At 70.9% G+C, this 109964-nt stretch carries 106 protein-coding genes and 8 pseudogenes (1 of these 114 running past the window's edge); 53 read left to right on the forward strand and 61 right to left on the reverse strand.

What is annotated here, in order from left to right; translation table 11 throughout:
* The 5 genes from MMR14E_RS00005 to MMR14E_RS00025 all read right to left on the reverse strand — a co-directional run.
* Positions 1 to 366: aminopeptidase P family N-terminal domain-containing protein (locus MMR14E_RS00005; RefSeq protein WP_331312227.1), on the reverse strand; the 366-nt coding region annotated here is incomplete at its 3' end.
* Between the two features lie 37 nt (positions 367 to 403).
* A complete protein-coding gene (locus MMR14E_RS00010) occupies positions 404 to 1084 on the reverse strand; it encodes a GntR family transcriptional regulator (RefSeq protein WP_331312228.1) in 681 nt (226 codons plus the stop codon).
* Between the two features lie 68 nt (positions 1085 to 1152).
* A complete protein-coding gene (locus MMR14E_RS00015; RefSeq protein ID WP_331312478.1) occupies positions 1153 to 1962 on the reverse strand; it encodes a transporter substrate-binding domain-containing protein in 810 nt (269 codons plus the stop codon).
* Between the two features lie 63 nt (positions 1963 to 2025).
* Positions 2026 to 2709, reverse strand: a complete 684-nt coding sequence (locus tag MMR14E_RS00020) for an amino acid ABC transporter permease (RefSeq protein WP_331312229.1) — start codon at positions 2707 to 2709, stop codon at positions 2026 to 2028.
* A 34-nt stretch (positions 2710 to 2743) separates the two neighbouring features.
* A complete protein-coding gene (locus tag MMR14E_RS00025; RefSeq protein WP_331312230.1) occupies positions 2744 to 3550 on the reverse strand; it encodes an amino acid ABC transporter ATP-binding protein in 807 nt (268 codons plus the stop codon).
* A 431-nt stretch (positions 3551 to 3981) separates the two neighbouring features.
* Between MMR14E_RS00025 and MMR14E_RS00030 the strand changes: the two genes are divergently transcribed.
* The 5 genes from MMR14E_RS00030 to MMR14E_RS00050 are packed head-to-tail and all read left to right on the forward strand — an operon-like array spanning position 3982 to position 8187.
* Complete coding sequence (locus tag MMR14E_RS00030; protein ID WP_331312231.1) at positions 3982 to 5238, forward strand: Zn-dependent hydrolase; 1257 nt, start codon at positions 3982 to 3984, stop codon at positions 5236 to 5238.
* Positions 5239 to 5264: 26 nt separating this feature from the next.
* Positions 5265 to 6038, forward strand: coding sequence for a 5-oxoprolinase subunit PxpA (locus MMR14E_RS00035; protein WP_331312232.1), 774 nt, complete (start codon positions 5265 to 5267; stop codon positions 6036 to 6038).
* On the forward strand, positions 6031 to 6765 hold the full coding sequence (pxpB, locus tag MMR14E_RS00040; protein WP_331312233.1) for a 5-oxoprolinase subunit PxpB: 735 nt from the start codon (positions 6031 to 6033) through the stop codon (positions 6763 to 6765). The genes MMR14E_RS00035 and pxpB overlap by 8 nt, the downstream gene beginning before the upstream one ends.
* Positions 6758 to 7735, forward strand: a complete 978-nt coding sequence (locus MMR14E_RS00045) for a biotin-dependent carboxyltransferase family protein (protein WP_331312234.1) — start codon at positions 6758 to 6760, stop codon at positions 7733 to 7735. The genes pxpB and MMR14E_RS00045 overlap by 8 nt, the downstream gene beginning before the upstream one ends.
* A 38-nt stretch (positions 7736 to 7773) precedes the next feature.
* Positions 7774 to 8187: a VOC family protein gene (locus tag MMR14E_RS00050; protein ID WP_331312235.1), complete on the forward strand. Its 414-nt coding sequence runs from the start codon at positions 7774 to 7776 to the stop codon at positions 8185 to 8187.
* 48 nt (positions 8188 to 8235) lie between these two features.
* Here MMR14E_RS00050 and MMR14E_RS00055 read toward each other — a convergent pair whose 3' ends face one another.
* The 10 genes from MMR14E_RS00055 to MMR14E_RS00100 form a co-directional block, all read right to left on the reverse strand.
* A complete protein-coding gene (locus tag MMR14E_RS00055) occupies positions 8236 to 9831 on the reverse strand; it encodes an ABC transporter substrate-binding protein (protein ID WP_331312236.1) in 1596 nt (531 codons plus the stop codon).
* A 133-nt stretch (positions 9832 to 9964) separates the two neighbouring features.
* Positions 9965 to 11386, reverse strand: a complete 1422-nt coding sequence (locus MMR14E_RS00060; protein WP_331312237.1) for a class I adenylate-forming enzyme family protein — start codon at positions 11384 to 11386, stop codon at positions 9965 to 9967.
* Between the two features lie 368 nt (positions 11387 to 11754).
* Positions 11755 to 12567: a VOC family protein gene (locus MMR14E_RS00065; RefSeq protein WP_331312238.1), complete on the reverse strand. Its 813-nt coding sequence runs from the start codon at positions 12565 to 12567 to the stop codon at positions 11755 to 11757.
* The gene (locus MMR14E_RS00070; RefSeq protein ID WP_091720902.1) at positions 12564 to 12983 is read right to left on the reverse strand and encodes a PaaI family thioesterase; all 420 of its coding nucleotides are present in this window, start codon (positions 12981 to 12983) and stop codon (positions 12564 to 12566) included. Before MMR14E_RS00070 ends, MMR14E_RS00065 begins: the two co-directional genes overlap by 4 nt.
* 61 nt (positions 12984 to 13044) lie before the next feature.
* Positions 13045 to 14061 (reverse strand): quinone oxidoreductase family protein, encoded by a 1017-nt coding sequence (locus tag MMR14E_RS00075; RefSeq protein WP_331312239.1) that lies wholly within the window; start codon positions 14059 to 14061, stop codon positions 13045 to 13047.
* Positions 14062 to 14094: 33 nt separating this feature from the next.
* Positions 14095 to 15075, reverse strand: a complete 981-nt coding sequence (locus tag MMR14E_RS00080; RefSeq protein WP_331312240.1) for an ABC transporter substrate-binding protein — start codon at positions 15073 to 15075, stop codon at positions 14095 to 14097.
* A gap of 64 nt (positions 15076 to 15139) precedes the next feature.
* Entirely contained in the window at positions 15140 to 15955 is an 816-nt protein-coding gene (locus tag MMR14E_RS00085) for an ABC transporter permease (protein ID WP_331312241.1), read from the reverse strand.
* Positions 15946 to 16716, reverse strand: coding sequence for an ABC transporter ATP-binding protein (locus tag MMR14E_RS00090; protein ID WP_331312242.1), 771 nt, complete (start codon positions 16714 to 16716; stop codon positions 15946 to 15948). Before MMR14E_RS00090 ends, MMR14E_RS00085 begins: the two co-directional genes overlap by 10 nt.
* Positions 16713 to 17477 carry a GntR family transcriptional regulator gene (locus tag MMR14E_RS00095; protein ID WP_331312243.1) on the reverse strand — a complete coding sequence of 255 codons (765 nt, stop codon included), beginning with the start codon at positions 17475 to 17477 and terminating at the stop codon, positions 16713 to 16715. The genes MMR14E_RS00090 and MMR14E_RS00095 overlap by 4 nt, the downstream gene beginning before the upstream one ends.
* A 365-nt stretch (positions 17478 to 17842) precedes the next feature.
* Positions 17843 to 18370: a MarR family winged helix-turn-helix transcriptional regulator gene (locus tag MMR14E_RS00100; protein ID WP_331312244.1), complete on the reverse strand. Its 528-nt coding sequence runs from the start codon at positions 18368 to 18370 to the stop codon at positions 17843 to 17845.
* 121 nt (positions 18371 to 18491) lie between these two features.
* On the opposite strand from MMR14E_RS00100, the gene MMR14E_RS00105 reads away from it, so the two are divergent.
* The 11 genes from MMR14E_RS00105 to MMR14E_RS00155 all read left to right on the forward strand — a co-directional run bounded on the left by MMR14E_RS00105 (position 18492) and on the right by MMR14E_RS00155 (position 29541).
* Positions 18492 to 19775: an amidohydrolase/deacetylase family metallohydrolase gene (locus MMR14E_RS00105; protein ID WP_331312245.1), complete on the forward strand. Its 1284-nt coding sequence runs from the start codon at positions 18492 to 18494 to the stop codon at positions 19773 to 19775.
* A 10-nt stretch (positions 19776 to 19785) separates the two neighbouring features.
* Positions 19786 to 20655: an alpha/beta hydrolase gene (locus tag MMR14E_RS00110; protein ID WP_331312246.1), complete on the forward strand. Its 870-nt coding sequence runs from the start codon at positions 19786 to 19788 to the stop codon at positions 20653 to 20655.
* Positions 20652 to 23006 carry a xanthine dehydrogenase family protein molybdopterin-binding subunit gene (locus MMR14E_RS00115; RefSeq protein ID WP_331312247.1) on the forward strand — a complete coding sequence of 785 codons (2355 nt, stop codon included), beginning with the start codon at positions 20652 to 20654 and terminating at the stop codon, positions 23004 to 23006. Before MMR14E_RS00110 ends, MMR14E_RS00115 begins: the two co-directional genes overlap by 4 nt.
* The gene (locus MMR14E_RS00120) at positions 23003 to 23935 is read left to right on the forward strand and encodes an FAD binding domain-containing protein (RefSeq protein WP_331312248.1); all 933 of its coding nucleotides are present in this window, start codon (positions 23003 to 23005) and stop codon (positions 23933 to 23935) included. Before MMR14E_RS00115 ends, MMR14E_RS00120 begins: the two co-directional genes overlap by 4 nt.
* Positions 23936 to 23969: 34 nt before the next feature.
* Positions 23970 to 25118 (forward strand): ABC transporter substrate-binding protein, encoded by a 1149-nt coding sequence (locus tag MMR14E_RS00125; protein WP_331312249.1) that lies wholly within the window; start codon positions 23970 to 23972, stop codon positions 25116 to 25118.
* 324 nt (positions 25119 to 25442) lie between these two features.
* Positions 25443 to 26315, forward strand: coding sequence for a branched-chain amino acid ABC transporter permease (locus tag MMR14E_RS00130; RefSeq protein ID WP_331312250.1), 873 nt, complete (start codon positions 25443 to 25445; stop codon positions 26313 to 26315).
* Positions 26312 to 27349 carry a branched-chain amino acid ABC transporter permease gene (locus tag MMR14E_RS00135; RefSeq protein ID WP_331312251.1) on the forward strand — a complete coding sequence of 346 codons (1038 nt, stop codon included), beginning with the start codon at positions 26312 to 26314 and terminating at the stop codon, positions 27347 to 27349. Before MMR14E_RS00130 ends, MMR14E_RS00135 begins: the two co-directional genes overlap by 4 nt.
* On the forward strand, positions 27346 to 28161 hold the full coding sequence (locus MMR14E_RS00140) for an ABC transporter ATP-binding protein (protein ID WP_331312252.1): 816 nt from the start codon (positions 27346 to 27348) through the stop codon (positions 28159 to 28161). Before MMR14E_RS00135 ends, MMR14E_RS00140 begins: the two co-directional genes overlap by 4 nt.
* The gene (locus MMR14E_RS00145) at positions 28154 to 28858 is read left to right on the forward strand and encodes an ABC transporter ATP-binding protein (RefSeq protein WP_331312253.1); all 705 of its coding nucleotides are present in this window, start codon (positions 28154 to 28156) and stop codon (positions 28856 to 28858) included. Before MMR14E_RS00140 ends, MMR14E_RS00145 begins: the two co-directional genes overlap by 8 nt.
* Positions 28851 to 29264: a Rieske (2Fe-2S) protein gene (locus MMR14E_RS00150; protein WP_331312254.1), complete on the forward strand. Its 414-nt coding sequence runs from the start codon at positions 28851 to 28853 to the stop codon at positions 29262 to 29264. Before MMR14E_RS00145 ends, MMR14E_RS00150 begins: the two co-directional genes overlap by 8 nt.
* Positions 29265 to 29397: 133 nt before the next feature.
* Positions 29398 to 29541 carry a hypothetical protein gene (locus MMR14E_RS00155; protein WP_331312255.1) on the forward strand — a complete coding sequence of 48 codons (144 nt, stop codon included), beginning with the start codon at positions 29398 to 29400 and terminating at the stop codon, positions 29539 to 29541.
* Positions 29542 to 29651: 110 nt separating this feature from the next.
* Here the strand turns inward: MMR14E_RS00155 and MMR14E_RS00160 are convergent, their stop codons facing one another.
* The gene (locus tag MMR14E_RS00160; RefSeq protein ID WP_331312256.1) at positions 29652 to 30095 is read right to left on the reverse strand and encodes a PACE efflux transporter; all 444 of its coding nucleotides are present in this window, start codon (positions 30093 to 30095) and stop codon (positions 29652 to 29654) included.
* Between the two features lie 90 nt (positions 30096 to 30185).
* Here MMR14E_RS00160 and MMR14E_RS00165 point away from each other — a divergent pair, with 90 nt between their 5' ends.
* A complete protein-coding gene (locus MMR14E_RS00165; RefSeq protein ID WP_331312257.1) occupies positions 30186 to 31085 on the forward strand; it encodes a LysR family transcriptional regulator in 900 nt (299 codons plus the stop codon).
* Between the two features lie 168 nt (positions 31086 to 31253).
* Positions 31254 to 32168 (forward strand): LysR family transcriptional regulator, encoded by a 915-nt coding sequence (locus tag MMR14E_RS00170; RefSeq protein ID WP_331312258.1) that lies wholly within the window; start codon positions 31254 to 31256, stop codon positions 32166 to 32168.
* Positions 32169 to 32356: 188 nt separating this feature from the next.
* Here the strand turns inward: MMR14E_RS00170 and MMR14E_RS00175 are convergent, their stop codons facing one another.
* The 12 genes and pseudogenes from MMR14E_RS00175 to MMR14E_RS00230 all read right to left on the reverse strand — a co-directional run bounded on the left by MMR14E_RS00175 (position 32357) and on the right by MMR14E_RS00230 (position 43919).
* Positions 32357 to 33217 carry a universal stress protein gene (locus MMR14E_RS00175; RefSeq protein WP_331312259.1) on the reverse strand — a complete coding sequence of 287 codons (861 nt, stop codon included), beginning with the start codon at positions 33215 to 33217 and terminating at the stop codon, positions 32357 to 32359.
* A gap of 12 nt (positions 33218 to 33229) precedes the next feature.
* On the reverse strand, positions 33230 to 33562 hold the full coding sequence (locus MMR14E_RS00180) for a cytochrome c (RefSeq protein WP_331312260.1): 333 nt from the start codon (positions 33560 to 33562) through the stop codon (positions 33230 to 33232).
* Complete coding sequence (locus tag MMR14E_RS00185; protein WP_331312261.1) at positions 33562 to 34377, reverse strand: universal stress protein; 816 nt, start codon at positions 34375 to 34377, stop codon at positions 33562 to 33564. The genes MMR14E_RS00180 and MMR14E_RS00185 overlap by 1 nt, the downstream gene beginning before the upstream one ends.
* A 260-nt stretch (positions 34378 to 34637) precedes the next feature.
* Positions 34638 to 35282, reverse strand: coding sequence for a BON domain-containing protein (locus tag MMR14E_RS00190; RefSeq protein ID WP_331312262.1), 645 nt, complete (start codon positions 35280 to 35282; stop codon positions 34638 to 34640).
* A gap of 30 nt (positions 35283 to 35312) precedes the next feature.
* Positions 35313 to 35513 (reverse strand): hypothetical protein, encoded by a 201-nt coding sequence (locus MMR14E_RS00195; protein ID WP_331312263.1) that lies wholly within the window; start codon positions 35511 to 35513, stop codon positions 35313 to 35315.
* Between the two features lie 320 nt (positions 35514 to 35833).
* Positions 35834 to 36895 carry a phosphotransferase gene (locus MMR14E_RS00200; protein ID WP_331312264.1) on the reverse strand — a complete coding sequence of 354 codons (1062 nt, stop codon included), beginning with the start codon at positions 36893 to 36895 and terminating at the stop codon, positions 35834 to 35836.
* Between the two features lie 15 nt (positions 36896 to 36910).
* Positions 36911 to 38155: pseudogene (locus MMR14E_RS00205) on the reverse strand (HAD-IC family P-type ATPase); the annotation flags it as partial.
* A gap of 96 nt (positions 38156 to 38251) precedes the next feature.
* On the reverse strand, positions 38252 to 39619 hold the full coding sequence (locus MMR14E_RS00210; protein WP_331312265.1) for an MFS transporter: 1368 nt from the start codon (positions 39617 to 39619) through the stop codon (positions 38252 to 38254).
* A gap of 99 nt (positions 39620 to 39718) precedes the next feature.
* Positions 39719 to 40456, reverse strand: a complete 738-nt coding sequence (locus tag MMR14E_RS00215) for an aspartate/glutamate racemase family protein (protein ID WP_331312266.1) — start codon at positions 40454 to 40456, stop codon at positions 39719 to 39721.
* 165 nt (positions 40457 to 40621) lie between these two features.
* Positions 40622 to 42118 (reverse strand): NCS1 family nucleobase:cation symporter-1, encoded by a 1497-nt coding sequence (locus MMR14E_RS00220; RefSeq protein ID WP_331312267.1) that lies wholly within the window; start codon positions 42116 to 42118, stop codon positions 40622 to 40624.
* Positions 42119 to 42292: 174 nt separating this feature from the next.
* Positions 42293 to 43456 carry an allantoinase PuuE gene (gene puuE / locus MMR14E_RS00225; RefSeq protein ID WP_331312268.1) on the reverse strand — a complete coding sequence of 388 codons (1164 nt, stop codon included), beginning with the start codon at positions 43454 to 43456 and terminating at the stop codon, positions 42293 to 42295.
* Between the two features lie 223 nt (positions 43457 to 43679).
* Positions 43680 to 43919, reverse strand: coding sequence for a biotin/lipoyl-containing protein (locus MMR14E_RS00230; RefSeq protein ID WP_331312269.1), 240 nt, complete (start codon positions 43917 to 43919; stop codon positions 43680 to 43682).
* Between the two features lie 175 nt (positions 43920 to 44094).
* On the opposite strand from MMR14E_RS00230, the gene MMR14E_RS00235 reads away from it, so the two are divergent.
* The gene (locus MMR14E_RS00235) at positions 44095 to 44718 is read left to right on the forward strand and encodes a potassium channel family protein (RefSeq protein WP_331312270.1); all 624 of its coding nucleotides are present in this window, start codon (positions 44095 to 44097) and stop codon (positions 44716 to 44718) included.
* Here MMR14E_RS00235 and MMR14E_RS00240 read toward each other — a convergent pair.
* From MMR14E_RS00240 to MMR14E_RS00250, 3 genes are all read right to left on the reverse strand, one after another.
* Entirely contained in the window at positions 44715 to 45101 is a 387-nt protein-coding gene (locus tag MMR14E_RS00240) for a response regulator transcription factor (RefSeq protein WP_331312271.1), read from the reverse strand. The genes MMR14E_RS00235 and MMR14E_RS00240 overlap by 4 nt on opposite strands.
* Before the next feature lie 89 nt (positions 45102 to 45190).
* On the reverse strand, positions 45191 to 45799 hold the full coding sequence (gene fixJ, locus MMR14E_RS00245) for a response regulator FixJ (protein ID WP_331312273.1): 609 nt from the start codon (positions 45797 to 45799) through the stop codon (positions 45191 to 45193).
* Positions 45789 to 47339 carry a PAS domain S-box protein gene (locus tag MMR14E_RS00250; RefSeq protein WP_331312274.1) on the reverse strand — a complete coding sequence of 517 codons (1551 nt, stop codon included), beginning with the start codon at positions 47337 to 47339 and terminating at the stop codon, positions 45789 to 45791. The genes fixJ and MMR14E_RS00250 overlap by 11 nt, the downstream gene beginning before the upstream one ends.
* Before the next feature lie 281 nt (positions 47340 to 47620).
* Here MMR14E_RS00250 and MMR14E_RS00255 point away from each other — a divergent pair, with 281 nt between their 5' ends.
* Both MMR14E_RS00255 and MMR14E_RS00260 read left to right on the forward strand, forming a co-directional pair.
* Positions 47621 to 48481 (forward strand): universal stress protein, encoded by an 861-nt coding sequence (locus tag MMR14E_RS00255; protein ID WP_331312275.1) that lies wholly within the window; start codon positions 47621 to 47623, stop codon positions 48479 to 48481.
* Positions 48482 to 48577: 96 nt separating this feature from the next.
* Positions 48578 to 48706, forward strand: a complete 129-nt coding sequence (locus tag MMR14E_RS00260; RefSeq protein ID WP_331312276.1) for a hypothetical protein — start codon at positions 48578 to 48580, stop codon at positions 48704 to 48706.
* 45 nt (positions 48707 to 48751) lie between these two features.
* Here MMR14E_RS00260 and MMR14E_RS00265 read toward each other — a convergent pair whose 3' ends face one another.
* From MMR14E_RS00265 to MMR14E_RS00280, 4 genes and pseudogenes are all read right to left on the reverse strand, one after another.
* Positions 48752 to 49156, reverse strand: a complete 405-nt coding sequence (locus tag MMR14E_RS00265) for a BLUF domain-containing protein (RefSeq protein WP_331312277.1) — start codon at positions 49154 to 49156, stop codon at positions 48752 to 48754.
* 296 nt (positions 49157 to 49452) lie between these two features.
* A complete protein-coding gene (locus MMR14E_RS00275) occupies positions 49453 to 50265 on the reverse strand; it encodes a universal stress protein (RefSeq protein WP_331312278.1) in 813 nt (270 codons plus the stop codon).
* Between the two features lie 94 nt (positions 50266 to 50359).
* Positions 50360 to 50665, reverse strand: a pseudogene (locus tag MMR14E_RS29105) (heavy metal translocating P-type ATPase); the annotation flags it as partial.
* A pseudogene (locus MMR14E_RS00280) lies at positions 50646 to 51770 on the reverse strand (HAD-IC family P-type ATPase); the annotation flags it as partial. The pseudogenes MMR14E_RS00280 and MMR14E_RS29105, both read right to left, overlap by 20 nt.
* A gap of 293 nt (positions 51771 to 52063) precedes the next feature.
* Between MMR14E_RS00280 and MMR14E_RS00285 the strand changes: the two are divergent.
* On the forward strand, positions 52064 to 52882 hold the full coding sequence (locus MMR14E_RS00285) for a universal stress protein (RefSeq protein WP_331312279.1): 819 nt from the start codon (positions 52064 to 52066) through the stop codon (positions 52880 to 52882).
* Between the two features lie 152 nt (positions 52883 to 53034).
* On the opposite strand, the gene MMR14E_RS00290 is transcribed toward MMR14E_RS00285, so the two are convergent.
* Entirely contained in the window at positions 53035 to 54114 is a 1080-nt protein-coding gene (locus tag MMR14E_RS00290; RefSeq protein ID WP_331312280.1) for a PAS domain-containing protein, read from the reverse strand.
* Between the two features lie 86 nt (positions 54115 to 54200).
* On the reverse strand, positions 54201 to 54686 hold the full coding sequence (locus MMR14E_RS00295; protein ID WP_331312281.1) for a hypothetical protein: 486 nt from the start codon (positions 54684 to 54686) through the stop codon (positions 54201 to 54203).
* Between MMR14E_RS00295 and MMR14E_RS00300 the strand changes: the two genes are divergently transcribed.
* From MMR14E_RS00300 to MMR14E_RS00320, 5 genes are all read left to right on the forward strand, one after another.
* Entirely contained in the window at positions 54686 to 56014 is a 1329-nt protein-coding gene (locus tag MMR14E_RS00300) for a bifunctional diguanylate cyclase/phosphodiesterase (RefSeq protein WP_331312282.1), read from the forward strand. The genes MMR14E_RS00295 and MMR14E_RS00300 overlap by 1 nt on opposite strands.
* 142 nt (positions 56015 to 56156) lie before the next feature.
* A complete protein-coding gene (locus MMR14E_RS00305; RefSeq protein ID WP_331312283.1) occupies positions 56157 to 56366 on the forward strand; it encodes a hypothetical protein in 210 nt (69 codons plus the stop codon).
* A gap of 138 nt (positions 56367 to 56504) precedes the next feature.
* Positions 56505 to 56888 (forward strand): hypothetical protein, encoded by a 384-nt coding sequence (locus MMR14E_RS00310; RefSeq protein ID WP_331312284.1) that lies wholly within the window; start codon positions 56505 to 56507, stop codon positions 56886 to 56888.
* A gap of 377 nt (positions 56889 to 57265) precedes the next feature.
* Positions 57266 to 58726, forward strand: coding sequence for a PAS domain-containing methyl-accepting chemotaxis protein (locus MMR14E_RS00315; protein WP_331312285.1), 1461 nt, complete (start codon positions 57266 to 57268; stop codon positions 58724 to 58726).
* A 176-nt stretch (positions 58727 to 58902) separates the two neighbouring features.
* The gene (locus tag MMR14E_RS00320) at positions 58903 to 59385 is read left to right on the forward strand and encodes a hypothetical protein (RefSeq protein WP_331312286.1); all 483 of its coding nucleotides are present in this window, start codon (positions 58903 to 58905) and stop codon (positions 59383 to 59385) included.
* A gap of 69 nt (positions 59386 to 59454) precedes the next feature.
* Here MMR14E_RS00320 and MMR14E_RS00325 read toward each other — a convergent pair whose 3' ends face one another.
* Positions 59455 to 61128 (reverse strand): methyl-accepting chemotaxis protein, encoded by a 1674-nt coding sequence (locus tag MMR14E_RS00325; RefSeq protein WP_331312287.1) that lies wholly within the window; start codon positions 61126 to 61128, stop codon positions 59455 to 59457.
* Positions 61129 to 61487: 359 nt separating this feature from the next.
* On the opposite strand from MMR14E_RS00325, the pseudogene MMR14E_RS00330 reads away from it, so the two are divergent.
* From MMR14E_RS00330 to MMR14E_RS00345, 4 genes and pseudogenes are all read left to right on the forward strand, one after another.
* A pseudogene (locus MMR14E_RS00330) lies at positions 61488 to 62774 on the forward strand (HAD-IC family P-type ATPase); the annotation flags it as partial.
* 10 nt (positions 62775 to 62784) lie between these two features.
* Positions 62785 to 63264 (forward strand): annotated as a pseudogene (locus tag MMR14E_RS00335) (flagellin); the annotation flags it as partial.
* A gap of 100 nt (positions 63265 to 63364) precedes the next feature.
* Positions 63365 to 63562, forward strand: coding sequence for a hypothetical protein (locus tag MMR14E_RS00340; RefSeq protein WP_331312288.1), 198 nt, complete (start codon positions 63365 to 63367; stop codon positions 63560 to 63562).
* A gap of 424 nt (positions 63563 to 63986) precedes the next feature.
* A pseudogene (locus MMR14E_RS00345) lies at positions 63987 to 64312 on the forward strand (IS5/IS1182 family transposase); the annotation flags it as partial.
* Positions 64313 to 64703: 391 nt separating this feature from the next.
* Here the strand turns inward: MMR14E_RS00345 and MMR14E_RS00350 are convergent.
* The 5 genes from MMR14E_RS00350 to MMR14E_RS00370 all read right to left on the reverse strand — a co-directional run bounded on the left by MMR14E_RS00350 (position 64704) and on the right by MMR14E_RS00370 (position 71017).
* On the reverse strand, positions 64704 to 67880 hold the full coding sequence (locus MMR14E_RS00350) for a bifunctional cytochrome P450/NADPH--P450 reductase (RefSeq protein ID WP_331312289.1): 3177 nt from the start codon (positions 67878 to 67880) through the stop codon (positions 64704 to 64706).
* A 62-nt stretch (positions 67881 to 67942) separates the two neighbouring features.
* Entirely contained in the window at positions 67943 to 68218 is a 276-nt protein-coding gene (locus MMR14E_RS00355; RefSeq protein ID WP_331312290.1) for a hypothetical protein, read from the reverse strand.
* A gap of 40 nt (positions 68219 to 68258) precedes the next feature.
* Positions 68259 to 69314, reverse strand: a complete 1056-nt coding sequence (locus tag MMR14E_RS00360; RefSeq protein WP_331312291.1) for an amidohydrolase family protein — start codon at positions 69312 to 69314, stop codon at positions 68259 to 68261.
* A 68-nt stretch (positions 69315 to 69382) separates the two neighbouring features.
* Entirely contained in the window at positions 69383 to 69982 is a 600-nt protein-coding gene (locus tag MMR14E_RS00365) for a TetR/AcrR family transcriptional regulator (RefSeq protein ID WP_331312292.1), read from the reverse strand.
* A 735-nt stretch (positions 69983 to 70717) separates the two neighbouring features.
* The gene (locus tag MMR14E_RS00370) at positions 70718 to 71017 is read right to left on the reverse strand and encodes a hypothetical protein (RefSeq protein ID WP_331312293.1); all 300 of its coding nucleotides are present in this window, start codon (positions 71015 to 71017) and stop codon (positions 70718 to 70720) included.
* 787 nt (positions 71018 to 71804) lie between these two features.
* Between MMR14E_RS00370 and MMR14E_RS00375 the strand changes: the two genes are divergently transcribed.
* The 6 genes from MMR14E_RS00375 (at position 71805) to MMR14E_RS00400 (ending at position 73932) form a co-directional block, all read left to right on the forward strand.
* A complete protein-coding gene (locus MMR14E_RS00375) occupies positions 71805 to 72026 on the forward strand; it encodes a hypothetical protein (RefSeq protein ID WP_331312294.1) in 222 nt (73 codons plus the stop codon).
* 150 nt (positions 72027 to 72176) lie between these two features.
* Positions 72177 to 72332: a hypothetical protein gene (locus MMR14E_RS00380; protein WP_331312295.1), complete on the forward strand. Its 156-nt coding sequence runs from the start codon at positions 72177 to 72179 to the stop codon at positions 72330 to 72332.
* 71 nt (positions 72333 to 72403) lie between these two features.
* Complete coding sequence (locus MMR14E_RS00385; protein ID WP_331312296.1) at positions 72404 to 72616, forward strand: hypothetical protein; 213 nt, start codon at positions 72404 to 72406, stop codon at positions 72614 to 72616.
* A gap of 250 nt (positions 72617 to 72866) precedes the next feature.
* Complete coding sequence (locus MMR14E_RS00390) at positions 72867 to 73142, forward strand: hypothetical protein (protein ID WP_331312297.1); 276 nt, start codon at positions 72867 to 72869, stop codon at positions 73140 to 73142.
* Positions 73143 to 73154: 12 nt separating this feature from the next.
* Positions 73155 to 73424, forward strand: a complete 270-nt coding sequence (locus MMR14E_RS00395; protein WP_331312298.1) for a hypothetical protein — start codon at positions 73155 to 73157, stop codon at positions 73422 to 73424.
* A 241-nt stretch (positions 73425 to 73665) separates the two neighbouring features.
* Positions 73666 to 73932, forward strand: a complete 267-nt coding sequence (locus MMR14E_RS00400; RefSeq protein WP_331312299.1) for a hypothetical protein — start codon at positions 73666 to 73668, stop codon at positions 73930 to 73932.
* A 250-nt stretch (positions 73933 to 74182) separates the two neighbouring features.
* On the opposite strand, the gene MMR14E_RS00405 is transcribed toward MMR14E_RS00400, so the two are convergent.
* From MMR14E_RS00405 to MMR14E_RS00415, 3 genes and pseudogenes are all read right to left on the reverse strand, one after another.
* Complete coding sequence (locus tag MMR14E_RS00405) at positions 74183 to 74419, reverse strand: DUF6894 family protein (protein ID WP_331312300.1); 237 nt, start codon at positions 74417 to 74419, stop codon at positions 74183 to 74185.
* 142 nt (positions 74420 to 74561) lie between these two features.
* Positions 74562 to 75917: a sigma-54 dependent transcriptional regulator gene (locus MMR14E_RS00410; protein WP_331312301.1), complete on the reverse strand. Its 1356-nt coding sequence runs from the start codon at positions 75915 to 75917 to the stop codon at positions 74562 to 74564.
* A pseudogene (locus MMR14E_RS00415) lies at positions 75914 to 76672 on the reverse strand (sensor histidine kinase); the annotation flags it as partial. The gene MMR14E_RS00410 and the pseudogene MMR14E_RS00415, both read right to left, overlap by 4 nt.
* 398 nt (positions 76673 to 77070) lie before the next feature.
* Here MMR14E_RS00415 and MMR14E_RS00420 point away from each other — a divergent pair.
* Positions 77071 to 78414, forward strand: a complete 1344-nt coding sequence (locus MMR14E_RS00420) for a dicarboxylate/amino acid:cation symporter (RefSeq protein WP_331312302.1) — start codon at positions 77071 to 77073, stop codon at positions 78412 to 78414.
* Between the two features lie 143 nt (positions 78415 to 78557).
* Here the strand turns inward: MMR14E_RS00420 and MMR14E_RS00425 are convergent, their stop codons facing one another.
* Together MMR14E_RS00425 and MMR14E_RS00430 are read right to left on the reverse strand one after the other, a co-directional pair.
* Positions 78558 to 79631: an HD-GYP domain-containing protein gene (locus tag MMR14E_RS00425; protein WP_331312303.1), complete on the reverse strand. Its 1074-nt coding sequence runs from the start codon at positions 79629 to 79631 to the stop codon at positions 78558 to 78560.
* A gap of 23 nt (positions 79632 to 79654) precedes the next feature.
* Positions 79655 to 80206, reverse strand: a complete 552-nt coding sequence (locus MMR14E_RS00430; RefSeq protein WP_331312304.1) for a protein phosphatase CheZ — start codon at positions 80204 to 80206, stop codon at positions 79655 to 79657.
* A 422-nt stretch (positions 80207 to 80628) separates the two neighbouring features.
* Between MMR14E_RS00430 and MMR14E_RS00435 the strand changes: the two genes are divergently transcribed.
* Genes MMR14E_RS00435 through MMR14E_RS00445 form a run of 3 tightly spaced genes read left to right on the forward strand, consistent with a single transcriptional unit; the run spans position 80629 to position 83197 of the window.
* Positions 80629 to 81252, forward strand: a complete 624-nt coding sequence (locus MMR14E_RS00435) for a TadE/TadG family type IV pilus assembly protein (protein ID WP_331312305.1) — start codon at positions 80629 to 80631, stop codon at positions 81250 to 81252.
* A complete protein-coding gene (locus MMR14E_RS00440) occupies positions 81252 to 81866 on the forward strand; it encodes a TadE/TadG family type IV pilus assembly protein (protein WP_331312306.1) in 615 nt (204 codons plus the stop codon). The genes MMR14E_RS00435 and MMR14E_RS00440 overlap by 1 nt, the downstream gene beginning before the upstream one ends.
* Before the next feature lie 17 nt (positions 81867 to 81883).
* Positions 81884 to 83197, forward strand: a complete 1314-nt coding sequence (locus tag MMR14E_RS00445) for a TadE/TadG family type IV pilus assembly protein (RefSeq protein WP_331312307.1) — start codon at positions 81884 to 81886, stop codon at positions 83195 to 83197.
* Between the two features lie 15 nt (positions 83198 to 83212).
* On the opposite strand, the gene MMR14E_RS00450 is transcribed toward MMR14E_RS00445, so the two are convergent.
* Positions 83213 to 83833 (reverse strand): XRE family transcriptional regulator, encoded by a 621-nt coding sequence (locus MMR14E_RS00450; RefSeq protein WP_331312308.1) that lies wholly within the window; start codon positions 83831 to 83833, stop codon positions 83213 to 83215.
* 139 nt (positions 83834 to 83972) lie between these two features.
* Between MMR14E_RS00450 and MMR14E_RS00455 the strand changes: the two genes are divergently transcribed.
* Genes MMR14E_RS00455 through MMR14E_RS00470 form a run of 4 tightly spaced genes read left to right on the forward strand, consistent with a single transcriptional unit; the run spans position 83973 to position 87431 of the window.
* Positions 83973 to 84746, forward strand: coding sequence for an ABC transporter substrate-binding protein (locus tag MMR14E_RS00455; RefSeq protein ID WP_331312309.1), 774 nt, complete (start codon positions 83973 to 83975; stop codon positions 84744 to 84746).
* Positions 84747 to 84751: 5 nt separating this feature from the next.
* Positions 84752 to 85405, forward strand: coding sequence for an amino acid ABC transporter permease (locus MMR14E_RS00460; RefSeq protein ID WP_331312310.1), 654 nt, complete (start codon positions 84752 to 84754; stop codon positions 85403 to 85405).
* On the forward strand, positions 85402 to 86133 hold the full coding sequence (locus MMR14E_RS00465; RefSeq protein WP_331312311.1) for an amino acid ABC transporter ATP-binding protein: 732 nt from the start codon (positions 85402 to 85404) through the stop codon (positions 86131 to 86133). Before MMR14E_RS00460 ends, MMR14E_RS00465 begins: the two co-directional genes overlap by 4 nt.
* An 8-nt stretch (positions 86134 to 86141) precedes the next feature.
* A complete protein-coding gene (locus MMR14E_RS00470; protein WP_331312312.1) occupies positions 86142 to 87431 on the forward strand; it encodes an FAD-binding oxidoreductase in 1290 nt (429 codons plus the stop codon).
* A gap of 16 nt (positions 87432 to 87447) precedes the next feature.
* On the opposite strand, the gene MMR14E_RS00475 is transcribed toward MMR14E_RS00470, so the two are convergent.
* The 4 genes from MMR14E_RS00475 to MMR14E_RS00490 are packed head-to-tail and all read right to left on the reverse strand — an operon-like array spanning position 87448 to position 90771.
* Entirely contained in the window at positions 87448 to 88617 is a 1170-nt protein-coding gene (locus MMR14E_RS00475; RefSeq protein WP_331312313.1) for an MFS transporter, read from the reverse strand.
* Between the two features lie 34 nt (positions 88618 to 88651).
* Positions 88652 to 89947, reverse strand: coding sequence for an arsenic transporter (locus MMR14E_RS00480; protein ID WP_331312314.1), 1296 nt, complete (start codon positions 89945 to 89947; stop codon positions 88652 to 88654).
* Between the two features lie 34 nt (positions 89948 to 89981).
* Positions 89982 to 90419, reverse strand: coding sequence for an arsenate reductase (glutaredoxin) (gene arsC / locus MMR14E_RS00485; protein WP_331312315.1), 438 nt, complete (start codon positions 90417 to 90419; stop codon positions 89982 to 89984).
* Positions 90412 to 90771: a metalloregulator ArsR/SmtB family transcription factor gene (locus MMR14E_RS00490; protein WP_331312316.1), complete on the reverse strand. Its 360-nt coding sequence runs from the start codon at positions 90769 to 90771 to the stop codon at positions 90412 to 90414. The genes arsC and MMR14E_RS00490 overlap by 8 nt, the downstream gene beginning before the upstream one ends.
* Positions 90772 to 90821: 50 nt before the next feature.
* Between MMR14E_RS00490 and arsH the strand changes: the two genes are divergently transcribed.
* Positions 90822 to 91589 carry an arsenical resistance protein ArsH gene (gene arsH, locus MMR14E_RS00495; RefSeq protein WP_331312317.1) on the forward strand — a complete coding sequence of 256 codons (768 nt, stop codon included), beginning with the start codon at positions 90822 to 90824 and terminating at the stop codon, positions 91587 to 91589.
* Between the two features lie 49 nt (positions 91590 to 91638).
* On the opposite strand, the gene MMR14E_RS00500 is transcribed toward arsH, so the two are convergent.
* Positions 91639 to 91956, reverse strand: coding sequence for a hypothetical protein (locus tag MMR14E_RS00500; RefSeq protein ID WP_331302552.1), 318 nt, complete (start codon positions 91954 to 91956; stop codon positions 91639 to 91641).
* Between the two features lie 734 nt (positions 91957 to 92690).
* Here MMR14E_RS00500 and MMR14E_RS00505 point away from each other — a divergent pair.
* Positions 92691 to 94673 carry an acyl CoA:acetate/3-ketoacid CoA transferase gene (locus MMR14E_RS00505; RefSeq protein ID WP_331312318.1) on the forward strand — a complete coding sequence of 661 codons (1983 nt, stop codon included), beginning with the start codon at positions 92691 to 92693 and terminating at the stop codon, positions 94671 to 94673.
* Between the two features lie 75 nt (positions 94674 to 94748).
* On the opposite strand, the gene MMR14E_RS00510 is transcribed toward MMR14E_RS00505, so the two are convergent.
* Positions 94749 to 96161, reverse strand: coding sequence for a class I SAM-dependent methyltransferase (locus MMR14E_RS00510; protein ID WP_331312319.1), 1413 nt, complete (start codon positions 96159 to 96161; stop codon positions 94749 to 94751).
* Positions 96162 to 96214: 53 nt separating this feature from the next.
* Here MMR14E_RS00510 and MMR14E_RS00515 point away from each other — a divergent pair, with 53 nt between their 5' ends.
* The 3 genes and pseudogenes from MMR14E_RS00515 (at position 96215) to MMR14E_RS00530 (ending at position 98944) form a co-directional block, all read left to right on the forward strand.
* Positions 96215 to 97084: a glycosyltransferase family 2 protein gene (locus MMR14E_RS00515; RefSeq protein WP_331312320.1), complete on the forward strand. Its 870-nt coding sequence runs from the start codon at positions 96215 to 96217 to the stop codon at positions 97082 to 97084.
* Positions 97085 to 97204: 120 nt separating this feature from the next.
* Positions 97205 to 98114 (forward strand): annotated as a pseudogene (locus MMR14E_RS29110) (triphosphoribosyl-dephospho-CoA synthase).
* Between the two features lie 95 nt (positions 98115 to 98209).
* Positions 98210 to 98944, forward strand: a complete 735-nt coding sequence (locus MMR14E_RS00530) for a DUF3750 domain-containing protein (RefSeq protein WP_331312483.1) — start codon at positions 98210 to 98212, stop codon at positions 98942 to 98944.
* A gap of 91 nt (positions 98945 to 99035) precedes the next feature.
* Here MMR14E_RS00530 and mqo read toward each other — a convergent pair whose 3' ends face one another.
* The 4 genes from mqo to MMR14E_RS00550 all read right to left on the reverse strand — a co-directional run bounded on the left by mqo (position 99036) and on the right by MMR14E_RS00550 (position 104180).
* On the reverse strand, positions 99036 to 100766 hold the full coding sequence (gene mqo / locus MMR14E_RS00535; protein ID WP_331312321.1) for a malate dehydrogenase (quinone): 1731 nt from the start codon (positions 100764 to 100766) through the stop codon (positions 99036 to 99038).
* A gap of 553 nt (positions 100767 to 101319) precedes the next feature.
* Positions 101320 to 101868, reverse strand: coding sequence for a lipocalin-like domain-containing protein (locus MMR14E_RS00540; RefSeq protein ID WP_331312322.1), 549 nt, complete (start codon positions 101866 to 101868; stop codon positions 101320 to 101322).
* A gap of 145 nt (positions 101869 to 102013) precedes the next feature.
* On the reverse strand, positions 102014 to 103156 hold the full coding sequence (locus MMR14E_RS00545; RefSeq protein ID WP_331312323.1) for a DUF2778 domain-containing protein: 1143 nt from the start codon (positions 103154 to 103156) through the stop codon (positions 102014 to 102016).
* Positions 103157 to 103385: 229 nt separating this feature from the next.
* Complete coding sequence (locus MMR14E_RS00550; protein ID WP_331312324.1) at positions 103386 to 104180, reverse strand: lytic murein transglycosylase; 795 nt, start codon at positions 104178 to 104180, stop codon at positions 103386 to 103388.
* 694 nt (positions 104181 to 104874) lie between these two features.
* Between MMR14E_RS00550 and MMR14E_RS00555 the strand changes: the two genes are divergently transcribed.
* Positions 104875 to 105561 (forward strand): class I SAM-dependent methyltransferase, encoded by a 687-nt coding sequence (locus tag MMR14E_RS00555; protein ID WP_331312325.1) that lies wholly within the window; start codon positions 104875 to 104877, stop codon positions 105559 to 105561.
* A gap of 50 nt (positions 105562 to 105611) precedes the next feature.
* Positions 105612 to 106223 (forward strand): hypothetical protein, encoded by a 612-nt coding sequence (locus MMR14E_RS00560; RefSeq protein ID WP_331312326.1) that lies wholly within the window; start codon positions 105612 to 105614, stop codon positions 106221 to 106223.
* Positions 106224 to 106266: 43 nt separating this feature from the next.
* Here the strand turns inward: MMR14E_RS00560 and MMR14E_RS00565 are convergent, their stop codons facing one another.
* On the reverse strand, positions 106267 to 107958 hold the full coding sequence (locus MMR14E_RS00565; RefSeq protein WP_331312327.1) for an aminotransferase class III-fold pyridoxal phosphate-dependent enzyme: 1692 nt from the start codon (positions 107956 to 107958) through the stop codon (positions 106267 to 106269).
* Between the two features lie 32 nt (positions 107959 to 107990).
* Here MMR14E_RS00565 and asd point away from each other — a divergent pair, with 32 nt between their 5' ends.
* Positions 107991 to 108902 carry an archaetidylserine decarboxylase gene (gene asd, locus MMR14E_RS00570; RefSeq protein ID WP_331312328.1) on the forward strand — a complete coding sequence of 304 codons (912 nt, stop codon included), beginning with the start codon at positions 107991 to 107993 and terminating at the stop codon, positions 108900 to 108902.
* A gap of 10 nt (positions 108903 to 108912) precedes the next feature.
* Here asd and MMR14E_RS00575 read toward each other — a convergent pair whose 3' ends face one another.
* On the reverse strand, positions 108913 to 109964 hold the 3' portion of the coding sequence (locus tag MMR14E_RS00575; protein WP_331312329.1) for a methyl-accepting chemotaxis protein. The gene runs 616 nt beyond the window's last position; the window shows 1052 of its 1668 coding nt (coding positions 617-1668); its start codon lies off the right edge, out of view — the gene reads right to left on this strand; the stop codon is at positions 108913 to 108915.

The raw sequence follows: 109964 nt of genomic DNA on the forward strand, positions 1-109964 counted from the left end.
GTCCCGCTCCAGGGCGGGCCGGGCGAGCCCGCGCCCGCGCACGAGCGCGGCCAGGACCTCGGCGGGGTCGGCGCCGTCCGGATAGGCCCGGATGTCGTCGAGCCACGTGTTGGCGGCCGCCCCCGGCAGTTCGAGCTGCCGGACCAGGAGGGCCGGGTCGCCCTCGGCCGGCACGAGGAGCGCCTGGAAAGCGAAGTAGCCCGCCGTCTGGCGGCCGGTCAGCCAGTAGATCGTCTCCGGGCCGGTCACCACGAGGGCGTCGTGGCCGGCGGCCGCGATGGCGGTCCGGGCCGCCGCCTGCCGGGCGGCGAACTCCGCCTCCGGGAAGGCCGCCTCGCGGCCGCGCAGGTGGGTGAACTCGTGCATCGCGCCGCCCTCGCCCCGGATTCCGGCCAGACTCCGCTCAGACTTCGCTCAGCCGCCGGATGATGCCCTGCTTGAAATTCTCGAGATGGGCCGCGATGGCGTCCGCCGCGGCCGCCGCGTCCCGGGCCCGCAGGGCGGCCACCACGGCGAGGTGCTCGCGATGGACCGCCTCGAACCGCTCGGGCATCCGGCTCAGGTTGAACATCTGGGTCTTGAGCCGCAGGTCCTTGATCGTCTTGGCGAGGATCGCGTTGTGACTGTGCTCCGCGATCAGGTCGTGGAAGCGCCGGTCGACCTCCCAGTTGCCCGGAGCGTCCGGGTCGCCCGCCGCCAGGAGCGCCTCCATCTGCCGCTGCAGGTCCGCCAGCACCGCGTCGGCGATCCGGCCGGTGGCCAGCACGACGCTCTCCCGCTCCAGCAGGCGGCGGACATGCAGGATCTCGATCAGCTCGCGCAGGGAAAATTCCTTGACCACGAGCATCCCGCCGGGCTGCCGCTCGATCAGCCCCTCGGTCTCCAGCCGCGACATCGCCTCGCGGGTCGGGGTCCGGGAGATGTCGAGCATCTCGGCGAGGCGGCGCTCGTGCAGCACGGTGCCGGCCGGAAGGTCGCGGCGGACGAGCATGTCCAGCAGCCGGTCGTAGGCCATCTGGCCCAGGCTCTGCTCGCGCCGGGCACTGAGCGCCGTCGTGTACGACGATGCGTCGAGGGTCTTCATGGCGTCCTCCCGGGGCGGCCGCCCGGGCCGCCCCCATTTTCTCGTTCTCCGGCGTCCGCCGCAGCCGCCTACATGGCGGGCGTGCGGATCGGCGCCTTCGGGGCCGGGTCATAGCCGATCAGCGGCGTGACGAGCTTGGCGTAGGTACCGTCCGCGACCATCTCGGCGAGGGCCTTGTTGACGGCCGCGTGCAGGTTCGGCTTGCCCTTCTTGATGGCGAAGCCCTTCTGGACCGTGCTCAGCGGGGTCTCGATCATCACCAGGGGCAGCTTGCGCGCCTGGATGGCGTAATTGCCGGCCACCGCGTCGTTGATCACCGCGTCGATGTTGCCGCCGACGAGATCCTGCATGGCGTCCGCGGCGGTCTTGTAGCTCTTCAGGGTGGCGCCGTGCTCCTCGGCGAGCTTGCCGAAGGTCGAGGCCGAGAGGGCCCCGACGTTGCGGCCCTTGAGATCCTCCGGCCCCTTGATGCCGGTATCCTTGCGGGTGACGATCCGCGCGCCGGATTCGAGCCAGCCGTCCGCGAAGGCGACCTGCTTCTGCCGGGTCGGAGTGATGTCCATCGACTCGCTGGTGATGTCGTACTGATCGGCCATCAGGCCGACCAGCAGGGCGTCGAACTTGATGTTGACCGGGCTGTACGCGAGCCCGATCCGCCGGCAGACCTCGCGCATCACCCGGACCTCCAGGCCGTCGAGCTCGCCGCTCGGCGTGCGCATGCTGAAGGGCGCGAAAGTGCTGTCCGTCGCCACGATCAGCTTGCCGGGCTCGATCAGCTCCAGCTTGCCCTCGGCCGCGCGGGTCGCGGGGGCGGCGAGGAGCCCGGTGCCGAGGCTGGCGCAGAGGGCGGCGAGGGCGAGGACGTGGCGGCGGTTCATGGTCATCTCCGGTCTCGGGACGGGGCTGAAGGGGTCGGCCGCGGCCCGTCCCGCGGCGGGGGCTCAGGAGAGGCGGGCGTAGCGCCGCTCGAAATAGGCGGAGAGCTGCGACAGGATCGACGTGAGGCCGAGGTAGATCAGCGCCGCCGCGATGTAGAAGTCGAATGGCCGGAAGGTCGTGGCGATCATGAGCTGCGCGTAGAGCGTCAGCTCCACGACCGTGATCGTCGACAGGAGCGAGGTGTTCTTGACCGCCGAGATCGCCTCGTTGGTCAGCGACGGCAGGATCATGCGGAAGACCTGCGGCAGGACGATCCGCACCATCATGATCCGCGGGCTCATGCCCAGCGCGAGCGCCGACTCGATCTGGCCCCGGGGAATCGCCGCGAGGCCGGCCCGGATGGTCTCGGCCACGTAGGCCCCGCTGCTGACGCCCAGCGCGATGATGCCGGCCGTGATCGGCGAGAGCTTCACCCCGATCTGCGGCATGCCGAAATACACGATGAAGACCTGGATCAGGGTCGGCGTGCCGCGGATGAACCAGACGTAGAAGCTGGCCAGCGCCCGGAACGGCGCGAAGGACGAGCGCTTGCCCAGCGCGCCGAGCAGGCCGCAGACCCAGCTCACCAGGATGCTCGCCACCGTGACGCCGAGCACCACCAGGGTCGCCGAGAGGAAGCCGGGGCCGTAGGTGACGACCTCGTCCGAGAGGGTGAGCCACCACTCCTGCAACGCCGTGCCGCTCATCGCCGTCCGATCTCCTCGAGGATGGGTCGGCGGCTCACGCCGTCTGTCCGGGGACGGCGGGCTGATGCAGCACGCGCCGGAGGAATTGGCGCAGCCGCTCGCTCCGGGGCGCGCCGATGATGTCGTCCGGCGGCCCGTCCTCGGCGATCACGCCGCCGTCGAAGAACAGGGTGCGGGTCCCGACATCCCGGGCGAACGCCATCTCGTGGGTGACGAGCAGCATCGTCATCCCGTCTGCCGCGAGGGAACCCATCAGCGCCAGCACCTCGCCGACCAGTTCCGGGTCGAGGGCCGAGGTCACCTCGTCGAACAGCATCACCTTGGGCGCCATCGCCAGGGCGCGCACGATCGCCACGCGCTGCTGCTGCCCGCCGGAGAGCTTCGACGGGTAGGCGTGCCGCTTCTCGTAGAGGCCGATGCGCTGGAGCAGCGCCTCGGCCTCCGCGACCGCCTGCCGGCGCGACAGCCGGCGCACCCGGATCGGTGCCTCGATGACGTTCTCCAGCACGGTCATGTGCGGCCAGAGATTGTAGCTCTGGAAGACCATGCCGATCCGCGCGCGCAGCTCGCAGAGCTGCTGCGGCGTCGGCTGCCGGCGGGCGCCCTGCTCGTAGTCGAAGGCGAAGCGCTCGAAATCCATGAAGCCGGAGGTCGGCGTCTCCATGAGGTTCAGGCAGCGCAGGAACGTGCTCTTGCCCGAGCCGCTCGCGCCGATGATCGACACGACCTCGCCCTCGTGGATGTCGAGGGAGATGCCCTTCAGGACCTCGTTGGCGCCGTAACTCTTGTGCAGCTTCCTGATCTTCAGGAGCGGAGGCGCGGCCGTCTCGATCTGAGCCATCGTCGAACCTGATGTGATGCGATCATCTCGCGGATCTTCGCTCGGAACCGCGCGCGAATGCCGTCAATATCTGGCTATGGACTCATAAAATCTCTCGAGGAGGAGATTTTTATTTCAGGTCCGGTGATGTTTTGCGTTGCCAAGACTGGCGCGATGTCCTAGCAAAACCGGTATACCGCCGGCATTCAAGCGGTATTTTTGAGCATGGCTGCCTCCGACATGGTCATCCGCCCCCTGGATCCCGGTATTCCCTTCGCGACAGTGCCGGGTGCGTGCCTCATTGTTCAGCCGCTGGACCGGGTCGGACCGGCGCGTCGGCGGGTTGCGGCCGTGGAATCCCGGGCCGGCACCGGCCGCGGTCCCGCGATCCGCGCCGAATTGGACGCCGGGGATCGGCGACGGTCGGGCGCCGCGCGCAGCGGTCGGCCGGCATGACCGGCCTCGCGATCGACCCGGATTTCTGTGCCGGCCTGTTCGCCGAGCTCCTGAGCTTCAGCCAGGACGCCCCCGGCGTGACGCGGGCGGCCTACGGCGCGGGCGAGGAGCGCGCCCACGCCCTGATGCGGGCCACCGGGCAGGCGCTCGGGCTGACCGCCGAGACCGATGCGGCCGGCAACCTGTTCCTGACGATGGCGGGCCGCGACCCGGCGCTGGCGCCCTGGATGGTCGGGTCGCACGTCGACACGGTGCCCCACGGCGGCAATTTCGACGGGGCGGCGGGCGTGATCGGCGGCCTCGCGGCCGTGGGGGCCCTGCGCCGGGCGGGGATCGTGCCGGCGCGTCCTGTGACGGTGGCGGTGTTCCGGGCCGAGGAGAGCGTGTGGTTCCCCGCCTCCTATGTCGGCAGCCGGGCCGCGCTCGGCCTGCTGCCGCCCGAGGTGCTCGATCTCCCCCGCGCCGATACCGGCCGGAGCCTGCGCGACCACATGGCCGAACTCGGCCTGCGGCCGGAGGCGGTGGCCAGGGGCGCGCGGCTCCTCGACCCGGCGCGGATCCACGGCTTCGTGGAGATGCATATCGAGCAGGGTCCGGCGCTGGAGGCGGCCGGGCTCCCGGTCGGCTTCGTCACGGCGATCAGCGGCAGCTTCCGATACCGCAAGGCGGCCTGCTACGGTCGCTACGGCCATTCCGGCGCCGTGGCGCGGGGCGCGCGCAGCGACGCCGTCTTCGCCCTCGCCGACCTGATCACCGGCCTGGACGCGCTCTGGGGCACGCTGGAGGCGGAGGGCTGCCCGGCCACGATCACTCTGGGCGAGGTCGCCACCGACCCGGTCCAGCACGCCTTCGCCAAGATCCCCGGCGAGGTCCGCTTCTGCCTCGACGTGCGCAGCACCGAGCCTGCCGTCCTGGACCGGGTCGAGGCGGCGCTCGCCGAGCGCGTCGCCGCCGTCGAGGCCGCCCGCTCGGTGCGCTTCGTGCTGGGGGAGCGCACCGGCAGCACGCCGGCGCGGATGAGCGCCGCGCTGGTCGAGGCCCTGTCGGGCCACGCGCGCCGGCTCGGAATACCGTTCCGCACGATGGCGAGCGGGGCGGGACACGACACCGCCACGCTGGCCGGCCAGGGCGTGCCCAGCACGATGATCTTCATCCGCAACCAGAACGGCAGCCACAATCCCGACGAGGCGATGCGGATCGCGGATCTGTGCACGGCCGCGTCCCTGGTGGCCCACCTCGTCGCCGAAGCCTGACCCCGCGCGAAGGAAAGGATGCACCGATGATCGTCGATCTGAACTGCGACATGGGCGAGGGCTTCGGCGTCTACCGCCTGGGCGACGACGCCGAGATGCTGACCGTGGCGACCTCGGCCAACATCGCCTGCGGCTTCCACGCCGGCGACCCGCTGGTGATGCACGAGACCCTGAGCCGCGCCGCCGCGAACGGCGTGCAGGCGGGCGCCCACCCGAGCTTCCTCGACCTCTGGGGTTTCGGCCGGCGGCCGATCCACGGCGAGCGCCCCGCCGACATCGAGAAGGCGGTCCTCTATCAGGTCGGCGCCCTCCTGGCGCTGGCGCAGGATGCCGGCTGCCCCGTGCGTCACGTGAAGACCCACGGGGCGATGGGCAACATGGCCAACGAGGATGCCGATCTCGCCCTGGCGGTGGCCCGGGCGATCCGCACCCTCGACCGCGACCTGATCTTCGTGGTCATGCCGGGCCTGGAGACCGAGCGGGCCGGCGAGACGCTCGGGCTTCCGATCGCGCGCGAGATCTACGCAGACCGCGCCTACGCGGATGACGGCACCCTGGTCTCGCGCAAGCTCCCCGGCGCCGTGCTGCACGATCCCGAAACCGTCTCGGAGCGCGTCGCGCGGATGCTGGAGGACGGGGCGATCACCTGCCTGTCCGGGCGGCGCATCCCGACGCGGATCGACACGGTCTGCGTCCACGGCGACACGCCCGGCGCCGTCGCCATGGCGCGCCGCCTGCGCGACGACTGCGCCGCCAAGGGGATCGCCCTGCGCCCGATGGCCGAGGTGCTCGGTGTCTGAGCCCGGCTACCGGCTCCTGGATTCCGGCGACCGGGCGCTCACGGTGGAACTCGGCCGCGCGGTCGACCCGGCCGTCAACGCGCGGGTCATCGCCCTCGACGCGGCGCTCCGCGGCGCCGGGCGCCCCGGCCTCCTGGAGACCGTGCCGACCTACCGCTCGCTCCTCGTCCTCTACCACCCGGACCTTCTCCCCCGCGCCGACCTCGCCGCCCTGATCGCCGCGCACTGGCCGCCGCCGGACGGGGCGACGGGGTCGCTGCGTCGCTGGCGGGTGCCGGTCCATTACGGCGGCGCGCACGGTGCCGACCTCGCCGAACTCGCCGCCCGGGCCGGGCTCAGCCCCGAGGAGGTGATCGCGCTCCATGCCGGCCGCGACTACCGCGTCTACATGATCGGGTTCGCCCCCGGCTTCGCCTATCTCGGCGGCCTCGATCCCCGGCTCCACGCGAGCCGGCGCACCGATCCCCGGCCCGTGACACCGGCAGGCAGCGTGTCGATCGGCGGGAACCAGACCGGCGTCTCGCCGCCCCTGGAGCTGCCGAGCGGCTGGCAGCTCATCGGCCGCACGCCCGCGCGCTCCTACGATCCGGCCCGGGCCGAGCCGTTCCTGTTCGCGGCCGGCGACCTGATCCGGTTCGAGCCGATCGACCGCGCCGCGTTCGACACCCTCAGCGAGGCCGCCCGCGCCGGCGAGACCGTCGCCACCCTGGAGCGGATCGATGCCTGAGGGCCTGCGCGTGATCGCTCCCGGCGTGGCCTCGACCCTACAGGATGCCGGGCGGCCCGGCTACCTGCGCTACGGCATCTCGGGGTCGGGCGCGATGGATCCCGACCTTCTGGCCCTGGCCAACGGCCTCGTCGGCAACCCGCTCGACGCCGCGGTGATCGAGATGGCGATGGTCGGTCCGACCCTCGCCTGCGAGACGGAGACCTGCCGCGTCGCCCTCGCCGGCGCGCCCTTCGCGATGAGCCTGAACGGCCGCGCCCTCGACCCGTTCACCGCCCACGACCTGCGGCGGGGCGACCGGCTCGTCCTCGGCGGCCCGCGGCGGGGCCTGCGCGCCCACACCCGCACCCGCCTCGGCGGCCTCGACGGCCATCCCCTGGTCGCGGGCGACCTGCTGCCCCTCGCGGCGCCCGCGCCCCGCGACCGACCGCTGACCCTGCCGCCGGCCCACCGGCCGACCTTCGGCGGCCCGATCCGGGTGGTTCTCGGGCCGCAGGCCGACAGCTTCACCGCGGACGGCCTGCGGACCTTCCTCTCCGAGCCCTACACCCTCACGGCGCGGGCGGACCGGATGGGCTGCCACCTCGACGGGCCGCCGATCGCCCACGCGGACGGCTTCAACATCGTCTCGGACGGGATCGTGAACGGCTCGATCCAGGTGCCCGGCCACGGGCGCCCGCTGATCCTGCTGGCCGACCGCCACACCACCGGCGGCTACCCGAAGATCGCCACCGTGATCTCGGCGGATCTCGGCCGCCTCGCGCAGGTGCGGCCGGGGGAGACGATCCGGTTCGCGGCCGTCGCCGTCGCGGAGGCCCAGGCCATCGCCCGCGCGGCGCGAAGCGCTCTGGCCGCGCGGCTGGCGGCGCTGGTGCCGGCCGGCGGCGGCGATCTCGACAGCGCGTTCCTGCTGTCCTGCAACCTCGTCGGCGGCGTCGTCTCGGCACGTGCCCCCGATCCGGCGCCCTGACGGCGCCGCACCTCCTCCCAGCCAGCAAGAGACCGTCGATGCTCACGCCGTTCCACCTCGCCTACCACGTCACCGACCTCGACGCGGCGCGGCGCTTCTACGGGGGCGTCCTCGGCTGCCGGGAGGGTCGCAGCACCGAGACCTGGGTCGATTTCGACTTCTTCGGCCATCAGCTGTCGCTGCACCTGGGCGAGCCCTTCGCCACCACCCGGAGCGGGACGGTCGGCGACCACACGGTGATGATGCCGCATCTGGGCGTGGTGCTGCCGCTCGACGCCTGGGAGGCGCTCGCCGGGCGCGTCGAGGCGGCCGGCATCGCCTTCGACATCCCGCCGGTCGTCCGTTTCGCCGGCGAGCCCGGCGAGCAGCGCACGATGTTCTTCTTCGACCCGAGCGGCAATCCGATCGAGGTCAAGGGTTTCCGGGATCTGGCCGGCGTCTTCGCCCACTGAGGCGCGCCCGCCGCCGACCGGCGACGGGCGGGCCGGACACGTCGCCCGTCAGGCGCGGCGCGCGTTCCAGAAGACGAACTGGCCGTCGACCACGTCCCGGAGATCGCGCCGGAACGCCGTCCGGTAGAAGTACTGGCCGGTCGGCAGGTAGGGCACGTCGCGCATCGCCAGGGTCTGCATCTTGGCCGCGATCGCCTTGCGCGCCGCCTGGTCAGGCGCCTCGATCCAGGCCTCGCGCAGGCTCTCCAGTTCGGGCAGGTCCGGCCAGCCGAAGAAGCCCTTCGGGCCGCCGCAGCGCAGGACCTGCTCCACGACCGGGTTCGCCATGTCGAGGCCGGTCCAGGTCGTGTTGAAGATGTTCCAGCCGCCCTGGTCGGGGGGCGCCTTGCTGGCGCGGCGCGTGACCAGGGTACCCCAGTCGGACACGACGTACTGCACGTTCATCCCCAGGCGCTGGAGCAGGTCGTGCATGATCTCGCCGAGGGCGCCGAGAACGGGGTTCTCGCTCGTCGACATGAGCACGACGCGCTCGCCCTTGTAGCCGGCCGCCACGAGGTCGCGCTTGGCCTTGGCGAGATCGCGCGGTCGGGTGAGCACGTCGAGGCCGGCATCGGTGGCCATCGCGGTCCCCGGCGTGAACAGGCCGACATCCTTGCGCCACAGCTTGGGATCGTCGCCGGCCGCCGCCGCCATGAAGTCCGCCTGCGACAGGGCCTCGAGGACCACGCGCCGGACCGCGGGCTTGTCGAAGGGCGGATAGAGGTGGTTCATGACGCCGGTGCCGAGATTGCCGAGCGGCGAGGCGAGCTGCGTGGCGATCTCCGGGCTGGCCTGGAGCGTCGGCACGAGATCACTGATCGGGTTCTCCCACCAGTCGACCTCGCCGTTCTGGAGGGCGGCCGCCGCGGTGCCGGGATCCGGCATGACCTGCCACTCGACCCGGTCGAAATGGACGCGCTTCGGCCCCGCAACCCAGGACACGGCGCCGTCCGCCCGGGGCCGGTAATCCGGGTTGCGGTCGTAGACCACGCGGGCCCCGACGAGGCGTTCCTTGGTGTTGAACCGGAACGGGCCGGAGCCGATCACCTCGGGGATCTGCTGGGCCGGGTCGATGGCGGCGAGGCGCTCCGGCATGATGACGAGGACCGGCGGACCGAGCTTCGCCAGGGTCTCCAGCATCAGTCCGTAGGGGCGCTTCAATCGGATGACGAAGGTCCGGTCGTCCGGCGCCTCCAGGGCGTCGGTGCGGGCCATCAGGGCCTGCCCGAGGCTGTCGCGTTGCGCCCAGCGCCGGATCGACGCGATGCAATCGCGGCTCCGCACGGGCTCGCCGTCGTGGAACTTGAGGCCGTCGCGCAGGCGGAAGGTCCAGCGCTTCCCGTCATCCTCGACCGTGTGGCCCTCGACCATCTGCGGCTGTGGCGTGAACTGCGCGTCCAGCCCGTAGAGCTGGTCGAACACCATCAACGCGTGGTTGCGCGTGACGTAGGCCGTGGTGGTCACCGGATCGACGATGGTGAGGTCGGATTGCGGCACGAAGCGAAGGACGCTCGCACGGCCACCCTGGGCCAGGGCCGGCCGGGCCGGCAGGAACGGCGCGGCGGCCGCGGCGGCGGCACCGCCGAGGAAGGTTCGTCGCAGCATGGGGGTCACTCCTGGCGTTCCGGGTCAGGCGGTCGGGGACGGGGGCTTTGGGCGGCGTTCCTCCGGAGGCTGCCTTCTGCGGGCGCGCATTCCGCGGGAACACAACCTGCAAGCGCCGTTCCGCCCGGGCCGGTCACGGGGCGCGGACGGTCTCTCCGGCGCGCCGGCGCAGGGCCGCGCGGTCGATCTTGCCGGTCGAGGCGAGCGGCAGCGCCTCGACGAACCAGACCCGGCGCGGATGCTGGTAGGCGGGCGCGTTGGCGAGCACGTGCGCCTTGAGGGCGGCCTCGTCGACCGCGCTGCCCGGCCGGCGGACCACGAAGGCGACGGGCTTGGTGCCCTTGATGGCGTCGTCCACGGGTACCACGCAGGCCTGGAGCACCGCGGGGTGGCGCTCCAGCACCAGCTCGACCTCGCCGGGGAAGATGTTCTCGCCGCCCGAGACGAACATGTCGTCGGTGCGCCCGAGGAAGTAGAAGAACCCGTCCGCGTCGCGGCGGAAGACGTCGCCGGTGTCGTAGAACCCGTCCGCGGTGATCGGTACGGGCACGTCCGGCCGGTTGTGGTAGCCCAGCATGATCGCGGGGCTGCGCATCTGCAGGATTCCAGTCTCCGGCGCGTCCGGCCCGACGAGGCGGATCGCGACCTGGCGGTGCGGCGCGCCGACCGACGCGACCGGCGTCGGCCGGCCGTCCGGATGGTCGCCGAACACGACCGGGCCGCCCTCGGTGGTCCCGTAGGCGTTGAGGATGCGGGCGTTCGGCAGGAGGGCGCGGATCTGCCGGGCGAGGGCGTCGTTGACCGGCGCCGAGCCCATCCGCACCGTCCGCACGCCGGTGAGGTCGGCCGCCGCCAGGAGATCCGGCTCCCGCAGCATCATGGCGATCATCGGCGGCACGGCGGTGAGCCACGTGCAGCGGTGCCGGTCGATCGCCGCGATGTAGGCCCGCGCCTCGAATTGCGGCAGCAGCACCATCGTGGCGCCGGCCGCGCAGACGAGGAGCGCCAGTGCCAGCGCGTTCATGTGGTAGAGCGGCGCCGCCACGAGCAGCCGGTCGTCGCGCAGGTCCGTCTCCGCGGCGCGGGTCCGGGCCACCCAGAGGTGGCTGGCATGGCTCAGCCGCACGCCCTTCGGCCGGCCCGTGGATCCGGAGGTGTAGAGGAACAGCGCCGCCTCGTCGGGCTCGGGCACGATCGGCGCGAACGGCCCGGGATCGAGCCAGGCCGCGATGCCCTCCGGCCCGTCATCGTCGAACTCGGCGACCCGGACGTCGCGGCCGAGCCCCGCCAGCATCGCCCGGCGCGGGCCGTCGCACAGCACGAGCCGCGCGCCGCAATCGGCGAGGACCGTGCTGATCGTGGCCGGCGGGAGCTTGTGATTGACCGGGACCGGAACCACCCCGGCCCGCATCGCGCCGAGCAGCGCCGCGATCGTGTCGGGCCGGTTGGCCGCGAGGATCGCGATCCGCGCGCCGCGGGCTCTTCGTCGCGGACGGGCGACCGGGTGGCGGTGAGGACCATGATGAACGCGTTCGATCGGATCGTCCGCAAACATATCTCGTTGCTCAATGCATAAAGCACTCGGCAATTATATATGTAAGCCCTTCGCATTTTCGCAAAATACGGCATGCCGGACATGAGCACAGACCGCGCTTCTACTATCTTCGTGGCGGGCCGCCTATCGCATCGTTTCCCGCTGCCAGCAACCTGCAGCCGGCGCCTGTCGGGAATGGTTTGTCGCGCAAGGGCGGCGCGGCGGCCGGATCAGTCGGACGGCGAAGGCGTCGGCCCGGGCGTCGAGGCCGGCGCGAGTCATCACCGCGGGCGCGCCATCGGGGGCGACGCCGATGATCAGCGGACGGTCCGGCGGTCCGGACCGGTCGACGAGGTCGCCGAGATTGGTCGCACCCGTGGCCGCGCGCGTCATGAGGTTGCCCTGCACGGGAGGCGGAGGTCGAAGGCCGGCAGCGTCAGCGTGGCCGCGTGCGGCCCGTGCCGGACCCAGGACGCCCCCGGGAGGGCGCCGGCGCGGGTTTCGAGGGCGTCGAGGTCGCGGAAGCGCAGGGCCAGGGCGGCGAAGCGGGCGTCCGGCCCCGGCACGATCGCGATCCGCGAGTCCCCGAGCCGGATGGTCCAGCCCGTGTCCGCGCCCTCGGCCGGCGCGCCGCAGACCGCCGCATAGAGGGCGGCGTCGGCCTCCGGCGTCGTGCTCTCGATCGTGAGCGCGTCGATCCCCGAAAAGCCGTTCGGATGGTCGAGCCATTCGGGCCGCCAGACGAGATCCGGGGTCAGGTGCTCGCAATGGTAGAGGCGCCCCGCCGGAAACAGGTGGGCCGGCACCCGCACCGTGCGGAACCGGGCCGCCTCCTCGCGGCCGTCGACGGTGACCGGGCGCGAGAAGGCGACGGGCGGTCCGGCCGCCAGACCCAGAGCGGCCAGCCGCGCGTGAGTCGCGTCGGCGTCCCGGCTCGCGACGACGAGCCCGTTCAGGCCGAACGGGCTGTCCAGGACGTCCTGCCGTTGCGGACCGGTCTCGGGCACGCCCACGAGTTCGAGGTACGGGCCGGCCGTCATCATCAGGTGGTTGATGGAGCCGAGCGAGTGGTGGCCTCGGGGCGTCAGGCGGAAGCCGAGGGCGGCGAACAGGTCCTCCGCCTCGTCCATCCGCCGCAGCACGTTGATCACGACGTGGTCGAGGGCCCCGTCGGCCGGGGCGCCGGGGGCCGGCCCCGTCATTTCGCCGGCGCGGTCATGTAGACGCCGCGGCCGCTCGCGAGCAGGCGGCCCGCGTCATCGAGGATCTGCGCCTCGGCCACCGAGAGCTGGTTGCCGAACTTCACCACCGTGCCGCGGCAGGTGAGATCGCCCTGCATCGCGGCCCGGTGGTAATCGACGCGCAGGTCCACGGTGGGGACGCCGCGGCCGGTCTTGGAGACCAGCGCCCAGTCGGCGGTGAGATCCACGAGCGTCGCCAGGATGCCGCCGTGCACGTAGCCGCGCTCGGCGTTGACGACCCATTCCGGCCGCCACGTCGCCTTCAGCTCGATCGTGCCCTCGCCGACCGAGACGACCGAGAGGCCGAGCCACTGGTGGAACGGGCCGCGCAGCAGCAGCGCCTCGACCTGCTCCTTGCTGAGGGGGGTGTCGGACATGGCTTCGGGATCTCCTCGGGCGGTATTGGGGGGCGGCGACGCGCGATCGACCGGATCGGTCTCAGGGCGTGACGACGATCTTGCCCATGACCTCGCGGTCGCGGATCATCCGCAGGCCCTCGGCGGCCTCTTCCAGGGGCAGGACCTTGTCGATCGTCGGCTTCAGCGTGCCGGCCTGGATCATGTCCATCAGGGCCGACAGGTTGTCGTCGTAGAAGCTGTTCGAGCCGATCACCTTGAGCTCGAAGCTCCAGATGTAGCGGAGATCCTCCTTGGGATCGTGCCCCGCTGTCGCCCCGCAGACGAGCAGCGTGCCGCCGCGCTTCAGGCACTTGAGCGAGGGCACCCAGGTGTCGCCGCCGGTGAAGTTGATCACCACGTCGACGCCGCCCTCGTAGGTCCGGCGCTGCGGCTTGCCGTACTGCTGGATCGCCCACTTGGAGAAGTCGGTCTCGCGGTAGTTGACCACTTGGTCGGCGCCGAGCGCCGTCAGCGCCGCCATCTTCTCCGCGCTGCCCGCGCAGGCGATCACCTCGGCGCCGAGCTGCTTGGCCAGCATCACGCAGCCGGTGCCGACGCCGCCGCTGGCGCCGAGAATCAGGACCCTGTCGCCGGCCTTCACGGTGTTGTGGGTGATCAGCATGCGGTGGGCCGTGCCGTAGGCCACCGGCAGGGAGGCGGCGTCCGCGTAGCTGACGTCCGGCGGCATCGCGATGAGCTGGCCCGTCGAGACGCGGCAATACTCGGCCATGCCGCCGTCGAGCATCTCGCCCATCAGGCCCTTGGCCTTGTTGAGCGGGTTGACCAGCACCCGGTCGCCGACGCGCCACTCCGTGACGCCCGCGCCGAGCTCGACGACCTGTCCGGCCATATCGAGGCCGATCACCACCGGCATCGGCACCTTGATGCCGGGCATGCCCTTCACGGTGAACACGTCGTGGTAGTTGAACGAGGACGCGCCGACGCGGATCAGGACCTCGCCCGGGCCGGGGGACGGCTTCGGATAGTCGTTCACCACCTTCAGCGTGTCGATGTCGCCGTGCGCCTCCAGCACGAGCGCCTTCATGGTCTGAGCCATCGTGGAAACCTTCTTCTGCCAGTCGGAGGAGAGCTACGGGATCGTCTTCGACCGCTCGTAGGGGCCGGGAACCAGGGCCGTGTCCGGCAGGCTGCCCTGAACGGCGCCGACCGCCTTGAACACGTCGAACTCGCGCTTCAGCGAGGCGATGTCGGCGGGCTCCAGGCTGACCGTGTAGATGCCGTCCCAGAGGCCCGCGTAGGCGGCGGCGTCGGCGTCGCTCAGGTTCGCGGCCGCCTTCAGGATCTTGGCCACGCCGGGCTTGTCGGCTCGGCCGAAAGCGAAGGCCTTGCGCATCGCGGCCACGACCTTGGCGGGCGCGTCCGGATTCTGCGTCATCCAGGCGTTGCGCATCAGACCGACGCCGAGGACCGGCGGCGCGTCCTGCCGGGTGAGGCGCTTCCACTCCTCCCGGAAGGTACCGAGCCGGCGCAGCTTCACGTCGGGGAGGAGCGCGAGGGTCACGGTGCGCAGGGCCGCGGCGTCGATGTCCTTCTGGACGAGGAATTGCGCGAGCCGGGAGTCGTTGCCGGGCACGGCCTGGTAATCGGCGGGCTTGAGGCCGTGATTGGTCTCCAGGATCGCCGCCGCGATGGCGGCGGTGCCGCTGCCGGCCGGCGAGGTGCCGATCTTCTTGCCCCTGAGGTCGGCCATCGTCTTGATCGGCGAGTCCTCGAGGACGACGAAGTCGAGGTCGGCCACCTGCGTCGCCAGGACGATGCTCATCGGCAGGCCGTCGGCGGTCACGCTCAGCGCCGTCCCCGCGCTCGCCGCGATCGCGAAATCGATCGCCCCGGCCGCCATGGCCTTGGTCGGCGCGTTCACGTCCGGGAACTTGACGTACTCGGCCGTCAGGCCCTCCTTCTCCATGAACTTGCCGGCCTCCAGCACGGCGCCGAAGCCGAGGCTGATGCCGGAGCTCCAGTAGCCGATGCGCACCGACTCGGCGCGCGCGAGGCCGGGCAGGCCGATCGCGCAGAGCGCGGCGGCGGCGAGGACGCGGATTCGATTCAAGGCGTTCTCCAGGACGGGGGATGGGAGGGCGTTCGGCGGGCATGGCCCCGCGCGGCGGCGGCCGTCACGGCTGCGCCGCCTTCTTCCAGGCGAACAGGCGCTGCTCGACCGGCTTCAGGACGAGCGTCTCGAGCCCGATCATCAGGGCGACGAGGGTGAGGGTCCAGGCGAAGACCTGGTCGGTCTGGACGAGGTCGGCCGCCTGCCGCAGGCGGTAGCCGATGCCGCTGCTCGCCCCGAGCGATTCCGCCACGAGGACGACCCGGGCCCCGAAGCCGATGGCGAGGCGCGCGCCCGCGAAGAAGGCGGGCAGGATCGTCGGCAGGTAGATCTTGGTCAGCACCTTGCGGCGCGGCATGCGGAAGGTGCGGGCGAGCTCGAGATGCTCGGCGCTGACCGTGCGCGTGCCCTGCCAGACGTTGGTCAGGATCAGCGGCATCGCGGTCATGAACACCACGAAGATCGTGGTCCAGTTCGAGAGGCCGAACCAGATCAGCGCGAAGATTGCCCAGATCGCCGACGAGACGGTGTTGGTCACCGTCAGCACCGGCTCGAAGAACCGGCCGAGGCGCGGGCTCGCGCCGAGCAGCAGGCCGAGCGGCAGCCCCACGAGGGCCGCGAAGGCGAGGCCGGCGCCGATCCGGCCCAGCGTGATGCCGAGATCGGCGGCGAAGCTCGGCGTGGCGACGAGGCCGAGCCACGTGTGCCAGACCCGCGCGGGGCTCGGCAGGACGAAGCTCGGCGCGTGCAGCGATCCGAGCTGCCACGCGGCCAGCGCGAGCGCGAGCAGGGCGAGCCGCTGCAGGAGCAGGCTGGCCCGGCGTCCGGCCCCGGACGTCCGCGTCCGCCGGATCAGGCGCGGCGGGGTCTTCACGAGCATCGCGCGCTCGCGGCGGAGAGGCTGATGCGCAGGCGCCGGACCTCCTCGGCGACCTCCGTCGCGAGTGGGTCGCGGGGGTACGGCAGATCGATCGCCCGGACCGCGCCGATCCGGCCCGGCCGCGGGTGCAGGACGACCACCTGGCTCGCCAGCACCACCGCCTCCTCGACGTCGTGCGTGACGAAGACCAGGGTCATCGCCCGCAGGCCGGCGATGCGCAGCAGTTCCGCGTGCATCTGCGCGCGGATCTCGGGATCGAGCTTCGAGAACGGCTCGTCGAGGAGCAGGATCTTGGGCTCGGTCACGAGGCTGCGCGCGAGCGCCACCCGGCTGCGCATGCCCCCCGACAATTCGTGCGGGTAGGCGTCGCGGAAGGCCTCCAGCCCGACGAGACGCAGGGTCTCGTCGACCCGCCGGGCCCGCTCCGCCCGGCCCATGCGCCCGGCCTCGAGGCCGAAGGCGACGTTCTGGGCAGCCGTGCGCCAGGGCAGCAGCCGGTCCTCCTGAAACATGTAGGTCATGGCCCGCCAGTCGCGGAAGGCGTGCGACGGGATGCCGTTGAGGAGGACGGCGCCCTGGTCGGGCTCCACCAGCCCGGCGATCATGTTGAGGAGGGTGCTCTTGCCGCAGCCCGACGCGCCCAGGATCGCGACGATCGCGCGCTGCGGGATCGCGATGTCGACGGTGTCGAGGACGTGGAGCGGCCCGCCCTCGCGCCGGTCGAACCACTTGCTGACGTGGTCGAGCTCGACGGCGTTCACGGCTCGCCCCCGTCGACCCGGGCCGGCCGCACCGGCGCCACCACCGCGGTGTCGCGCAGGCTGGCGATGACCTTCTCCATCGTCATGGACCGGAAGGTCTCGACGTGGCGGCGCGCCACCAGGGCGGCGCTGTCGGCGTCGCCGGCCACCAGATGCTCGATCATCGCGGTGTGGTCGTTCTCGATGTTCGGCCGTACCCCCTGCACGCCGAAGCCGAGGGCGACGAGGCGGGTCATCTCGTCGAGGAGGCCCGACAGCGTCCGGTACAGGCGCCCGTTCCCCGAAGCCGCGGCGATCGCGAGGTGAAAGCCCCGGTTGGCCTCCAGGAAGAAGTCGATCTGGTTGCCCATCTCCACCGTGATCTTGCGGCGGCAGGCCTGCTCCAGGCGCTCCAGATGCGCCCGGTTCACCCGGCCGGCGGCGCCCCGCGCCGCGAGGGGCTCGAGCTCCATCCGGAGGGCGAAGACCTCGTCGACGTCCTTCACGGTCACCGGGCTGACCCGGTAGCCGTGCCGCGGCATCGAGCTGACGAAGCCTTCCTGGGCCAGGCGCTGGAGCGCGATCCGGCAGCTCGCCTTGCCGATCTCGAACCGCTCCATCACCTCGGCCTCGGTGAAGCGCGTGCCGGGCAGGAGTCGGCAGGCGACGATCTCGCGCCGCATCAGGTCGTAGGCCTGGTTGCCCTTGCGCGTGGCGTCGGGGACGGCGAGCACCGTCGCGGTCGGGCGATCGGGCCGGGACCTGTCATCGCGCGTCGTCATCGCACCTCGCTGTTCGGGCATTGAGGCTCCCACAGGACGCTGTGAGCAGCCCACCACACGCAGAACATGTGCCAACCCCCGCCGGCCCGGCCGCGCGGGGCGCGCATCGGCGGGCGGAACACCCGTCGCCTGCCGACATTCGTCGTGCGGTGGGAAGCTCAGGAGCGGCGTGTGATCGGCTCAGCGCGCGCTGTGGGCATTCCATGCCGTATTTATGCGCAACGGCCCGGCGTTGTGTAAATGAAATACGCGTCCAATTCGCGCGAAGAGGTTGGAAGATTGGGCCTTTCGCGGCGCTCCGGCGTAGGATGATCTGTGTCTTCTTTCAGCAGGGGGTGCGTGCTCGCGGGCTTTCCGGCGATGCCCTAGACGATGTCGGGCTGGCCGCGCCGGTGCTCGTGCCCCGCGATGACGCGGCCCAGGAGTCGGGTCAGGGTGTCCCGCTCCGCCGCGGTGAGGGCCTCGACGGTCAGCGCGTGCGCGGCCCGCGCCGCCGGCTCCATCGCGCCGTGGAGCGCGGCCCCCGCCTCCGTCAGCCGGCAGACTTGAGCGCGGCGGTCGAGCGGCGAGGTCGTGCGGCTCACCAGGCCGCGGGCCGCGAGGCGCTTCAGGGCGCCGGTCGTCGTCGTCCGGTCGAGGGCGACCGCGCTCGCGAGCGTCGTCTGATCGGCCTCCTCCAGATCCCGCAGCAGCGAGAGCAGGCTGTACTGGAGCGGGGTGACGCGAAACGCGGCACAGCGTTCGGCGAAGAGGCTGACGTGGATCTGGTGCATGCGCCGGGCGAGGAAGCCGGGGCGCTCGGCCAGGGGCCAGTGCCGCGCGTCCGCCGCCGCGTCCGAAGCCCCCGCCTCTGCCGATCCCGTGGCGAATCCGGTGTCCGGGACCTCATCCATCGTCCGCCTCCGCAGAACGGTTCCAGCCTTGGCACGCGGTGTGCAAAGCCGGAATACGAAGCATGCTTCGCTTTTAGCAAGGGCGAGGCCGGCGCGCGCCGGCCGGGACCACGAGGTCGACATGGACAATCGCCGCTATGATCTGGTTCTGCGGGGCGGGCGGGTGATCTGCCCGGCCTCCGGCATCGACGGCATCCGCGACGTGGCGGTGCAGGATGGGCGCATCGCCGCCGTGGCGGAGACGATCCTGCCCTCGGCCGCCGCCGAGGTGGTCGACGTCTCGGGCAAGCTCGTCCTGCCCGGAATGATCGACACCCACGCCCACGTCTACCAGTACGTCACCGGCCGGTTCGGCCTGAACCCCGACATGGTCGGCGTGCGCTCGGGCGTGACCACGGTGGTGGACCAGGGCGGCCCGTCCTGCATGACCCTGCCGGGCTTCCGCCACTTCATTGCCGAGCGCTCGGAGACGCAGGTCCTCGCCTTCCTGTCGGCCTACCTCGTCGGCGGCCTGGAGGGGCATTTCTACCCGAACCTCTACAGCCCGGACGGCGTCGACATCGACGCCACGGTGAAGTCGGCCACCGAGAACCGCGACCTCGTGCGCGGCATCAAGGGCCACGCCGAGATCGGGGGCTTCGCCCGCTGGGGCATCAAGGTGATGGAGATGGCCGCCGAGATCAGCCGGCGCGCCGACCTGCCGCTCTACGTTCATTTCGGCCAGCTCTGGGGGCTGCCGGAATCGGGCGCCAACGGCGAGGATGCCGACACCATCGTCGAGCGGGTGATCCCGCTGCTGCGGCCGGGCGACGTCCTGGCCCACCCCTTCACCCGCCACCCGGGCGGCTTCATCAACGAGCAGGGCGAGGTCCACCACATCATCCGCCGGGCCATGGAGGCCGGGCTGAAGGTCGATGTCGGGCACGGCAGCCACTTCTCCTACCGCGTGGCCCGCGCGTCCCTGCCGGCCGGCGTGATCCCCTACACGCTCGGCGCCGACATGCACGGCTACAACACCGAGGTTCCCGAGGTGAAGAAGCCCGCCGGTACCCCGGACGAGCACCACGACGACGAGAACCACCCGTTCCTCGGGCAGGCCCGGTTCAGCCTCACCCAGGCGATGAGTTCGATGATGGCGCTCGGCATCCCGCTGGAGGACGTGGTGCCGATGGTGACGTCGCACCCGGCCGAGATGCTGCGCATGGGCGACCGGATCGGTGCCCTCAAGGTCGGCTACGCGGCCGACGTGTCGGTGCTGCACGACGATCGCGGCCGCTTCCTGCTGCGCGACAACGAGGACACGCGGGTGATCGCCGACCGCCTGCTGCGCCCGGCCTTCTGCCTCCGCGCGGGGAAGCGCTTCGAGGCGGACTCGCCGATCCTGCCCCAGGCGATCGCGGCCTGAGGTGGCGCCGGTGCCCGCCTTCGTCCTCGACGACCCGACCCCGCCGGACCCGCGCCGCCGCTGGGACAGCCTGGACTTCGCGGCCCGGGGCGCCTGCTACGACAACAACGCGGGCGTGCCCGACAGCGCCGCGCAGGTCGCGGCCCGCAACGCCGCCTCGGCGACGTACCGGGCGGCGCACCCGGCCGGGCTCGATATCCCGTATGCCGCGGGGGACCGGACGGCCTTCGACCTCTACCCGGCGTCGGACGCGCGGGCGCCCTGCCTCGTCTTCGTCCACGGCGGCTACTGGCAGCGCAACGCCCGGGCCGATTTCGCCTGCTTCGCGGAGGGGCCGAACGCCGCCGGCTGGGCTGTGGCGATGCCGGGCTACACCCTGGCGCCCGAGGCGAGCCTCACCGGCATCGTCGCCGAGATCGGGGCCGCTCTCGACTGGCTCGCCGCGCACGGGGCGGCGCGCGGGATCGGCGGACCGATCGTCCTCGCCGGCTGGTCCGCGGGGGCGCAGCTCGCCGCGCTCCATCTCGGGCATCCCGCCGTGTCCGCGGTCCTGGCGATCTCCGGCGTCTACGACCTCGCGCCGATCCGCGGGACCTACCTGAACGAGAAGCTCGGGCTGACCGACACGGAGATCGAGATCCTGTCGCCGCTGCGGCTGGCGGTGACGCCCAAGCCCATGACGGTCGCCTACGGCAGCCGCGAGCTGCCCGCCCTCGTCCGCGACGCGCGCAACCTCCACGCCCTGCGCAGCGCCGCCCACGCGCCGGGCGCCCTGCTGCCGGTGCCCGGCGCCGACCACTTCTCGATCCTCGACGGGTTCCGCCGGCCCGACGGCCTCCTGGTCCGCGCCGCGCAGGATGCTCTCGGAGGCGCCCGATGAGCCGCGAGGGCGTCGGGGCCGCCCTGCCCCGCAAGGAGGACGACCGCCTGATGCGCGGGCGCGGCCAGTATGTCGGCGATCTCCGCCTGCCCGGCATGCAGGACGTCGCCTTCGTGCGCAGCCCGCTCGCCCATGCCCGGATCCGTGGCGTCCACGTGCCGGAGGCCTATCGCGACCGCGTGTTCACCGCCGCCGACCTCGACGGGGTGCTGCCGATCCGTGCCGTCTCGGGGCTGCCCGGCTTCAAGGTCTCCGAGCAGCCGGTGCTCGCCACCGGCAAGGTCCGGCAGGTCGGCGAGCTCGTCGCGCTCTGCGTCGCCCCGACCCGCGCCGAGGCCGAGGACATCGCCGCGGCCGTGGTGCTCGATCTGGAGGAGCTGCCAGCCGTCCACGACATGCTGGCCGCGCGCGCGCCGGGCTCCGCCCTCGTCCACGAGCACTGGGGCGACAACGTCTTCCTGGAGACCCTGGTCGATGTCGGCATCGAGGACGCCCTCGACGCGCCGATCAAGGTGAGCCGCACCATCTCGACGGGGCGCCAGTGCATGGCGCCGATCGAGGGCCGCGGCACCGTGGTGCAGCTCGATCACCGCCTCGACCAGCTCGTCGTCCACACCGCGAGCCAGATGCCGCACATCGTGCGCAACGGCCTCTCCGAATGCCTCGGGATTGAGCAGGGCCGCATCCGCATCGTCTCGCCGGATGTCGGGGGCGGCTTCGGCTACAAGGCGATCCTGCTCGCCGAGGACGTGGCGCTCGCGTGGCTCGCGCTCCGCTGCGGCCACCCGGTCCGCTGGCTTGAGGACCGGCGCGAGCACCTGACCGCCAACGCCAATTGCCGCGAGCACCATTACCGCATCACCGCCTACGCGGAGCGGGACGGGACCCTGCGCGGCATCGACTGCGAGGCCACCGTCGATTCCGGCGCCTACTCGGCCTACCCGTTCTCGGCCTGCCTGGAGGCCGCGCAGGTCGCCAGCATCCTGCCCGGCCCCTACGATTTCCCGGCCTATCGCTGCCGGACATGGTCGGTGGCGACCAACAAATGCCCGATCCTGCCCTACCGGGGCGTCGCGCGCACCGGCGTCTGCTTCGCCCTGGAACTCGTGCTCGACGCGGTCGCCCGCGCGGCCGGGATCCCGCCCGAGGCGGTGCGAGAGAAGAACCTCGTGCGGCCCGAGCAGATGCCGTTCGAGAACATCACCAAGAAGCACTTCGATAGCGGCGACTACCCGGAGGCGCTGGCCCGGGCGCTGAAGGCCGTCGACGTGGAGGCAATCCGCGCCCGCCAGCGTCAGGGCGAGCCGGACGGCCGCCGGATCGGCCTCGGCCTCGCGATCTACTGCGAGCAGGCCGCGCACGGCACCTCGGTCTATTCCGGCTGGGGCATCCCGATGGTGCCGGGCCACGAGCAGGCGAGCGCCCGCCTCACCCCGGACGGCGGTCTGGAGCTGCGGATCGGCGCCCATTCCCACGGCCAGGGCCTGGAGACGACGCTGGCCCAGGTCGCCCACGAGATCCTGGGCGTCCCGGTGGCGCGCACCCGCCTCGTCCACGGGGACACCGCCATGACCCCCTACTCCACCGGCTCCTGGGGCTCCCGTGTCATGGTGGTGGCGGGCGGCGCCGTGGCGGCGGCCTGCGAGGCGTTGCGCGACCGCGCCGTGCGGATCGGCGCCCACCTGCTCCAGGCGCGGCCGGAGGAATGCCGGTTCGAGGGCGGCCACGTCGTCGGCCCCTCCGGCGACGTCCCGCTCGAGGCGATCGCCCGCACGTGGTACCGGCGCCCGCAGGACCTCGCGCCCGACACCGATCCGGGCGGCCTCGAAGTCACCGCCGGCTACAAGCCGGTGCGCGATTCCGGCACCTTCTCGTACGCGGCGCACGCGGCCGTGGTGGCGGTCGATCCCGATCTCGGGGCGGTCGAGATCCTCGACTACGTCATCGTCGAGGACGGCGGGACGCTGGTGAACCCCCTCGTGGTCGACGGCCAGATCTACGGCGGCCTCGCGCAGGGCATCGGCACGGCGCTGTTCGAGGAGATGCGCTTCGACGCCCGCGGCCAGCCGCTGGCCTCGACATTGGTCGACTACCTCCTGCCGGGCGCCCCCGACGTGCCGATGGCGCGCATCGACCACATGGAGACGCCCTCGCCCTACACGCGCTTCGGCCAGAAGGGCATCGGCGAGGGCGGCGCCATCGCGCCCCCGGCGGCGCTCGCCAACGCGGTCAACGATGCGCTGGCGCCGCTCGGTGTCGAGCTGCTGCACGCGCCCGTCACCCCCCGGCGGATCGTGGAGGCGGTGCTCGCCGCCAAGACCCCCGCCGTGACCGCGCGGGAGGCCGCATGAAGCCCGCGGCCTTCGCCTGGGAGCGCCCCGACAGCCTGCCCGCGCTGCTGGCGCGCCTCGCCGAAGCCCCCGCGGGCGTGAAGCTGATCGCGGGCGGCCAGTCCCTCGGGCCGATGCTGAATCTGCGCCTCGTCGAGCCCAGCCTGATCCTCGACATCACGGGCGTGCCCGAACTCCGGACGGCGCGGGTCGAGGGCGACACGCTCGTCCTCGGGGCCTGCGTGACCCATGCCGACGTCGAGGACGGGCGCGTCCCGGACCTCACCGGCGGCGCGCTGCGGCGGGTCGCGGCCGCGATCGCCTACCGGCCCGTGCGCAACCGCGGCACGGTCGGCGGCAGCCTCGTCCACGCCGATCCGGCCGCCGACTGGGTGAGCGCCCTGACGGCCCTCGGCGCCGAGGTCGAGATCGCGGGGCTGAACGGGCGCCGCACCCTGCCGGTGGAGCGCTTCGTGACCGGCGCCCTCGCGGTCGCCCTCGGTGCGGACGAGATCCTGGTCGCGGTGCGCGTCCCTGCGCTGCCGGCGGGCGCGGCCTGGGGCTACGTCAAGCACTGCGCGAAGATCGGCGAGTTCGCCCACGCCATCGGGGCGGTGCGCCTCGAGCCCGGCGCCGGCCGCGGCCNCACCGACGCGGGCGGCCGCTCGGCGACCGAGGGCCGGATCCGCTACCGGGTCGAGGCCGGGCCGATGCCCGACACCGCCCGGGTCGAACTCGACGTCGGCTACACCCTGACCGGGCCGCTCGCGCAGTTCGGCCGCCCCGGCCTCGTGCGCGACCTCGCCGGCCGCATCGCGGCGGAGTTCGCCCGCAACCTCGAGGCCCGGCTCTCCGGCGTCGCGGCGCCGGTGCCCGCCGGTCTCAACCCGCTCCGCCTGCTCCTCGGCCTCGCCCGCGCGCGCCTCGCGGCGTGGTTCGGCCGCGCCTGATCCCCTTCCGCCTCAATCCACCGGAGACACGCGAATGCCCAGCAGGTTCACCCTCACGACCGCGATCCTCCTGGCGCTGACGGCGACGGGCGTCCGGGCGGAGGCGATCCGCATCGGCGTCAACGAACCCCTGACCGGGCCGTTCGCGGCCTCGGGTACCTACGTGGTCAACGGCGCCAAGATCGCGGCCGACGAGATCAACGCCAAGGGCGGCGTCCACGGAAAGAAAATCGAACTCGTGATCGAGGACAACAAGAGCAACCCGACCGAGGCCGCCGCGGTTGCCGAGAAGCTGATCACCAGCGACAAGACCCCGGTGATGATGGGCGCCTGGGGCTCCAGCCTGACGCTCGCCGTGATGCCCAAGCTCGCGGATTACGAGACGCCGATGCTGGTCGAGACCTCCTCGTCCGGCAAGATCACGACCTCCGGCAACCCCTACGTGTTCCGGATCTCGCCGCCCTCGTCACTCGAGGCCGCGACCTTCGCGCCGATGGTCGATCGCCTCGGCATGAAGAAGGTCGACTTCCTCGTCCTCAACAACGATTTCGGCCGCGGCGCCGCGACCGATTTCGGCAAGATGCTGAAGGACAAGGGCGTCACGGTCGGCCTCGTCGAGACCATGGACCAGGGCGCGCAGGACATGAGCGCCCAGCTCGCCAAGCTGAAGGCGTCTGATTCCGACACGATCATGATCACGAGCTCGGTCGATCAGCTCGTGCTGCTGTTCAAGCAGATGGCGGCGCTCGGCCTGAAGAAGCGAGTCATCACCACCGGCGGATCCCAGAATCCGGACCAGATCATCGCGCAGGCCGGCGCGGCCGCCGACGGCACGATGCACCTCACGACCTTCCTGCCCTGGTCGCCCGACAAGACGCCGGACCCGAAGGCCACCGAGGCCTTCATCGCCGCGTGGAAGAAGCGCGGCTTCGACTTCGCCGGCGTCACCGAGAGCTTCCGCGGCTACGACGGCATCCGCGCGATCGCCCACGCCATCGAGAAGGCGGGGTCGGTCGATCCGGCCGCGATCACCAAGGCGTTCTGGTCGGTCGACTTCGTCGGTCTCAACGGGCCGATCCACTTCGCCAAGGCCGGCCCCGCCGGGAAGGAGAGCGGCCAGAGCAAGCCCGACGTCTACCTCATCGAGATCAAGGACGGGAAAGTGATCGTGCCGACGCTGTAGGGCTGCCGCCGCGCGCCCTCCCTCATCCCCCATCTCTGCCGTACGCCAAGGGATTAAAAGGCAGACGCTTTTCCCCTCCCCCCTGCGGGGAGAGGCCAGGGGTGGGGGTGGTGCAGAAGGCACCGCACCGCCCAAGCCTGCACCACCCCCACCTCCAACTCCTCCCCACAAGGGGGAGGAGAGCGCGTCGCGACCAGAAATGCGCGAACGTCGTAGCTGCCGGACAGGGAGACGCGCGATGCCTGGTCCCGAATTGGCAATCCCCGTGTCCCCGCAGGGCATGAGGCGCCGGTCATCCGGCACGCGACCTGCCAGGAGAAGCTCATGACCGAACTGATCCAGCACCTCGTCAACGCGCTCATCCTCGGCGGCACCTACGCGCTGCTGGGGATCGGCCTGACGCTGATCTTCGGGATCATGAACGTCGTGAACTTCACCCACGGCGCGCTCTACACGGTCGGCGCCTACGTGATGTACTTGGCTGTCGCCGCCCTCGGCCTGAACTTCTTCCTGGCGCTGCCGGTGGCGATCCTCGGGGGGCTCCTGCTCGGGGCCGCGATCGAGCTCGTGCTGCTGCGCCCGTTCCGGGGCTCGGACATCGACACCACCATGCTGGTGATGATCGGCGCCGGCATCATCCTGCAATCGGGCACGCTCTGGACCTTCGGCGGCGTCGCCAAGGCGATCCCCTCGCCCTTCCCCGAGGCGCCGCTCCAGGTCGGCCCGGTCTCGGTGTCGTGGCTGCGGCTGTTCGTGCTCGGGGCGGCGCTCGCGCTGATCGCGCTCACCTACGCGCTGATCAACCGGACCAAGCTCGGGCTCGCCATGCGCGCCGCCTTCCAGGATTCCGACACGGCGGCGCTGATGGGCGTCGATGTCCGCCGGATCTACACCGCCACCTTCGCCCTCGGCTCGTCGCTCGCCGCGGCCGCCGGCGCCCTGCTCGGGCCCGTCTACGTGGTGTTCCCGCAGATGGGCGGCCTCGCCGAGCTGAAGGCCTTCGCCATCGTCATCCTGGGCGGGCTCGGCAACGTCACCGGCGCGGCGATCGGCGGCTTCATCCTGGCGCTCGCCGAGGAGCTGGGCGCCGGCTACGTCTCCTCCGGCTACCGGGACGCGATGGGCTTCCTGATCATCATCGCGGTCCTGCTCTGCAGGCCCACCGGACTGTTCGCCAAGGCGGAGCGCATCGGATGATCCGGCTCCTCCCCCTCGCCCTGCTCGCCGGCCTCGTGGTCCTGCCCCTTGGGCTCGGCGCCAACCCCTACCTCCTCAACGCGCTGATCGTGACGGGCATCCTGACGATCGGCGCCATGAGCCTGAACCTGCTCCTCGGCTTCACCGGGCAGCTCAGTCTCGGCCACATCGCGTTCTTCGGGATCGGCGCCTATGTCAGCGCGCTGACCAGCCTCGGCTTCGACGTGGATCTCGGCTTCGGGATCCGCGCGGTCCACGAGCCCTGGCCGGCGGTGGCCGGCCTCCTGCTGGCGACGGTGGCGGCGGGCGGCTGCGGGTACCTGATCGGGCGGCTCTCCTTCCGGGTGCGGGGCGCCTACTTCGTGATCGTGACGATCTCGTTCGCCGAGGTCGTGCGGCTCGTGGCGCTCAACTGGGTGGAGCTGACGCAGGGGCCGCTGGCGCTGACCAACATCCCGGCCATCACCCTCGGCCTGCCCGGCCTCGGGATGTGGACCCTCAAGACCAAGCTCCAGAACTACTACCTCGTGCTGGCCGTGGGCACGCTCTGCTACGCCGTGATCGCCCGCCTGATCGGCGGGCGCTTCGGCCGGGCGATGCGGGGCCTCAAGGAGAACGAGCCGCTGGCGCTCTCGGTCGGCATCAACGCCACCCGCACGCTGACGGTGGCGGCGGTGATCTCGGCCGCGATGGCCGGCGCGGCCGGCAGCCTCTACGCCCATTACCTGCGGATCATTGATCCCGACGTGTTCCTGTTCGCCACCACGGTCAGCATGGTCATCATGGTGGTGGCGGGCGGCAAGGGCACCCTGATGGGCCCGGTCGTCGGCGGCCTGATCTTCGGCCTGCTGCCGGTGGCGCTCCGTCCGGTCATGGCGCCGGAGGCGCAGTGGATCGTCTACGGCCTCGTGCTGATCGTGATCCTGTTCGTGATGCCGCGGGGCATCGTGCCGGGTCTGGCGGCGCTGCTCGGCCGCCGGCGGCCGGCCCCGGCCGCGCCCGTCCTCGAGGTCAATCCGGCGGTGCAGCGATGAGCGCGATCCTCTCGGTCGAGCATGTCGGCGTGCGCTTCGGCGGTCTCATCGCCATCGCCGACCTGCATTTCGACGTCCATGCGGGCGAGATCGTCAGCCTGATCGGCCCGAACGGGGCCGGCAAGACGACGGCCTTCAACGTGATGACCGGCTTCCTCAAGCCCAGCCAGGGCGATGTCCGATTCCGCGGCACGTCCCTGAAGGGCCTGCCGCCGCACGCGATCGCGCGGCTCGGCCTCGCCCGCACGTTCCAGCGCACCAGCGTCTTCCCGGACGACACGGTGTTCGACAACGTGATGATCGGCCTGCACCAGATGGGCGCCGCGGCGGGCCGCGCGCCCGTTCTCGACGCGCTCCTCGGCCGCGCGGGGGCCGGCGAGCGGAAGCTGCGCACCCGCGCCGCGGCGCTCCTCGACTGGGTCGGGCTCGCCGGCCGGGCGCACGAGAAGGCCGGTGCCCTCGCCTACGGGGAGCAGCGCCTCGTCGGGGTGGCGCTGGCGCTCGCCACCGAGCCCGCCATGCTGCTCCTCGACGAGCCGGTCTCGGGGATGAACGCCTCCGAGACGCGGGTCTTCGTGCGGCTGGTCCGGCAGATCCGCGAGCGCGGCGTCACCATCCTGCTGGTCGAGCACGACATGCCGATGGTTATGGAGGTCTCCGACCGCATCGTCGTCCTCAACTACGGGCGCCTGATCGCCGAGGGGCCGCCGGACCGGATCCGCACCGACCCGGCGGTGATCGAGGCCTATCTCGGCCAGGGCAGCGCCGCCCGGCAGGCCGCCGCCGCCGCGCAGGAGGCGGTCCATGCTTGAGATCCGCGACCTCGTCTGCGGCTACGGCCACGTCACGGCGCTGAAGGGGCTGACGATCGACGTGCGCGAGGGCCAGCTCGTGGCCCTCGTCGGTGCGAACGGGGCCGGCAAGTCCACGACGCTCCGGGCGATTTCGGGCCTCGTCCCGCCGCGCTCCGGCGCGATCCGGTTCGACGGCCGGGACATCGCGGGGGCCGAGCCCCGCCGGATCCTGGCGGCGGGCATCGCCCACTGCCCGGAGGGCCGGCGCGTCTTCCCGCAGATGACGGTCGCCGAGAACCTCGCCATGGGCGCCTATCTGCGCCGCGACCGGGCGGCGGTCGCGGCGGATCTGAAGCGCATCTACGGGGAGTTCCCGCGCCTCGCGGAGCGCCGCGACCAAGCGGCCGGCACGCTGTCGGGCGGCGAGCAGCAGATGCTGGCGATCGGCCGCGCGCTGATGGGGCGCCCGAAGCTCGTGCTGTTCGACGAGCCCTCCCTGGGGCTCGCCCCCAACATTGTCGAGCGGATGTTCGCGGTGATCGGGGCGATCCGCGACGTCGGCACGACCGTGCTGCTCGTCGAGCAGAACGCCTTCGCGGCCCTCGAACTCTGCGACTACGCCTACCTGCTCGAGACCGGCCGGATCGTTCTCGAGGGGCGCGGGCAGGACCTCATCGCCGATCCCCACGTCCGGGACGCCTATCTCGGTGGCTGAGCGGGATCCGGCGGGCCGGATCCGCCTCGGCCCCAACGACCTTCTCGGCGACCGGGATCTGCTCCCGGTCGCCGCGGGCGGCCACCGGCTGCTCCTCGTCCGGGCCGGGGCCCGGATCGTGGCCGCCGAGCGCGCCTGCCCGCACGAAGGGGCCGACCTCGCCCTCGGCCGCTGCGTCGCGGGCCGGCTGCTCTGCCCCCGGCACCAGGCCTCGTTCGACCTCCGAGACGGGGCCGTCTCGCCGGGCTGGTCGTTCCGCGCCCTGCGCCTGTTCGCGATCGAGGCCGCCCCGGACGGGCTCTGGCTCGGCACCGGATCAGACCTTCACGGACCGGACGCCGCGCGGCCGGGGCCGCCCCCGCCGGGCGGCCACGAAAGTTCGGCCGGACGCAAGGCCGGACGCTAGAGCGACCGAGATCGGCCGATCGAATTCCTCGGACAGGAGCTTAGCTGACCGGGACGGCTCCGTGGACCAGTCCAGATGGACTGGTCTATGCCCGGTGACGGCGCCTGTGCGGTTACTCCAGACAGGATCCGGAGTGGCGCAGGAAGCGATCCTCATCACCGGCGACACGGCGCCCGTTCGCTTGCGGGAGGCCTTGGACGGCGGGGTCCCTCTGATCCACGAACCGGTCCGGCCCGACCTGCTCCAGAAGGCGCTCACCGCGCTGATGCCGCGGTAGCAGCGCCCCGCCGGGTCCGGCACGCGCGGAGTCTCAACACGGCCCGAAGACGGCCGATCTCGCCCGCGCGGAGGATCGATCGCTTCCCCACGCGGCTCCGACAGCCCCCGTCAGCGGGACGGCTCGACGGCCGCGTCAGCCCAGCCCGGCAGCGGGAAGGTTCGATCGTAGGCCAGGTTGAACACGAAGGCGTAGGCTACGTAGAACGCCGCGATCGCGAGATCCATGAAGAAGGCCTCGACCAGGCCGATGCCGAGGTACCACGCGATCGGCGGCAGCAGGATCATGAGTAGTCCCGCCTCGAACAGCACGGCGTGGGCGACCCGCAGGACGAGGGTCTTGCGGGTGTGGCCGGCGAGCTGCTGCATCGCCCGATCGAAGCCGAGATTGTAGACGTAGTTCCAGCTCGTCGCGACGAGGGCGCTGCCGATGCCGATCACGCCCATGTCGGCGGTGTGCAGGCCGAAGGCCGCGGTCCCGAGGGGGACGATGAGGAGCAGGCCGATCACCTCGAACAGGACGGCGTGGCGGATACGGTCGCGGGTGGTGCGCATGGTCTCGCTCTCGAGAGGCGGATTGATCGGCCGCTCTCTCATCTGCGACAAGGCGATCCGCAAGTTAGAAACTATCTGAGAATCCGATAGATGGCGGTGTCGCTCGAGCAGCTCCAGGCGTTCGTGGCCGCGGCGGAGGCCGGATCCTTCTCGGGCGCGGCGCGGGTGCTCCGGAAGGCGCAGTCGGCCGTCAGCACGCAGGTGGCCAACCTCGAGGCGGATCTGGGGCTGGCGCTGTTCAGCCGCGCGGGCCGGAACCCGGTGCTGACCCCGGCGGGGGAGCGGCTGCTGCTGGAGGCCCGCGTGGTGCTCGACCGGCGGGAGCACCTGATCGGCGTCGCGAGCAGCCTGGAGCAGGGGGTCGAGAACCGGCTGGTGGTCGCCATCGACGAGCTCTACCCCGAGCACGCCCTCGGCGCCCTCTTCGCGAGCTTCGCCCGGCGCTTCCCTTTCGTGGAACTGGAGCTGCTCTTCCCGCTGATGGAGGATGTCAGCCGCATGGTTCAGTCGGGCGCCGCCGACCTGGGCGTCATGTGGCGGCAGGAGGAGCTTCCCACGGAACTCGGGTTCCAGACCATCGGCTGGGTGCCGCTCAAGCTCGTCTGCGGTCGCGATCACCCGCTCGCGAAGGCGCGGGTGGAGTGGGAGGAGCTGAAGCGCCACCGCCAGATCCTCGTGGCCGCCCGCGGCGACGGGGCGGAGAAGCGCCGCCTGCGGGTCGCCGCCGAGGTGTGGTGGGTGGAGAGCCACTGGGTCATCCTGGAGATGGTGAAGCACGGGATCGGCTGGGCCTTCGTCACCGACCACGTCATCGCCGCGTCCCTCACGGCGCCGTACCTCGTGACGCCGGACCTCCAGTTCGATCAGGGCGACTGGCCGATCGCCCTCGAACTGGTCTGGCACAAGCAGCGCCCCTGCGGCCCCGCCGCGGCCTGGCTCCGCGAGCGCTTCGCCGCGGAGCGCGTCGGACTCCACCCCGGCGAGACTTGACCGCGCTGACGGCCGTGCCGGCCCGCGGCGGGCCCGCGCGCGACGGTCATGGAATGCCGGCCGGCCCTATCACGGGGCCAGCGGGCACGGAACGCGCTGGTCGAACCGCGTGCCGGCGAGCGTCTAGACGCAAAATGGCTTCCGTGCTCCAATTCATTCGAAATTCCTATGGTTTGGCCGATGGAGCTCCGGCATCTTCGCTACTTCGCTGCCGTGGCGGAGCATCTCAGCTTCACCGCCGCCGCCCAGAGCCTGGGCGTGTCGCAACCGCCGTTGAGCCAGCAGATCCGCGATCTCGAGGTGGAGATCGGCGTCAACCTGTTCGAGCGCTCGAGCCGACGCGTCGTCCTGACCGCCGCCGGCGAGGACTTCCTCGGGAACGCGCGGGCGGTCCTCGCGCAGGTGGCCGACGCCGTCGACCGGGCGCGGACGATCGGCACCGGAACGGCCGGCATCCTCAACATCGGCATGACGAGTTCCGTCCTCGCGGGACCGGCGGGATGCCTGATCCGGGCCTTCGAGCAGCGCTTCCGGGCGGTGGACGTGCGCATCCACGAGATGGCGCCGGCCGACCAGATCGTGGCCCTCAAGGCGAACCGGACGGATCTGAGTTTCCTGCGCAGTCCCCCCGAGGACCCGGACCTTGTCGCCCAGATGGCGTGGCCGGAACGGCTCTGCGTGGCCGTGCCGCGCGAGCACGCCCTCGCCGACAATCGGAGCGTCCCGGTCGACATCCTCCGCAGCGAGCCGCTGATCTCGCTCGGCCTCGACAGCTCGCGCTTCGCCGCGGAGATCTACCAAGGCTGCATTCAGAAGGGGTTCACCCCGCGGATCTCGCAGCAGGTCCGCGAGGCTTCGTCGCTGATCAACCTGGTCGCGGCGGGCTTCGGCCTCGCCATCATCCCGGAATTCGTCGGCCGACCGAGGCATCCGGACGTCGTCGTCCTGCCGATCGAGCCGCCCTTCCTGTCGGCCGACGTCTACGCGCTGCATCACAAGCGGCGAAATCCGGTCATCGACAATTTCCTCGGGCTGATCCGCGAGGCGGCCCCGGGCCTGATCGCGCGCTTCCAGACGCGGTGACGCCCTTCGCCTCCGCCCCCTCGCGGGTGTCGAACGATCCGCCTGCGAACGCGCGGGCTGATCGGTAGCCGTGACCCCTGCCCGGCAACCCACCCTCGGCGGAGACGCGCCGGCCGACCCGCCCGCGGGGTATCCCGACACCCGCGGCGGCATCGAGGACCGGGGAGGATCGGCGGCGAAGCGCGCGCTCAGTGCGTCATAAGCACCGGGATGCGCGCGTGTTCGGTCACGTGGCGGGTCACGCCGCCCAGCAGGAACTCGCGCACGCGGCTGTGGGTGTAGGCGCCCAGCGCCAGCATGGAGGCGTTCCGCCGCTCCGCCTCGGCCAGGATCGCCGCGCCGACCGGCGTCCCGTCGTCGACCGGCAGGCTGACGGCCTCCGCGGTGATCCCGTGCCAGCGCAGGTAGGCGCAGAGGTCGGCCGCGCGCGCCTCTTCGAAGCGCTCGGTCGGCGCGTGGACGACTGTCACGCGGGCGGCGTCGTGCAGCAGCGCGATGGATTGGGAGATCAGACGCGTGGCCTCCAGGCTGCCGTTCCAGGCGACCACGACGTGATCGAGCAGGTCGTACGGGACCGCCTCGCCGACCATCAGCGTCGGTCGCCCGATCGCGAACAGGGCCGTGTCGAGCGCCCGGGTGGTGAAGGCGCGCGCCGGATCGGGCCGGTCGACGATGACGAGGTCGTTGACCCGCCCGCGCAGCGTCAGGATCGGCTCGACCTCCCCCGACAGCTCGGTCCAGGTCGCGAAGGTGGCGTCCAGGCGATCGGAGCCCGCGACGAGGGGTACGCCCTCCCGGGCACACCACGCCGCCAGGGCCGCCCTGCCGTCGGCCGCCGCCTCCCGCACCCCCTGCCGGATGGCCTCGATGGTGGTGCCGTCCACGTGCGCGAGGCTCGCCATGCCGGCGAGCACGTGCTCGGGGCCCGGCGCTACGAAGGCGACGGCGATGTGCGCGTGCAGGCGCCGGCCGAGCCGCAGCGCGGCGTCCAGCCGATGCGTGGCGTCGAGCCCCGGCCCGGTCGGGACGAGAAGACAGCGGAGATACATCGCGGTTCTTCCTCAGCGGTCCAGGGATTTCAGGTAGGCGATCAGGTCCTGCGCCTGATCCGGGTCGAAGCGGAACTCGGGCATGCTCGGGTGGCCGGTCCGGATGCCCTCGACGAGCGCCTCGGCGAGATCCTCGACCGGGTAGCGCTTGTGCAGGTCGCGGAACGGCGGCGCGGCGCGCAGCGGGCTGTCCCCGACACGCCCCACCGCGTGGCACCGGGCGCAGCTGGTCCGGGCGAGGGTTTCGCCCTGTCGCACCTGCCGGTCCCAGGCCGCCGCGGGCGCGGCGAGGAGGACGAGCGCGGGTGCCAGGACGGCGGCGCGCAGGATCGGGGCCGCGCGCATCAGTGGCTCATCAGGCAGCAGAGGGACGTGCCCTGGAGCATGTCGCGCGTGGCGCCCCCGAAGACCCACTCGCGCAGTCGGGAATGGCCGTAGGCACCCATGACGATGAGGTCCGCGTCCTCCCGCCGGGCGAACCGGAGGATCTCGTCCGCGGCGCCGATCGCGGGCTGGTGCAGCAGGTGGGTGGCGGCGCTGACGCCGTGGCTCGCGAGGTACGCGGCGACGTCGGCCGCACCGTCCCGTCGCGCGTCCTGACCGGCCACCGCGACGTGGACCTGATCGGCCCGGACCAGGAACGGCAAGGCGTCGTGGACGGCGCGGCGGGCCTCGCGGGTATCCTTCCAGGCCACGACGACCCGCTTGGCGGCGAGGCGCTCGATCCCGGGCGGTGCGACGAGGACCGGCCGCCCCACCTCCATCAGCAGGCCCCCTGCGGCGACGCCCATCAACCCGGGGTCGCCGTCGGCCGGGCCGAGGCGGCCCACCACGACGAGGTCGGCGGCGCGGGCCTGCTCGACCAGGTAGGCCAGGGGCTCGGCCAGTACGCCCCGCCACGCGGTCCTGACCCGGTCGCCCGCCTCGCGGGCGAACAGCGCCCGCGCCTCGGCCAACTCCTCCTTCGCCCGCGTCTCCTCGATCTCGAAGACGCGCTCCGACGCGTCGGCGCTCTCGACCGGGATCATGGTGACGAGCTGCCGTGCGGCGACGCCGGTCAGGGTGGCCTCGAAGCGCGCGGCGATGTCGGCGGCGAGCCGGACGCGGTCCGCGGCGGCCGCGCCGAGATCGACCGAGACCAAGATGTTGGAGATCCGCATGATCGCCTCCCGTGACCGGGCGATCGGCCCGGCAGAGGCACCCTGGCCCGCGCGCGCGGCCCGGGCTTTGATCCAGCTCAACGGGGTGGATTGGGGACCGGCCCGGGTCCGGCCCGCGTGGCCGGGCGGATCGGGGCACGTGCGTGGCGGCTCCCGGAGAGGGCGCCGAGCCGATCCGTGCGCGCGTCCGTGCCGGGACCGGCTCGCGTGTCGGGTCTGCCGCCGCGTCCGCGTGGACCACGGCCCGCACCGGACCGACCTCACGCGAGTGTCAGGCGGTCCTCGACGGCGCGCACGCCGGGGGCTGACCACGCGGCGCGCTCGGCCAGCTCGCGCTCGCTCCAGACGTCGACGCAGCCGTCCAGGATCACCGTGTCACCGTCGACGTGGACGCGGATCGTGTCGGGATCGCGCGCGCTCCGCTTCAGCGCCGCCAAGATCTTGTCCTTGATCTCGGACGGCCGCACCGACGGCCTGACCGCGATGAGGTTGACGATGTCGGTGACGCCCGCGAGCCGCCGCAGCGCCTGATCGACTGCCGCCTTCTGGTGGTAATGGGGCACGCATCCCTGGAGCGTGACGCAGCCCCGCTCGACCTTGAGCGTCACCGCCTCGTCCGGGATCTGCACGTCCCATTCGAGGACCCGGGCGCAGCGCTCGGCCAGGGCCTCGTCGCCGATGGCGGGATTGTCCGGGTAGCGGACCTCGATCTGCTCGACCACGGCCCGGACGCCGCGGACCCGCAGCGCGACGCGCTCGGCGATGCCCTTCTCGGCGTAGCTCCGGACATGCCCGCTGAGGGTGACGATGCCGTTCTCGACGGTGACGCCGATCTGCGCGGCGTCGATCATCGGCGCGTAGGTCAGCTCGTCGAGCACGTGTTGGTGCACGGTCTTGTCGTCCATCGCCCATCTCCCCGATCTCGGCCGTGTCCCTCAGAGGGCCAGCCACAGGAGCGCCGGCGTCACCGCCACGCCCGCGACGGCGAGCCCCAGCGCCTGCAGGCTGCCGATGGACCGGTAGCGCGCCGCATCGGCGACGACCCGGCGACCGGCGTCGTTCTTCGGTCTGAGCGAGGCCGGCCCCCGCGCGCGGCCGACCGTCGTGATCAAGGTGGTTCGGAGCACCAGGGCCATCGTTCGCTCCCGTCCTGCTGACGCGAGGCATCCTGCCGACGCGGTCCCGGGCCGCCTTGATCCACCTCAACGCCGTCGATCCCGGCCGCCTGCACGATCCCCGGCATCCGCCACCGGGAGGCCGACATGGACGTGAGGCGCGAGTCGCAGAGCACCCGCGAGGCGCGGCGCGACGGCGACGCGGCGGGCCCCGGGCGCCGTGCGTCCGTCCATCGAGGTCGGGACCACGATGGACGGACGCACGGCCCAGCATAGAGCTGCGCGTGCCCCGGAGGCGCAAGAGGCGCGTCGCACCGGTCCGTCCGTCCACCCGGCCTGTTTCAACCCCAGGCGCCCAGGGCGCCGAACGGCGGTTGACGGCAATTTCCCCTCGAACCCACCGCCAGCAGGGACGCGGGGGCGTCCGCGAGCAGGTCCCGCGCGAGGTCGAGATAGGCCCGCGCCTCCGCCAGCGCGCTGCCCGCGTCGTCGGCGCCCGCCGCCCGGGACGCCGTGACGTGGGCGCGGATCACGGCGCGCGTGGCCATCAGGAACGGCAGCAGGCCGATCCCGTCGGTCTCGTCGGCCGCGTCGAGGTAGCGGTTCGACAGGAGGTTCGCCAGGTCGGGGCGGTCGCGGTGCCAGAGATCCATCAGCACGAAGGCGAGGTCGTACAGCACGTCGATCGTCGCGATAGTCTCGCTGAACTCGATCCCGTCGAACGGCGTCGGCCGGCCCTCGAACAGGCAGATGTTGCGCAGCGTCAGATCGCCGTGGCAGCGGCGGACCTTTCCGGCGGCGCGGCGGGCGTCGAGCAGCGGGGCGTGCCGCGCCAGGACGGCCCGGAACCGCGCCGCGAGGGCCTCGGCGGTGTCGGCCGACACGAGGCCGCTCGCCCGGAGCGCGGCGTCGTTCATGTCCACGAGCGCCGCCATGGCAGCGGCCCCGCCCCGCGCGCGGTGGATCTCCGCCCCGGCATGGAAGGCCGCCAGCACCCGCGCGAGTTCGGCGATGTGCTCCGGCCCGAGGCGCCCGTCCCGGGCCATCGTGTCGAACAGGTCGGCGTCCGGGAAGCGGCGCATCTCCACGACGGCGTCCACGAGGTCGCCGGCGCCGTCGAAGGCCAGGCTGCCGTCCGGCTCGCGGGTGATCCGGCGGGCCTCGCGATAGAGCGCCGGCGCGGTCCTGCGGTTGACCGCGACCTCGGCCGCACAGGCGGCGAGGCGGCGCTCGGGGGTCGAGAAATCGAGATACGGGAAGCGCACGGCGCGCTTCAGCTTGAGCACGCGGTCGCCCGCCAGGAAGAGCCGGGAGATGTGGGTCGCCACGGTCTCCACCGCGCCCCTGTCGGCCAGCGACCGCCGCAGGAACGTCTCGACCGCGCTCTGATCCTCGAACGGCATTGCGGCGATCCCCTGTTAGGTTCCGGCCGGTCCGGAAGGACGCTGCAGCCCCGGCCGGCCGCGGCCCTGCCCGGCCGCGGGGTGGCCGCCGAGCACGATGGGTTTCAGCACCTCGGCCACGAGCAGGTAGGTCAGCGTGATCGTCAGGACGGCCAGGAGCACGGGGGCCGGCGGTGGCGCGAAGCCGAACCACGCACCCGCGGGCGTGAACGGCAGCGTCAGGGCGAGCGCGAGGGCGGCGAGCGAGGAGGCCGCGAGTGCGGGGCTCGGCCGGTCGCGCCAGGGCCGTCCGGCCGTGCGGATGACGAAGATCACGAGGATCTGCGTCGCCATCGACTCCAGGAACCAGGCCGTGCGGAACATCTCCGGCGTCGCGCCGAAGACGACGAGCAGGAGCGCGAAGGTCAGCAGGTCGAACAGGGACGAGAGAGGGCCCATCACGGCGGCGAAGCGGACGAGGCGCGCCATGTCCCAGATCTGCGGCTCGGCGGTGGCCTGCGGCCGCACCCCGTCGAAGGGGATGCCGACCTCGGAGAGGTCGTAGAGCAGGTTGTTCAGGAGGATCTGGGTCGGCAGCATCGGCAGGAACGGCAGGGCCACCGAGGCCGCCGCCATGGACAGCATGTTGCCGAAGTTCGAGCTCGCGCCCATGCGGACGTATTTCAGGATGTTGGCGAAGGTCCGGCGTCCTTCGGCCACGCCGTCGGCCACGACCTCCAGATCGGGGGCGAGCAGGATCATGTCGGCCGCCGCCTGGGCCACGCCGGTGGCGCCCTCCACCGACAGGCCGATATCGGCCTGCCGCAGGGCCGGCGCGTCGTTGATCCCGTCGCCCAGGAAGCCCACCACGGCGCCGTCGGCCTTGAGGGCGCGCACCACCCGCACCTTCTGATCCGGGGTGAGGCGCCCGAACGCGTCGACTGCGCGCACGCGCACCGCGAGCGCCTCGTCGCCGAGTGCGGCGACCTCGGCCCCGGACAGCGCGGTCTCGCCCGCGAGACCGACGAGCCCGGCCAAGCGGTGCACCACGACCGGATCGTCTCCGGACAGGATCTTCACGCGGACGCCCGCGGCCGCGAGGCGGGCGATGGCCGCCGCGGCGGTCGCCTTGGGCGGATCCGCGAAGGCGCAGAAGCCTTCCAGAACCAGATCCGTCTCGTCCGCATCGGCCGCCTCGGTCGAGGCCGCGCGCGAGGCCACCGCGATGCCGCGCAGACCGTCCGCGGCCAGCGCCCGGACGCGGTCGAGCNGGAAGCCGCGGCCGCGGCGCCGAGCCCCGTCGCGACGAGGCCGCGCCGCGTCAGAGCGTGTCGATCGGGTCCGTGTTCCAAGAAAGCCTCCCTCTCGTGCTGCGGTTCACGCCGGCYCGYGCGCCGCGCGGGCCCGGGCGCGCCGCCCCATCTCCGGCGTCGCCGGCGGGACGAAGGCCAGGATCAGGACGAGCGCCGCGGCCTCGACGGCGGCGACCAGCCACAGGCCGGTCGCGACCGAGCCGGTCTGCTCGCGCAGGTAGCCCATCGCGGCCGGCGCTCCGAAGCCCGCGAGGTTGGCCACCGAGTTGATGAGGGCGATGCCGGCCGCCGCCGCCGACCCGGCGAGGAAGCGGCCGGGGATCTGCCAGAAGACCGGGATCGCGCTCATCGTGCCGACGATCGCCACGCCGAGCATGACCAGCGCCAGGACCGGGGCGCCCGCGATGAACACGCCGGTGAGCGCGATGGCCAGCGCCCCGACGAAGGCCGGGACCCCGCAATGCAGCCGCGCCTCGCCGGTCCGGTCCGAGTGGCGGCCGTTGAGGATCATCCCGGCGCCGCCGCAGAGATAGGCGGCCGACATGATCCAGCCGACCGTCAGCGGGTCGGTGAAGCCGGCATCGCGCACCACGCTCGGGCCGAAGAAGGTCAGGGCCGAGTTCGCCGTGACGATGCAGAAGAAGATCGCGATGCATTGCCAGACGCGCGCGTCCTTCAGCGAGGCGAGGATCCGGTGCTCGCGGTGGCCGAGGGCCGCGGCGTCGCGCGCGAGGTCGGCCTCGACCAGCGCCTTCTGCTCCGCCGTCAGCCAGCCGGCCTTGGCGGGCCGGTCCGTGAGGTAGAACAGGGTGACGATCCCGGCCAGGATCGACGGGATGCCCTCGAGCAGGAACACCCACTGCCAGCCGGACCAGCCGTTGACGCCGTGCAGCCCCGACATGATCGCGCCCGCGAGCGGCCCCCCGATGACGCCGGCCAGCGCCGAGGCCGACATGAACAGCCCGAACACCTTCGCCCGGCGCTCGCTCGGATACCAGTAGGTCAGGTACAGGATGACACCCGGATAGAACCCGGCCTCGAAGACGCCGAGCAGGAAGCGCAGGACGTAGAAGAACGCCGGCGTGGTGACGAACATCATCGCCACGCAGCAGAGCCCCCACAACAGGGTGATCCGCGCGATCGTCTTGCGGGCGCCGATATGCTCCAGCAGCAGGTTGCTCGGCACCTCGCATAGGAAGTAGCCGATGAAGAAGATCCCCGCGCCGATGCCGTAGACCGTCTCGCTGAAGCGGAGCTCGGCCAGCATCTGCAGCTTGGCGAAGCCGATATTGACCCGGTCGATCCAGGACAGGATCCAGAGGACCATCAGGAACGGCAGCAGCCGCCACGTGATCCGGCGGTAGGCGTCGTCCAGGCGCGCGGGCGCCGCGAGGGCCGGCACGTCGGTCGCGTGGTGCGCCTGGATCGTCATGGCTGGCCCCACAGGGTTGCCCCATCCGGAACGGGGGGTTGAAACTCCGAGCGATGCAGGACGGCTGCCAGTCTCGCGCCGGCGGCCGCCCGCCCCGTCTCAGCCGATGGCTTCGCGCGGCGCGAGCAGTGTCGCGAGGGCGTGGCCGAGACCGACATTGTCCGCGGCGACGGCGGGCGGGCGCCGGTAGGGCGCCGCCGCGGCGGCGACGACCGCCTTCACCCCCGACGTGACCGAGCACAGGACCGGGACCGGCACGTGCGGCTGCAGGCGGGCCGCGAGGCCGACCAGGGCGGCGCCGCCGAGGATCACCGCCTCGGCGCGATCCTCCTCGGCGCAGGCCCGGCAGGCGGCCGCGAGGTCGGACAGCGCTGCCTCCGGGTCCTTGGCGATCTCGCCGCCGGTGCGCGCGATCGCCCGGATGCCCACGAGGCCGTCGCCGACGCCGAGGCTCGCGACGCACTCGCGGAGCATCGGCTTCCACAGGGCCCCGCCGGTCACGATGGCGTAGCGCGCGGCGACCCGCTGGGCCTCACGACACGACGCTTCGAGCATCCCCACCACCGGGACCGGCGAGACCTCGCGCAGGGCCAGCAGCCCGGGATCGCCGAAGCAGGCGAGGAAGACCGCGTCGCAGTCCCGGCCGTGCTCCGCGAAGGCGTCGAGGGCGGCGTGGCCGGCGATGGCCAGGGCCGCCCGGCTGGCGATGTAGGCGGCGCCGAACCGCGCGGTGGCCGGCACGAAGGTCGCGGCCGCGCCCGCCATCGTCCCGACCTGCCCGGCCAGGAGGTCAGTCACAGACGTGCTGGTGTTCGGATTGAGCAGCAGGATCCGCATGGCGCCCTCGGGTGGCGGGAGCCGGCCGGATGGCCGGGCAGAGGCCCGCACGCAGCCGGCCGGGGATGGGGAGGTCGGGGGAGGCCCGGCGGCGCGGGTCAGGCCGCGCCGCCGGGCCGTTCGTGTCTCCGATCCGGACCGGGGCGGGCCCCGGTCCGGACGGGCTCAGGCAGGACGGGCTGCGCCCGCGGGGCGGCGCATGAGGGCGGTGTAGATCGCGAAGCCCAGGGCGCAGCCGATGAACCACGTGAAGTTCGCCACGCCCTCCAAGCCCGGCAGGATCACGCAGAGCACGGGGATCAGGGCCGATGGGATGATGGCCGTCACCGCGGCGCGGTTGTACCCGCCATTGTACCAGTACGTCCCGGCGGGGCTCATCGTGTAGAGGTCGTCGATGACGACGTGTTCCTTCTTCACGAGGTAGAAGTCGGCGATCAGGATCCCGAACAGCGGGCCGATGAAGGCGCCGAGCACGTCGAGCGTGTAGTGGATCACGGCCGGGTTGTTGTAGAGGTTCCACGGCGTGATGAAGATCGAGCCGACGGCCGCGATCATCCCACCCATCCGCCAGGAGATCCGCCGCGGGGACACGTTCGAGAAGTCGAAGGCCGGCGAGACGAAATTCGCCACGATGTTGATCCCAATGGTCGCCGTCATGAAGGTCAGGGCGCCGAGCACCACCGCGAAGGTGCTGTCGATCCGGCTCACCGTCTCGACGGGGTCGGTGATCAGGTGGCCGAAGACCGGCACGGTGGCGGAGGCGGTGATGACGGTGAGCAGCGAGAAGCCCAGGAAGTTCACCGGCAGGCCCCAGAAGTTACCCCGCTTCACCGCTGCGAAGCTCGAACCGTAGCGCGAGAAGTCGCCGAAGTTCAGCATCGGGCCGGAGAAGTAGGAGACCACGAGGGCGACGGCGTTGATCATCACCGGCAGCGCGTCCCAGCCGGTATACTTCACCTCGCCGAGCGACAGGCCGATGTTGGCGAGGCCGGCATTGTAGACGAGGTAGCCGGCGAGCGCGATCATCACGACGTAGACAGCCGGGCCGGCCCAGTCGATGAACACGCGGATCGCCTCCATGCCGCGCCAGAAGACCAGTGCCTGCAGCACCCAGAGGGTCATGAAGGCGGCCCAGCCGAGGGCCGAGAGGCCCGCGAAGCCGTACTGCTTAAGGTCGGCGTAGACGGCCAACTCGGGGAAGAAGCGCAGGGCCACCACGGTCAGGGCCGCCGAGGCGAGGTAGGTCTGGATGCCGTACCACGCCACCGCGATCAGCCCGCGGATGATCGCCGGGATGTTGGCGCCCTTCACTCCGAAGGCGGCGCGGCAGATCACCGGGTACGGTGTCCCGGTCACTTGGCTCGGCTTGGCGACGAGGTTGCAGAAGACCTGCACGATCCCGATGCCGACGAGCAGGGCGACCAGCACCTGCCAGCTCACGAGGCCCAGCGAGAACAGGGAGCCGGCGGTCACGTATCCGCCGACGCTGTGGACGTCAGACATCCAGAAGGCGAAGATGTTGTAGGTGCCCCAGGTCTGCTTGCGCAGCGGGGCGAGATCCTCGTTCACGAGATCCGGATCGTAGCTCGGCTTGATGACGACGGCTTCCCGTTCGTCCGACACGGCCGTGCTGATGCCCGCGCCCTCGACCTGTGCGTACATGGCGTTTCTCCCTGACTGGCGCAGCCCTGTTGCCGGGCCTTTTCCGTGACGCTGACGACCCGCTGGGATCGCCATGCAAAACCTATGACTCTCCGTCTCCTGATCCTGTGAAGCGTTGGTCGAAAACAGACCTCGGCCAGATTGTGAACTTCGTATCTGGGCTGGACGGCGTCTCTATTTCCCGATGACCCCCTCGAGTCTGCTCCGGGCAGTGCCCGCCTCGGCCGGGGCACCCGCGGACTCCGCGAGGAGCCGGGCCAGCCCGGACGGGTCGTCCGCCTCCGCGGGAAGGCCGCGCGCGTAGACCTGATCCGCCATCGCCGCGCCCGCCGCGTGCGACGCGTCGGACAGCCCGGCGCAGACCGGGCCGAAGACCGCGCCGAACAGGGCGCGGCCCATGCGGGTCGGCCGGTAGCCGCCGCGCGGCGGATGGGCCGCGATCCAGTGGCGGGCGATGTCCAGCCGCGTGGTCACCCAGGCGTCGGTGTGATCGCCCACGTAGTCGAGGAACCGCTCCAGCGCGGCCATCCGCCCCGGACGCCCGACCAGGCGGCAGTGGAGCCCCACCGACATGATGCCGCCCCGTCCCGCCTCGCCCTCGCGGTACAGGACGTCGAACGTGTCCTTGAGGTAGCCGAAGAACTGGTCGCCGCTGTTGAAGCCCTGGGCGGTCGCGAACCGCATGTCGTTGGCGTCGAGGGTGTAGGGGACGACGAGCTGCTGACGGCCGCCGATCCGCAGCCAGTAGGGCAGGTCGTCGGCGTAGGAATCGGCCAGGTACAGGAATCCGCCCTCGGCGGCGCCGATGGCGAGCGTGCTCGCGGAGGTCCGCCCCTGGTACAGGCCGAGGGGCCGGCTGCCGGTCAGCGCCGCCTGGAGCGCGACGGCCGCGTCGATGTCGGCGCGCTCGGCCTCAGGGCTGTGGTCGCGGTAGTCGATCCAGCGCAGGCCGTGGCTGGCGATCTCCCAGCCGGACTCCACCATGGCGGCGACGGCCTCGGGGTTGCGCTGCATCGCGGAGGCGACGCCGAAGACCGTGACCGGGAGGTTGCGGCGCGTGAACGCGCGCCAGAGGCGCCAGAAGCCGGCGCGGGCGCCGTACTCGTAGATCGACTCCATGTTGGTGTGGCGCTGACCCGGCCAGGGCAGGGCGCCGACGATCTCGGAGAGGAAGGCCTCGGACGCCGCGTCACCGTGGAGGATGCAGTTCTCGCCGCCCTCCTCGTAGTTGATGACGCACTGGACGGCGACGCGCTTGCCCCCCGGCCAAGCCGGGTCCGGCCGGTGCCGGCCGTACCCGACCATGTCGCGGGGATAGTCCTGGTCGAGGTCGAACATGGCGTGATCCCTCGTTCCAACGCGAGATAGACGCACCGCCGACCGTTGGTCCAATATCTTGTTCGGCTTGATTGATAGGTTGCGCGTTTAGATGTCGCGACAATTGATGCGGCTGCCGAAACGACGTCGTGCGGACTGCCGTCGGCCCGCCGCCGGACCGTCCTCGATCAGGACGCGCCCGCCTCCCGGCGGGCGGCGCGGTCCCCAGCGCGGCGGCGGGGCGTCAGGCCCGGATCTCGGCGATGATGCAGCCGGGGTCGACGACCGCGTCGATGGCCGCGACGATCGTCAGCTGGCCGTCGGCCGGTGCGGCGATGTCGTGCAAAGCCGCGCCGATCCGCACTGCGGCGACGGCCTCGCCGGCCCGCACGCGCGCTCCGTCCGCCTTGAGCCACCGCTCCAGAATGCCCTCGGGCAGCGTACCGGTCGACCAGAGCTCCTCGGCTACACGCACGTCGGCCATCGTCGCCTCCCGTGTTGCGGCGTCCGTGACAGGGCGCTGCCGCGAGGAGGGGCCATCCCGCGGACGCTCGCCTTGATCTGGATCACCGCGCGGGACCGGAGCGGCTTGCGCTCCATCAATGAAGCCTGCGCCGCCTGGAGCAGAGTCGACGGGATCAGCCACCCGGTCCAGCGCCATGCTCCTCGCCATGATGGCCAGCGTCATCCTCGTCGGATCCACGATCCTGGTACTCTACGAGACGCTGCGGCTGACCTCCGAGCACCTGTCCGAACTCCCGGTCCCGCCGCGGATCCGCATCCTGGCCGTGGTCCTCATGAGCTTCGTCGGGCACACCGTCGCGGTCTGGATCTACGCCGCAGCCTACTGGCTGCTGGTGCTCCGGCTGGGCGTAGGCGCCTTCGCGGGCGTGCCGGTCGAGACCTTCGAGGACTGCCTGTACTTCTCCGTGGTGGCCTACACCTCCCTCGGGTTCGGCGACCATTTCCCGACCTCGCATACCCGGCTGCTGGCGGGTATCGAGGCGCTCAACGGCCTGCTCCTGATCGGCTGGTCGGCCTCGTTCACCTATCTCGCCATGGAGCGGTACTGGCCGCTGCACGGGACCGCATGCGCGCCTCGGGGCGCGCGCGCGGCCGGCCTCGACGCGGAACCGGGCCGGATCCCGTGCGGCGGAGGTTCTGCCGCTCCGCCACTCGGCCAGCCCGACCGCGGACGGCCCGCCTCATCGACGTGCGGTTCGCGGCCGCGCACCGCCGCGTCGACGGGCCGGCCGCCCGCGAGGGAATGCCGCGAGTCCTAGTGCGGGCAGGCCCCGGCGACCGGGCCGGCGACGAGCATGCCCATGAGGGCATCGAACGCCAGCGGCTTCTCGACCAGCGGTATTCCCGCGGCGCTGGCGCGCGTCCGGATGCCGGGATCCGGATGGCCCGTGATCAGGATCACGGGCACGCCGGCATCGAGGTCCCGCAACCGGCCGCACACCTCGAGCCCGTCCATCCCCGGCATGACATGATCCAGCAGGACGAAGGTCGGGTTCGGCCCGGGGAACGCGGCCAGCAACTCGCGCCCACTGGCGAAGGTCTCCACCCTGTGGCCCTCGCTCTCCAGCAGGAAGCGGGTCGAGTGCAGGATGGCCGGGTCATCATCCACGACGTAGATGAGGTTCGACGGGGCTGGGAGCATTGCGTTCGCCGGTGCCGGGGCGTCAGGGCTTGCGGCGCCGAGCTTGGAGAGTGTCGCCGCCGCCGGCCTTGACCTGCCTCAAGGCCGGGTCAGGTCAGGCCGGCCAGGACCGACCAGCGCACCAGGTCCTGCAGGCTTTCCGCCCGCGTCTTGGACATGAGCTTGGCCCGGTAGATCTCCACGGTCCGGGGGCTGATCGCGAGGGCGCGTCCGATCTCCTTGCTGGTACTGCCGGCGACCAGATGGTCCAGCACCTGCCGCTCACGCGCGCTCAGCGTCTCGACGCGCCGGAGGAAATCCTGGAGGTCCGGGTTCTCCGCGGCAGCCGACGCGCCGCGCTGCAGGGCCGTGCGGAGCGCCTGGAACAGGGTCTCGTCATCGAACGGCTTCTCGATGAAGTCGCAGGCGCCGAGCTTCATGGCCTGGACCGCGAGCGGCACGTCGCCGTGTCCGGTCATCATGACGACGGGAAGCCGGTACCCGGCCCCCCGCAGGCGGCGGAGCAGCTCCAGCCCGTCGATGCCCGGCATGCGGATGTCGGTCAGGACGCAGCCCGTGGCCGGCTTGACCAGCCGATCGAGCAGGTCCGATCCGGCCTCGTAGAGCCGCACCGCGAAGCCTTCCGTCCCGAGCAGGAAGGCGACGGAGTCCCGCATGGCCGGATCATCGTCCACGACGTGCACGAGGTCAGGTGCCATCGAGCCAGTCCTCGTCACGCGTCGCCTGGAGCGTCAGCCGGAAGGTCGCTCCGCCCGCGCCGTTGCGCTCGACGGTCAAGCGGCCGCCATGCGCCTCGACGATGGTCCGGCAGATCGAGAGCCCGACGCCCATGCCGCTTATCTTGGTGGTCACGAACGGCTGGAACACTCTGTCGGCGATGCTGTCCGCGATGCCCGGGCCCGTGTCGGATACGGCGATCTCGATGGCGTCCGGGCCGATCGGCCGCGCCTGCACGGTGAGGACGCGGCGCTCGCTGTGCTGCATGGCCTCGCGGGCGTTCCGCATCAGGTTCACCAGGACCTGCTGCACCTGCACCCGGTCGGCCAGGACCGAACCGACCCGCGCGTCCAGGGCGACGCGCGCCACGATGCCCTGCTCACGTGCGCCGACCAGAGCCAGCGCGCTCGCCTCCTCGATCAGCCGCGCGACGGGTTCGGCGCGCTTCTCCGCCTCGCCCCGGGCGACGAACTCGCGCAGGCGCCGGATGATCTGCCCGGCTCGCAACGCCTGCTCGGCGGCTTTGTCGAACACCTCCAGTGCCCGGGCGATGTTCTCCGGGTCGGGACGCGCCAGGAGGCGCTTGCAGCCCTTGGCGTAGTTGCTGATGGCTCCGAGCGGCTGGTTCAGCTCGTGCGCGAGCGTCGATGCCATCTGGCCCATCTCGTTGAGTCGCGACATGTGGACCAGCTCGGACTGGAGTTCGTGGAGCCGGGCCTCGGTATGCTGGCGCTCGGTCAGGTCGTTGATGAAACCGGTGAAGTAGGCCTTCCCGCCCGAGCGCGTCTCGCCGATGGCGAGCTCCATCGGGAACGTCGATCCGTCCTGCCGGCGGCCCGTCACGACCCTGTGGGTGCCGATGATGTGCCGCTCGCGCGTGCGCCGATAGCGCTCGAGGTAGCCGTCGTGCTCGCCCCGCACGGGCTCGGGCATCAGGATGCGGACGTTCTGTCCGACAGCCTCGGCGGCCGGGTAGTCGAACAGGCGCTCGGCCGCGGCGCTGAACGAGTGGATCAGGCCTGCCTCGTCGATGACGATCATGGCCTCGGGCACTGTATCGAGGATCGAGTGCAGATGCGCCTCGCGGGCGCGGAGCTCCGCTTCGGCCCGCTTCTGCGCGTCGATGCTCAGGACGACACCGCGATGCCACGCCGGCTGTCCGTCTCCGGCGAGGCTCACCCGACCGCGGGAGCGCAACCAGCCGACAGTCCCCTCGGGCCGGACGACGCGGTAATCGACCTCGTAGCTCCCGCCCTCGCGCAAGGCGTGCTGGATCGCCGCGGCCCGGGCCGATCGATCGTCCGGATGCAGCAGCGCCTGCGAGGCCGCGAACGTCGTCAATCGTTCGAGCGGAACGCCGAAGAGCCGCGCGCAGGTCGGCGAGACGGTGGCCCGACCGGTCGGAATGTCGAGCGACCAGATCCCGATGCCGACGTCGTCGAGGGTCTGCCAGAGCTCGTCCCGCTCCGCGGTGACGATACGGTTCCGGTCTGCGTCGGGCGTGTCGACGGGCTTCATCATCGCGCGCCTCTGGACGGTCCGGCGAGCCGCGCTGTCGCGTGCCCCTCGTGGCCGCGTCCCGGACCTCGTGCGTCAGGCGGATGCGAAATTACCGCGTTTCTGCAACTTGCAATAGCCGTTCGGCCGCTCCGGCTGCCGGCTTCGGAGGATTCCTCGGACGGGGACCGTTCTTCGACGGGGTCGGACGATCGTCCCGTGCTGAGAACCTCGCTTGAGCTGGATCAAGGCCGGCCGGCCGCGGCGGGTGGAACGATGGAGGCAGCTCAGACCGGAGACGCTCGATGTCCAGATCCGCCCCATCGCAGCTCGCGTGCATCCGCGACATCCTCGTCGGAACCGCCGTGGAAGGCGAGCACGAGGCAGCGTCGTCGGCCATCGGCTACGGCCTGACCTTGGCCAAGGCCGCCGGCGCCCATCTCACAATCCAGTCGGCCTCCTGGCGACTCTCGGGCGACGACGCGTGGCTCGGCGAATTCGCCGACGCGGGCCTGTCGGTCATGGATCGCCGCCTCGACGCGCTGGCCCGCTCCATCGCGGAGCGCTCGGCCGGGGACGCGGCGCAGGCCGGGGTGGTCTGCACGACGGAGGTGCCGAGCCTGCCCTATCCGGAGATCGTGAACCGTCTGGCCACGCGGGCGCGCCTCCACGATCTGACGGTCGTGGATGTCGGCCCGCGGACCTACGACCTGGACCGCGAGATGATCGAGGCGGCGCTCTTCCAGAGCGGTCGGCCGGTCATCGCCGTGCCGCCCGGACACGACGCGTTCGCCGCGCGGCGGATCATCGTGGCCTGGGACGGCAGTGCCCAGGCCGCGCGCGCCGCCAACGACGCCCTGCCGTTCCTGCGCGCGGCCGAGGCGGTGGAGATCGTCTCGGTCGGCACCGAGGCGGAGATCTACGAGGCCGTCCCGGGCGCGGAGTTCGCGCCCCACCTCGCGCGCCACGGGGTCAAGGTCAGCGTCACCGACCTGCCGAAGGGCGACAGCGTGGCCGACACGCTCCGCGCGCAAGCCGGCCTGCACCGGGCCGACCTGATCGTCATGGGCGCCTACCGGCATTCGCCCACGCGCGAGTACTTCTTCGGTGGCGTCACGCGCTCCTTCCTGAGGGGCAGCCCGGCACCGCTGTTCCTCGCCCGCTGAAGCCGGGAGGTCGCCATGGCSAAGCGCAGATCCTCACGGAGTGGCGGCGGCGAACCCGGGCGGACCCGCCGCCGCGCGCGCCCGCCGGCCCGGTCCGTGCCGACGAAACCCGAGGCCGCGGAGGTGCCGGCCCAGGAGCGGGCCCCGAACCGGGCGGCGTGGCTCGGCCCGTTCAGCGAGGAGGAACTCGCCGCCCTGGAGGCCGGCTGGGGCTTCATCGAGTGACGGGGCTCGGCCGATGCCCCCCGCCGGGGGGGGGCGCCCGGCCCATCAGAGCCCGGCGCGCGCGAGATCCTCGATGCCGCGAACCAGGCGGCGGACGTCGGCGGGATGCGGCCGGGCCTGCGCGCGCTCGGTCACCGCGCGAATCAGGCCGTCGACGTACACGGACGCGCCGGAATAGGCCAAGGTCCAGTCCGGGAAGCGTCGCCGCGCGATGTCGTCGTAGAGCAGAACCTCGACGCCCGCATGGCGCCCGTCGCGCCGGATACTGTCCATCAGCGCGTCCACGCCGGGGCGCGGCCCCTCCAGGATCTGCGCGAACCGGCTTCGCGATGCGACGAGCGCTCCCGTGACCTGGAGGCGGCCGTTCCGGGGCCGCGAGGCCTCGACGATGTCCCGGACGTCGGCTGGCGTCGCCAGACGACGGCTGACGTAGAGAAGCGACCCGTCCATGGCGGCGTCCTCCGACCCGGATCCGCGAAGCCTCGACCGCGCTGCCGACCCTGCATCCGCCTCACGGCTCCAGCGCCTCGCGGTAGGCCGCGAGGTCGTCGACCGGAAAGCGCCCGGCGAGCGCGCGGAACGGCGGCGCCTCCGGCATCGGGCTTGTGCCCGTCGCGCGGACCGCGTGGCATCGCCCGCAGACCGCGTGCGCGAGCGCCCGCCCGCGGCCGGGGCCACGCGCACCGCGGCCGGAACGGCGAGCCCATGGAGCGCGACGGCCACCCGGAGGAGGCGGACGGCGGACATCACTGACACATCAGGCCGCAGATCGGCGAGCGCTCGAGGATGTCGCGCGTGACGCCGCCGAACAGCCATTCCCGCAGCCGGGAGTGCCCGTAGGCTCCCATGACGATCAGGTCCGCGTCCGCCCGCCGGGCGAAGCGCAGGAGCTCCGAACCGTCGTCGTCGGCGGTCTGCAGCCGGTGCGCGGCGACGTGAGCGCCGTGCCGTGCGAGGTGACCGGCCACGTCCTCCGCGCTCTCATACCGGAGTCCCGCGCCGACGGCCGCCACGGTGACGTGGTCGGCGGCGCGCAGGAAGGGCAGGGCGGCCGATACCGCCCGCCGCGCCTCGGGACTGTCCCGCCACGCGACAACGACGCGGGCCGCCGCGAGACCGGCGACCCTGGGCGGCACGACGAGGACCGGCCGGCCGCCTTCCATCAGGACCGGGCCGGGTTCGACACCCAGCATCCCGGGATCCTCGTCGCCCGGTCCGCGACGGCTCACCACGACGAGGTCCGCCGCCCGCGCCTGCTGGACCAGATGCGTGGTCGCGTCGGCGAAGTCCGCGCGCCAGTCGGTCCGAACGCCGTCGCCGGCCGCGCGCTCGAAGCTCGTGCGCGCCTGATCCAGGAGGGCTTGGATCTGCGCCCTGTTGCGCGCTGCCTGCGCGGCGGCGTCGCAGGCGTCCCGCACCAGGATCGGTGCCGGCACGGCGTGGGCGGCCGCGCCCGTGAGCGCGGCCCCGAACCGGCGGGCGAGGCCGGCGGCGACGCGTATGCGGTCCGGCGCCCGCTCGCCGAGATCGGCGGAGACGAGGATGTTCGCGCAGTCCATGTCCACCTCCGCCACGCGTCGTGCCGACGGTGCGAGCCTGAGCTTCGGCGGCTCCGGGAACCTTGATCCATCGCAAGGTCCGGCGCGCGCGACGTCAGGGGCGGTGCGGACCCGTTCCCGTCGGCGGCGCCGGCCCGTCCGCTCGAACGACGAGCACGCGCATGGCGTTGAGGATCACGGCGACGTCGATGAACTCCTGCAGCAGTGCTCCCTGGATCGGCGAGAGCCGACCGAGCGCCGCGGCGACCATGCCGCCGAGGGAGAGTCCGAGGCCGACCCACACGCTCTGCAGCGCGATCGCGCGCGCCCGCTTGGCGATCCGGATCGCGCCGGGGAGCGGCGCCAGGCTGTCGACCAGCAGGACGACGTCGGCCGCCTCGGCCGCAGCCGCCGCACCGCGNGGCCGCGACGGCGGCGAGCCGGGCGGCCCGCGGGTCGTCGCGACCGCCCCCGTCGAGGCTGCGCGTCAGGGCGATCTCGGCGGCGGTCAGGGTGCCGGTCTTGTCGGTGCACAGGATCGTCATCGCGCCGAGGTCGTGGATGGCCGCGAGGCGCTTCACGATCACCTTCCGCTCGGCCAGGCGCAGGGCGCCGCGGGACAGGGTCACGGTGGTGATCATCGGCAGGAGTTCGGGGGTGAGCCCGACCGCCAGCGCCACCGAGAAGAGCAGCGAGTCGAGGACGGGACGGCCGAAGGCGACGCGGAAGGCCAGGACCGCCACGACGAGGGCGATCGTCATCCGGGCGACCACCAGACCGAACGCGCGCAGGTCCCGCTGGAACGGTGAGGCCTCCGGCGGCTCCGCGAGGGTCGCGGCGGCCGCGCCGAACATGGTGGCCCGGCCCGTGGCTGCGACCAGCGCAACCGCTTCCCCGGTCAGCGCCACCGCGCCGCGGAACAGCGCGTTGGCGGCCTCGGTCGGGTCGGCGACGGCTGCCGCCCCGGGCCGCTTCTCCACCGGATAGGGCTCGCCGGTCAGCGCGGCTTCCGCGGCCGTGAAGGCGTTGCTCGCGACCACGAGGGCGTCGGCCGGGACGATGTCGCCGGCCCGGACGCGGATGAGGTCGCCCGGCACGACGTCCGCCACCGGGATCGTCGTGTAGGTGCCGTCGCGGCGGACCTCCGCCTTGAGGGCGACCGAGCGGCGCAGGGCCTCGGCGGCCTTCAGCGCGTGCCCCTCCTGAACGGTATCGAGTCCGATCGAGAGCGCCAGGATGGCCACGATGATCGTGCCGCCGATCCAGTCTCCGGTCCCGGCCGCGATCAGCGCCGCCACCAGCAGGATCGCCGAGAGCGGCTCGAGGATCCGCCGCAGGACGGCGCCGAGACGAGTCGCGACGGCGGCGGGCGCGTCGACATTGGCGCCGTACCGGGCGAGGCGGCGTCGGGCCTCCTCCGCCGAGAGGCCGTCCGTCGCGCAGCCGAGGGCCGCCGCCAGCGAAGCCGGGGTCGCCGTCCAGAAGGTCGCGACCGAATCTGGGACGCGGTCGGTGTCGGCGCGCACCGGACGGAGCGGCCATCGCGGACGCTGCACCCGCGACAGCGACCGGGCAACCGCAGACGGTGCGACGAACATCCGGACCTCGCTCCCCGGGTGTGCCTCCCGCGCCCGCCGGGCGCGGCGCGAGCGGCACCGTTACGGTCACGACCCTGCTGCGGGCGGCCGCGCGCGGCCTTGAGCTGGATCAACTGAGGCCAGACCCGCGGCCCGGCCGGACTTGAGCTGGATCAAGGTCCCGCCGCAGGGGCGGATGCAGGGTGGACGGCGTTCACCGCTTGCCGTCGCAGGACCTTCCCATGTCTTACGTCAGCCTCATGGTCGCGGTCGACGACGGACTGCACGCCCCGCTGCGGGTGCGGCTCGCCGCGGACCTCGCGCTTCGTCTCGGCACGCGCCTCGTCGGCGTCGCCGCGTGCCAGCCGGATTATCCCCGGGGTTACGGCGAGACGGCCGTGCCCATGGGCATGGTCATCGAGGAGATCCGCCAGGCCGCCCTCGCCCGGCTCGCGGGCCTCGAGCAGGCGTTCCGCGACGCGGGATCCCGGAGCGAGCGCGTCGAATGGCGCTCGGAGCTCGACCAGCCAGTGCGCTTCCTCGCGCAGCAGGCGCGGGCCGCCGATCTCGTCGTGGTCGGGCGCTACGCCGGGAACGAGGGCGTCTCGCCCGGTGCGGCCGTCGATCTCGGCGACGCGCTGATGCGGCTGGGCCGCCCGGTGCTGGTCGTCCCGCCCGGCGTCGAGCGCGTGGCGGCGCGGCGGGTCGTCATCGGGTGGAAGAACACGCCGCAAACCCGCCGGGCCGTGTCGGACGCGATGCCGCTGCTGAGGCGGGCCGAGACGGTCGAGGTGCTGCGGGTCACGGAGGAAGAGGACGTGTCCGAGATCGAGGACGTGGCCCGGTATCTCGCGCTCCACGACGTGCGCGCGGCGCCGCGGCGGATCGCGCCCTCGGGCTGGACGGTCGCCGAGGAACTCCGGCGGGCGGCGGTCGAGGCCGACGCGGACCTGATCGTGACCGGCGCCTACGGCTACAGCCGCGTGCGGGAATGGTTCTTCGGCGGGGTGACCCGCGACCTCCTCGCCGAAGCATCGGTCTGCTGCCTGATGAGCCACTGACCGGCGCGGTCCCTTCCGCCCGTCCGGGGCGGGTCCGGCCCCTGACCGATGCATCCCACGGCCCACCCGCGGGGCCATGCCGGAGCCGGGGCAGATCGCGCCGCGACCCCGTGTCGGAAGCGCCGGACCGACGGGCCCGCCCGGACGCGCGGTCAGGCCTCGCGGACGCCGGGCTTCTTGCCCGCCTCGAAGATGAACTCGACGCCGGCCTCCTCCAGGGCACGGCGCACGGCGAGGAGGGTGTCCGAGCGCGACCGGACCGCCGAGGTCGGGTCCTCCAGCCGGTTGAGGGTCGAGACCGAGACGTTGGCCCGCGCGGCCAGCTCATCCTTCGACAGGCCGGTGATCGCGCGGGCCGAGCGGATCTGGCTCGGGATCAGGGTCTCGTCGCCGGCCGAGCCCTGCGCGGCCCCCGGCGGCGGGGCCGCCTCGGGCGGCAGTGCCCCGTAGCGGGTCCGTCCGGGAACGTTCAGGCAGACTCCGACCCATTCGCGGACGGAGCCGTCCTTGTTCAGCACCGGCGCGCCGCGCGCGTTGAACCACCGGTAGATCCCGTCCGCGCACAGGACGCGATAATCGGTGTTGTAGGGCGCCGTGTGCTCCACCGCCGTGGTCCAGGCCGCGAGCGTGCGCGAGCGGTCGTCCGGGTGGACGGCGTCGAGCCAGCCCAGACCCTGCATCTGCGCGTGGGACTGACCGGTCAGGGCCATCCATTGCGGCATCTCGCTCGGCTCACCGTTCGCCTTGTTGACCCAGAAGACCGCTGCCGTCGCGGCGATCAGCGCGTTCAGCCGGTCATGCCGCTGCATGAGCGCGTTCATGGTCTCGTGCTGCGCCGTGACGTCGAACACGACGCCCATGCCCTGGCTCGGGTGCCCGTCCGCGCCGAGCATGACCTCGGCGTGGTGCAGGAGCCAGCGCTGGGTCCGGTCGGGCCGGATGATGCGGAACTCGCGACTGACCGGCTGGCCGGAGCGCAGCACGGCGATCTGGTCACCGTGCGCGGCCTGATCCTCCGGGTGGATCATGTCGAGCCCGAAGCCGAAGGTCATCTCCGTGGTCGGGTCGAGGCCCAGAATCCGGTAGAGGCCCGGCGACGCGTCCAGCCGCTCGGAGCGCAGGTCCGCCGACCAGAAGCCGACTTTTCCCGTATCCTCGATCAGCTTCAGGTAGTGACGCGAGGAGAAGCCGCGCGGCGCGGCGCCGATCTCGGTCTTCGCCTGCGGACGCATCAATGCACGTGTCGGCATCGCCTCACCCCGATCGCCAGTGCGCCATAACTGGAATGCGGAATGCCATAATCGCGTCCGTAAAAGCGTTAATAAGACAGAATTCGATCCATATTGACTGACATTCGATGGTGGATGTCAGTGTCGTGCGGGCCGCCGAGCGCTTGGGAAACGAAGCCTGCCGCGGCCTCGATCGCGGCGATCGGCGGATGCCAGATTTCGACAATGTATCTATCGGTCGAATGCGATGGATATGCCGCGTGATGGAACAAAAAATTCCACTGCGTCCGAAGCTCCGGAAGTGTCCGGTGGAATGACAGGAAATACGATCTCCGCGAGCGCGATCGGACAGGAATTCCGGCGATCGGCTTGAGACTCTGGCAGCCCGGAGCGGTCATCCTCGCATGCGAGACGCGGAGAGCCGTCTCCTGCCTGGGTATTGAAATGTCGCTGCCGAATGCCGGATGCGGGGCGATGCCGGGCGCGCTCGACAGCGCGCCGGCGTCGATCCAGTTCGACCGCCGCGGCAGGGTGGTCGCCGCCGACGCTTCGCCGTCCTCGAACGGGCGCGGCATTGCCGAACCGCAGCGGCTTCCAGGACGCGCTGGGGACGCTCTGCCGCGCGGTCCGCACGGCGGAGGATCCGAGCGCGCTGTTCTATCTCGACCTCGACGGCTTCAAGGCCGTCAACGACAGTCGCGGCCACCTCGTCGGCGACCGATTGCTGCGCGCGGTCACGGCACGCCTGCTCGCCATCGGTCACCCGCACAGCCTGTTCCGCCTCGGCGGCGACGAGTTCGCGATGGTCGTCCGCGACCTCGGCCGGCCCGCGGCCGAGGCCCTCGCCGCCCGCGTGGTGACCGAGCTGCGCCGGCCGTTCCAGATCGACGAGGCCCGGCTGGAGGTCGGCGTCAGCGTCGGCATCGCCTACGTGCCGGACGACGCGATCGAGCCTGCCAGCCTGCTCATGCGCGCCGATCTCGCCCTCTACGCCGCCAAGGCGGACGGCAAGGGTTGCTGGCGGACCTTCGACCCGTCGCTGGAGGAGCGGGTCGTCCGCCAGCGGCAGTTCGACCTGGACATGCGTGCGGCCCTCGCGGCGGACGAGATGGAGCTGCACTACCAGCCCCTGGTGGACATGCGGAGCGGTCGTGTCGCGGGTTTCGAGGCGCTGCTGCGGTGGAACAAGCCCGGGTACGGCTGGGTCTCGCCCGGGGAGATCATCCCCATCGCGGAGGCGACCGGCTTCATCGTCGAGATCGGCCGCTGGGCCCTGCGCCGCGCCTGCACCGACGCCCGCACGTGGTCCGACCTGAAGATCGCGGTGAACATCTCCTCCATCCACGTGCGGATGCCGGGCTTCCACGCCGAGGTCGCGGCCGTTCTGCGCGAGACCGGCCTCGCGCCCGATCGGCTCGAGATCGAGATCACCGAGTCGGTGCTGCTCGACCACGGTCCGGAGGTGCTGGAGAACCTGAAGCGCCTGCGCGCGACGGGCGTGCGCATCGCGCTGGACGATTTCGGCACGGGCTACTCGAGCCTGAGCTACCTGACCGAATTCCCGTTCGACAAGGTGAAGGTCGACCGCTCCTTCGTGCGCGACCTGCAGGGCCGGCCCGAGAAGGTCGCCGTCGTTGAGGCCATCGCCCGGATGGCGCGCGCCCTGTCGATGAGCGTCACGGTGGAGGGCGTGGAGACCCGCCAGCAACTGGACGTCCTCCGGGACAAGCGCTGCGATATCGCGCAGGGCTTCCTCTACAGCCCGGCGCGCCCGGTCCACGAGGTCGCGGCGCTCATCGCGCGGATCGAGGGTGTGCCGCCGCCGAGCGCGGGCGCCGGCGATCCGGACGGGAGCCCGGCCGCCGACGCGCGCCCGGTCCTGTCGCTGGCCCGCGCCTCGTAGTCGGCGGGCGGCGCGTCGCGTCGCCGCCGAAAGGCAGGAAACCTCTCTTGTCGCGCGCAGAACGCCTTCGGAGCGCGGCTGTCGAGCAACGCGTCCTTAAATGCGGCCACTTCAGAATCCGAAGACAGTGGAGAAGCAGTACATGTCGCGCCTTTCCGACCTCAAGATTGTTATGAAGGTCACGATCCCGCTGCTGCTGGTCGCCGCCGCCGGCGACCTCGTCCAGCCGCGCATCGACAATCTCGCGGCCCTGCTCGCCCAGGTGCTGGCGTCCTCCGGCGAGCTGTCGCGACACGCCGAGCAACGCGCGGCGGAGATGGCGCGCTTCATCACCACCGTGCGCGCGGCCTGAGGCGGTCCCGATGGAGTGCCGCACCGCCAGCGCCCCGGGGTCCGGGACCGATCCCAACAACCGGCCGGATTGCCGGGGAGAGGCCCCGGCGGGGCACCGGCGCGGCGGGCCGCACCCGATCGGGCAGGCGTGATCGCCATGGCCGACATCATCCCCCTCGGCACCATCCCGGGCGCCGAGAGCGCCCGCGCGATGCTGCTCGACCTGCGCCGGCGCCTCGATTCCGGAGAGGACATCGGTCCACGGATCGCGCAGATCCGTCAGACCGCGGCGGCGATGCGGGCTCTGGCCGGCGGCCTCAGGCGGGTCCTGAAAGCCCCGGACGAGAGGCTGTCCGCCGAGCCGGAAGTTCTCGTCGCGGCCTGGGAAGTCCTCGCCTTGACGGAACGCAACGTCGCGAAAGTCGAGGACTTCCTTCGGCTGGCGGACGAGGAGGATTCGGCGCAGGCTTCGCGGCAGCCTTCGTGCCAACTGCACGAACGCGGGCCAGCCGATCCGGATCACGGCCCTATCCCAGGCTGACGGAGTGCCGCAGACCGGACCGATTTGTCCGCGCGGTCGAAAGCGCGCGGTGCGCGACCGGGGAGACCGCGTTCGACCTCACGCGCGGATCGGGCCGTCGCCCGTCGCGGCACTGTGCGCAGCGGCTCTCGACGCGCGCTCGGGCCGGCTCCGATCATTGGGTGACCGTCGTTCGCCTGCCGTTAGCCGCCGAGACTTGATGGCGGCGGTCGATCTGACACGGAATGGGTCATAGCCCGACCGTGATCTGTATTGGGCTCCAAAAATCCTTTCGAAATGGAACGTGGCGGCGCACGGTCCGGGCGGGCTTCGGAGATGCGACTAAGACCAACTTATGGTCTCGATGTCACGATACGGCGTCCAATGAGAGTTGCGCCATGTTCCGTAAGTCCGCCTTTAATGAAACCCAGGCCACCATCGACGCGCTGACGCGCTCCTTGGCCATCATCGAGTTCGGCATGGATGGCACGATCCTGCGCGCCAACCCGAATTTCCTGGCCGTCGTGGGCTACGATCTGGCCTCCCTGCAGGGACAGCACCACCGGATCCTGGTCGGCGAGGAGATGGCCGGCAATCCGGAGTACGACGAATTCTGGTCGAAGCTGCGGGCCGGCGAGTTCGCGTCCGGCGAATTCCCCCGTCGCGCGCGATCCGGCGCGAAGGTCTGGCTCGAAGCCACCTACAACCCGATCCTGGGCTCCGACGGCAAGCCCTTCAAGGTCATCAAGTTCGCCAGCGACATCACGGCCAAGAAGAGCGAGACCAACCGGCTGCTGCGCATGATCGACGAGATGCCGGTCGCCGTCATGACCGCAGACCCGAAGAACGACTTCAAGATCAATTACATCAACAACACCTCGCGCAAGACCCTGGAAGCCATCGAGCGGTATCTGCCGATCAAGGTCTCCGAGATGATGGGCAAGTCCTTCGACGTGTTCCACAAGAACCCGCATCACCAGCGGACCATGCTCGCCGACGCGCGCCGACTGCCCCACCGCACCAAGATCAAGGTCGGACCCGAGACCCTCGACCTGCAGGTCTCCGCCATCACCGACGCGGACGGAACCTATGTCGGGCCGATGCTGACGTGGTCGGTCATCACCGCACAGCTCGCCATGGCCGAGGACGTCGCCGGCGTCGTCGAGGCGCTCGGGACCGCGATCGGCGAGATGAAGGAGTCGGCGGAGGGCCTGAACCGCTCGGCGGACGCGGCGAGCGAGCGCGCGAACTCCGTGGCGGCCGGATCCGAGGAGATGACCAGCTCGATCCATGAGATCTCGGGCCAGGTCGGGCGGGTCTCCGAGCGCACCCAGCAGATCGCCAACCAGGCGATGGCGACCGATGCCACGGTGCGCAACCTCGCCGCCAATGCCGGCGAGGTCGACGCGGTGGTCGGAATGATCAAGTCGATCGCCGACCAGACCAACCTCCTCGCGCTCAACGCCACGATCGAGGCGGCGCGCGCGGGCGCGGCCGGCCGCGGCTTCGCGGTGGTGGCCACGGAAGTCAAGGAACTCGCCGGCCAGACGGCGCGGGCGACCGGCGAGATCACCCACAAGGTCCACGCCATCCAGAAGGCGACCGGCGAGGCCGTGACGGCGATCCGCCTGATCACCGACGAGGTGGCCGAGCTCTCGAAACTGACGCTTGCCATGGCGAGCGCCGTCGAGCAGCAGGCCGCCTCGACCCAGGAGATGTCGTCCAACATCACCGGTGTCTCGGCCGCGGCCGGAGAGACGGGACAGCTCGCCGAGATGGTCCGGCGGATCTCCGACACGCTCGAGGCGCATTCCGCCGGGCTCGGTGCCAGCATGGAGAAGTACCTCCGGGCGGGCTGACGGGAGCCGTCAGGCGACCGGTCGCGCAGGCCCCCCGGCCCCGACGGGGCCGGGAACGGTGCGGCACGACCGGTCCGACGCGGACGCGCCGGCCTGGGGCATCCCGGCGGTGCGTCCGCACGCGATCACGCGCGGCAGAGTGCTGGAGCCCGCCGCGGCGCAGCCGGAACTGACGGATGCCGGGCGCCCCGGTGACTTGGCGGCGCGCGGCCTCGGCCGAAAAAGACAATGCGATGCCCGTGACGACCACCTTCACGAACCCCGACAGCGTGGCTTCGCCCGGCACCGCGCTGATCGGGCGCGCCGACGCGCGGAGCGTCGTGCGGCCGGCGCAGAGTCCGGAACCGCGGGAGGCGCGACGATCGCGAGGCGGCCTCGATCGCTCCGGCCCGGAATGCAGCCGCAGGCGCACGGGCCGAGCGGTGAGCGCGCTCTTGAAGAGGACGCAGGCGGACCGCCTCGCCCTGATCGGCGCGCGCGACCGCGCGATGGCGGCCGACGATCCGCGAAATCTCCTTCTCGAACGCCTGGGCCTCATCCGGCGGATCGGCGATCCGCGCCCGCATCATCTGCGCGGGCAGGCCCTGATCGACTGGACCATCACCGAGGCGGGTACGCGCGCGCTCCGCGACATCGGCATTGCGGGGCGCGCGCTCTGAGGCGCGCGGGTCTGAGATCCGCGTGCGGCCGGTCGGACCGGGACGACGCGGATCTCCGCCCTGCTTGCCTCAGGCGGCGCGCACGGTGGCGAGGAAGCGGGCGACCTCGGCGCCGAGATGCTCGGATTGCCGCGACAGCTCCGAGGCCGCCGACAGGACCTGCCCGGCCGCCGCCCCCGTCTCCTCCGAGGCCCGCGCCACGCCGGCGATGTTGCCCGTCACCGCGCTCGTCCCCGCCGAGGCCTGCGCCACGTTGCGCACGATCTCCTGGGTCGCCGCGCCCTGCTCCTCGACGGCCGCCGCGATCGAGGTCGCCACGCCGTCGATCTCCCGGATCCGCCCGGTGATCCCGCCGATCGCCGTCACCGCCTGATCGGTCACGCCCTGGATCTCGCCGATCTGGCTCGCGATCTCCTGGGTGGCGCGGGCGGTCTGCTCGGCCAGGGCCTTCACCTCGGTCGCCACCACCGCGAAGCCCTTGCCGGCCGAACCGGCACGGGCGGCTTCGATCGTGGCGTTGAGCGCCAGGAGGTTGGTCTGGCCGGCGATCCCGGAGATCAGGCCGACCATCTCGCCGATCCTGCTGGAGGTCGTCTTCAGGGCCTGGACGAGGTAGGCGGTCTGGCCTGCTTCGCCGACCGCGGCCTGCGCGAGCCCGGCCGAGCCCTGCACCTGCCGGCCGATCTCCTGCACGGACGAGCCGAGTTCCTCGGCGGCGGCCGCGACCGTGTTGACGTTGGTCGAGGCTTCTTCCGCGGCCGCGGCCACGCTGGTCGATTGCGCGGCGGTCTCCTCGGCGGTGGCGGTCATCTGCTGGGCGGTGGCCTGGAGCTCGGTGGCCGAGGACGAGACCAGGCCGACGATCCCGCCGACCGCGCGCTCGAAGCCGTCGGCGAGCTCGATCATGGTGCGCTTGCGCTCGGCGGCCGCGGCCTCGTCGGCGCGGCGCTTGACCTCGGCCTCCTCGGCGGCCTTGCGGGCGACCATGGCCTTGATGCCCTCGACCGCCCGGCCAACGGCGCCGATCTCGTCGCCGCGGGCGGCCTCGCGGATCTCGGCGTCGACCTCGCCGCGGGCCATCCGCTGCAGCACCCCCACCAGGCTGCCCAGCGGGCGGGCGACCTGTACGATGACCGTGTAGACGCCGTACGCGATGCTGAGCGCGGCGAGAGCGAGCGCGGCCAGGAGCGCGAGGCGCGACCAGCCGGCGGTCGTCTCCGAGCGGCGGTATTCGGCCTCGGCTTCCCGGACCTGCAATCCGCTCAGCTTGCTCAGCGCCGCGTTGGTGGCCCGCATGCTCTTCAAGAGATCCGCGTGCGTGGCCTCGAAATCCGAAGCGGCGCCGGCGGCGGCGCGCTTGAGGATCTCGGCGGCGATCGCGTCGTTGCGATCGATCCGCCCCTGCAGCTCCTTGGCGAGGCCCTCCTCTTCCGGAGTCAGGTACGTCGCCAGATAGGCCGACCACTCGGTATGGAGTTTCGACAGGTCGCGCTCGATCTTGTCCTTGGCCTCGGCCGGCTGGATCTGCTTGCTGCGCAGCATGCGCGAGGCGTCGATCAGGTCATCATAGGCGTCACGAATGATACTGAATTGCCGAAGGCAGACGACGCGATCGTCGAAGACTGTTTTCAGGCTTTGATGACTCCAATAGAGGGCGAAATTCCCCACCGCGGCGGTCGCGAGCAGGACGAAGCCCAGGCCGCCGAGCAACGCGACGAGCCGCAGTTTGATTGTCAGTTTCATGAGGCGGACTTCCAGGCGTCGGAACCCGGAGCTGCCGACGGGTCAGCTCGGATGATCAGTCGTGAGTAAGTTGCGCAAAATATACGCAAACTGATTAAGATTTATTTTAAGGAGACGTCCGTGAACGGACCCCGTTTAACGGTCCCGGATTCGGGATGACGGCTGTGTAGAGACTGCTATTCAACTATAAGATGATACGACGAGGTAAGATCGCTCGGTCGAACGTCCGCCGCCTCCGGGCGCGCCACCGGAGGTGGTGCCCGATCGTGGCCCGCACCGGCGCGTTGATCCAGCGCAAGGCGACCGGCTCGGTCGCGGCGCAGTGAGGCGGCTCGAAGAAGCCGAGATCGACCCCGACCATGGCGACGGCGGCCGTAGACCCGACCGAGGCAGGAGCGTCGCCGGTCACCGGAAGGGTGCCGCGCCTGCGGGTGTGGCTCGCGGTCCTGCCGCTGGCGGGCCTCTGCGCCGGCCTGTCGGCACAGGCGCTCGGGCACCCTGAGGCCGCCGCTCCGGCGTGGACCCTGGCGACGCTGCTGGTGCTCGCCGTCCTGGCGTCCCAGATCGTGACCCGCTTGGCGCGCGGCGATGTCGGGCTCGACCTCGTCGCGTTCCTCGCGATGGGCGGTGCCCTCGCCCTGTCGCAACCGCTCGCCGGCGCCGTCATCGCCCTGATGTATGCCGGCGGCCAGTCGCTGGAAGCCTACGCCGCCGGCCGCGCCGGCCGCACCATGACGGCGCTGATCGCCCGCCAGCCGCGCACTGCCCTGCGCGAGGAGGGCGACGCGCTGCGGGACGTGCCCCTCGCGGCGCTGGCTCCGGGAGACCGCATCCTCGTGCGCGTCGGCGACGTCGTGCCGGTTGACGGGAGAGTTGCCTCGGGCCAGGCCGTCCTCGATCGCTCGAGCCTGACGGGCGAGGCGCTGCCCGCCATCCTCGGGGCCGACGCGCCGGTGCTGAGCGGCACGGTGAATGTCGGCACGCCGTTCGTGCTGATCGCGGATCGGCGCGCGGCCGAGAGCACCTATGCCGGCATCGTCCGGCTCGTCGAGGCGGCGCAGGCCCGGAAGGCGCCCATGGCGCGCTTGGCGGACCGCTACGGGCTCGCCTTCCTCGGCGTGACCCTGCTCCTCGCCGGCATCGCCTGGCTCGCCACGGGCGACCCCGTCCGGGCGCTCGCCGTGCTGGTGGTCGCCACCCCGTGCCCGCTGATCCTGGCGGTTCCCGTCGCCCTCGTCTCCGGTCTCTCGCGCGCCGCCGGGATCGGCGTCCTCGTCAAGGGCGGGGGTGCGCTGGAGATGCTGGCCAAGATCCGCGTCCTGGTCGTCGACAAGACCGGCACCCTGACCCACGGCAGCGCCCGCCTCGTGTCCACGCGGATCCTCGCCGCCCGCGACGAGGCCGAGGTCCTGCGGCTCGCGGCGTCCCTCGATCAGGCCTCGGGCCACCCGGTGGCGCGCGCGCTGGTCGAGGAAGCGCGCCGGCGCGGCCTGTCGCTCGCGCAGCCGCGCGAGGTCGTGGAGACGCCCGGCGACGGCGTGACCGGCAGAGTCGACCGACGGCACGTCGTCGTCGGAGGCCCGCGTCTCATGAGGCGGCACGGTCTCTCCTTCGCGACGGCGGACGGGGTCGGACGCCGCGCGGCGGAGAGACCGTGCCGCCGACGCCAGCTACAACGGCGTCAACCTCATTGCCGGCAAGGGCAATGACATGAACATCAAGTTCAACGACACCGGCAGCTCGAACCTCAACGTCGCCTCGGTCGACGCGACCGCCAGCGGCCTGGGCCTGTCGTCGATCACCAGCTCGAACAACTCGTCGAGCCAGAACGGCCTCGGCAACTTCCTGCTGAACGCGGACGTCAACAAGACCCTGGCGACCCTGACCAGCGCCGGCAACTCGCTCAACTCCGCGGCGAGCACGCTGGGCTCGAACCTGTCGGTGGTTCAGAACCGCCAGGACTTCTCCAAGCAGCTGATCAACGTGCTGCAGACCGGCTCGGCCAACCTGACCAACGCCGACCTGAACCAGGAGGCGGCGAACTCGCAGGCGCTGTCGACCCGCCAGTCGATGGGCATCTCGGCCCTGTCGCTGGCCAACTCCGCCCAGCAGGGCGTCCTCCAGCTCCTGCGCTGAGTCTTGGCCCTGCGATAGAAACGGCGGCCGGGGCGATGCTCCGGCCGTTCGCGTTTGCGGCGCGCATTCTGGAAGTACGCGGGCTTCCGAAGAATGTGCCATGACCGACTGCCGCACGATCACAAGGCTTCGTCAGGAGCTGGCCTCAGCCAATCCAACCCGCTCGATGATCGCCAAGCGCAGGCTGGCAGAGCTTCGTACTGCAATACTAGCCGATGCAAATCGAACAAAGTCGCTGATCGACCGCTGTAAAGAGAATGCGGATTTTCTCGGGGTGACTTTGGGATCCGACACGTGAGCGACGCCCCGCGGGCAAGGTCCGCTTCCAGGCCGCCGTCAAGGCAGGGGCATGACTGGGTTCGGTCGTTTGCTGCCGGAGGCCAACGCATCTCATCGTGACGCTCGCCACCGTGTCCAGTTCTGATGCGTCTTGCTGACCTCTAGGCCGTTCGCCTCGAGGGGAAGCCGGAGTCTGTTGGAGGTCTTGGTGCTGTCGGGTGGTTTGACAATCCGACACCTAAGCCGTTGATGTTAGCGGTGCGGTTTGCTGCCGGTTCAGTAGCTAAATGCTTGAGTCAAAGCGCAAAAGCGGGGCATCATAATCCTTGTGTCGGGGGTTCAAATCCCTCTCTCGCTAACACAATTTATCGAAGCCCCGCCAAGCATTGAGCGGGGCTTCTTGCTTGCCCTGCTCTCTGCTGAATCAGGGGCTCTGCCACCCGCCCGACCCGGCGGACCGGGGCAAGGCGGGCACGAAGCGCAACTTCGTCACATACGCGCCGGGTACGCCGCTTGGCGTCTGCCTGAGTGGGGCCAACCGACGCGAGCGCCGCGCGCGTGGGATTATACCGCGCATCGCACGCCGCGGCATCGCGAGCAGCGAGAGACCGGGCCGCCACCGATGGATGGTGGAGCGCACGCACGCTCGGTCCGATTGCTTCCGGCGCTTGCCGGTCCGCTACGAGCGACGCGCCGACATCTGCGAGGCCTTCACCGGCCTCGCGGTCAGCGTCGTCGCAATCAAACCAAATCAAGACGGTTCTGTTAGGCGCTCAGAGACGCGTCGCCAAGTTTCGCCGCTATCTCTGCGATGGCCGGTTCTGCGGCATTCCGTCTTGGGCGCGGACCGAAAGAGAGACGTCACCCTCATCCAGATTGAATCGGCGACGCGAGCGTGACTTTCACCGACCCCAATAGAAAGGATCCTCGGACTCTGTCGGCAGCGGACCGCATCGCTCTCGGTGAAGAACCGATGCGGTCCGCCTGCAGCCGTTCTGGACGATCGGGTTAAACCCAGAACGACGGCCTCTGTCCGCGACGGTCGCGGTATCCTCGATGTCTCCGTCTGATTAGAGAGGCGGACCACGTCTGATCGGCACGGCCCGCCGGCCAGAAACTCGCCGAGGGGGCGGAAAGCGAGATCCTGGCGTTCGGAGCGTTCAGCCGAAGACGTCGGCGACGTAGCGGCCGGTCTCGCGCTCGACCTTGTCCGCCCAGGCTTCGGCGTCCTCGGGTGTGACACCCTTGGCCTCGCGGTAGATCCGCACGCAGGTGTCCCGCACGGCCGGAGCCATCCGCTCACCGTCGCCGCAGACGAACACCGTCGCCCCCTTCCGGAACAGATCGGCGACGTCGGCCCGGTCCTGCCAGACGCGGTGCTGGACGAAAGTGACCGCGCCGTCCGGAGCCTTGGAGAAGGCCGGGCGGACCGAGACGACGCCGTCCCTTTCCCAGGCGGCGAGTTCGTCGTGGTACAGGAAATCGACCTCCGGGTGGGTGACGCCGAGGAAGAGCAGCGCCGACCCGACCTCGCGGCCATTGACCTTCTGGATCGCGCGCTCCTGCAGGAACCCACGGAACGGGGCGATGCCGCTGCCCGCGCAGATCATCACCAGCGGCAGCGAAGGATCCTGCGGCGGATGGAAGGCGGCTTGCGAGGGCCGCACCGCCACCGACAGCCGCGCCCCCTCCTGCAACCCGGCGAGGTAAGTCGAGGCGACACCGAGGTGGCGGTGTCCGCCCGCCAGCGCCGGCACGTCGAGGACCGACACTGTGAGCGAGCACTGCCGGGGGTCGTACAGGGGTGAGGATGAGATCGAGTACTGCCGGGCCCGCATGGGCGGCAGCATCGCGAGGAACGCCCCGAGCGTGAGTTCGCAGGCGGGAAACCGCTCCAGAAGGTCGAGAACGCTGACGCGCTTGGTCAGCACCTCGGCGGCATAGAGTTCCGGTTGTGCGAGGGCTACCATAGCCTTGCGATCCGGAGGGCAGCGCGTGGCCTCGGCGAGTTGATCGACCTGAGCCCTGGTCGCCGGCTGGCCGAGCTCGACGTAGTCCTCCAGTACGCCAGCGGCGGAGACCGGATGGTTGTCCGGCAAGACCGAGGCGGTCCCGGCGCTCTTGTGGATGACGATCTGCGTGTCCCCGGCCAGGCCGAACCGGCGCAGGGCCCGCTCGACGTCCGGGCGCGGGTTGCGCGGCAGGACAGCGAGATAGTCACCCGTGCGGTAGGTCATGCCCTCGGGAAGGGCGATTACGATGTGGCGCTTCGAGCGGCCGAGCGGCGAACTCAGATCGACGAGCTCGCGGTTCTCCAACACGCGGCCTCGGTCGAGATCGGAGAGGCGCAGTGCCGTCTCGCGACCTGATCGGACGATTTCGACGTCGAGGCCCGCCGCAGACGGCTCGACGGCCTCCCTGCCGAGCGCGCGGCCGAGATCCTGCCAAAGCCCGGCGTACCACTCGTCGAAGCCGCCGAAGAAGTCCCCCCCAGCATCGGTCTCGCCTCGATCGCAAAAACGGGTCGCACCGGCCTTCTCCAAGGCTGCGTCCGTGCGCTTCGGAATGGCCTGATAGGTCCGCGCCCACTGCCGGTTGCCGCAGCCGAACACCGCGAAGCGCACGCCCTTCAGCGTATCGGGACCGAGCCCCTCGATCCACGTGAGGAACTGCCGGGCGTTGTCGGGCGGGTGGCCCTCGTAGGAGGCGGTGACGACGACGACCGCGCCCTCTGTCGGCAGCCGGTCGACGTAGTCGTCCATCGGCGCGGCCTTCGCGGCGTAGCCCTGGCCGGCTGCACCACCGGCGATGCGTCCGGCAAATGCCTCGCAGGAGCCGGTGTTGCTGCCATAAAGCACGAGGAGCGGGATCGTCGCCGCCTGTGCCCGGCCGTTCCAGCCCCCGGGGGCGAGGGTCCGCGGGGGGGCCGTCGGCACGGCGCTGTGCGGGCGGGCGGCGATCTCGCTGCGGCGACGGGCGTGGATGCGGAATCCGTGCGGCTTCAGCGTCAGGGTCTCGGCGACCTCGAGCCGATAGCCCGGGTCGGCCATGGTCAGGTCGAAGCGCTGCAGGACCATCGCGAGCACCAGCTGCGCTTCCTGGAGCGCGAAGCCGCGACCGATGCAGGCACGCATCCCGTTGCCGAACGGCTTCCAGGCGTTCGGCGGCAGCGTCTGCGCGACTTCAGGGGCGAAGCGCTCGGGTCGGAACGCCTCTGGCTCGTCCCAGACCTTCGGGTCGCGATGCAGGGTCGGCGAGAGGACGAGGATCACGTCCTCGGGCGTCACCGGATATCGGCCTGCGAGAGTGGTCGGCTCCTTCGGGGCGACGGCGAAGGCGGGGGCGGTCGGCCACAACCGCAGAGCCTCCTGCAGGATCTGCTCGATGTAGCGCAGCTTCGACAGATCCTCGACCTGAGGACGCTCACTGCCCAGCACTTCGTCGACGAGACCGCGCGCCTTCTCCAGCACCTGTGGGTTCCTGAGAAGAAGGTAGAGGGCGAAGGAAAGGAGGCCGCTCGTGGTCTCGTGACCCGCGATCAGGAAAGTCACCATCTGATAGCGGATGTTCTCGTCCGAGAGCCCCTCGCCGGTCTCCGGATCACGGCCCTCCAACATGACTTGCAAGAGGTCGTGCCGGGAGGCTGCGTCAGGATCCCGCTTCCGCTCGGCGATCAGCGTATCGGCCACCCGTTCCATCAGCGCGACGTCGGCCTCGTAGCGGCGCTTGGTCCGCAGCAGCAGGTTCGTCGCCACGCCGGGCCGCCGCGCCCGGCTGCCCGCCTCGTCGAGCGCGCCGACCATGGCGGCGACGAAAGGGTGCATTTCGGTCTGGTAGAAGCTGTTGAAGCGGTAATCGAAGGCGCACAGCGCGATGGTGTCGAGCGTCAGCCGCGTCATGGCGTCGGCGACGTCGATGTCGGCCCCGGGCCCGAACCGCTCCCAGCGCAGCAGCATCTGGTCGGCGATGTCCTCCATCTTGTCGAACATCGAGCGGATGCCGAGCGGCCCGAAGGCAGGCATCAGCAGGCGGTGGGCCTTGGCCCAGTTCGGCTCGTCGTTGCGGGCGGTGAACAAGCCGTCCCCGCCGAAATCGCGGACCATCTCCAGTGGGCGGTGGAGCTTCTTCGCGAATCGGGTCTCGTCGCAGACTTCGTCCACCAACTCCTGCGAACTGACGATGGTCGCGATCCGGCCTCCCAGCGACAGGCGGAAGATCGGTCCGTAGCCTTGCGCCAGTCGCATCATGCTCTGAACCGGCGCTTTGGCGTCGAGATCAGGCAGATTGCCGATGACGGGCAGCGGGCGGGGCTGCGGAATGGTCGCGGTGCTGGTCATGGGACGCTCTTCGCGGTCTCGTCCGGGGCCCGGGTCATCGGGGATCGTGCGACGGGCGGCGTTCAGTGGGCGGCCGGGGTCGCGGCTTGGTGCGCCTCGAAATCGCTGATCGCCTGCGAACAACCGTCGGACAACTTGGCGCGGTTGCGCCTGAAGCAGGCCCGTACCTCGGGCCCCCCCGGGCTCATGCCGGCACAGAAGCGCATGTAGTCCGTCCCGCAATTGGCCCGCATCCTGGCCATCTCGTCGGCATTTTGGGCGAACGCCTCGCCGCCGAAGGTGGCGATGACGGCGCAGGCGGCGGCGAGGCTGACGCGGAAAAGGGTCCTGGATGTCATGGTGGTGCTCTCTGGATCGGGGGGGGGGGAGACGGGGGGTTCAGCGGTCGCGGATGCGCTCGGCCAGTGCCTCGACGGGCTTGGCGAGGGCGTGCTTCACGCGGGCGGCGAGCGAGGAGTCATCGCCCTGCGGGATCGTGGCGAGACGCGGGAACAGGGCGAGCGCGTGGGCGCGATCGATGCCGCATTTGGTGGCCTCGTCGAGGACGCTCAGCCCTTCGAGAGCTTGCGTCTGCATGTCGGTGACGATCGCGGGGGCGAACGGATAGTCGCTGCCGAAGAGAATATGCTCGGCCGGGACCAATTCCCGGAGCGCGGCCATGGCGTAGGGCGAGGGCGACAGCGCCGTATCGTAGTAGAAGCTCCGGACGTAGTGCAGGACCCCCTTCGGAGCCTTGAGCGCGAAGTGCGGGATCTCGTTGGCCAGCGACAGCCGCCACGCGACGTACGGCAGGAAACCGCCGGCATGCGCGAGGATCCAACGGATGCGCGGATACCGCTCGACCGTGCCCGACAGGATCAGATTGGTCGCAGCCCGGGTGGTGTCGCAGAGGAACTCGACCAGGAAGCCGGGGGCTTGCAGCCCAAGTTGGGTGCTCGTCTCGTGCAGGTTGGGGTGCACGAACACCACCGCCGCGCGCCGATCGAGTTCGGCCATCAGCTCGCCGAAGCGCGGATCGCCCAGGAAGTGACCGTCAGTGCTCCCGAGCAGCACGATGCCGTCGGCCTTGAGGACGTCGAGGGCGTATTCGGCTTCCTTGCAGGCCTGCTCGGTGAACGGCATCGGCAGGACCGCGAACGAACCGAACCGCCCGGGATGGCGGCTGACGAGATCGGCGGCGTACTCGTTGCAGGACCGGGCGAGGTCGCACGCTTCCCACTCGCTGCCGCCCGTGAGGAACGTGCCCGGGGTGGAAAGCGAGAGGATCGCGGTGGCGATGCCGTGCCCGTCCATGGTCTCGATGGACGCCTCCGGCGTCCAGTGCGGCAGAGATGCACCGGCCACCTCGGAAAGACCCTTCTCCTTCACGGCCTCCGCGAAAGTCGGCGGGATCAGGTGGTGGTGGACATCGATGCGGTTCGGTTTCGCGGTCATCGGATACCTTCGGGCAGGACTGGAGACCGCGTTCGCGGCGGGGATCACGGTCGAAGTTGGCGGCGAACTCAGTCCGGCGGGTGCAGCAGCGTGGCGATGACGGTCTCGATCATCCGAGCGCGGGCGTCGCGCATGTCGATCTCCGGAGCCAGTCGGTTCAGGAGGGTCGGAAAGGTCGGCGGCTGGTTCAGCGCCCCGTTCAGCAGGGCGAAGAACAGGGCCGGGTGGGAGCTGCGGATGACACCGGCGGCGATGCCCTGTTCGAACAGCGACCGGGTCGTCTCGTAAGCCGGACGGAGAAGGCGCTCTGTCACCAGAGCGGCGCGTTCTGGCGTCTCCGAACCGTGCCGCGTGACGAAGTCCCGGACCTCGGGATGGGCCGAGTAGAAGGCAGCGACCCGGACGATGACGTCGCGAAGCCGGTCATAGAGCGGTCGCCCGGGATGGGCAGCGGACCTCGCGACCTCGGCCATTACAGGCAGCGCCGCCGATACGATCCCGTCGAGGCAGGCTTCCCAAAGCTCTGCCTTGCCGCCGAAATGGACGCGCACGAGGTTGGGGCTCACACCCGCGACGGCCGCGATCGTTCGGACGTCGGCCCCGTCGAAGCCGTTTCTGGCGAAGGCCTGCGTCGCCGCGCACAGCAGCGCCTGCCGACCGTCCGGCATGTCTTTGGTGCGACGGCCTCGCGGCCGGTTTCCGGTGTGTTCGCTCACGTTCGTTCGGGTGTCATCGGAGGGCCTGATTTTATGTACAGATGAACATATAAAGAGATGGTGGGTGGCGACAAGACCTGTTCGGACAAAAAATGCCCTTGGGATGTCAGCGTTCGGCCGAAGGCCGAGTGGCCCGGGACCGCGCTCTCAGCCGGATCGGTCGGATGACGCCGGAGGCCCGGGGCTGAACGGACCTGGTGCGGTTCGAACGCCCGCTTGGGAGAGGTATGCTGGCGGCCCCTGACGTGTGGGTCGGGTCGGGGGCGGACAGACCTTCGCCCATGATCCGGAAGGTTACGAGTGCCCGTTCCTCCCCGTCGAAACGCCGGTGCTGCGATCCGGTGGGCTGAGCATCATCCATGGGGAACGATCCCGCCGTTGGAGCGGGGACGAACCGGACCATCTCTTTTCGCGGTCGGTTCGATCCTCGCGCAGCAGACCTCACGGATACGTCGGTCGCGAGCCTTCAGCTCGCGCCCGAGTTCTGCGTACATCCCGTGCTGGCCAGAAGGCGCGTCGGCTTCGGTCCGATGTCTTCAGCTTGACAACTCGCGTGGATCCGGAGCTGACGCGCTTCGACGGGTGTCGACCTCTCCTCGTCCGAGTCCATCACGGGCACAGCATTCGGTATTCCAGTGATGACAGGACGAGGAATGCGGGATCAGAAGACCCGCACGCCTCGAAGGCTCAGCCGCATACACGGACGCGGCGGTAATAGACGTTACCGAAGTCATCACGAGCACGGCGGCGCTGGATCCAGCAGTCGCGCGGGGCGTAATAGACCCGGCGATAACCGTATCCGTATCCGTATCCATAGGCGGGATAGGGCGCGTAGCGCGGCTGGCTCGCGGCGGCCGCCGCGAGGCCGCCGAGAGCGAGACCGCCGATGATGCCCGCGGCGATGGCGCCGCCGTCGCCCGCTCGGGCGGTGCTCTGGATGCCGACGAGCGGCAGCGCAGTCATGGCGACGAGGAGGAGTTTGCGCATGGTGGGGGCTTCTGGCGGCTGAGAGGCTTCGGTCAGCGACCCCGGAAACACCGGGGCAACTGCAACAAAGCATCCCTAAGTCTTCCCGGCTTTGCCTGGCGTCATAATTGTAAGTCGGATTTTACGAAAAACGCGGTTGTGCCCGACAGCATTAACGAGCAATGATTCCGCTTTCACACGATCAGCGATACGCCCGATCGCGGCGGCGACGGTGCGCAGAAGGCGTTCGAGGTCTTAGAACCAAATGAGAATGCTTCAGACTTGATGCTATCACGAGTCGCGCCTGAAGCTAGATCTCTAGCAATATAAACCCGATCACGGGCAACGTGTATACATGAAACATCATATTGCTGATGTCCAGATCGCCTTTGCTGGACTGATCGGCACTGCAACATTATCTGTGGTCGGTCGGGTTGCTTAAGATATGCATAAATGTGAAGTCGAATTCATTGATGTCAGATAATTCTGAAGTCGGTTATGCATATAATATTTGAGCGGGATAGTGCTGCTCGATGCAGTTGTGGGCCCGAAGTGTCGGCCTGACGCCGATGCCATCGGAAATGTATCGCAGGTCTAGCACACCGCTCAGTTCTCCCCTGGCTTGTCAGAGATTTGGCCTGGCTCGCCTGCAGGTGATGATCCTTGTGTCGGGGGTGCAAAGTCCTCCCTCGCTCGCACCCACGTCCCTGTTTCTGCTCGTTCGACCGAACCCGCCCTCCGGCGGGTTCGCCATCACGCCGGCAACTTGTGGTTTTTGCGCGCGTTAGAAGTTCGCCAGGAGCCACCGATGCCCGTCGTTCTCGCCGTTCCGGTCGCCCTAGTCGCGGTTCTCGCCGTCGGCGCGTTCGCGCTCCGTCGCGCCGAAGGGCACGCGTCCGAGTTGCGGGAAGCCCTGCTCTTGCTGTTCATGCTCGCCGTCGTATCGGCCACCATAGGGTTGATGTCCCTCCGCCCGGATCGCGCCACGAACGACATCCTGGATGTGAGAGCCGGCACCGTTTCGGCTTGATCCCGGAGGGCTCGAACCGGCCGGGACGCTGCTGGGCGCCTGGCACGGCGCGGCCGTACCCGGGTCGCTGAGATCCCCATCTGTCCGCGGGGTTCGCCGAGGAGAAGCCTCACATTCGCCGAGACTGATGGCGAGAAGCTCGAGGGTCTCATGATCGATGGCCACTGTCCTGTCCCGCGGGTTCGAGGCACCGGCTCGGTGAAGGGTAAGGACAACCGCACGGTCGACATGGCGCTGCCGATCAATTTCAGGGCGACATCGCCGACGGGCAAGGTTCGCGTGATGCGGACCGCCGGCGAAGCGTAGAGTTGAAGGCAACGCCGAAAGAATTCGATCACTGGTTGTGTGCTCTGCTCGTCGAGGAGGAGGGTCGCCCCATGCCCATCACCACCTCTATCAACGTCGTCGGACCTGTCGCGGCGACGCAGATGATCCAGTCGGCGAGAGCCGAAGCCGCCCTCGAGCACCGGGCAGGCCTGCATACCGTCACGATGCCGGTGCCGAAGGCCGACGATCCGGGCATCACAGCGCGGCAGGACGATCGTCTTCTCCCCGCCTCGCAGGAGCGCGTGGTGGATATCACCGTCTGAAGCGGGTCCACCCACACCGCATCGATCCCGCAGCTCCGACACCAGGGTCAAGCCGCGCAGGGCCGGCCCGATCGCCTGCCTCTGCCGGGCGCGTGCGATGAGCGTCAGGCCGGCGCTCGCGGATCCGAGCGGGACGGCCAGGACTTCGACAGGCCGAGATGTCTCCTGCAACAAACGGGACATCGCCCTGTAAGTCACGCCGCATATCACCCTCCGAGCCGGCAAGACTGCCTGCAGAACGGAGGACATCATGCTCGACGACTTCGCCGATACACCGGCCGCGACGCACGTCAGTCTGGCCCATGAACGCGCGGTTCGGACGCCCCGGCGCCGCGTGAGACTTCTCGGGATCGGCTGCCTCGGGCTGGCCTTCCTCGGCACAGCGAGCACGGTCAGGGCGTGGGAGACCCCGCCCACGCGCCACGCATCCGTCGATGATGAAGGCCCGAACGGCGGACGTCATCTCGCTCAGCCGGCACATGGCCCGATCGATCTCGGTACCTTCGCCGCGATCGCCGGTCGCTAGGAAGGGCGGCCGATGAACGCGATGCTGCTCGGCCTCGTCCCGCTGCTGACCATTCTCACTTGGAGCGCCGGCTACGTTCTGGTGGAGCGCGCGTGGCGTCAGCGCGGCCCGGGCCATCATAACGTCGCGGCGATCCTCTGCGCGGGCTTCAGCCTCGCCGCCATCGCAGTCTTGGCCTGGGCCGTGCCCCAGCCGGGCCAGAACTGGTCCGATGCTCCGCTGGGGCGCCTCGTCCCGGACGACAGGCCCGCCCTGCACGAGCCGGCGGCCGGTCGCTTGTGAGCGCGCGTGCTCGGCACGCGACCCTCGCGGGAACCGTCCACGAACCGTGGCAGCGGCGCGACGACGCCCTCAAGTTGGCCGGGGTGGCCAAGCCCGGCGACGACTGTCCTATGTCAAAGTCCCATCTGCGGGGCGAGCCCGTTATCGGGTGCGGAGTCTAGTCGAATGCTGTATTTACAATCCTAATTTGTCGATATATAGACTCCGCCGTCTGGGGAGCGTGTTGGGTGAGGAACACGCCATGACGGAAATGTCGCCGATCGCGGATGAAGCCGCGGCGCGCCTGGCCTTCGGCCTGATGCGGTCTGCTTATCTCGATCTCGCGCGCACATTGCGCGGTCTCGAAGACGAGACCGCTCGCGAATTGCTGCGGACGATCGAGAATCGGATCGTCTACAGGCTCGGATCTTCGGCTGAAGACGCTCCGGACGGGTCCGTGCGGGAAACCGCCCTGGCTCTGGCGGCCGGACAGGTCCGCGCGGTGCTCCGCGAGGCCCAGGAAAACTGAAGCGCTCGTCAGGTCGAGAGGTTCCATCTCGGCGGGCCTCTCCGCATCCGGCGCGAGAGCCGGGATGGAACGCCTCCCGAATCTTCGCCAGTGTCGTGATCCGCGCCGCGGTGTCGGCGCCCTCGCCCAGCGAGGGACATGTCCGCGACGCGCGGTTCCGCGGCAGGAGCGCGGGGCGCGACGCGGTCCTGCGCAGTCTCTGACCTGGCGGACGCGCAGTGGCGCTCGCGCAGCGCCACGTTCGGGCAGGTCAGCCGATCGGACCGGCATCGAGCGAGACGCGGAAGCGCATCCGCACCACCCCCGCATCGTCGCGGACCGCCGCGACGTAATCCTGCCGTCCGGGCTGGTCGGAGAGCCCCTGCGCGATCCGCGTCATGATCTTCACGGCCTGCGATCGGGCGGCCTCGAGACTGGGCAGGTCGTAGCCGTCCTTGTCGCGGACGAGTTCGGTTCCGTCGTGCAGATCGATGAAGAAGCGGGGCATGGGCGGCTCAGCGGGGGGATCCGTCGGCCACGCTAAGCAGTTTCCGCACCGGTCCACCTACCCCTTTTCGGCATGTCGCCGTCGCGGCGATACCGCGACGCGGCCGGGGTCGTCGGCGTCTCGGAAAGGTCCGGCCGCGATCCTAGCGGTAGTCGCCCGGCGTCAGACCGTGCCGGGCCATCTTGTCGTACAGGGTCTTGCGCGGCAGACCGAGCGCCTCCGCGGCGGCGCGGACATCGCCGCCGGCCATGATCAGCTCGTCGCGGATCAGCTGCCGCTCGAAGCGGTCGACCTGATCGGTGAGGCTCCCGGTCGTTGTCTCAGCCGGAACCCGACCCGCCGCGGCGAGGCCCAGCGCGCACCGCTCGGCGAAATGGCCGAGCTCGCGGACGTTGCCGGGCCACGCGTGGCGGCGCAGGTGATCGCGGATCGCCGGCGTGACCGGCGGCAGAGGCCGCCCGAACTTCTCCGCGGCGCGGCGCAGGAAGTGCTGGAAGAGCAGCAGCACGTCGTCCCCCCGGTCGCGCAGGGGCGGGATCGTGACCGTGATGACGTTGAGCCGGTGATAGAGGTCGTCGCGGAATGTGCCCTGCGCCGCCGCCTGCCCGAGATCGACCTTCGTGGCGGCCACCACCCGCATGTCGACCGGCCGCACCTCGTTGGTGCCGAGCGGCTCCACGGTGCGCTCCTGGAGCACCCGCAGGAGCTTCACCTGCAGCGGCAGCGGCATGCTCTCGATCTCGTCGAGGAAGAGCGTGCCGCCCTGCGCGTGCTCGATGCGGCCCACCCGGCGCTTGAGCGCCCCGGTGAACGCCCCGGCCTCGTGCCCGAACAGCTCGCTCTCGACGACGCTGTCGGGCAGTGCCCCGCAATTCATCGCCACGAGGTTGCGCTCGGCGCGGCGGCTCCACCGGTGCAGGGCGCCCGCCACGACCTCCTTGCCGGATCCGGTCTCGCCGAAGACCAGCACGTCGACGTCGGCCTGCGCTACCTCGCGCACGAGGGCGCGCAGGCCGACGATCGCCGGCGAGGTCCCGAGAAAGGCCGGATCCTCCTCGATCGCCGCGTCGAGCCGGGCCCGCAGCGCCCGGTTCTCCATCACGAGCCGCCGCCGCTCCAGCGCCCGGCGCACGGAGCCCACGAGCGCCTCGGCGGGATAGGGCTTGGCCAGGAAGTCGTAGGCACCCTCCCGCATGGCCGCCACCGCCATGCGGATGTCGCCGTGGCCGGTGATGAGGATGACCGGCAGGTCGGGGTCGACCCGGCGCAGCCGCGCCAGGAGGGCGACGCCGTCGAGGCCGGGCAGCCGCACGTCGGTGACGACGACGCCGGGCGGCGCGGCCAGGATCGCCGCCAGCGCCGGCTCGGCGGCCGCGAAGGCCTCGACGGAGAAACCTTCCAGCTCCAGGCTCTGGCTGTTGGCCCGGCGCACGTCCGCCTCGTCGTCGATGAACACGACGCGCTCGGTCCCCGCCTGCGCGTCCGCCGGTTCGCTCACGGTGTCGCTCCCACGGGCTTGCCCACGCTCGGGACCGCCACCGTCGCCCGGATCATCTCCATCCGGAAGACCGTCCCGGCGCCGTCGCCGCCGGCCAGGATCAGGTTCCCGCCGCAATCCTCCACGATCCCGCGGGCGATGGCGAGGCCCAGGCCCAGGCCGTCCGCCTTGGTGGTGAAGAACGCGTCGAAGATCTGGCCGCGGACGTCCGCGGGGATCCCGGGCCCGGTATCGGCCACCTCCACGGCGACGCGCTCGCCGCCCTCGACGAGCCGCAGGCTGACGCGGGCCTCCGCGCGGCCGGCCACGGCGTCGACGGCGTTCTGGAGCAGGTTGACCAGGACTTGCTCCAGCCGGGGGCCGTCCCCGAGGACGCGGAGATCCGGGCCGGGGCGGTCCGCCTCCAGCGGGACGCGCAGCGCGGCGGCGCGGGCCGCCACCAGTTCCAGCGCGTTCGTCACCACCTCGTGCAGCGGAACCGGCTCCCTGCGCGGCGAGGCGCGCCGGGCGAAGCCCTTGAGCTGCCGGGTGAGGCCGGCGATGCGGTCGGTCAGCCGCCCGATCGCGGCGGCGTTCTCGGCCGCGTCCTCGCCCCGCCCGCGCCGGATGAGGATCGCGGCATTGTCCGCGTAGGACCGGATCGCCGCCAGCGGCTGGTTGATCTCGTGGGCCAGGCTGGCCGCGAACTGGCCGAGGGCCGCGAGCCGGCCGGCCTGCGCCAGCTCGCGGCNGATCGGGCTCTGCGCGATCCTCGCGGCCGGCCAGCCACGCCGCCGCGAGGATCGCGCAGAGCCCGATCACGGCGGCGAGGCTCCGGCGCGACGGCGTGCGGTGGCCGGACGGCGCCAGTTCGCTCAAGGGCGGCCGACCTGTGCGGAGATCCGGACTGTCGCGGACGGCCGCGTGCGGGAATCCGCACTCGCGCGCGGCCCACGGGCGGCGAGCTCCGCGAAAAATGCTTTCCTGATCAGGTGGTTAAAGAAACGTCGCGATCGCGGGCCAAGTGGCATGCCGGTTGCCATTCCCGGCACGAAACGCAGCCATGTCGTCAGAGAACGGCTGCGCGCCGGAAGGCCAACAGCAAGCGCGGACACCGCCGGGACATCCCGGCGCGAGCCGCCCCACCCGAAGCCCGCGACAGGGAGAACGCCCCATGGCCGCCGTGCCGTCACCACTCACCGCCCCGCATCCGCCCGCCAAGCCGAAGCCGCTCTACCGGACGCTGTATTTCCAGGTCCTGGTCGCCGTCGCGATCGGCATCCTGCTCGGTCACTTCTACCCGCAGCTCGGCGCCGAATTGAAGCCGCTGGGCGACGCCTTCATCAAGCTCGTGAAGATGATCATCGCCCCGGTGATCTTCCTGACCGTCGTGTCCGGCATCGCCGGCATGACCAACCTCGAGAAGGTCGGCCGGGTCGGCGGCAAGGCGCTGATCTACTTCCTGACGTTCTCGACGCTGGCGCTGATCGTCGGCCTCGTCGTCGCCAACGTGCTCCAGCCGGGCAACGGCCTGCACATCGACCCGAAGTCCCTGGATCCGAAGGCGGTCGCCTCCTACGCCGGCAAGGCGAAGGAGCAGAGCATCGTCGACTTCCTGATGAACATCATCCCCACCACGGCGGTCGGCGCCTTCGCGGGCGGCGAGATTCTGCAGGTGCTGTTCTTCTCGGTGCTGTTCGGCTTCGGCCTCGCCTTCCTGGGCGACCGCGGCAAGCCGGTGCTCGACATCATCAAGGTCCTGTCCGAGGCGATCTTCGGCGTCGTGAACATCATCATGAAGGTCGCCCCGATCGGCGCCTTCGGCGCGATGGCCTTCACGATCGGCAAGTACGGGATCAGCTCCCTCGCGAACCTCGCCTACCTCGTCGCCGCCTTCTACCTGACCTCGGCGATCTTCGTGCTGGTCGTGCTCGGCGCGGTCGCGCGCTACAACGGCTTCTCGATCATCAAGCTCATCCGCTACATCAAGGAGGAGCTGCTCCTCGTGCTCGGTACGTCGTCGTCCGAGTCGGCGCTGCCGTCGCTGCTGGAGAAGATGGAGCGGGCCGGCTGCTCGAAGCCGGTGGTCGGCCTCGTGGTGCCCACGGGCTACTCGTTCAACCTCGACGGCACCAACATCTACATGACTATGGCGGCGCTGTTCATCGCGCAGGCGACCGACACGCCGCTGAGCCTCGGCGAGCAGGCGCTGCTGCTCCTCGTCGCCATGCTGTCGTCCAAGGGCGCCGCGGGCGTGACCGGCTCGGGCTTCATCACCCTGGCGGCGACGCTCGCCGTGGTGCCCTCCGTGCCGGTGGTCGGCATGGCGCTGATCCTCGGCGTCGACCGCTTCATGTCCGAGTGCCGCGCGCTGACCAACTTCATCGGCAACGCGGTGGCCTGCATCGTGGTGGCGCGCTGGGAGAACGAGGTCGACGAGGCCAAGCTCGCCGCGGCCCTGTCCGGCCGGACCATGGCGCCGCTCGCGCCCGCGCCGGCTCTCCAGCCGGCCGAGTGAGCGATCGGCGTCGCGGGCCGCGCCTCGGCACAGCCCGCGATGCCCCGGCGGACCGCCTGTGCGCCGCGCCGCGGATCCCTCCGCGGCGCGGCGCGCGCGTATGACAGGAGATCCGGCGGCGCGGCGAGACCGGCTCGACGCCCTCAGGCGGCGTCGAGGGCGTGGGGCGCGAAGGCGGCGACGACCGGCCGGAAGGCGCCGACGATTGCCGGGTCGAGCCGCCCCGCCATGCCCTCCAGGATCGCGTAGGCCGCCGCGCTCGCCATGGGCGGCTTGTAGGGCCTCTGCTCGATCAGCGCCGCGTGGATGTCGCAGACGGTGACCAAGCGGACGAGGTCGGGGATCTCGTCGCCCTTGAGGCGGTCGGGATAGCCCGACCCGTCCAGCATCTCGTGGTGGGACCGGACGACGTGCAGCATCTGCTGCTCGAAGCCCTGATCGACGAGCATCGTGTAGCCCTTCTCCGGATGCAGCCGCATCACGGCCAGTTCGGCGTCGTCGAGCCGCCCCGGCTTGTTGAGGATCGCGGCCGGGATGTGGATCTTGCCGACGTCGTGCAGCAGGGCCGCCTTGGTCACGCGGTGGCGCTCCTGCTCGCCGAGGCCGAGGCTGGCCGCGAAGGCCGCCGCCAACCCGGCGACGAGGAGGCAGTGCTGGTGCGTGGCGTCGTCGAACTGGCGCACCGCCCGGACCCAGTCGCGGATCCCGGTATCCCGGATCGCGAGATCGATGGCCTGGGTCCCGTTGTCGATGACGCCGGGCGTGATCGGCTGATCGGGTACGAAGACGGATGCGTAGAAGCCGCGGACCGCCGCGGCCGTCCGCACGGCGCAGGCCGGCAGGGGCTCGTCGTCGAAGAGGGCGAGCGCGGGGGCGCGCGGCGCTCCGAGCGTCTCCCGCAGGCGGTCCGTGTCGAAGGGCGCGCAGAGCGTGTGCGTCGCGCCGAGGGCGACGCCGACCAGCCGGGTCCGCGGGCTGTCGGTGTGGAGCAGGACGGTCAGCGGGACGCCGTGCCGGACCTCCGCCAGACGGCGGCGCAGGCGCTCGACGGATGCCGATCCCAGGTCGTGGACGTCGGTGACGATCGCGGTGGCGTTGCCGAGGGGCGCCTCCGCGTCGCGCAGGTCGTGGACTTCGCAGGACAGGCCATCGGACAGATCCTGCGCCAGACCCTGGCTGCGTGCGGGATCGTCCGTGATGAGGAGGATCTGGCCCATCGGCACGCCTTCCGGACCGTGCGTTACGGGAACATCGCGTCGACCGTGTCCTGCGAGACCGAGGCGTCGCCGGGCAGAACCGGACCGTTGAGCAGCGCCGCCTCCCCGCTGCGCCGGTCGGGCTGCGGGTCCGGCCGCGTCGGCGCCTCGCCGGTCCCCGACCAGACGCGCAGCATCTCGCCGATCCGCTCCTCGACGAGGACGATCGTGCGCACGACCTTCGAGATCCGCTGGCCGGTCAGGTCCTGGAAATTGCAGGCCTCGAAGATGGTCTGCATCTCGATCTGAATGGCCCGGGCGTCGGCCCGATTGGCGTCGTCGCCCGAGCGTCGCACGATGCCCCGCGCGAGCGTGTCGACCTTCTCCGAAGCGGTCAGGATCGCGTTGGTGGCGTCTTCGGTACCCTGCACGACGGCGTGGAGCTCGTCGCAGGCGCGACTCGTCTCCTGTTCCTGCCGGAGATCGGCGATCTCCTGGCGCGTGCGCGCGATCGAATCGGAGATCGACAGGAGCTGGGTCCGCAGGAGCCCGACACCCTCTTCGATGGAGACAACGTCCGGTAGAGCACGGGCCATGAGCGGGGATCGCCACGCGGTTTATATTGACCGGCGAAAATATCGACGATCTCTTAAGCCGCGCTTAATGCGACTTATCCCGGTGCGGATCTGCGTCGGTCCGTACGGTAACGATTGTAGAATGCGCTATATCTACGTTAATCCATCACCAAAGCGCGCCGTGCGATGGCGTGGTCTTGGCGGCCGCACCGTCGACGAGTCGCGGGGCGCTTCGTTTCTCGGCGGCCCGCCGGATCGCGGTAGACGACCTCCGGAAGAGTGGCGCTGCCGCATGTTCAACTGTTGGTTGACGCTATCGAACTAGATCACGATTCCTCGACAGGTCTGGTGGCTGGACCGGTCGACTTTGAGCAGTGATGCGCGGAGAAAAGTAAGCTTTTGATGGTCTCTCAAGCTCGGTGGTTCCAATTTCGAGCTGGGATGTGAGTACGGCAATCCGAGCGGCATCGCGCTGGCTCGACCTGCGGGGGCGGGTCGCGCGGTTCGCGTCCGCGCGCGGGGGAGCGACGGCCGTCGAGTTCGCCTTGGTTGCCCTGCCGTTCTTCGCCCTGGTCGGGGCCTGCCTCGAGAACGGGATCGTCTTCTGGGAGCAGGAGATCCTCCAGCAGGCGGTGTCCGACGCCAGCCGGCAGATCTACACGGGCGCCTTCCAGACGACGAACGCGGGCACGACCGACACCGCCACGCTGATGAGTCGCTTCCGGACGGCGATCTGCACGCAACCGAACGGTGCCCCCAGGGTCACCATCTTCACCTGCGCCAACGTCCGGGTCAGCGTCACGAAGGTCGCGGATTACGGTTCTGCCAACCCGATCTCGCCGGTCGCCACCAACGCCAGCGGCGCGAGCGACTGGAACCCGAATTTCGCCGGCTATTCCTGCGCCGGCACCTCCGCCATCGTGGTCGTGCAGGCCGCGGTGGACATTCCGGTCTTCTTCCCGCTGCTCGGTGCGGCCGTGGCCAACCTGCCGAACAGTCGGCGGGTGCTCCAGGCCGCGACGGTGTTCAAGGTGGAGCCGTACACCGCCCCGTCGGGGTGCTCCTGATGAGCGGCCTGCTGCTCCGCCTGCGCCGCTATCGCCGCGACGAGCGCGGGATCGCGGCCGTCGAGTTCGCGCTCGTCCTGCCTCTGCTCATCGTCCTGTATTTCGGCACGGCCGAGCTGACGCGCGTCGTCGACGCGACCCGCAAGCTGACCTTGTTCGCGCGCACGCTGGGCGATCTGTCCGGGCGTATGGACAATGCTCTGGCCACGCAGGACGGGATGACGAAGATCGCCGGCGCGGCGACCGCGATCCTGCGCCCGCTGGACGCGTCCGGCCTCCAGATCGTCGTCAACGCGATGGGCGTGGAATCGGTCAACGGGACGCTCAAAGGCTTCGTCTGTTCCAGCTGGCCCAAGAACGCGACGCAGCGCCCGGCCAACCAGGCGAACGGGAGCAACGGGCTCCCCGCGACGCCGGCGGCCTATCAGTTCGACGGCGCCCGCTACATCCTGGCGGAAGTCACGATGCCCTACACCCCGATCATCGGGAGCGCCCTGTACCGCTGGATTTTCGGCGGCCGCGGATTGACCTTCACGCGGCAGGTCCCGTGGTCGGAACGCACACCCAACGAAATCGTCATGCCGGGCGGCGTCGCCTGCCCGGTCTACAACTGATGCGCGAGGGAAGGCCCGTGTCGGTGTTCCGTATCCGGTGGAAGCGCGTCCTCGAGCTGACCGCGACGGCGTTCCCGCGCGCGCGCTCCGGTCAGGTCGCGGTGACGTTCGCGCTCGTGACGCTCCCGGTCATGTTCGCCACGGCGGCGGCGGTCGATTACGGACGCCGCAACGCCGCGAAGACCCAGCTCGACACCGCCCTCGACGGCGCCGTGCTCGCCGTGATGTCGCAGAAGACCAACACGATCCCGACGACGACCTTGCAGAACATGGAGACCCAGTTCCGCGCGGAGGCCGCCAAGGTCCCGGGGGTCACGGTGACCTCGTTCACGCCCGGGGCGCCGGTCAACACCTCGAAGACGCTGAGCCTGACGGCGAGCTACACGGCGACGGTCAAGACGAGCCTGGCGTCGATGATGCAGATCCCTGCCATGCCCGTCAGCGGCACGTCGTCGGCCACCCGCAATACCTCGCAGTACATCAACTATTATCTGCTGCTCGACAATTCGCCGTCCATGGGGCTCGCGGCGACCGATGCCGACGTGAGCAACATGAAGCGCGCGACCAACGGGTGCGCGTTCGCCTGCCACCAGCACACGTTCGACAGCAGGGGTAACATCACGGGCGACAACCAGAATGACAATTATCACATCGCCCTGCGGTACAACATCAAGTTGCGCATTCAGGTCTTGCGGGATGCTGTCTCCGCGCTCGTCGATCAGGCCAACGTCAGTATGCTGCTGCCTCAGCAATTCCAGATGGAGATGTGGACCTTCAACGACTCGGCGACTCAGACGAAGCTGCAGGCGATGACGCCGACGCTGAACAATATCAAGAATGCTACCCCGAACATCGATATCGCCTACGCCTACTACAATCAGTCCGACAATCAGACGGATTTCGAGCGGGCCATCGCGAAGATGAACGCGACCATCCCGGCCAGCGGCGATGGGTTGACCCCGGACAAGCCGATCCGCTTCCTGTTCCTCGTCACGGACGGTGTCGAGGATACCGCGGGCAGCGTCACCAATCAGAGCGCGGGTTTCCAGTACCAGAGTGACCGCTTCATCGGTCCACTGAGCCCGTCGACATGCACGAATCTCAAGAATAAGAACGTGAAGATCGGCATTATCTACACGCAGTACCTGCCGATCTACGACAATGATTTCTACAACCGATACGTGAGGCCCTACGAGTCGCAGATCGGGCCGGCGCTGCAGGCCTGCGCGTCCGACGGCATGTATTTCCCGGTCTCCACGAATGGCGACATCACCGCCGCCATGCTGAAGCTTTTCAGCACCACGCTCGCGAGCGTGCGGCTGAGCAACTGAGACGCTGCCCCGGTCTCAGGTCGTCGGCGGCGGCGACCCGAGGACGTTGACCCACAGGACGACGGTCTGGCCGCGTGGATCGGGATTGCTGAACCGGTGCGGCCGCCGGCTCTCGAAGCGGAAGCTGTCGCCCTCCGCGAGCTGAAGGGTGCGAGTCTCGACGACCAACGTGAGCCGTCCCGCGAGGACGAGGCCGGCCTCCTCCCCGTCGTGGCTGAACAGCTCGTCGCCGGTGCTCGCCCCGGCCTTCAGCACCATGTGGAACAGGCTCATCCCCTGCGTGCCGCCGGGCGGGGTCAGGAGCTGCTTGGTGATGCCGGCCCGCCAGAGCTGGAGTTCCGGCCGGTCCTTCCGGAACACCACGATCGGGTCGGGGTCGGGCGCGTCCGGCCCGGATTCGAAGAGGCCGCCGATCCCGATCTGCAGCGTGTCGGCGAGCAGCGCCAGGACCCGCAGGGACGGCGACGACAGGCCCCGCTCGACCTGGCTGATGAAGCCGATCGACAGGCCCGTGCTGGACGCCACCGCCTCCAGCGAGAGCCCGCGCGCGCGCCGCAGGCCGCGCAGGCGCTGACCCACGGCCCGGTCGACCGGTTCCGGACCCGTTGCCTCGCGTCGGGGGATGCTCACCGTCACGCCAGCCTGCCTCTCGTGTGCTTCTTCATGCACGTGAAAGCCGCTTGCGTCGATACCGAAAACGTGCGGTATTCTTCACGAGAATGAAATCGGGCCCGGCTTCCGCCGCGTGACCCGGGCACTGCACGGGAGCGGCACCATGGGTAGACGGTTGGCCAAGCTGTGTCTGTCGTCGGCGCTGCTCCTCGGCGTCCTCGGCGCCCCCGTCGGCGCGCAGCCCCTGAGGGTGGGCTCGACGCCCACCGGTCTGCCCTTCACCTTCCTCGATACCAAGACGAACACCATTCAGGGCGTGATGGTCGACCTCGTCAACGCGGTCAGCAAGGAGGCGGGCTTCACGGTCGCGGTCGAGCCGCTGCAATTCTCGACGCTGATCCCGGCGCTCACCGCCTCGAAGATCGACATCATCGCGGCGGCGATGTTCATCACGCCGCAGCGCAAGGAGGTCGTGTCGTTCTCGGCGCCCGTCTACAGCTACGGCGAGGGGCTGATCGTCCCGAAGACCGACACGAAGGACTACACGTCCTTCGCCGACCTGAAGGGCGAGACGGTGGGCGCCCAGGTCGGCACCGCCTTCGTCGAGCCGCTAAAGAAGTCGGGCCTCTTCAACGAGGTGAAGATCTACGACGCGATCCCCGACATCATTCGGGACGTCAATTCTGGGCGGTTGAAGGCCGGCTTCGCCGACGCGCCGATCCTCGCCTACTACGTCAAGCAGGGCCTGTTTCCCGGCGTCCGCCTCGTCGAGACCTTCAAGCCGACCGTCGTCGCCTCGGTCGGCCTCAGCGTCCGCAAGACCGACACCGAGCTCCTGGCCAAGATCGACACGGCTCTCGCCAAGCTGAAGGCCGACGGGACGCTCCAGGCGATCCTGACCAAGTGGGGCCTGCCGCCGTCGGCCGACCGGTCCTGACCTTCATGCGCGAGTTCCTCGCCGACGCCCAGGACTACCTGCCGATCCTGCTTCAGGGGGTGCAGCTCACCATCCTGATCACCGTCGCGTCCCTGGTGGTCTCGACGCTGCTCGGGCTGGTCTGGGCGGTGATGCGGGTCTCCGGGATCGCGATCCTGGCGGGCTTCAGCGCGGTGATGATCAACATCCTGCGCGGCATCCCGATCATCGTGCAGCTGTTCTACATCTACTTCGTGATGCCCGATTTCGGCCTGTCGCTCACCGCCGTTCAGGCGGCGATCATCGGGCTCGGCATCGCCTACTCGGCCTATCAGGCCGAGAACTTCCGCGCCGGCATCGAGGCCGTGGATCGCGGACAGGTCGAGGCGGCGCTGTCGATCGGCATGGGCTGGGGCATGACCATGCGGCGGGTGATCCTGCCGCAGGCGATCCGGATCGCGCTGCCGCCCTACGGCAACATCATGATCATGATGCTCAAGGATTCGTCGCAGGCCTCGACCATCACGGTCGCCGAGCTGGCGCTCCAGGGGAAATTGATCGCGTCGTCGACCTTCAAGAACACCAGCGTCTACACGCTGGTAGCGCTGATGTACCTCGCGCTCAGCCTCCCGCTGATCCTGCTGGTCCGACACTTCGAGGCGAAGGCGCGGCACCGATGATCGTGCTGGAGGACGTCCGCAAGCATTACGGCGCTCTGGAGGTGATCAAGGGCGTCTCGGCCGAGGTCACCAAGGGCGAGGTCGTCTGCATCATCGGACCCTCGGGTTCCGGCAAGTCGACCCTCCTGCGCTGCATCAACGGGCTCGAGGCCTACGACGGCGGCGAGATCCGGGTCGACGGGCAGCGGGTCGACCGGGACAAGCGCGGCATCAAGGCGATCCGCACCCGGGTCTCCATGGTCTTCCAGCGCTTCAACCTGTTCGCCAACCGGACCGCCCTGGAGAACGTCGTCGAGGGGCCGATCCACGTGAAAGGCGAGCCCCGCGCGGAGGCCGAGGAGCGGGCCCGCGCCCTGCTCGCCCGGGTCGGGCTCTCGGGCAAGGAGCACGCCCGGCCGAGCGAGCTCTCAGGCGGGCAGCAGCAGCGCGTCGCGATCGCCCGGGCGCTCGCCATGCGGCCGGAGGCGATCCTGTTCGACGAGCCGACCTCGGCCCTCGATCCCGAACTGGTCGGCGACGTGCTGAAGGTCATGCGCGCCCTCGCCGACGAGGGCATGACGATGATCGTGGTCACCCACGAGATCGGCTTCGCCCGCGAGGTCGCCGACCGGGTCCTGTTCCTCGACGGCGGCCGCCTCGTCGAGCAGGGACCGGCCGCCGAGGTCCTCAACCGGCCGCAGAACCCGCGTACCCGGGACTTCCTGCAGCGCGTGCTGCACCCGCTCTAGGACACACCGTGGCCGAACCGTTCCCGCTCGCACCCTCGCTCTGGGCCACCACGGCGGCGCCCGCGCCGGAGACGCCGCCCCTCGCCCGCTCCGGCCTGGCCGAGGTGGTGATCGTCGGCGGCGGGTTCTGCGGCCTGTCCACCGCCCTGCACCTCGCCGAGCGCGGCATCCGGCCCGTCGTGCTCGAGGCGCAGGAGGTCGGCTACGGCGGGTCCGGCCGCAACGGCGGCCAGGTCATCCCGGGCCTGAAATACGATCCCGCCGACCTCGTCGCCCGGTTCGGCCGGGAGCGCGGCGAGCGGCTCGCGCGCTTCGCCGGCGGGACCGCCGACGTCGTGTTCGACCTCATCGCCCGGCACGGGATGGACGTGCCGCATTCCCGCGCCGGCTGGATCCAGGGCGCCCACACCGAGGCCGGGCTCGCCGAGGTCGCCAAGCGGGCGGCCCAGTGGGCGGATCTCGGCGCCCCGACCCGCGTCCTCGACCGGGCCGAGACCGAGCAGCTCCTCGGGACCGACCGCTATCTGGGCGGCTGGCTCGACGGCCGCGGCGGGGCGATCCAGCCCCTGAGCTACGCCCGCGGCCTCGCCCGGGCCGCCCTGAAGGCCGGCGCCGTGATCCACGGCGGATCGCCGGTCATCGCCCTCGAACGGACTGGATCGGGCTGGACCGTCACCACGGCCCAGGGCGAGCGGGTGACGACCGGCCGGGTCGTGCTGTGCACCAACGGCTACACGGGCCCGCTCTGGCCCGACCTCGCCCGGACGGTGATCGCGGCGAACTCCTTCCAGGTCGCCACGGTGCCGCTCACCGACAACCTGCGGCGGTCGATCCTGCCCGAAGGCCACGTCTCGTCGGACACGCGCAAGCTCCTGCTCTACTTCCGCCTCGACCATACCGGGCGCCTTTTGATGGGCGGCCGCGGGCCGTTCCGGGAGCCGCGCAGTCCCGCCGACTGGGCCCATCTCGAGCGGATCGTCGCCAAGCTCTTCCCCCAGCTCGACGGGATCGCCTTCGACCATCGCTGGTGCGGCCGGGTCGCGATCACCCGGGACTACCTGCCCCACCTCCACGAGCCGGCGCCCGGGCTCCTCATCGATATCGGCTGCCAGGGACGCGGCGTCGGCCTCCAGTCGGCCATGGGCCGGGCGATGGCGGCCTACATCGCCACGGGCGATGCCGACAGCCTGCCCCTGCCGCTGACGCCGATCGAGCCGCTGCCGCTCCACGGGCTGAACCGGCTGTACGTCTCGGCGATCGTCGCGTGGTACCGCCTGCGCGACGGCGGCATCCGCTGACGGGGCCTGCGCGCCGTCACCGCGCGCGCCACAGAGCCCCGATGAGGCCCAGGGCGGCGAGCGCCAGGGCGAGGAGCAGCCACCACAGGGCACCCGGCCCGGCATGGGTGAGCACCAGGGCGCCCGCCGGCGGCGCGAGGGCCTGGGCGGCCAGCGCCGGACGGGCGAGCCGGCCGACCACGAGCGGGTAGCGCACCGGGCCGAACAGGGCGAGCGGCACCGTCCCGCGGGCGATGGAGTAGATCCCGTTGCCGCCCGCGTAGAGCACCAGCCAGAGCGCCACCCCCGGCAGCCCGGCCGCCAGCAGCCACAGCCCGAGGGCGATCAGGCCGAAGGCGGCCGTCAGGGTCCAGAGCGGGTGGTGCCGGCCCTTCAGGGAGATCTCGGCGACGCGGGCGCTCACCTGCGCGGGCCCGATCAGCGCCCCGTACGCGACGGCGGCGGCGAGCGGCACGCCGCGCGCCTGGAGCAGGGTGAGCAGGTGGACCGACACCTGGGACATGATCGCGCCGCCGAGGACCAGCACCCCCGCGAATAGCAGGAAGGCCCGGCGCTCCCGGGCCGACAGGGGGGCGGGGCCCGATTCCTGCGGACCGTCGGCGACGGCGAGCGCCGGCGCGTGCGGGATCATCGCGAGGATCAGCGGCAGCGTCACCGCGAGGTGCAGGCCGGCATAGGTGAGGCAGGCGCCCCGCCAGCCGACATGGGCCACCAGGAAGGCCGAGAGGGGCCAGCATACGGTGCTGGCGAAGCCGCCCCAGAGGGTCAGGGTGGTGATGGCCGGCCGCGCGGTCGCGCCGTACAGCCGCCCGAGGGTCGCGAAGGCCGGGTCGTACAGGCCGCACCCCATGCCGGCGCCGAGGATCAGCCAGCCGGCGAGGTAGACCGGCAGGACCGGCGCCGCCGCCACCACGGTCAGCCCGGCGGCGAGGAGCAGCGCCGCGAGGGCGAGGATCGGGCGACCGCCGCGCCGGTGGATCGCGGCTCCGACATGCGGCGAGGCGAGCGCGGCGACGAGCAGGCCGAAGGCCAGCCCTCCGACCACCCAGCCGAGCGGCCATCCGGTACTCTCCGCGATGGGGGCGGCCATCACTGCCGGCAGGTAGAACGACGATCCCCAGGCCAGGATCTCGACGACGCCGAGGGCGGCGATCACCGGCCAGCGGCGGGTGGCGGGCGCGGCCATGGTCTCGGTCCGACCTCCGGAGGTCATGTCCGACCTAGAGCGGGCCGAGCAGCGGCAGCCAGGTCGCCAGCGCCAGCAGGGTGATCAGGAGCACCGGCGGCGTGATGATCAGGCCCACCTTCACGTACTGGCCCCAGGTGATGGTCTGCCCCTTGGAGGCGAGGACGTGCAGCCAGAGCAGGGTCGCGAGGCTGCCGATCGGCGTGAATTTGGGGCCGAGATCGCAGCCGATGACGTTGGCGTAGATCATCAGCTCCCGGATGAGGGGCGACAGGTCCGGAGCCTGCTGGATGGCGAGGGCGCCGATCAGCACGCTCGGCATGTTGTTCATGACCGACGACAGGATGGCGGCCGCGAAACCGGTCCCGAGGGTGGCGATCCAGGGTCCTCGGCCCGCGAGCCAGGCCAGGCCCTGCGCCAGCTCCCGGGTCAGGCCGGCGTTCCGCAGGCCGTAGACCACGAGGTACATGCCGAGGCTGAACAGGACGATCTGCCAGGGAGCGCCGACGAGCACCCGGCGGATGCCGATGACGCCGCCCCGGTGCGCCACGAGCAGGAGGAATGCCGCACCGGCACAGGTCACGACAGACACCGGCACGCCCAGGGGCGCCGTGATGAAGTAGGCGAGCAGCAGGACCAGCAGCAGCGGGAACGCCGCGCGGAAGACCAGTCGATCACGGACGGCGCGGGCCGGACTCTCCAGGGCCGCCACCGGGTAGCTCGCGGGGACGCTGCGCCGGAAATAGGCCCCGAGCACCGCCAGCGTCGCCGCGAGGGAGACGAGGTTCACCGGAACCATGACCGCCGCGTATCGATCGAACGTCACGGCGAAGTAGTTGGCCGAGACGATGTTGACCAAGTTGGAGATGATCAGCGGCAGGGAGGTGCTGTCGGCCACGAACCCGCAGGCGATGATGAAGGCCAGGGCCGCCGGCGGTGGGAATTCGAGCCGCTGCAGGATCGCCAGCACGATCGGGGTCAGCAGGAGGGCGGCGCCGTCGTTGGCGAACAGTGCCGCGATCGCCGCGCCGAGAAGCACCACCAGGGGGAAGAGGCGCCGGCCGCGGCCCCCACCCCAGCGCGCGACGTGAAGCGCGGCCCAGTGGAAGAACCCCGCCTCGTCGAGGAGCAGCGAGATGATGATGAGGGCGACGAAGGTGAAGGTCGCGTCCCACACGATGTGCCAGACCGCCGGGATATCGCCCATCTGGACCACGCCGGTGGCGAGGGCCGCGGCCGCGCCCGCCAGGGCGCTCCAACCGATCCCCAGCCCGCGCGGCTGCGCGATGACGAGCGCGAGGGTGATCAGGAAGATGGCGAGCGCGAGCATCCGAATCTCGTCGTCCTGCGGTTCGGAGCCCGGTTCAGGCCGTGCCGACGCGGCGGCCGCGCTCGTCGACAACCCGCTCCCCATCCTCCTTGACGAACTCGGCGCGCTGCGGCGGCAAGAGATCCAGGACCGCTTCCGAGGGGCGGCACAGGCGCACGCCCTTCGGCGTGACCACGAGCGGCCGGTTCAGCAGGATCGGATGCGCCGCGACGGCGTCGAGCAGCTGCCCGTCGGTCAGGCCCGGATCGCCGAGGTTCAGCGCGGCGTAGGGTGTGCCCTTCTCGCGGATCACGTCGCGGACCGACAACCCGGCGCGATCGAGGAGCTGCAGCAGCAGCGCGCGGGCCGGCGGCGTCTTGAGATACTCGACGACGTGGGGCTCGATCCCGGCGTTGCGGATCATCGCCAGGGTGTTGCGCGACGTGCCGCAGTCCGGGTTGTGGTAGATCACGACGTCGAACGGCTCAGACATGTGTGCTGTCTCCCGTGGGGCAGAGGCAGGCGGCCAGGGTCTCCGCCGCAGGCGTGCAGATCTCGGCGCGACCCTGGCAGCAATCGCGCATCAGGAACGCGATCAGGTCGGCCAGAACCGAGTAGGCCGCGCTGTAGATGATCGAGCGGCCGTCGCGCCGCGACCCGACCAGTCCGGCACGGTTCAGCTCCTTCAGGTGGTGCGAGACCGTCGCGGCCGACACGCCGACCGTATCCGCCAGCGTGCCGGAGGCGAGGCCCTCCGGGCCGGCTCTCACCAGCGCGCGCACCAGGCGCAGCCGGTGCTCCTGCGCCAGGGCCGCGAAGGCCGACAGGGCTTGCGCGTCGTCCATTTCCCCGACAATCTTCAAATGATGTTTTGAACGTATGAGAAAGCGTGCCGGTGAGCAAGCCTCCGCCCCCTGCCCCCTCGGTCCGTGACGGCCTGCCGAATCTCAGCGCGGCGCATTTCGCGGTGCCCACCGACTTGTCCGGACAGGAGACCCGGGTCGCGCACGCGCCGCGGTTCCTGATCCTGTACGGGTCCCTCCGCGAACGCTCCTTCAGCCGGTTCCTCGCCTACGAGGCCGCGCGCCTCCTGGAAGCCATGGGCGGCGAGGTCCGCATCTATCACGCCGACGGCCTGCCGCTGCCCGACGACGCGACCGCCGACCATCCGAAGGTGCGGGAGATCCGCGCCCTCTCGGCCTGGTCCGAGGGTCAGGTGTGGGTCTCGCCCGAGCGGCACGGCACCTTGACCGGCGTGATGAAGAGCCAGATCGACTGGCTGCCGCTGTCCGAGGGTAGCCTGCGGCCGACGCAGGGGCGGACTCTCGCCGTGATGCAGGTCTCGGGCGGTTCGCAGAGCTTCAACGCCGTGAACGCCCTGCGCGTCCTCGGCCGCTGGATGCGGATGATCACGATCCCCAACCAGTCCTCGGTGCCGATGGCCTACAGGGAGTTCGACGAGGCCGGCCGCATGAGGCCGGGGCCGCTCTACGATCGGGTCGTGGACGTGTGCGAGGAACTGGTGAAGTTCACGCTGCTGACCCGCGGGCGCGCCGATGCCCTCGTGGACCGCTACAGCGAGCGCAAGGAGCGCGATCCCGATCGGCTCGCCGGCGTGGCGGCCGATATCGGCTTCGCGACGCCGTCGCGACCGGGCGCCTGAGCCGGGCCGGCCGGAGCGCGCCGCCGCGCGGCCCGGTCGAGACCGGTCCCTACTGGAATCGCCGCATCTCCGGCGCCAGCGAGCGTCCCGCCTCGAGCAGGGCGCGGACCTTGCGGGTCGCGTGCTGCAGGATGTCCGGCCGCGCGTCCTCGTAGGACGTCTCCTCGACGAAGCTTCGCAGCGCCTCCGTGATCCGGTCCTCGATCTCGTCCATCAGGGCGAGTCCCTCCGGACCCTCCCGCCGAAGATGCGCGTCCGCGAGCGTCAGGTAGGCAGCGCTCGCTAACAGGAAGGCGATCCCGTTCGCCTCCTGAGCCGCCGCGGAACTCGCGTCGCCGTCCATGCCGTCTGCGACGTCGTCGTCCATCGGCTCACATACTCCCCGTTCGTTGCCCACGCTGTGCCGCTCCCGCCGTATCGCGCCAAGTAGAGAAAAAGGGTCGGTCCCCGTCACCATTCGGGCGACGTCGGGGCCGATCCGGCCTTCCGGTCCCGCGCGGTCGCCGGCCGCCGGACCGGGTTGCCCGCTTCGGGGGCACGCCTCAGCGGCCCGGATCGGCGCGATCCTGCGCTGCGCGCCGCTCGCGCATCCGGCGGAGTGCCCGGCGCCAGGCATCCACCACCGCCTCGCGTGCGCGGGCGTCGGGATCGCGGCTGGACTCCGCCGGCCGGGCCTTGCCGTCGGACTGCCTCGTACGGGCTCTGGGATCTCGGTTCATGATCGCCTCCTGTCGTGTCGAGACCGAGAGACACCGGATCGGGCCACGCCGCGGTGAGACGGCACACGCGGACCCTGAAAACCGCGTGCGGCGGAGCACAGGCGGCCGAGGGCCTCCCGGCGGGCGCAATTTTTCTGATCGTGGACCGAAGAGTTTTTCAGCAGCGCCGGACTGCATTTTCAGAGTACTGTCGCGGCGCCGGCATAAGCCCTCGTGCAGTGCCGCAAATATTGATGCGGTGCAATAACGATCGTATTCAGAACTCAGCCGATCTCCGGGACCGAGACGTTCCGGCACCACGGGGGCGGCGCATGGCACAGTCGGAGGCGACGGGCATCACCGCCGGCCGCCCCTCAAGGTGCCGGGGAGGATCACGCGCTCCATGAGGAAGAACAAGGTCATCTCGGCGGAAGAGGCGATCGCGCTGATCCGCGAGAACGACGTCGTGACCACCACGGGGTTCGTCCAGAGCTGCATCCCGGAGGCCCTGCACGCCGCCCTCGAGAAGCGGTTCGTCGAGACCGGGTCGCCGCGCGGCCTCACCCTGATCATGACGGCGGGCGCCGGCGACAGCAAAGGGCTCGGCACCGGCCGCCTGCACCACGACGGCCTCCTCTCGCGGGTCATCGCGGCCAATTTCGGCCGCATGCCGAAGGTCGCCAAGGCCGCCCAGGACAACCTCATCCGCGGCTACAACCTGCCCCAGGGCGTGATCTCCCAGCTCTACCGGGCCTGCGCGGCGGGCCAGCCCGGCCTGTTCTCGAAGGTCGGCCTGAAGACCTACGTCGACCCGCGCCACGGGGGCGCCAAGGTCAACGAATTGACCACCGAGGACATCGTCAAGCTCGTCGACGTCGATGGCGAGGAGTGGCTGTTCTACACGGCGACCAAGATCGACGTGGCCTTCATCCGGGCCACCTCGGCCGACCCGTCGGGCAACCTCTCCTACGAGAAGGAGGCGCTGACCCTGGACTGCCTCGCCCAGGCCATGGCGGCCCGCAACAACGGCGGCATCGTCATCGCCCAGGTCGAGCGCATCGTCGACGACGGCTACCTCCTGCCGAAGGACGTGCGCGTCCCCGGCATCCTCGTCGACTGCGTGGTGGTCGCCGAGCCCGAGATGCACCGGATGAACTACGGCGTGATGCACGACGCGGCGCTCGCCGGCGAGATCCGGGTCCCGGTCACCGGCATCAAGCGGATGGCGCTCAACGAGCGCAAGATCATCGCGCGCCGGGCCGCCTTCGAGCTGCCGCCGAACGGTGTGGTCAATCTCGGCGTCGGCGCGCCCGAGGGCATCTCGTCGGTCGCCAACGAGGAGAAGATCACCCCCTACATCACGCTGACCACCGAGGCGGGCGCGGTCGGCGGCGTGCTGGCCTCCGGTTCGAGCTTCGGTGCCGCCACCAACGCCGACTGCATCATCGACCAGAACCAGATGTTCGATTTCTACGACGGCGGCGGCCTCGACATGACCTGCCTGGGCATGGCCGAGTGCGACGCGGCCGGCAACGTCAACACCTCGCGGTTCGGCGGCAAGCTGAACGGCTGCGGCGGCTTCATCAACATCTCGCAGAACGCCCGCACCGTCGTGTTCGCCGGGACGTTCACGGCCGGCGGCCTGGAGATCGCGGTAAGCGACGGTCAGGTCCGCATCGTCCGAGAGGGCAAGGCCCGCAAGTTCGTCACCCAGGTCCAGCAGAACACCTTCTCGGGCCCCTACGCGGTCGAGCGGTCGCAGCCGGTCCTCTACGTGACCGAGCGCTGCGTCTTCCAGCTGACGCAGGAGGGGCTGGAGCTGGTCGAGGTCGCGCCCGGCATCGACATCGAGCGCGACATCCTCGCCCACATGGATTTCGCCCCCGTGGTGCGCAACCCGGTGCCGATGGACCCGCGGATCTTCCGCGACGAGCCGATGGACCTGATCTCGGACCTGCTCAACCTCGATCTCAAGTCCCGCGTCAGCTACGACGGCGAGCGCAACATCCTCTTCGTCAACCTGGAAGGCTGGTACTGCCGGGTGAAGGGCGACATGGACGAGCTGCGCATGACCATCGTCGCGGCCTGCCGGACGGCGGGCCAGCGGGTCAACGCCGTGATCAACCACGACGGCTTCCGGCTCAACGAGAACCTGGTCGATGACTACGCCGGCATGGTCCAGTACCTGCAGGCGAACTACTACGCCACCACGACCCGGTACGCGACCAGCGCCTTCCTGCGCCTCAAGATGGAGGAGGCCCTGAACAAGCGCGGGGTCGCCCCGCACGTCTTCGAGCGCAAGGAGGAGGCGCAGGCCTTCGTCAGCAGCACCGAGGACAAGAAGGCCCGCAAGCGGATCTCGCCGGCGGTCGCGTCGGCGGCCTGAGCATCGGCCGGGCCTGCGGGCTGCGGGCCCAGCGGGTCCCGGTCGCGCCGCCGCGTGACCGGCGCTAGGCCGGCCTCAGGCGACCGGCAAGCCGAGGACCCGCCGCGATTCCTCGGACAGCACCGCGTGGCGGGCGGATTCGGGACCGTCATTCGGGGTCTGCGCGGCCGCCTGCGTGACGAGGTCCCGGAACCGCTTCCTGTCGAGGGCGCGGCCGCGCAGGCTCGCGAGCACGGCGTCCAGCACCATCCGGACGGCCCGGGCGCGCTGGCGCTCGCGCTCGAGTTCGGCGGCGAGCAGCGGATCCCCGAACTGAGCCGCGCCCAGCGGCGCCACCAGGACGGCGGTGTCGATGACGGCGGGATCCCGATCGTCCGCCTCGCCAGCGGGATCCGTGATGCCGTCGAGGATCTTGGTCGCCTCCCCCAGCAGGATCTTGTGCTGGACCGCCGCAGAGAGATTCGCCGGAACCTTCCGGCTCGCCGCGCCGATCAGGCGCTTGAACTTGGCCCGGTCCAGCCCGAAACGGCCGATGCTGACGCGCAGCGCCGCCAGCACCGTGCGCAGCGCGTCGGTCCGGTAGGTCGCCTTCAGCAGCTGGTCCCTGAGGACGCCGGCCGAGGCCATCTGGACGAAGGCCGTTTCGGGCAGCTGCTCCACCTGTTCCGCCAGCTCGACGATCGTGCGCTGCATCAGCGCGGTGCGCTGCTCGCGGATCTCGTCGGGCGCCAGATGCTGGCGGCCCTTGCGGAGCCACACGAAGAACTCCGTGGCGTCCAATTCGAGGCAATCCTCGACGCGCAGATCGATGTAGCCGAGCTGCGACAGCTCCAGGATCATCAGATTGAAGCTCGCCGGCACGAACACCCAGGCATGGGCGTCGGCGTAGTCCGGCAGCTGCGCGGCGCCGAGCCACTGGGCCGCGTTGGTCAGCGGGTTGGCCGGGATGGCCGGTCGCGTGTCGTGGCCCGACCATGCGCCGACCGTGCCGTCGTCCTTGAGCGCCATGTTCAGGGCGTAGTCGATGTGGGTCCGGACCGTGTGGCGGTTCCGCTTCTCCAGGAAGGCCGCGACCGCGTCCGCCGTCCCGGTGAGGGAGCGGTAGAAATCGAAGCATTTGCGCTTGTCGGGCACGGCCAGGATCACCACCCCGTCCGGCCTCAGAAGCGTCTCGGCGGCGCGCAGGAAGGTCACCACGTCGGTGGTGTGCTCGATGACGTGGCTGGCGATGAACGCGTCGAACGTCCCGTGCTGGTCCGCCGGGACCGCGTCGGCGATCGAGCCCCCCGTCCAGACGAAATCCACCTCCTCGATCCGGTCAACGGTCTGGCCGCGATACTTCTCGATGAGTTCCGCGCGCGGCGCGTGATCGATGACGAACGTGTTCCAGCCGTCGCGCTTCGGCGCGAGCGGGCTGAAGCTCGGGCCAACCTCGACGATGCGGGCGTCCTTCGCCAGCGACCTCAGGAGTTGCTGCGCACGATCCATTGCATCTAAACTCCGAACAAGCGCGTCGCGAATACGCTGCGGGAGCGCGGTGAATGCCGCGCTGGCGGGAAGGAAAGCCGTTGCACAAGAGGCCGCTCGCCGCCGTGACCATGGCCTACAACGAGACGACGATGCTTCCGCTGTGGCTGAAGCACTACGAGCGGCAGGTCGGCGCTGAAAACTGCTATATACTCGACCACGGTTCCGACGACGGCTCGACGACCGGGCTGCGCGCGAACGTCATCCGGTTGCCGCGGTTGCCCCTGAACGAGTGGGAGCGCGCCCACACCGTCCGGGATTTCTGCGCATCCCTGTTCATCGGCTTCAAATATGTTCTCTATGCGGATAGTGACGAGCTGATCCTTCCGGATCCGGACGTATCGCCCAACCTCGCCGAGTATATCGCCGGACGGTCGCTGCCACCAATCCTCGATCTGTTCGGGGCGGATGTCATGCACGTCCAGGGGGAGGCACCCATCGACGTCGTGGCGCCCATTTCCGGCCAGCGGAGCTTCATCCGGCCGATATCGACCCTGTGCAAGGCCACCATCGTGTCGGCGCGGGTCGACTGGCACGTCGGCTTCCACTGCCTGATCCAGGATCACCGCCCCGATTTCCGCGACCTGTTCCTGTTCCACCTGGCGTATCTGGACCACGATATCCTCTTCAGGCGTCAGCAGAAGCGGAACGCGGCCGCGCCGATCGGCATCCCGAATTCCCACCACGCCATAGACCCGACGGAGTTCCTGGCCTTCGTGAAGGCGGATGTGGGCCGGATCCCGCGCCGATCCGTGCAGATGCGGCCGGGTGAGGCCCATTTCGAGACGACGAAGCGGATCTTCGCCGACGCGATCGAGCGCAAGAGCGCGATCCAGGCGCCGGACCTCTGGCAGCTGCCCGAGCGTTTCGTCGGCGCCTTCTAGGGCCGTCCGGCCGTTCCCGCGCCGCGGCCGTCGCGGGTGCACGGGAGCCGTCATCCAGTGTAGGTCGGGCCGCCCGACGCCGCTTCGGCCGCGCCGGCGGAGCTATGAGGAGGCCGGACCCTGCGCGACGATCAGAGCCTCACCGCGCCGGCTGACGATCGGGACCGGGCCGGTTCGCCCTGGGCCGAGCGCGTCGCCGATCTCGCGCACGCGGCGCTCATCGGCGAGCTGGAGACCTGGCCGAAGCCCGGCCTCGTGAGCCCGGTCGATTCCGGCAGCCACGACGACATGAATGCGGAGACGCTCCGCCGCAGCGCGGCGGCGATCCGGCCGTCCTTCGCGGCGCTGGTCGCGGCCGGGGCGCGCGCGGCGGAGATGGCGGAGCTGAGGCGCATCGGTCTCACCGCCGAGGCCGCGATGATGCGGGCGACGGGGGGCGTCAACGCCCATCGGGGCGCGATCTTCTCGCTGGGCCTGATCTGCGCCGCGGCGGGCGCTCAGGGCGAGAGGCACCGTGCGGGGCGGGGGGGCGCCGAGGCGCTGGCCGAGGCGGTCGGGCAGCTCTGGGGGCCGGCGATCACCCGGGCCCCGGTCTCGGCCGTCAGCCATGGCGGCCGCGCGGCCCGGCGCTTCGGCGTCGGCGGCGCCAGCGCCGAGGCCGCCGCGGGCTTCCCGACCCTCCGCGCCGTCGGTCTTCCCGCCCTCCGCTCTGACCTTGCCGATCATCGTCTATGTATTCGCGACGAGATGTCGATGAAGGACACCAAGCGCGAGATGGCGATGCAGCGGAAGGAGAATAAGGAAGCGAACAAGAACGTCGACAGCCTCATCACGAACCGCCGACGGCCTCGTCGGCGCGCGCGCGGCCGCCGCGACCTTTCTCGACGCCGGCGGTGTCGCGAGTCCCGCTTGGCGCGAGCGCGCGGCGGCGATCCACCGCACCTTCGTGGCCGCGCGCCTCAGCCCGGGCGGCTGCGCCGATCTCCTCGCCGCGACGCTGCTGCTGGACGCCCTCGCCTCCCCGTCCTGACGCGCGAGCAGCCCCGGGTCGCGTCGGTCGCAGTTTCGCGGCCGCTGTCGGTACTTACATCCGGATCCTTCCCGCCCTCCTCCGCCGGACCGCCCGTGACCCTGATCAGGCTCGCCCTCCTCGCGCTCGCCGCCCTCTTCCTGGTGCCGGTGGCGGTCTCCGCCCTGCTCTACGCGACGCGGACCAGCGGCGACTGGCGTCTCGCGGATCGGTCCAGCGCCGGCCTGCTGCCGCGCGCGGACACGCATCCCGACGCCGTGCTGCGCATCTTCTCGGCGCGGACCGTGAGCTGGCGCGGCATCGTGGCGACGCACAGCTGGGTCGTCGTGAAGGAGCGCGGCGCCCGGGCCTACAGCCGGTTCGACTACACGGCCTGGGGCCAGCCGATCTGGGTCGACCGGTTCGTGCCGGACGGGCGCTGGTTCGGAAACGCGCCGACCATCGTGTTCGCGGCCGACGGGGCCGAGGCCGAGGCGATGCTCCCGCGCATCCGGCAGGCCGTGGCCGAGTACCGCTACAGCCGGCGGGGCGACTACGTCGTCTGGCCCGGCCCGAACTCGAACACCTTCGTGGCCGCGATCATGGCGGCGGTTCCGGAGATCCGGGAGAGCCTTCCGACCACGGCGATCGGCAAGGATTTCCCCTACGACGGTCGCTGGATCGGTCTGACGCCCTCCCGCACCGGCATCCGCCTCAACCTCGGCGGCTACGCCGGCCTCACCCTCGGCTGGGTCGAGGGCCTGGAGCTGAACCTGCTCGGCGGCGTCGTCGGGGTCGACCTGCGACGCCCCGGGATCAAAGTACCGGCTCTGGGGCGGGTCGGGCTCTGAACGCCGCCGGGAGGATTGCGGTGGCCGGCGGCGACGGACGCCGGCCACCGCGAAGCGGGAGCGCGCAGGGCGGCGCCCCAGGCCGCGCCGCTCACGGCGCGAGGTCGTGGACCGGCTCCTTCACCGGCGTGGCGCCGCTGTTGAGCACGGTGCTGCCGGTCGAGACCGGCTTCAGGACGGTCCGGTCGATCTGCGGCGGGGCCGGGAGCTGGAGCTGCGCGCTCGTGTCGGCCCACGCGCGGGCGACGCGGTCGGGATCGTCGTTGAGCTTCGTTCCGTAGCTCGGCACGATCTCACGGATCTTGGCCTGCCATTCCGGCGTGGCGACCTTCCGGGCGAAGACCTTCTCCAGGACCTGGAGCATGATCGGCGCCGCCGTGGAGGCGCCGGGCGAGGCCCCGAGCAGCGCCGCGATGCTGCCGTCCTTGGCGTTGACGATCTCCGTGCCGAGCTTCAGCACGCCGCCCTTGTTCGGGTCGCGCTTGATGATCTGCACGCGCTGCCCCGCCTGCCACAGACGCCACTCCTCCTTCCTGGCCTTCGGGAAATACTCGCGCAGCGCCGCGATGCGGTCGTCGTCCGAGAGCATCAGCTGCCCGGCGAGGTACTCGACCAGCGGGAACTCGTCGACGCCGACCTTCATCATCGGCCAGATGTTGCTGGTCGTCGTCGAGCTGAGAAGGTCGAAGTAGGAGCCCTCCTTCAGGAACTTGGTCGAGAAGGTCGCGAACGGCCCGAACAGGATCACGCGCTTGCCGTTGAGCACGCGGGTGTCGAGATGCGGCACCGACATCGGCGGGGAGCCGACCGATGCCTTGCCGTACGCCTTGGCGAGGTGGAGCGCGGCGACGTCGGGATTGTCATTGATCAGGAACGAGCCGCCCACCGGGAAGCCGGCGTAATCGTCGCCCTCGGGGATGCCGGATTTCTGCAGCAGGTGCAGGGCGCCCCCGCCCGCGCCGATGAAGACGAACTTGGCGTCGACCGTCCGGCGCGTCCCGTCCTTCAGGTTCTTGGCGGTCACCCGCCACGAGCCGTCGCCGTTCTTGGTGAGGCTCTCGACCTCGGTCGAGAGCCGGAGCTGGAAGCTCGGCTGCTTCTGCAGGTGGGCGACGTACTGGCGGGTCACCTCGCCCCACTCGCAGTCTGTCCCCAGGGGCGACCAGGTCGCCGCGACCTTCTGCTTCGGGTCACGGCCCTCCATCATGAGCGGGACCCACTTCCGGAGCTGCTCCGGATCCTCCGAGTACTCCATGCCGGCGAAGAGCGGACTCGCCTTGAGGGCTTCCCAGCGCTTCTTCAGGTAGGCGATGTTGTCGTCACCCCAGACGAAGCTCATGTGGGGCGTGTAGTTGATGAACGCGCGCGGGTCCGTCATCACGCCGGTCCTGACCTGGTGGGCCAGGAACTGGCGGGTCACCTGGAACGCCTCGTTGATCTCCACCGCCTTGGCGATCTCGATCTGCCCGTTCTTCTTCTCGGGCGTGTAGTTCAGCTCCGCCAGGGCCGAGTGGCCGGTGCCGGCATTGTTCCAGCCGTTGGAGCTCTCCAGGGCGACCTGATCCAGCCGTTCGACCATCTGGATGGACCAGCTCGGCTCCAGCTCGTTCAGCCAGACGCCGAGCGTCGCGCTCATGATCCCGCCGCCGATCAGCAGCACGTCGACCTTGCTGTCCGCGCCGTCGGCCATGGCCAGCGCGCCCGGAAGGGCCGCCAGAGCCAAACCGGTCGCGGCCGTGCCGAGGAGCCGCCGCCGGCTCAGGGGCAGCACGTTCGCGTCCCGGCGGTCGCGCCGGTGTTGGTTCTCGTCGTCGCCACGCATGGGCAGATCCCGCTTTTGCGTACCGGACCGGCCCAACAGCCGAACCGCGTACGGAAGACACCTGATGCGACGTGCGGGAATCCCGCCCGTCCGGCCTTCCGGATCGTTTCCCCGTTCCCGCCGCGGCACGGCCGCGGTCTCGCTCGACCCGGCACGACGGGCCTGCGCCGGTCCGCCCCGACGCCGCCATCCTCGCCGCGCACGGATCGCGGGACGACGGGACGCACGGGTGCGACGCGGAGGCTTCCCGCCGCAGCGGCGCGCGATCACGCCGGAGCACGGCTCTCCGGTTCAAGATCTCGCTCGCGCGGGGGCGCGATTGCCGGATGGGCGGGAAGATGCTGGCTGGCTTGGCTCAGCAGATTGAGGATGGCCTCATAGAGGACGAAGCCCGGGAGGACAATCGCTGCCGGGGTTGCAATCACCGCCATCCTGTCAGGCCGCCGCGACGACATGCGGCCATCGCGGCGATCCGCCGATAGACTTGCGTCCACCGGTCGACGGCATCCCGCCGCCGCGTGCCCGACGCCGCCGCTTCGGAGCGGGCGCGGCTCTACGGGATGTGCTTGAAGCGGATGATGCTGCGCGACAGGTGGCCGTCATCCCAGTTGGGCATCACCCGCCAGGGTGTCGTGACATCGGCGTAGTCGCCGTCGATGTGGATGGTGCGGCGCTGCTCCGTGCCGACCCATTCGGGCGCCCAGGCGGTCTGGACGCTGGTGACCCACTGGTCCCCCTCGATCCGGTAGCGGCCGATATAGGCCACGAGGGTCTTCATCAGCGCGGCACGCTCGGCGTCGTTGGTGGCGGGTGCGCGCGCGCTGCCCTCGAGGTTGAAGGCGACCCAGCCATCCTTGGTGAAGATGACGCGGCCGCGCGGCGTGCCGCCCATGGCGTCGATGAGCCGGCCGGTCTCCTTGTCCTCGACCTTGTAGGAGACGAGTTCCCAGGTGCCGACGATCCGGTCCGCCAAGCGCGCGTCGACCACCGCCGCGCCGACATGGTCCGGTGCGGACGCGCTCCAGGCCCGCTCGGCGGCCAGGAGAAGGGGCAGCGCCACCAGGGCGCGCACGGCCATGGCGGCCGATCGTCGTGCAGGCATGGTCGGATCGGGCATTCGCGTGCCGCGGCGCCGAAATGCGCCGCGGCCGCGTTCTGCGGGTCGGCGCGGCGGGTTCCAAGCACCGCGCGAGCAGTGCTGGCAGACCCTCAGCGCGCTTGCAGCCCGCGTCGCCGAGGAGCCGCCCTCAGCCGCCGTTGCGGGCCATGCGGGTCGTGACCGTCCCGGCGGCGAGGCTCGGCAGCGGATCCTGCGTGCCGCTGACCACGACCAGGCGCTGGACCTCGCCGCGCAGGAAGGCCTGGAGGAACCGGTCGTAGTCGCGGAACGACACGCAGCCGTTCGAGTCGCCGCGCGGGCCCAGCATGTAGGTGTGCGCCAGCAGGCCGACGCGGCCGTAGACGACTTCGTTGCCGCCCGCCGGCGTCAGGCGGATCGCCCGCACCCCGTGGAAGGGTCGCTCGCGCTCGGTCAGGTCGTAGGTCCCGGGCGGCGTCGGTCCGCGCATCCGGACGTTCACGAGGCGCGGATCGTCCAGACCCTCGCCGAGGCCCGAATGGGCTTCCAGGCGCTCGCCATTCGGCAGGGTCACGGTCTTGGCGGCGATGTTGTAGACCGCGGTCCCGGCCGTGGGACCCGGATCCCGGGACAGGGCCAGCGGCGGCGAGACGCGTTGCGGCGGCGGCGCGACGGCGGCCGGCCTGCTCTCCAAAGCCGCGTAGGCCAGGGCCGGCCCGCGCTCGATGCCGAACAGCTTCTCGAGGAACGAGCGCTCCTCGGGCTGTGGCGCGGGCTGCGCGGCCGGCGGCAGCTCGCGGCGCGCCATGCGCCGGTCGGGGCGCCGGGCATACCCGGTGCCCGCGGGCGCGCGGAACTCGGGCGGACGCGGGATGGGCAGCGGGACCATCATCGCGGCGGGCGGCTCGCCGACCTGCGTCCCGGGCTGGGCGTTGGCCACGATGCCGGCGACGATGCCGGGCTCGGCCGCGCTGTCCGGTGCGGGTTCCGGGGTCAGGGACGGCGGGGCGATCTGATTCCAGGCCCAGCGTGACTGGAGGGCGCCGGCGGCCTCGCGTCCGGGGGCCGACGGGTCGGCGGTCTCCGATTCGGCGGCGGCCGTCTCGGCCCTCTCCTCGCTGGCCGGTACCGGAGCGGGGGCCTCCGCACGGGCGCGCGCGATCTCGGAAGCCGGGACCGGAGCGCGAGTCAGGACGCCGCTCCCGAGGGCGGCCATCGTCGCGACGCCGGTGAGCACGGTCAGTGGCGCGAGCCACGGGAGGCGCGCGTTCCGAGTCTTGGGGCCGTCCAGCGGCACGGATTCCACAGCCATCGCGGTTGCCCATGCTCCTCGTCGCGAGGCGGGGCGTGCCAACCGAAGCCCTCCGGACGGGCGGAGGACTCGCGGCGGGCGGACCGGCCCCGCTCGGCGTGAATCAGCGGGGTCGGGCCGGCTTTTCTGCGGCGACGCGATGGTCGATCTTGGCCCGATCGGGACCATTTTCGGGCGCGTCGTCGCAGTCTTCGCTGTTCGAGATGGTCTATATCGGGCCGAGATACTGCTAATCGTTGTCGATCTGGCGCCCGAGGATGGCGATCGCCTTCTCGTAGACCGGCGCCGCGTTCCAGCCCTGGATCGCCGCGAAGTTCGGCTCGCCGGGCTGGTAGCCCGCGCCGGCCCGCCAGCCATGGGCCTTGAGGAAATTCGCCGTTGACGACAGGGCCGCACCGACGTTGTTGAGGTCGCCGGTGCCGTAGGCCAACACGTTCTTCGGCAGGAACTGGGTGTGGCCGACCTCGCCATGCGCCGCGCCGCGGGTGTTCGGCGTCAGGAGGCCGCGATCGACCAGGGTCAGCGCCGCGTACAGCTGGTCGGTGAAGTATTCGGAGCGGCGGCAATCGTAGGCGAGCGTCGCCACCGCGGAGAGCGTGTTGACGTTGCCGCGCACGGCGCCGAAGCCGGTCTCCATGCCCCAGATCGCCAGGAGCGGGCCCGGCGGCACACCGTAGCGCTGCTCGATCGAGTCGAAGAGGGCCGCGTTCTGCTGCTTCAGGGCGCGGCCGCGCTTGACGATGGTCGGGCCGCCGCGCTTGGCGAGGAACTGGTCCAGCGACAGCTTGAAGCTGTGCTGCCCCCGGTCCGCCGAGATGGTGGCGGTCGAGTAGGTGGTGTTCTGCAAGGCGGCGAGGCTGGCCGCGCTGGCCCGGCCGCGCGCCTCCTCGGCGAATTGCCGCTTCCACGCATCGAAGCCGGCCGCGGTGTTGCCGCACTGCGCGGCCTGCGCCTGCCCGGCGCTGAGAGCGATCCCGGCGATGGCCGCGACCGCGATGGTCTGACGCCGCAAATTCTCGATCACGCGAAACACTCCTTCGGCGCGTCGTCGCGCCCTGTCAGACTGGGGATACCGGGTCACATCTCGTCGATATCAGGGCGAGAAGATGTCGAAGGCGCGACCTCGAGACGTCCCGCCCTCAAATCATCGCGCATCTCGGGATCTGGGACGAGGCCGCCACGGCCGGGTCTTCGGAGCATCGTGAACACCGCGTGAGCGGCCACCCCGGGCGTGGCCGCTCGGCCGGGGACGGGCCAAGATCAGGCCGCTCGCCGCGTCGAATAGTTCGACGCCGGCGCAGATCTGATGCGCGGATGATCTGTATTTTGCCAGCGAACCGACTGCATGTCGGCAACGTTGACCGTCTTGTCACAAGCTTGTCAAACACGCGACATAGCTTTGCCGGCGGAAAGACTTCTGCGGAGAGGCGGCGTGGGGTCATCAATGGTCCGGGCGGCGAGGCGTGAACCGGGATGCCGCCTGTCCGTGCTCTCGCGCCTCCGCCCCTCCTGACCGGTCCCCGGCTTCGCGCGGCTTCGCCCGGCGGAGTTCCGGGACGCCCCGGCCGGTGAGGCGCGCCCCCGCGCGCCGGCTCTCGGTCCGACCCGCTCACGCGCGCGGTGACGTCAGCTGAGCCCGGAAAGCCCGCTCCACCCTTGCAACCGGCGGTCGGTGCAAACCGCCGCGCCGATCCAGCCGACAACGAGACAGGACACCCATGGCCCTCGGAATGCACGACACCGGTTCCTCGCGCGCGGGCACGCTCGGGCCCGACCTCGACCGCGACGGCGTCGCCAAGGCCTACGGTCGCTGGGCTCCGGTCTACGACCTGGTCTTCGGTCCCGTCTTCTCGCAGGGCCGGACCCTGGCGGCGGCCGCCGCCGAACGGATCGGCGGCCGGATCCTCGAAGTGGGCGTCGGCACCGGCCTGTCCCTGCCCGCCTACCGCCGCGCCCGCAGCATCGTCGGCATCGATATCTCGGCGCCGATGCTGGAGAAGGCGCGCCAGCGCGTGGCGCGGCATCGCCTGCGCAACGTCGAGCGCCTCGCCGTCATGGACGCCGAGCAACTCGACTTCCCGGACGCCGCCTTCGACGTGGTGGTGGCGCAGTACGTCGTCACGGCGGTCCCCAATCCGGAGGCGGCGCTCGACGAGTTCGCCCGAGTGTTGCGCCCCGGCGGCGAGATCGTGATCACCACGCGGATCGGCGCCGAATCCGGCCTGCGGCGCGCGGTGGAACGCACCCTCGCCCCGGTGACGAGCCGCCTCGGCTGGCGGACCGAGTTCGCCTGGGAGCGCTACGCGGCCTGGGCCGCCGGCGCGCCGGTCGAGATCGTCGAGCGCCGCGCGCTCCCGCCGCTCGGCCACTTCTCGCTGCTCCGCCTGCGCAAGCGCGCCGCCTGAGCGCGCATCAGCTTCGACCAGCCCACAACCTTCGATCGGGGACGCACATCATGGCGAGCTTTCTGGAGGCGCTGCGCATCCAGCGCTGGGACGACCACCGCTACTACCACCACAATCGCGTCAACCAGAGCTTGCACGTGGTGAGCGCGATCAGCTTCCTGGTGGCCTACGCCCTGGCGTTCAAGGACCCGGCCACGGCCGCCCTGATCGGCTGGCTGGTGGCGATGACGTCCCGGCAGGCGGGCCACCTGTTCTTCGAGCCCAAGGGCTACGACCACGTCAACGACGCGTCCCACGAGCACAAGGAGGAGATCAAGGTCGGCTACAACCTGCAGCGGAAGGTCGTGCTCCTGGCGATCTGGGCGCTGTCCCCCCTCCCTCTCTACTTCGACCCGAGCCTGTTCGGCCTGATCGCGCCCCATCAGAGCACCGCTGACCTGATCCGCAACGTCGGCTGGATCTGGCTGTGGCTGGCGCTCGCCGGCCTGCTGTTCCGGATGGTCCAGCTCTTCGTGCAGCGCGACGTCCAGACCGGCCTCGTCTGGGTGACCAAGATCCTCACGGACCCGTTCCACGACATCAAGCTCTACCACAGGGCGCCGCTCGCGCTGCTCCACGGAGAGCTGGTCGAGGAGCGGGAGCCGCACGAGCGCGGTGCCTGAGCACGGTTCTCGGAGGCCGGCCGCGCGGCCGGCCTCCTCTCGTTCAGGCCCGGTCCGGCGCGCGCAGACCCAGGCGGTCGCCGAGCCTGCCCAGCCGGATCGCGGCGACTTCGCGCAGGACCGACCGGCGGATCGCCCGGTCGCTCGGCGCGCCGCCCTCCCACCAGCCATCCGCCCGCATGGCCCGCGCCGCCGCCACGAAGCGCGTCGCGACGGCCTCGAAGGCCGCGTCGTCGTAGGCGAGGCTGAAGATCATCCGGCCGGTCCCGACCCAGGACAGGGCCAGCCCCTCGGCGCGCAGGTAGAATTGCAGCATCCAGTTGTAGCGCGACGGCTTGGTGTACAGGACCGTCCACACCGTCGACATGTTGGCGACCCGTACCGGCAGGTCGGCCTCCGCCAGCTGGGCGTTCAGGCGCCGCGCGCGGGTATCCCAGGTCGCGTCGAGGTCGGCGTAGAGCGCGGCCACCGCCGGGCTGTCCAGCCGGTCGAGGAACGCGCCCATCGCGCCCATCACGTAGGGATGCGCGTTGAAGGTGCCCCGCGCGAAGCAGATGTCGACCGGCCGGTCTTCCCTGTAACGGCGCATCAGGTCGGCGCGCCCGCACAGCACGCCGACGGGCAGGCCGCCGCCCAGGGTCTTGCCGTAGGTGACCATGTCGGCGCGCAGGCCGAAATACGCCTGCGCGCCGCCGCGGGCGAGGCGGAAGCCCAGGAAGACCTCGTCCAGGATCAGCACGATTCCCCGGGCGCTGCACACCGCCCGCAAGTCGTGGAGCCACCGGGTGTAGGCCGCGCGGTCGAAGGATGCTCTGCGGCCGCTGTCGACCAGCGCGGAATCGGCCGGCGCCCCGGCATTCGGATGCATGGCCTGGAGCGGGTTGACGAGTACACAGGCGACGTCTCGGCGGGTGGCGAGCACCCGCAGCGTCCGCTCGGACATGTCGGCCAGCGTGAGCGTGTCGCGGGCGGGAACCGGGTTGCCGATGCCCGGCTGCACCTCGCCCCACCAGCCATGGTAGGCGCCGCACAGGCGGACGATCCGGCGGCGACCGGTGTGGTAGCGGGCGAGCCGCACCGCCTGCATCACCGCCTCGGTGCCGGACATGTGAAACGAGACCTCGTCGAGGCCCGAGAGCGCCTTCAGCCGCGCGACGTTTCCGGTGACGACCGGGTGGAGCGGCCCGAGCACGGGACCCAGGGCCGAGACCCGCGCGGCGCCCTCCTCCAGGCAGGCCCGGTAGAAGTCGACGCCGAACAAATTCACGCCGTACGAGCCGGCGAGGTCGTAGAAGACGTTGCCGTCGAGATCCGTGACGGTGACGCCCGCTGCGGCGGCCGCGAAGGCGCCGGTGCCGAGATGCGCGCGCACGTGCCGCGCGTACTGGAACGGCACCCGGTAGAGCCCGGTGAACTGGAGATCCGAGAGTCCGTCGCGAACCGCCTCGGTCTCGGCGCGTGTCCTGGCGAAGCGCGTCCGGAACAGGTCGGAGAGCCGCGCGAAACCGGCCTCCCGCCGGCGCGCCACCGCCTCGTCCGGATCGTCCGACCGGAAGAAGGCCCGCTCCGAGTAGGCGTAGTGCGGGATCAGGCCGGCGACGCGCCGGGCCATGCGGGCGTGGCCGGTGAGCGAGCGATGCTTCGCCCGCGAGAGCTGCAGGCGCTCGGCCGCCCGTGGCAGGGCGAGGGCCGCGGCAGCGGTGGTGGCGGACAGGGCGACGAGGAGCGCGGACATCGTCCCGCGCCCTACCGGAGGCGGTTCACGGCATGATGACGGTCTCTAATTCTCGGCTGCGGTCGATCCTGGCGCGGGTCGGCGCGCAGGAGGATCTCAACTTCCTGCTGACGAACCGCCTGCCGCGCCGCCTCGCGACCCGGTTCATGGGCTGGTTCAGCCGGATCGAGCAGCCGCTGATCCGCGATATCTCGATCGCGACCTGGCGGCTGTTCTGCGACGTCGACCTCCGCGACGCGCAGGAGACGCGCTTCCCCAGTCTTCACGCCGCCTTCGTGCGGGCCCTGCGCCCCGGCGCCCGGCCGATCGCGGCCGACCCGGCCGCGCTGACGAGCCCCAGCGACGCGATCCTGGGGGCGCATGGGCGCATCGAGGCCGGACGCCTCTTCCAGATCAAGGGCCTGTCCTACAAGCTCGCGGACCTGGTGGGCGGGGACGGCGCGCTCGCGCGCGCCCACGAGGGGGGAAGCTACGCCACCCTGCGCCTGACCGCCGGGATGTACCATCGCTTCCACGCCCCGCACGACCTGAGCGTCGAGTCGGTGCGGCACATCTGGGGCGACACTTGGAACGTGAACCCGGTCGCCCTGAAGCGCGTCGAGGCGCTGTTCTGCCGCAACGAGCGCGCGGTCCTGCGCCTGCGTCTCGCGGAGGGCGGCCACGCCGTGACGCTGGTTCCGGTGGCGGCCATCCTCGTTGCCGGGCTGCGCCTCGGTTTCCTGCCCGAGGGGCTCGCCCTGCGCGAGACCGGCGGACGGACCCTGCCCACCGCGGCGCGCCTCGAGAAGGGCGCCGAGATGGGCTGGTTCGAGCACGGGTCCACCATCGTGGTGCTGGCTCCCCCCGGCTTCACGCTCTGCCCGGGGCTCGCGGTCGGATCGATCCTGCGGGTCGGCGAGCCCCTGATGCGGCTGCCGCCGGTTCCCGGATCGACCGGCCGCTGAGCGCGCCGCGTCAGGCGGCCTGCACCGCCGCCAGGAACTCCGCGACCGCGGCGTTCAGGGTCTCCGATTGCCGCGACAGGGTACTGGCCGCGTCCAGGGCCGCGGTCGCGGTCCGGCCGGTCTCCGCCGCGGCCTGCGTGATGGTCCCGATCGTCACCGTGACCGCCTGCGTCCCGTCGGCCGCCTGGCTGACGTTCCGCACGATCTCTTGCGTCACCGCCTCCTGCTCCTCCATCGAGGCCGCGACGCTCGTCGCAATGGTTCGAAGGTCCAGGACCGCGGCGGTGATCGCCTGGATGACATCGACGGCGCGGTGCGTCTCCTTCTGAATGGTCGCGACCTGATCGGAGATGGTCTCGGTCGCCCGGACGGTCTGCGTCGCCAGCGCCTTCACCTCGGTGGCGACGACGGCGAAGCCGCGGCCCGCCTCCCCGGCGCGGGCCGCCTCGATGGTGGCATTGAGCGCGAGCAGGTTCGTCTGCGCGGCGATCCCGGCGATCAGGTTGACTACGGTCCCGATCCGCTCGGCGCCGTCGGCGAGGCTCATCACGAGGGTGTTGGTCTCCGTTGCCTCGGCCGCCGCGCGCTGAGCCATGTCGGAGGAGCGCGTGATCTGGCCGTTGATGGACCCGATCGACGTCGCCAGTTCCTCGCTGGCCGCCGCGACGGTCTGCACGTTGACCGATGTCTGCTCGGCCGCCGAGGAAACCTGGAGCAACTGCGTCGCGGTTAGTCCGGCATTCCGGTCCATGGACGCGGCGGCGGCTTCCATGGCGACGGCACTGTGGGACAGCGCCTCGGTCAGCTGCGCCATCCGGGCGCGGAAAGTCCGCGTCGCGCTGTCCATGGTCTCGGCGCGGCGTTCCTTCGCGGCCGCCTCGGCGGCGGTGGCGGCGTCCGCCGCGCGCTTCGCGACCAGCGCTTCCTTGAAGATCTGAACGGCCTTGAGCATCGCGCCGATCTCGTCACCGCGGTGCGCGCCGTCGATCCGGGCGTCGAGGTCGCCCGCGGCGAGGCGGGTCATCGTCGCCGTGGTCTGGGCGATCGGACGGGTGACTTGGA

This window comes from Methylobacterium mesophilicum (assembly GCF_036441335.1).
In the GTDB taxonomy this organism is placed as follows: Bacteria; Pseudomonadota; Alphaproteobacteria; order Rhizobiales; family Beijerinckiaceae; genus Methylobacterium; species Methylobacterium mesophilicum_B.

Excerpts from the sequence above, each read along its gene's own strand:
- MMR14E_RS00310 (WP_331312284.1), top strand. The coding sequence starts at position 56,505 with ATGGCCGACATCATCCCCCTCGGCACCATCCCGGGCGCCGAGAGCGCC.
- MMR14E_RS00035 (WP_331312232.1), top strand. The coding sequence starts at position 5,265 with ATGATCGTCGATCTGAACTGCGACATGGGCGAGGGCTTCGGCGTCTAC.
- MMR14E_RS00265 (WP_331312277.1), bottom strand. The coding sequence starts at position 49,156 with ATGGACGGGTCGCTTCTCTACGTCAGCCGTCGTCTGGCGACGCCAGCC.
- MMR14E_RS00180 (WP_331312260.1), bottom strand. The coding sequence starts at position 33,562 with ATGCGCGCGGCCCCGATCCTGCGCGCCGCCGTCCTGGCACCCGCGCTC.
- MMR14E_RS00070 (WP_091720902.1), bottom strand. The coding sequence starts at position 12,983 with ATGTCCGACACCCCCCTCAGCAAGGAGCAGGTCGAGGCGCTGCTGCTG.
- MMR14E_RS00085 (WP_331312241.1), bottom strand. The coding sequence starts at position 15,955 with ATGCTCGTGAAGACCCCGCCGCGCCTGATCCGGCGGACGCGGACGTCC.
- MMR14E_RS00105 (WP_331312245.1), top strand. The coding sequence starts at position 18,492 with ATGGACAATCGCCGCTATGATCTGGTTCTGCGGGGCGGGCGGGTGATC.
- fixJ (WP_331312273.1), bottom strand. The coding sequence starts at position 45,799 with ATGGCACCTGACCTCGTGCACGTCGTGGACGATGATCCGGCCATGCGG.
- MMR14E_RS00460 (WP_331312310.1), top strand. The coding sequence starts at position 84,752 with ATGCGCGAGTTCCTCGCCGACGCCCAGGACTACCTGCCGATCCTGCTT.
- MMR14E_RS00290 (WP_331312280.1), bottom strand. The coding sequence starts at position 54,114 with ATGCGTCCGCAGGCGAAGACCGAGATCGGCGCCGCGCCGCGCGGCTTC.
- MMR14E_RS00400 (WP_331312299.1), top strand. The coding sequence starts at position 73,666 with ATGACGGAAATGTCGCCGATCGCGGATGAAGCCGCGGCGCGCCTGGCC.
- MMR14E_RS00170 (WP_331312258.1), top strand. The coding sequence starts at position 31,254 with ATGGTTTGGCCGATGGAGCTCCGGCATCTTCGCTACTTCGCTGCCGTG.
- MMR14E_RS00565 (WP_331312327.1), bottom strand. The coding sequence starts at position 107,958 with ATGTCCGCGCTCCTCGTCGCCCTGTCCGCCACCACCGCTGCCGCGGCC.
- MMR14E_RS00365 (WP_331312292.1), bottom strand. The coding sequence starts at position 69,982 with ATGCCGGACGGTCGGCAGGCGCTGCTGTGCGCGGCGACGCAGGCCTTC.
- MMR14E_RS00510 (WP_331312319.1), bottom strand. The coding sequence starts at position 96,161 with ATGGATCGTGCGCAGCAACTCCTGAGGTCGCTGGCGAAGGACGCCCGC.
- MMR14E_RS00145 (WP_331312253.1), top strand. The coding sequence starts at position 28,154 with ATGCTTGAGATCCGCGACCTCGTCTGCGGCTACGGCCACGTCACGGCG.
- MMR14E_RS00350 (WP_331312289.1), bottom strand. The coding sequence starts at position 67,880 with ATGACCAGCACCGCGACCATTCCGCAGCCCCGCCCGCTGCCCGTCATC.
- MMR14E_RS00190 (WP_331312262.1), bottom strand. The coding sequence starts at position 35,282 with ATGGACGACAAGACCGTGCACCAACACGTGCTCGACGAGCTGACCTAC.
- MMR14E_RS00250 (WP_331312274.1), bottom strand. The coding sequence starts at position 47,339 with ATGATGAAGCCCGTCGACACGCCCGACGCAGACCGGAACCGTATCGTC.
- MMR14E_RS00200 (WP_331312264.1), bottom strand. The coding sequence starts at position 36,895 with ATGCCGTTCGAGGATCAGAGCGCGGTCGAGACGTTCCTGCGGCGGTCG.
- MMR14E_RS00425 (WP_331312303.1), bottom strand. The coding sequence starts at position 79,631 with ATGGGCCAGATCCTCCTCATCACGGACGATCCCGCACGCAGCCAGGGT.
- MMR14E_RS00490 (WP_331312316.1), bottom strand. The coding sequence starts at position 90,771 with ATGGACGACGCGCAAGCCCTGTCGGCCTTCGCGGCCCTGGCGCAGGAG.
- MMR14E_RS00235 (WP_331312270.1), top strand. The coding sequence starts at position 44,095 with ATGCTCCTCGCCATGATGGCCAGCGTCATCCTCGTCGGATCCACGATC.
- MMR14E_RS00050 (WP_331312235.1), top strand. The coding sequence starts at position 7,774 with ATGCTCACGCCGTTCCACCTCGCCTACCACGTCACCGACCTCGACGCG.
- MMR14E_RS00230 (WP_331312269.1), bottom strand. The coding sequence starts at position 43,919 with ATGGCCGACGTGCGTGTAGCCGAGGAGCTCTGGTCGACCGGTACGCTG.
- MMR14E_RS00295 (WP_331312281.1), bottom strand. The coding sequence starts at position 54,686 with ATGCCGCGCCCGTTCGAGGACGGCGAAGCGTCGGCGGCGACCACCCTG.
- asd (WP_331312328.1), top strand. The coding sequence starts at position 107,991 with ATGATGACGGTCTCTAATTCTCGGCTGCGGTCGATCCTGGCGCGGGTC.
- MMR14E_RS00320 (WP_331312286.1), top strand. The coding sequence starts at position 58,903 with ATGCCGGGCGCCCCGGTGACTTGGCGGCGCGCGGCCTCGGCCGAAAAA.
- arsC (WP_331312315.1), bottom strand. The coding sequence starts at position 90,419 with ATGTCTGAGCCGTTCGACGTCGTGATCTACCACAACCCGGACTGCGGC.
- MMR14E_RS00315 (WP_331312285.1), top strand. The coding sequence starts at position 57,266 with ATGTTCCGTAAGTCCGCCTTTAATGAAACCCAGGCCACCATCGACGCG.
- MMR14E_RS00140 (WP_331312252.1), top strand. The coding sequence starts at position 27,346 with ATGAGCGCGATCCTCTCGGTCGAGCATGTCGGCGTGCGCTTCGGCGGT.
- MMR14E_RS00025 (WP_331312230.1), bottom strand. The coding sequence starts at position 3,550 with ATGGCTCAGATCGAGACGGCCGCGCCTCCGCTCCTGAAGATCAGGAAG.
- puuE (WP_331312268.1), bottom strand. The coding sequence starts at position 43,456 with ATGTTCGACCTCGACCAGGACTATCCCCGCGACATGGTCGGGTACGGC.
- MMR14E_RS00020 (WP_331312229.1), bottom strand. The coding sequence starts at position 2,709 with ATGAGCGGCACGGCGTTGCAGGAGTGGTGGCTCACCCTCTCGGACGAG.
- MMR14E_RS00480 (WP_331312314.1), bottom strand. The coding sequence starts at position 89,947 with ATGCTCGCGCTCGCCATCTTCCTGATCACCCTCGCGCTCGTCATCGCG.
- MMR14E_RS00390 (WP_331312297.1), top strand. The coding sequence starts at position 72,867 with ATGCTCGACGACTTCGCCGATACACCGGCCGCGACGCACGTCAGTCTG.
- MMR14E_RS00030 (WP_331312231.1), top strand. The coding sequence starts at position 3,982 with ATGACCGGCCTCGCGATCGACCCGGATTTCTGTGCCGGCCTGTTCGCC.
- MMR14E_RS00405 (WP_331312300.1), bottom strand. The coding sequence starts at position 74,419 with ATGCCCCGCTTCTTCATCGATCTGCACGACGGAACCGAACTCGTCCGC.
- MMR14E_RS00340 (WP_331312288.1), top strand. The coding sequence starts at position 63,365 with ATGACCGACTGCCGCACGATCACAAGGCTTCGTCAGGAGCTGGCCTCA.
- MMR14E_RS00160 (WP_331312256.1), bottom strand. The coding sequence starts at position 30,095 with ATGCGCACCACCCGCGACCGTATCCGCCACGCCGTCCTGTTCGAGGTG.
- MMR14E_RS00165 (WP_331312257.1), top strand. The coding sequence starts at position 30,186 with ATGGCGGTGTCGCTCGAGCAGCTCCAGGCGTTCGTGGCCGCGGCGGAG.
- MMR14E_RS00355 (WP_331312290.1), bottom strand. The coding sequence starts at position 68,218 with ATGACATCCAGGACCCTTTTCCGCGTCAGCCTCGCCGCCGCCTGCGCC.
- MMR14E_RS00555 (WP_331312325.1), top strand. The coding sequence starts at position 104,875 with ATGGCCCTCGGAATGCACGACACCGGTTCCTCGCGCGCGGGCACGCTC.
- MMR14E_RS00115 (WP_331312247.1), top strand. The coding sequence starts at position 20,652 with ATGAGCCGCGAGGGCGTCGGGGCCGCCCTGCCCCGCAAGGAGGACGAC.
- MMR14E_RS00440 (WP_331312306.1), top strand. The coding sequence starts at position 81,252 with ATGAGCGGCCTGCTGCTCCGCCTGCGCCGCTATCGCCGCGACGAGCGC.
- MMR14E_RS00515 (WP_331312320.1), top strand. The coding sequence starts at position 96,215 with ATGCCGCGCTGGCGGGAAGGAAAGCCGTTGCACAAGAGGCCGCTCGCC.
- MMR14E_RS00360 (WP_331312291.1), bottom strand. The coding sequence starts at position 69,314 with ATGACCGCGAAACCGAACCGCATCGATGTCCACCACCACCTGATCCCG.
- MMR14E_RS00325 (WP_331312287.1), bottom strand. The coding sequence starts at position 61,128 with ATGAAACTGACAATCAAACTGCGGCTCGTCGCGTTGCTCGGCGGCCTG.
- MMR14E_RS00240 (WP_331312271.1), bottom strand. The coding sequence starts at position 45,101 with ATGCTCCCAGCCCCGTCGAACCTCATCTACGTCGTGGATGATGACCCG.
- mqo (WP_331312321.1), bottom strand. The coding sequence starts at position 100,766 with ATGCGTGGCGACGACGAGAACCAACACCGGCGCGACCGCCGGGACGCG.
- MMR14E_RS00420 (WP_331312302.1), top strand. The coding sequence starts at position 77,071 with ATGGCCGCCGTGCCGTCACCACTCACCGCCCCGCATCCGCCCGCCAAG.
- MMR14E_RS00455 (WP_331312309.1), top strand. The coding sequence starts at position 83,973 with ATGGGTAGACGGTTGGCCAAGCTGTGTCTGTCGTCGGCGCTGCTCCTC.
- MMR14E_RS00215 (WP_331312266.1), bottom strand. The coding sequence starts at position 40,456 with ATGCGGATCCTGCTGCTCAATCCGAACACCAGCACGTCTGTGACTGAC.
- MMR14E_RS00010 (WP_331312228.1), bottom strand. The coding sequence starts at position 1,084 with ATGAAGACCCTCGACGCATCGTCGTACACGACGGCGCTCAGTGCCCGG.
- MMR14E_RS00560 (WP_331312326.1), top strand. The coding sequence starts at position 105,612 with ATGGCGAGCTTTCTGGAGGCGCTGCGCATCCAGCGCTGGGACGACCAC.
- MMR14E_RS00305 (WP_331312283.1), top strand. The coding sequence starts at position 56,157 with ATGTCGCGCCTTTCCGACCTCAAGATTGTTATGAAGGTCACGATCCCG.
- MMR14E_RS00475 (WP_331312313.1), bottom strand. The coding sequence starts at position 88,617 with ATGGCCGCGCCCGCCACCCGCCGCTGGCCGGTGATCGCCGCCCTCGGC.
- MMR14E_RS00055 (WP_331312236.1), bottom strand. The coding sequence starts at position 9,831 with ATGCTGCGACGAACCTTCCTCGGCGGTGCCGCCGCCGCGGCCGCCGCG.
- MMR14E_RS00255 (WP_331312275.1), top strand. The coding sequence starts at position 47,621 with ATGTCCAGATCCGCCCCATCGCAGCTCGCGTGCATCCGCGACATCCTC.
- MMR14E_RS00130 (WP_331312250.1), top strand. The coding sequence starts at position 25,443 with ATGACCGAACTGATCCAGCACCTCGTCAACGCGCTCATCCTCGGCGGC.
- MMR14E_RS00220 (WP_331312267.1), bottom strand. The coding sequence starts at position 42,118 with ATGTACGCACAGGTCGAGGGCGCGGGCATCAGCACGGCCGTGTCGGAC.
- MMR14E_RS00060 (WP_331312237.1), bottom strand. The coding sequence starts at position 11,386 with ATGTTTGCGGACGATCCGATCGAACGCGTTCATCATGGTCCTCACCGC.
- MMR14E_RS00370 (WP_331312293.1), bottom strand. The coding sequence starts at position 71,017 with ATGCGCAAACTCCTCCTCGTCGCCATGACTGCGCTGCCGCTCGTCGGC.
- MMR14E_RS00195 (WP_331312263.1), bottom strand. The coding sequence starts at position 35,513 with ATGGCCCTGGTGCTCCGAACCACCTTGATCACGACGGTCGGCCGCGCG.
- MMR14E_RS00505 (WP_331312318.1), top strand. The coding sequence starts at position 92,691 with ATGAGGAAGAACAAGGTCATCTCGGCGGAAGAGGCGATCGCGCTGATC.
- MMR14E_RS00100 (WP_331312244.1), bottom strand. The coding sequence starts at position 18,370 with ATGGATGAGGTCCCGGACACCGGATTCGCCACGGGATCGGCAGAGGCG.
- MMR14E_RS00545 (WP_331312323.1), bottom strand. The coding sequence starts at position 103,156 with ATGGCTGTGGAATCCGTGCCGCTGGACGGCCCCAAGACTCGGAACGCG.
- MMR14E_RS00135 (WP_331312251.1), top strand. The coding sequence starts at position 26,312 with ATGATCCGGCTCCTCCCCCTCGCCCTGCTCGCCGGCCTCGTGGTCCTG.
- MMR14E_RS00465 (WP_331312311.1), top strand. The coding sequence starts at position 85,402 with ATGATCGTGCTGGAGGACGTCCGCAAGCATTACGGCGCTCTGGAGGTG.
- MMR14E_RS00095 (WP_331312243.1), bottom strand. The coding sequence starts at position 17,477 with ATGACGACGCGCGATGACAGGTCCCGGCCCGATCGCCCGACCGCGACG.
- MMR14E_RS00380 (WP_331312295.1), top strand. The coding sequence starts at position 72,177 with ATGATCGATGGCCACTGTCCTGTCCCGCGGGTTCGAGGCACCGGCTCG.
- MMR14E_RS00045 (WP_331312234.1), top strand. The coding sequence starts at position 6,758 with ATGCCTGAGGGCCTGCGCGTGATCGCTCCCGGCGTGGCCTCGACCCTA.
- MMR14E_RS00015 (WP_331312478.1), bottom strand. The coding sequence starts at position 1,962 with ATGAACCGCCGCCACGTCCTCGCCCTCGCCGCCCTCTGCGCCAGCCTC.
- MMR14E_RS00125 (WP_331312249.1), top strand. The coding sequence starts at position 23,970 with ATGCCCAGCAGGTTCACCCTCACGACCGCGATCCTCCTGGCGCTGACG.
- MMR14E_RS00540 (WP_331312322.1), bottom strand. The coding sequence starts at position 101,868 with ATGCCTGCACGACGATCGGCCGCCATGGCCGTGCGCGCCCTGGTGGCG.
- MMR14E_RS00430 (WP_331312304.1), bottom strand. The coding sequence starts at position 80,206 with ATGGCCCGTGCTCTACCGGACGTTGTCTCCATCGAAGAGGGTGTCGGG.
- MMR14E_RS00175 (WP_331312259.1), bottom strand. The coding sequence starts at position 33,217 with ATGTATCTCCGCTGTCTTCTCGTCCCGACCGGGCCGGGGCTCGACGCC.
- MMR14E_RS00395 (WP_331312298.1), top strand. The coding sequence starts at position 73,155 with ATGAACGCGATGCTGCTCGGCCTCGTCCCGCTGCTGACCATTCTCACT.
- MMR14E_RS00075 (WP_331312239.1), bottom strand. The coding sequence starts at position 14,061 with ATGGCTCAGACCATGAAGGCGCTCGTGCTGGAGGCGCACGGCGACATC.
- MMR14E_RS00385 (WP_331312296.1), top strand. The coding sequence starts at position 72,404 with ATGCCCATCACCACCTCTATCAACGTCGTCGGACCTGTCGCGGCGACG.
- MMR14E_RS00500 (WP_331302552.1), bottom strand. The coding sequence starts at position 91,956 with ATGGACGACGACGTCGCAGACGGCATGGACGGCGACGCGAGTTCCGCG.
- MMR14E_RS00275 (WP_331312278.1), bottom strand. The coding sequence starts at position 50,265 with ATGGACTGCGCGAACATCCTCGTCTCCGCCGATCTCGGCGAGCGGGCG.
- MMR14E_RS00285 (WP_331312279.1), top strand. The coding sequence starts at position 52,064 with ATGTCTTACGTCAGCCTCATGGTCGCGGTCGACGACGGACTGCACGCC.
- MMR14E_RS00375 (WP_331312294.1), top strand. The coding sequence starts at position 71,805 with ATGCCCGTCGTTCTCGCCGTTCCGGTCGCCCTAGTCGCGGTTCTCGCC.
- MMR14E_RS00185 (WP_331312261.1), bottom strand. The coding sequence starts at position 34,377 with ATGCGGATCTCCAACATCTTGGTCTCGGTCGATCTCGGCGCGGCCGCC.
- MMR14E_RS00065 (WP_331312238.1), bottom strand. The coding sequence starts at position 12,567 with ATGACGGGGCCGGCCCCCGGCGCCCCGGCCGACGGGGCCCTCGACCAC.